105 protein-coding genes and 1 pseudogene (1 of these 106 only partly in view) are annotated in these 115,343 nt (G+C 65.0%); 58 read left to right on the top strand and 48 right to left on the bottom strand.

What is annotated here, in order from left to right; genetic code table 11:
- Together ACQP2U_RS07155 and ACQP2U_RS07150 are read left to right on the top strand one after the other, a co-directional pair.
- On the top strand, window positions 1–160 hold the 3' portion of the coding sequence (locus tag ACQP2U_RS07155; RefSeq protein WP_433713950.1) for an ABC transporter ATP-binding protein. It extends 590 nt beyond the left edge of the window; the window shows 160 of its 750 coding nt (coding positions 591–750); the start codon falls outside the window, past its left edge; it ends in the stop codon at window positions 158–160.
- A 6-nt stretch (window positions 161–166) separates the two neighbouring features.
- Window positions 167–2,491: an FtsX-like permease family protein gene (locus tag ACQP2U_RS07150; protein ID WP_433713949.1), complete on the top strand. Its 2,325-nt coding sequence runs from the start codon at window positions 167–169 to the stop codon at window positions 2,489–2,491.
- A gap of 159 nt (window positions 2,492–2,650) precedes the next feature.
- On the opposite strand, the gene ACQP2U_RS07145 is transcribed toward ACQP2U_RS07150, so the two are convergent.
- Window positions 2,651–5,092: a hypothetical protein gene (locus tag ACQP2U_RS07145; RefSeq protein WP_433713948.1), complete on the bottom strand. Its 2,442-nt coding sequence runs from the start codon at window positions 5,090–5,092 to the stop codon at window positions 2,651–2,653.
- 507 nt (window positions 5,093–5,599) lie between these two features.
- On the bottom strand, window positions 5,600–7,156 hold the full coding sequence (locus ACQP2U_RS07140) for an amino acid permease (RefSeq protein ID WP_433713947.1): 1,557 nt from the start codon (window positions 7,154–7,156) through the stop codon (window positions 5,600–5,602).
- Between the two features lie 235 nt (window positions 7,157–7,391).
- Between ACQP2U_RS07140 and ACQP2U_RS07135 the strand changes: the two are divergent.
- From ACQP2U_RS07135 to ACQP2U_RS07125, 3 genes and pseudogenes are all read left to right on the top strand, one after another.
- Window positions 7,392–8,171 (top strand): annotated as a pseudogene (locus ACQP2U_RS07135) (lipase family protein); the annotation flags it as partial.
- A 103-nt stretch (window positions 8,172–8,274) separates the two neighbouring features.
- Window positions 8,275–8,775 (top strand): lipase family protein, encoded by a 501-nt coding sequence (locus ACQP2U_RS07130; RefSeq protein ID WP_433713946.1) that lies wholly within the window; start codon window positions 8,275–8,277, stop codon window positions 8,773–8,775.
- A 405-nt stretch (window positions 8,776–9,180) separates the two neighbouring features.
- Entirely contained in the window at window positions 9,181–9,543 is a 363-nt protein-coding gene (locus ACQP2U_RS07125; protein WP_433713945.1) for a cupin domain-containing protein, read from the top strand.
- A gap of 4 nt (window positions 9,544–9,547) precedes the next feature.
- Here the strand turns inward: ACQP2U_RS07125 and ACQP2U_RS07120 are convergent, their stop codons facing one another.
- Both ACQP2U_RS07120 and ACQP2U_RS07115 read right to left on the bottom strand, forming a co-directional pair.
- Window positions 9,548–10,834: a hypothetical protein gene (locus ACQP2U_RS07120; RefSeq protein ID WP_433713944.1), complete on the bottom strand. Its 1,287-nt coding sequence runs from the start codon at window positions 10,832–10,834 to the stop codon at window positions 9,548–9,550.
- Window positions 10,834–11,055: a hypothetical protein gene (locus tag ACQP2U_RS07115; RefSeq protein ID WP_397035028.1), complete on the bottom strand. Its 222-nt coding sequence runs from the start codon at window positions 11,053–11,055 to the stop codon at window positions 10,834–10,836. Before ACQP2U_RS07115 ends, ACQP2U_RS07120 begins: the two co-directional genes overlap by 1 nt.
- Window positions 11,056–11,344: 289 nt before the next feature.
- Here ACQP2U_RS07115 and ACQP2U_RS07110 point away from each other — a divergent pair, with 289 nt between their 5' ends.
- From ACQP2U_RS07110 to ACQP2U_RS07095, 4 genes are read left to right on the top strand one after another with little or no spacing between them, the layout of a single operon-like run.
- Window positions 11,345–12,652, top strand: coding sequence for an ABC transporter substrate-binding protein (locus ACQP2U_RS07110; RefSeq protein WP_433713943.1), 1,308 nt, complete (start codon window positions 11,345–11,347; stop codon window positions 12,650–12,652).
- A 2-nt stretch (window positions 12,653–12,654) separates the two neighbouring features.
- A complete protein-coding gene (locus tag ACQP2U_RS07105) occupies window positions 12,655–13,500 on the top strand; it encodes a carbohydrate ABC transporter permease (RefSeq protein ID WP_433713942.1) in 846 nt (281 codons plus the stop codon).
- Window positions 13,497–14,351, top strand: a complete 855-nt coding sequence (locus ACQP2U_RS07100; protein WP_433713941.1) for a carbohydrate ABC transporter permease — start codon at window positions 13,497–13,499, stop codon at window positions 14,349–14,351. Before ACQP2U_RS07105 ends, ACQP2U_RS07100 begins: the two co-directional genes overlap by 4 nt.
- A 16-nt stretch (window positions 14,352–14,367) precedes the next feature.
- The gene (locus ACQP2U_RS07095) at window positions 14,368–15,459 is read left to right on the top strand and encodes an ABC transporter ATP-binding protein (protein WP_433713940.1); all 1,092 of its coding nucleotides are present in this window, start codon (window positions 14,368–14,370) and stop codon (window positions 15,457–15,459) included.
- On the opposite strand, the gene ACQP2U_RS07090 is transcribed toward ACQP2U_RS07095, so the two are convergent.
- Entirely contained in the window at window positions 15,451–15,687 is a 237-nt protein-coding gene (locus ACQP2U_RS07090) for a hypothetical protein (protein ID WP_433713939.1), read from the bottom strand. The two genes, ACQP2U_RS07095 and ACQP2U_RS07090, sit on opposite strands and share 9 nt — an antisense overlap.
- 5 nt (window positions 15,688–15,692) lie before the next feature.
- Window positions 15,693–16,322 (bottom strand): hypothetical protein, encoded by a 630-nt coding sequence (locus ACQP2U_RS07085; RefSeq protein WP_433713938.1) that lies wholly within the window; start codon window positions 16,320–16,322, stop codon window positions 15,693–15,695.
- Window positions 16,323–17,099: 777 nt separating this feature from the next.
- Here ACQP2U_RS07085 and ACQP2U_RS07080 point away from each other — a divergent pair.
- On the top strand, window positions 17,100–17,846 hold the full coding sequence (locus ACQP2U_RS07080; protein WP_433716387.1) for a DUF1460 domain-containing protein: 747 nt from the start codon (window positions 17,100–17,102) through the stop codon (window positions 17,844–17,846).
- Between the two features lie 306 nt (window positions 17,847–18,152).
- Here the strand turns inward: ACQP2U_RS07080 and ACQP2U_RS07075 are convergent, their stop codons facing one another.
- Entirely contained in the window at window positions 18,153–18,899 is a 747-nt protein-coding gene (locus ACQP2U_RS07075; protein WP_433713937.1) for a sigma 54 modulation/S30EA ribosomal C-terminal domain-containing protein, read from the bottom strand.
- Window positions 18,900–19,121: 222 nt separating this feature from the next.
- Between ACQP2U_RS07075 and ACQP2U_RS07070 the strand changes: the two genes are divergently transcribed.
- From ACQP2U_RS07070 to ACQP2U_RS07045, 6 genes are all read left to right on the top strand, one after another.
- On the top strand, window positions 19,122–20,123 hold the full coding sequence (locus ACQP2U_RS07070; RefSeq protein ID WP_433713936.1) for an Acg family FMN-binding oxidoreductase: 1,002 nt from the start codon (window positions 19,122–19,124) through the stop codon (window positions 20,121–20,123).
- Window positions 20,124–20,229: 106 nt separating this feature from the next.
- Window positions 20,230–20,880 carry a response regulator gene (locus tag ACQP2U_RS07065; protein ID WP_433713935.1) on the top strand — a complete coding sequence of 217 codons (651 nt, stop codon included), beginning with the start codon at window positions 20,230–20,232 and terminating at the stop codon, window positions 20,878–20,880.
- Between the two features lie 59 nt (window positions 20,881–20,939).
- The gene (locus tag ACQP2U_RS07060; RefSeq protein WP_433713934.1) at window positions 20,940–22,676 is read left to right on the top strand and encodes a GAF domain-containing protein; all 1,737 of its coding nucleotides are present in this window, start codon (window positions 20,940–20,942) and stop codon (window positions 22,674–22,676) included.
- A gap of 233 nt (window positions 22,677–22,909) precedes the next feature.
- Window positions 22,910–23,779 carry a universal stress protein gene (locus ACQP2U_RS07055; RefSeq protein ID WP_433713933.1) on the top strand — a complete coding sequence of 290 codons (870 nt, stop codon included), beginning with the start codon at window positions 22,910–22,912 and terminating at the stop codon, window positions 23,777–23,779.
- 99 nt (window positions 23,780–23,878) lie between these two features.
- Window positions 23,879–25,219: a DUF5933 domain-containing protein gene (locus ACQP2U_RS07050; protein ID WP_433713932.1), complete on the top strand. Its 1,341-nt coding sequence runs from the start codon at window positions 23,879–23,881 to the stop codon at window positions 25,217–25,219.
- A gap of 154 nt (window positions 25,220–25,373) precedes the next feature.
- Window positions 25,374–26,516, top strand: a complete 1,143-nt coding sequence (locus ACQP2U_RS07045) for an AI-2E family transporter (RefSeq protein ID WP_433713931.1) — start codon at window positions 25,374–25,376, stop codon at window positions 26,514–26,516.
- Between the two features lie 114 nt (window positions 26,517–26,630).
- On the opposite strand, the gene ACQP2U_RS07040 is transcribed toward ACQP2U_RS07045, so the two are convergent.
- From ACQP2U_RS07040 to ACQP2U_RS07030, 3 genes are all read right to left on the bottom strand, one after another.
- Window positions 26,631–26,843, bottom strand: coding sequence for a hypothetical protein (locus ACQP2U_RS07040; RefSeq protein WP_433713930.1), 213 nt, complete (start codon window positions 26,841–26,843; stop codon window positions 26,631–26,633).
- Between the two features lie 49 nt (window positions 26,844–26,892).
- Window positions 26,893–27,741, bottom strand: a complete 849-nt coding sequence (locus ACQP2U_RS07035; protein WP_433713929.1) for a 3-hydroxyacyl-CoA dehydrogenase — start codon at window positions 27,739–27,741, stop codon at window positions 26,893–26,895.
- A gap of 64 nt (window positions 27,742–27,805) precedes the next feature.
- Window positions 27,806–28,480, bottom strand: a complete 675-nt coding sequence (locus ACQP2U_RS07030; protein WP_433713928.1) for a helix-turn-helix domain-containing protein — start codon at window positions 28,478–28,480, stop codon at window positions 27,806–27,808.
- Between the two features lie 97 nt (window positions 28,481–28,577).
- Here ACQP2U_RS07030 and ACQP2U_RS07025 point away from each other — a divergent pair, with 97 nt between their 5' ends.
- From ACQP2U_RS07025 to ACQP2U_RS07015, 3 genes are all read left to right on the top strand, one after another.
- Window positions 28,578–29,573 carry an MBL fold metallo-hydrolase gene (locus ACQP2U_RS07025; protein ID WP_433713927.1) on the top strand — a complete coding sequence of 332 codons (996 nt, stop codon included), beginning with the start codon at window positions 28,578–28,580 and terminating at the stop codon, window positions 29,571–29,573.
- Window positions 29,574–29,706: 133 nt separating this feature from the next.
- Window positions 29,707–29,934 (top strand): hypothetical protein, encoded by a 228-nt coding sequence (locus ACQP2U_RS07020; protein ID WP_433713926.1) that lies wholly within the window; start codon window positions 29,707–29,709, stop codon window positions 29,932–29,934.
- A 113-nt stretch (window positions 29,935–30,047) separates the two neighbouring features.
- The gene (locus tag ACQP2U_RS07015) at window positions 30,048–30,410 is read left to right on the top strand and encodes a helix-turn-helix domain-containing protein (RefSeq protein WP_433713925.1); all 363 of its coding nucleotides are present in this window, start codon (window positions 30,048–30,050) and stop codon (window positions 30,408–30,410) included.
- Between the two features lie 382 nt (window positions 30,411–30,792).
- On the opposite strand, the gene ACQP2U_RS07010 is transcribed toward ACQP2U_RS07015, so the two are convergent.
- The 5 genes from ACQP2U_RS07010 to ACQP2U_RS06990 all read right to left on the bottom strand — a co-directional run bounded on the left by ACQP2U_RS07010 (window position 30,793) and on the right by ACQP2U_RS06990 (window position 34,857).
- Entirely contained in the window at window positions 30,793–31,386 is a 594-nt protein-coding gene (locus tag ACQP2U_RS07010; RefSeq protein WP_364350364.1) for a ClpP family protease, read from the bottom strand.
- The gene (locus ACQP2U_RS07005) at window positions 31,383–31,988 is read right to left on the bottom strand and encodes a ClpP family protease (RefSeq protein ID WP_433713924.1); all 606 of its coding nucleotides are present in this window, start codon (window positions 31,986–31,988) and stop codon (window positions 31,383–31,385) included. Before ACQP2U_RS07005 ends, ACQP2U_RS07010 begins: the two co-directional genes overlap by 4 nt.
- 72 nt (window positions 31,989–32,060) lie before the next feature.
- Window positions 32,061–32,336, bottom strand: coding sequence for a DUF2277 domain-containing protein (locus ACQP2U_RS07000; RefSeq protein ID WP_397035048.1), 276 nt, complete (start codon window positions 32,334–32,336; stop codon window positions 32,061–32,063).
- Between the two features lie 74 nt (window positions 32,337–32,410).
- The gene (locus tag ACQP2U_RS06995; RefSeq protein ID WP_433713923.1) at window positions 32,411–34,006 is read right to left on the bottom strand and encodes an SMP-30/gluconolactonase/LRE family protein; all 1,596 of its coding nucleotides are present in this window, start codon (window positions 34,004–34,006) and stop codon (window positions 32,411–32,413) included.
- A gap of 11 nt (window positions 34,007–34,017) precedes the next feature.
- Window positions 34,018–34,857: a mycofactocin-coupled SDR family oxidoreductase gene (locus ACQP2U_RS06990; RefSeq protein WP_433713922.1), complete on the bottom strand. Its 840-nt coding sequence runs from the start codon at window positions 34,855–34,857 to the stop codon at window positions 34,018–34,020.
- Between the two features lie 179 nt (window positions 34,858–35,036).
- On the opposite strand from ACQP2U_RS06990, the gene ACQP2U_RS06985 reads away from it, so the two are divergent.
- The 9 genes from ACQP2U_RS06985 (at window position 35,037) to ACQP2U_RS06945 (ending at window position 44,904) form a co-directional block, all read left to right on the top strand.
- Window positions 35,037–36,311: a cytochrome P450 gene (locus ACQP2U_RS06985; RefSeq protein WP_433713921.1), complete on the top strand. Its 1,275-nt coding sequence runs from the start codon at window positions 35,037–35,039 to the stop codon at window positions 36,309–36,311.
- A 100-nt stretch (window positions 36,312–36,411) separates the two neighbouring features.
- Window positions 36,412–37,623: a CaiB/BaiF CoA transferase family protein gene (locus tag ACQP2U_RS06980; RefSeq protein WP_433713920.1), complete on the top strand. Its 1,212-nt coding sequence runs from the start codon at window positions 36,412–36,414 to the stop codon at window positions 37,621–37,623.
- Complete coding sequence (locus ACQP2U_RS06975; protein WP_433713919.1) at window positions 37,620–38,066, top strand: Zn-ribbon domain-containing OB-fold protein; 447 nt, start codon at window positions 37,620–37,622, stop codon at window positions 38,064–38,066. The genes ACQP2U_RS06980 and ACQP2U_RS06975 overlap by 4 nt, the downstream gene beginning before the upstream one ends.
- Complete coding sequence (locus ACQP2U_RS06970) at window positions 38,063–39,262, top strand: thiolase family protein (protein WP_433713918.1); 1,200 nt, start codon at window positions 38,063–38,065, stop codon at window positions 39,260–39,262. The genes ACQP2U_RS06975 and ACQP2U_RS06970 overlap by 4 nt, the downstream gene beginning before the upstream one ends.
- 31 nt (window positions 39,263–39,293) lie before the next feature.
- On the top strand, window positions 39,294–40,763 hold the full coding sequence (locus ACQP2U_RS06965) for an aldehyde dehydrogenase family protein (RefSeq protein ID WP_433713917.1): 1,470 nt from the start codon (window positions 39,294–39,296) through the stop codon (window positions 40,761–40,763).
- Between the two features lie 26 nt (window positions 40,764–40,789).
- Window positions 40,790–41,998 (top strand): amidohydrolase family protein, encoded by a 1,209-nt coding sequence (locus tag ACQP2U_RS06960; protein WP_433713916.1) that lies wholly within the window; start codon window positions 40,790–40,792, stop codon window positions 41,996–41,998.
- 89 nt (window positions 41,999–42,087) lie between these two features.
- Entirely contained in the window at window positions 42,088–42,789 is a 702-nt protein-coding gene (locus ACQP2U_RS06955; protein ID WP_433713915.1) for a TetR/AcrR family transcriptional regulator, read from the top strand.
- Window positions 42,790–42,799: 10 nt separating this feature from the next.
- Entirely contained in the window at window positions 42,800–43,870 is a 1,071-nt protein-coding gene (locus tag ACQP2U_RS06950) for a phosphotransferase family protein (RefSeq protein WP_433713914.1), read from the top strand.
- Window positions 43,867–44,904 (top strand): phosphotransferase family protein, encoded by a 1,038-nt coding sequence (locus ACQP2U_RS06945; RefSeq protein ID WP_433713913.1) that lies wholly within the window; start codon window positions 43,867–43,869, stop codon window positions 44,902–44,904. Before ACQP2U_RS06950 ends, ACQP2U_RS06945 begins: the two co-directional genes overlap by 4 nt.
- Window positions 44,905–44,985: 81 nt before the next feature.
- Here ACQP2U_RS06945 and ACQP2U_RS06940 read toward each other — a convergent pair whose 3' ends face one another.
- The 3 genes from ACQP2U_RS06940 to ACQP2U_RS06930 all read right to left on the bottom strand — a co-directional run bounded on the left by ACQP2U_RS06940 (window position 44,986) and on the right by ACQP2U_RS06930 (window position 50,533).
- Window positions 44,986–46,602 (bottom strand): MFS transporter, encoded by a 1,617-nt coding sequence (locus tag ACQP2U_RS06940; RefSeq protein WP_433713912.1) that lies wholly within the window; start codon window positions 46,600–46,602, stop codon window positions 44,986–44,988.
- 49 nt (window positions 46,603–46,651) lie between these two features.
- A complete protein-coding gene (locus ACQP2U_RS06935; protein WP_433713911.1) occupies window positions 46,652–48,199 on the bottom strand; it encodes an AMP-binding protein in 1,548 nt (515 codons plus the stop codon).
- A gap of 486 nt (window positions 48,200–48,685) precedes the next feature.
- Window positions 48,686–50,533 (bottom strand): hypothetical protein, encoded by a 1,848-nt coding sequence (locus ACQP2U_RS06930; protein WP_433713910.1) that lies wholly within the window; start codon window positions 50,531–50,533, stop codon window positions 48,686–48,688.
- 269 nt (window positions 50,534–50,802) lie between these two features.
- On the opposite strand from ACQP2U_RS06930, the gene ACQP2U_RS06925 reads away from it, so the two are divergent.
- The gene (locus ACQP2U_RS06925) at window positions 50,803–55,371 is read left to right on the top strand and encodes an HAD-IC family P-type ATPase (RefSeq protein WP_433713909.1); all 4,569 of its coding nucleotides are present in this window, start codon (window positions 50,803–50,805) and stop codon (window positions 55,369–55,371) included.
- A 38-nt stretch (window positions 55,372–55,409) separates the two neighbouring features.
- Here the strand turns inward: ACQP2U_RS06925 and ACQP2U_RS06920 are convergent, their stop codons facing one another.
- The 9 genes from ACQP2U_RS06920 to ACQP2U_RS06880 are packed head-to-tail and all read right to left on the bottom strand — an operon-like array spanning window position 55,410 to window position 61,937.
- A complete protein-coding gene (locus ACQP2U_RS06920) occupies window positions 55,410–57,236 on the bottom strand; it encodes a complex I subunit 5 family protein (RefSeq protein WP_433716386.1) in 1,827 nt (608 codons plus the stop codon).
- Complete coding sequence (locus tag ACQP2U_RS06915) at window positions 57,236–57,583, bottom strand: sodium:proton antiporter (RefSeq protein WP_433713908.1); 348 nt, start codon at window positions 57,581–57,583, stop codon at window positions 57,236–57,238. The genes ACQP2U_RS06920 and ACQP2U_RS06915 overlap by 1 nt, the downstream gene beginning before the upstream one ends.
- Window positions 57,580–58,320 carry an MnhB domain-containing protein gene (locus ACQP2U_RS06910; protein ID WP_433713907.1) on the bottom strand — a complete coding sequence of 247 codons (741 nt, stop codon included), beginning with the start codon at window positions 58,318–58,320 and terminating at the stop codon, window positions 57,580–57,582. The genes ACQP2U_RS06915 and ACQP2U_RS06910 overlap by 4 nt, the downstream gene beginning before the upstream one ends.
- Window positions 58,317–58,559, bottom strand: coding sequence for a hydrogenase subunit MbhD domain-containing protein (locus ACQP2U_RS06905; protein ID WP_433713906.1), 243 nt, complete (start codon window positions 58,557–58,559; stop codon window positions 58,317–58,319). The genes ACQP2U_RS06910 and ACQP2U_RS06905 overlap by 4 nt, the downstream gene beginning before the upstream one ends.
- Window positions 58,556–58,852 (bottom strand): monovalent cation/H(+) antiporter subunit G, encoded by a 297-nt coding sequence (locus ACQP2U_RS06900; RefSeq protein ID WP_433713905.1) that lies wholly within the window; start codon window positions 58,850–58,852, stop codon window positions 58,556–58,558. The genes ACQP2U_RS06905 and ACQP2U_RS06900 overlap by 4 nt, the downstream gene beginning before the upstream one ends.
- Window positions 58,845–59,108, bottom strand: a complete 264-nt coding sequence (locus ACQP2U_RS06895; protein ID WP_433713904.1) for a monovalent cation/H+ antiporter complex subunit F — start codon at window positions 59,106–59,108, stop codon at window positions 58,845–58,847. The genes ACQP2U_RS06900 and ACQP2U_RS06895 overlap by 8 nt, the downstream gene beginning before the upstream one ends.
- A 5-nt stretch (window positions 59,109–59,113) precedes the next feature.
- Window positions 59,114–59,578 carry a Na+/H+ antiporter subunit E gene (locus ACQP2U_RS06890; RefSeq protein ID WP_433713903.1) on the bottom strand — a complete coding sequence of 155 codons (465 nt, stop codon included), beginning with the start codon at window positions 59,576–59,578 and terminating at the stop codon, window positions 59,114–59,116.
- Window positions 59,575–60,141: a hemerythrin domain-containing protein gene (locus tag ACQP2U_RS06885; RefSeq protein ID WP_433713902.1), complete on the bottom strand. Its 567-nt coding sequence runs from the start codon at window positions 60,139–60,141 to the stop codon at window positions 59,575–59,577. Before ACQP2U_RS06885 ends, ACQP2U_RS06890 begins: the two co-directional genes overlap by 4 nt.
- Window positions 60,138–61,937, bottom strand: coding sequence for a thiamine pyrophosphate-requiring protein (locus tag ACQP2U_RS06880; protein WP_433713901.1), 1,800 nt, complete (start codon window positions 61,935–61,937; stop codon window positions 60,138–60,140). The genes ACQP2U_RS06885 and ACQP2U_RS06880 overlap by 4 nt, the downstream gene beginning before the upstream one ends.
- A 126-nt stretch (window positions 61,938–62,063) precedes the next feature.
- Here ACQP2U_RS06880 and ACQP2U_RS06875 point away from each other — a divergent pair, with 126 nt between their 5' ends.
- Window positions 62,064–64,913: an FAD-binding and (Fe-S)-binding domain-containing protein gene (locus ACQP2U_RS06875; RefSeq protein WP_433713900.1), complete on the top strand. Its 2,850-nt coding sequence runs from the start codon at window positions 62,064–62,066 to the stop codon at window positions 64,911–64,913.
- A 1-nt stretch (window position 64,914) separates the two neighbouring features.
- Here ACQP2U_RS06875 and ACQP2U_RS06870 read toward each other — a convergent pair whose 3' ends face one another.
- Window positions 64,915–66,171: a serine hydrolase domain-containing protein gene (locus ACQP2U_RS06870; protein ID WP_433713899.1), complete on the bottom strand. Its 1,257-nt coding sequence runs from the start codon at window positions 66,169–66,171 to the stop codon at window positions 64,915–64,917.
- 101 nt (window positions 66,172–66,272) lie between these two features.
- On the opposite strand from ACQP2U_RS06870, the gene ACQP2U_RS06865 reads away from it, so the two are divergent.
- The 8 genes from ACQP2U_RS06865 (at window position 66,273) to ACQP2U_RS06830 (ending at window position 72,142) form a co-directional block, all read left to right on the top strand.
- Window positions 66,273–66,602: a plasmid stabilization protein gene (locus tag ACQP2U_RS06865; RefSeq protein WP_397035075.1), complete on the top strand. Its 330-nt coding sequence runs from the start codon at window positions 66,273–66,275 to the stop codon at window positions 66,600–66,602.
- Window positions 66,603–66,609: 7 nt separating this feature from the next.
- On the top strand, window positions 66,610–67,236 hold the full coding sequence (locus ACQP2U_RS06860; protein ID WP_433713898.1) for a UdgX family uracil-DNA binding protein: 627 nt from the start codon (window positions 66,610–66,612) through the stop codon (window positions 67,234–67,236).
- Window positions 67,233–68,993, top strand: a complete 1,761-nt coding sequence (locus ACQP2U_RS06855; RefSeq protein ID WP_433713897.1) for a glycoside hydrolase family 15 protein — start codon at window positions 67,233–67,235, stop codon at window positions 68,991–68,993. Before ACQP2U_RS06860 ends, ACQP2U_RS06855 begins: the two co-directional genes overlap by 4 nt.
- A gap of 9 nt (window positions 68,994–69,002) precedes the next feature.
- Window positions 69,003–69,974 (top strand): SDR family oxidoreductase, encoded by a 972-nt coding sequence (locus ACQP2U_RS06850; RefSeq protein WP_433713896.1) that lies wholly within the window; start codon window positions 69,003–69,005, stop codon window positions 69,972–69,974.
- 141 nt (window positions 69,975–70,115) lie between these two features.
- A complete protein-coding gene (locus tag ACQP2U_RS06845; RefSeq protein WP_433713895.1) occupies window positions 70,116–70,679 on the top strand; it encodes a nucleotidyltransferase family protein in 564 nt (187 codons plus the stop codon).
- The gene (locus tag ACQP2U_RS06840) at window positions 70,680–70,931 is read left to right on the top strand and encodes a BON domain-containing protein (protein ID WP_397035080.1); all 252 of its coding nucleotides are present in this window, start codon (window positions 70,680–70,682) and stop codon (window positions 70,929–70,931) included.
- A 20-nt stretch (window positions 70,932–70,951) separates the two neighbouring features.
- The gene (locus tag ACQP2U_RS06835) at window positions 70,952–71,674 is read left to right on the top strand and encodes a metallophosphoesterase family protein (protein WP_397035081.1); all 723 of its coding nucleotides are present in this window, start codon (window positions 70,952–70,954) and stop codon (window positions 71,672–71,674) included.
- A 12-nt stretch (window positions 71,675–71,686) separates the two neighbouring features.
- Window positions 71,687–72,142, top strand: a complete 456-nt coding sequence (locus tag ACQP2U_RS06830) for a hypothetical protein (protein WP_433713894.1) — start codon at window positions 71,687–71,689, stop codon at window positions 72,140–72,142.
- 4 nt (window positions 72,143–72,146) lie between these two features.
- On the opposite strand, the gene ACQP2U_RS06825 is transcribed toward ACQP2U_RS06830, so the two are convergent.
- Window positions 72,147–72,788 (bottom strand): TetR/AcrR family transcriptional regulator C-terminal domain-containing protein, encoded by a 642-nt coding sequence (locus ACQP2U_RS06825; RefSeq protein WP_433713893.1) that lies wholly within the window; start codon window positions 72,786–72,788, stop codon window positions 72,147–72,149.
- Window positions 72,789–72,880: 92 nt separating this feature from the next.
- Between ACQP2U_RS06825 and ACQP2U_RS06820 the strand changes: the two genes are divergently transcribed.
- The 7 genes from ACQP2U_RS06820 to ACQP2U_RS06790 all read left to right on the top strand — a co-directional run bounded on the left by ACQP2U_RS06820 (window position 72,881) and on the right by ACQP2U_RS06790 (window position 78,231).
- Complete coding sequence (locus ACQP2U_RS06820; protein WP_433713892.1) at window positions 72,881–74,383, top strand: FAD-dependent monooxygenase; 1,503 nt, start codon at window positions 72,881–72,883, stop codon at window positions 74,381–74,383.
- 432 nt (window positions 74,384–74,815) lie between these two features.
- On the top strand, window positions 74,816–75,220 hold the full coding sequence (locus ACQP2U_RS06815; protein ID WP_433713891.1) for a hypothetical protein: 405 nt from the start codon (window positions 74,816–74,818) through the stop codon (window positions 75,218–75,220).
- A 113-nt stretch (window positions 75,221–75,333) separates the two neighbouring features.
- Window positions 75,334–76,005: a F0F1 ATP synthase subunit A gene (gene atpB / locus ACQP2U_RS06810; RefSeq protein ID WP_433716385.1), complete on the top strand. Its 672-nt coding sequence runs from the start codon at window positions 75,334–75,336 to the stop codon at window positions 76,003–76,005.
- Window positions 76,006–76,088: 83 nt separating this feature from the next.
- Complete coding sequence (locus ACQP2U_RS06805) at window positions 76,089–76,346, top strand: F0F1 ATP synthase subunit C (protein WP_040687366.1); 258 nt, start codon at window positions 76,089–76,091, stop codon at window positions 76,344–76,346.
- A gap of 6 nt (window positions 76,347–76,352) precedes the next feature.
- Complete coding sequence (locus tag ACQP2U_RS06800; protein WP_433713890.1) at window positions 76,353–76,856, top strand: F0F1 ATP synthase subunit B; 504 nt, start codon at window positions 76,353–76,355, stop codon at window positions 76,854–76,856.
- A 3-nt stretch (window positions 76,857–76,859) separates the two neighbouring features.
- The gene (locus tag ACQP2U_RS06795) at window positions 76,860–77,468 is read left to right on the top strand and encodes a hypothetical protein (protein ID WP_433713889.1); all 609 of its coding nucleotides are present in this window, start codon (window positions 76,860–76,862) and stop codon (window positions 77,466–77,468) included.
- 43 nt (window positions 77,469–77,511) lie between these two features.
- Window positions 77,512–78,231 carry a Mut7-C RNAse domain-containing protein gene (locus ACQP2U_RS06790; RefSeq protein ID WP_397035088.1) on the top strand — a complete coding sequence of 240 codons (720 nt, stop codon included), beginning with the start codon at window positions 77,512–77,514 and terminating at the stop codon, window positions 78,229–78,231.
- Between the two features lie 340 nt (window positions 78,232–78,571).
- Here ACQP2U_RS06790 and hutC read toward each other — a convergent pair whose 3' ends face one another.
- Window positions 78,572–79,327: a histidine utilization repressor gene (gene hutC, locus ACQP2U_RS06785; RefSeq protein WP_433713888.1), complete on the bottom strand. Its 756-nt coding sequence runs from the start codon at window positions 79,325–79,327 to the stop codon at window positions 78,572–78,574.
- Window positions 79,328–79,760: 433 nt separating this feature from the next.
- Between hutC and ACQP2U_RS06780 the strand changes: the two genes are divergently transcribed.
- The gene (locus ACQP2U_RS06780; protein ID WP_433713887.1) at window positions 79,761–81,203 is read left to right on the top strand and encodes a purine-cytosine permease family protein; all 1,443 of its coding nucleotides are present in this window, start codon (window positions 79,761–79,763) and stop codon (window positions 81,201–81,203) included.
- 899 nt (window positions 81,204–82,102) lie between these two features.
- A complete protein-coding gene (locus ACQP2U_RS06775; RefSeq protein WP_433713886.1) occupies window positions 82,103–82,294 on the top strand; it encodes a hypothetical protein in 192 nt (63 codons plus the stop codon).
- Window positions 82,295–82,413: 119 nt separating this feature from the next.
- Here ACQP2U_RS06775 and ACQP2U_RS06770 read toward each other — a convergent pair whose 3' ends face one another.
- The 5 genes from ACQP2U_RS06770 to ACQP2U_RS06750 form a co-directional block, all read right to left on the bottom strand.
- Window positions 82,414–82,743 carry a hypothetical protein gene (locus tag ACQP2U_RS06770; RefSeq protein ID WP_397035091.1) on the bottom strand — a complete coding sequence of 110 codons (330 nt, stop codon included), beginning with the start codon at window positions 82,741–82,743 and terminating at the stop codon, window positions 82,414–82,416.
- 419 nt (window positions 82,744–83,162) lie between these two features.
- A complete protein-coding gene (locus tag ACQP2U_RS06765; RefSeq protein WP_433713885.1) occupies window positions 83,163–84,464 on the bottom strand; it encodes a glycosyltransferase 87 family protein in 1,302 nt (433 codons plus the stop codon).
- Window positions 84,465–84,661: 197 nt separating this feature from the next.
- Window positions 84,662–86,236 (bottom strand): hypothetical protein, encoded by a 1,575-nt coding sequence (locus ACQP2U_RS06760; RefSeq protein WP_433713884.1) that lies wholly within the window; start codon window positions 86,234–86,236, stop codon window positions 84,662–84,664.
- Window positions 86,237–86,570: 334 nt separating this feature from the next.
- Window positions 86,571–86,750 (bottom strand): hypothetical protein, encoded by a 180-nt coding sequence (locus ACQP2U_RS06755; RefSeq protein WP_433713883.1) that lies wholly within the window; start codon window positions 86,748–86,750, stop codon window positions 86,571–86,573.
- Between the two features lie 411 nt (window positions 86,751–87,161).
- Complete coding sequence (locus ACQP2U_RS06750) at window positions 87,162–88,460, bottom strand: MFS transporter (RefSeq protein ID WP_433713882.1); 1,299 nt, start codon at window positions 88,458–88,460, stop codon at window positions 87,162–87,164.
- Between the two features lie 320 nt (window positions 88,461–88,780).
- On the opposite strand from ACQP2U_RS06750, the gene ACQP2U_RS06745 reads away from it, so the two are divergent.
- From ACQP2U_RS06745 to ACQP2U_RS06735, 3 genes are all read left to right on the top strand, one after another.
- Entirely contained in the window at window positions 88,781–89,797 is a 1,017-nt protein-coding gene (locus ACQP2U_RS06745) for an alpha/beta hydrolase (RefSeq protein ID WP_433713881.1), read from the top strand.
- A 102-nt stretch (window positions 89,798–89,899) separates the two neighbouring features.
- A complete protein-coding gene (locus ACQP2U_RS06740) occupies window positions 89,900–90,985 on the top strand; it encodes an S-(hydroxymethyl)mycothiol dehydrogenase (RefSeq protein WP_433713880.1) in 1,086 nt (361 codons plus the stop codon).
- Window positions 90,982–91,608, top strand: a complete 627-nt coding sequence (locus ACQP2U_RS06735; protein ID WP_433713879.1) for an MBL fold metallo-hydrolase — start codon at window positions 90,982–90,984, stop codon at window positions 91,606–91,608. The genes ACQP2U_RS06740 and ACQP2U_RS06735 overlap by 4 nt, the downstream gene beginning before the upstream one ends.
- A gap of 65 nt (window positions 91,609–91,673) precedes the next feature.
- Here ACQP2U_RS06735 and ACQP2U_RS06730 read toward each other — a convergent pair whose 3' ends face one another.
- The 3 genes from ACQP2U_RS06730 to ACQP2U_RS06720 all read right to left on the bottom strand — a co-directional run bounded on the left by ACQP2U_RS06730 (window position 91,674) and on the right by ACQP2U_RS06720 (window position 93,940).
- Window positions 91,674–92,129: an SRPBCC family protein gene (locus ACQP2U_RS06730; RefSeq protein ID WP_433713878.1), complete on the bottom strand. Its 456-nt coding sequence runs from the start codon at window positions 92,127–92,129 to the stop codon at window positions 91,674–91,676.
- A 38-nt stretch (window positions 92,130–92,167) separates the two neighbouring features.
- Window positions 92,168–93,010 (bottom strand): alpha/beta fold hydrolase, encoded by an 843-nt coding sequence (locus tag ACQP2U_RS06725; protein WP_433713877.1) that lies wholly within the window; start codon window positions 93,008–93,010, stop codon window positions 92,168–92,170.
- A 90-nt stretch (window positions 93,011–93,100) separates the two neighbouring features.
- Window positions 93,101–93,940, bottom strand: a complete 840-nt coding sequence (locus ACQP2U_RS06720; protein WP_433713876.1) for a DUF72 domain-containing protein — start codon at window positions 93,938–93,940, stop codon at window positions 93,101–93,103.
- A 99-nt stretch (window positions 93,941–94,039) separates the two neighbouring features.
- Here ACQP2U_RS06720 and ACQP2U_RS06715 point away from each other — a divergent pair, with 99 nt between their 5' ends.
- Window positions 94,040–94,351, top strand: a complete 312-nt coding sequence (locus tag ACQP2U_RS06715) for a pyrimidine/purine nucleoside phosphorylase (protein ID WP_433713875.1) — start codon at window positions 94,040–94,042, stop codon at window positions 94,349–94,351.
- Between the two features lie 5 nt (window positions 94,352–94,356).
- Here ACQP2U_RS06715 and ACQP2U_RS06710 read toward each other — a convergent pair whose 3' ends face one another.
- The 4 genes from ACQP2U_RS06710 to ACQP2U_RS06695 form a co-directional block, all read right to left on the bottom strand.
- Complete coding sequence (locus ACQP2U_RS06710; protein ID WP_433713874.1) at window positions 94,357–95,202, bottom strand: NAD-dependent protein deacetylase; 846 nt, start codon at window positions 95,200–95,202, stop codon at window positions 94,357–94,359.
- 140 nt (window positions 95,203–95,342) lie between these two features.
- Window positions 95,343–95,891 carry a YceI family protein gene (locus tag ACQP2U_RS06705; RefSeq protein ID WP_433713873.1) on the bottom strand — a complete coding sequence of 183 codons (549 nt, stop codon included), beginning with the start codon at window positions 95,889–95,891 and terminating at the stop codon, window positions 95,343–95,345.
- Between the two features lie 97 nt (window positions 95,892–95,988).
- Window positions 95,989–97,083, bottom strand: coding sequence for an LLM class flavin-dependent oxidoreductase (locus ACQP2U_RS06700; protein ID WP_433713872.1), 1,095 nt, complete (start codon window positions 97,081–97,083; stop codon window positions 95,989–95,991).
- 81 nt (window positions 97,084–97,164) lie between these two features.
- The gene (locus tag ACQP2U_RS06695) at window positions 97,165–97,866 is read right to left on the bottom strand and encodes a TetR/AcrR family transcriptional regulator C-terminal domain-containing protein (protein ID WP_433713871.1); all 702 of its coding nucleotides are present in this window, start codon (window positions 97,864–97,866) and stop codon (window positions 97,165–97,167) included.
- A gap of 53 nt (window positions 97,867–97,919) precedes the next feature.
- Between ACQP2U_RS06695 and ACQP2U_RS06690 the strand changes: the two genes are divergently transcribed.
- The gene (locus ACQP2U_RS06690; protein WP_433713870.1) at window positions 97,920–99,377 is read left to right on the top strand and encodes an MFS transporter; all 1,458 of its coding nucleotides are present in this window, start codon (window positions 97,920–97,922) and stop codon (window positions 99,375–99,377) included.
- 178 nt (window positions 99,378–99,555) lie between these two features.
- Window positions 99,556–100,338: a hypothetical protein gene (locus ACQP2U_RS06685; RefSeq protein WP_433713869.1), complete on the top strand. Its 783-nt coding sequence runs from the start codon at window positions 99,556–99,558 to the stop codon at window positions 100,336–100,338.
- 118 nt (window positions 100,339–100,456) lie between these two features.
- Here the strand turns inward: ACQP2U_RS06685 and ACQP2U_RS06680 are convergent, their stop codons facing one another.
- Window positions 100,457–101,587, bottom strand: a complete 1,131-nt coding sequence (locus tag ACQP2U_RS06680) for a serine hydrolase domain-containing protein (protein WP_433713868.1) — start codon at window positions 101,585–101,587, stop codon at window positions 100,457–100,459.
- A 124-nt stretch (window positions 101,588–101,711) separates the two neighbouring features.
- Entirely contained in the window at window positions 101,712–102,365 is a 654-nt protein-coding gene (locus ACQP2U_RS06675; RefSeq protein WP_433713867.1) for an SDR family NAD(P)-dependent oxidoreductase, read from the bottom strand.
- A gap of 231 nt (window positions 102,366–102,596) precedes the next feature.
- Here ACQP2U_RS06675 and ACQP2U_RS06670 point away from each other — a divergent pair, with 231 nt between their 5' ends.
- From ACQP2U_RS06670 to ACQP2U_RS06660, 3 genes are all read left to right on the top strand, one after another.
- Entirely contained in the window at window positions 102,597–104,141 is a 1,545-nt protein-coding gene (locus ACQP2U_RS06670) for an LCP family protein (RefSeq protein ID WP_433713866.1), read from the top strand.
- Window positions 104,142–104,266: 125 nt separating this feature from the next.
- Window positions 104,267–105,481, top strand: a complete 1,215-nt coding sequence (locus ACQP2U_RS06665) for a L,D-transpeptidase (RefSeq protein WP_433713865.1) — start codon at window positions 104,267–104,269, stop codon at window positions 105,479–105,481.
- 138 nt (window positions 105,482–105,619) lie between these two features.
- Complete coding sequence (locus ACQP2U_RS06660) at window positions 105,620–106,255, top strand: TetR/AcrR family transcriptional regulator (protein ID WP_433713864.1); 636 nt, start codon at window positions 105,620–105,622, stop codon at window positions 106,253–106,255.
- 35 nt (window positions 106,256–106,290) lie between these two features.
- On the opposite strand, the gene ACQP2U_RS06655 is transcribed toward ACQP2U_RS06660, so the two are convergent.
- The 4 genes from ACQP2U_RS06655 to ACQP2U_RS06640 all read right to left on the bottom strand — a co-directional run bounded on the left by ACQP2U_RS06655 (window position 106,291) and on the right by ACQP2U_RS06640 (window position 113,007).
- Entirely contained in the window at window positions 106,291–108,321 is a 2,031-nt protein-coding gene (locus tag ACQP2U_RS06655; RefSeq protein ID WP_433713863.1) for a CocE/NonD family hydrolase, read from the bottom strand.
- Window positions 108,322–108,747: 426 nt separating this feature from the next.
- Window positions 108,748–110,193, bottom strand: a complete 1,446-nt coding sequence (locus ACQP2U_RS06650) for a flavin-containing monooxygenase (RefSeq protein WP_433713862.1) — start codon at window positions 110,191–110,193, stop codon at window positions 108,748–108,750.
- 14 nt (window positions 110,194–110,207) lie between these two features.
- Window positions 110,208–111,608 (bottom strand): wax ester/triacylglycerol synthase family O-acyltransferase, encoded by a 1,401-nt coding sequence (locus tag ACQP2U_RS06645; protein ID WP_433713861.1) that lies wholly within the window; start codon window positions 111,606–111,608, stop codon window positions 110,208–110,210.
- 58 nt (window positions 111,609–111,666) lie between these two features.
- Window positions 111,667–113,007 carry a cytochrome P450 gene (locus tag ACQP2U_RS06640; RefSeq protein WP_433713860.1) on the bottom strand — a complete coding sequence of 447 codons (1,341 nt, stop codon included), beginning with the start codon at window positions 113,005–113,007 and terminating at the stop codon, window positions 111,667–111,669.
- 620 nt (window positions 113,008–113,627) lie between these two features.
- On the opposite strand from ACQP2U_RS06640, the gene ACQP2U_RS06635 reads away from it, so the two are divergent.
- A complete protein-coding gene (locus ACQP2U_RS06635; protein ID WP_433713859.1) occupies window positions 113,628–114,530 on the top strand; it encodes an SGNH/GDSL hydrolase family protein in 903 nt (300 codons plus the stop codon).
- A 221-nt stretch (window positions 114,531–114,751) separates the two neighbouring features.
- Window positions 114,752–115,342: a TetR/AcrR family transcriptional regulator gene (locus ACQP2U_RS06630; protein WP_433713858.1), complete on the top strand. Its 591-nt coding sequence runs from the start codon at window positions 114,752–114,754 to the stop codon at window positions 115,340–115,342.
- Window position 115,343 lies beyond the last annotated feature (1 nt).

The raw sequence follows: 115,343 nt of genomic DNA, 5'->3' as shown, positions 1-115,343 counted from the left end.
GCTGCAACAGACCAGCCGGGCCGGGCGCGGCGTCGTCATGGTCACACACAACGAGGTGGCCGCCGCGATCGCCGACCGAGTCGTACGAATGCGCGACGGCCGGATCATCGCAAGCGAAATCAATGCCGAGCCCGCCGACGCGGCGACCATTCGGTGGTGAGGGCCGATGTCGAACCGGGTGCTCGTCCGCAAGATAGGACGCGACCTGCGGCGACGTGCGGCGCAGGTGGCCGCTATCGCCGTCACCGTATTACTCGGAGTATTGCTGTTCGTCGCGAGCTACGACTCGTTCCGCAATCTCGAAACCTCCTATAGGCAAACCTACGAGCGGTTGCATCTGGCCGACTTCACGGCCCGTGGTGGTGATCCGGCGGCGATTGCCGCCGCGGTCCGAGACGCCGATGGTGTGGCACGAATCGTGACGCGCACCCAGGCCGATGTGCCGATGTCGATCGGCGGGACCGAGCTGGTCGGCCGGATCACCGGCGACACCGCTGGTATCGACGAAATCGAGCTGACCGCAGGCAGTCTGCCCGATCCCGCGCACCCCGATCAGGTAGTCGTCGAACACCATGCCGCCCGGACCTTCGACCTGACCGTCGGCAGTCGACTGCGAATCTTCGACGGAACCGACTGGCGGCAGGTGAGCGTCAGCGGCGTGGCCCGATCCGCGGAATATCTCTGGCCCGCGCGCAGCCGCCAGGACATCATCGGTGATCCGCATGCGTTCGCGGTCGTCTTCGCACCGCAGGCGGCGGCGTTGCGGCTGTCCGGACAGCCCGGTCCGAATCAGACCCTGCTCGAAATGTCGCCCACCGCAACCCCATCGGAGCGCGATCGAATCATCGAGGTGCTGCGGTCGGCCGGTGCGGCCGCCGTCGAACCGCGGCGCGAGCAGCCGTCCAATGCCGCACTGCACCAAGACCTGAACGGATTCTCCGAAATCGCCATCGGCTTTCCGGCACTATTTCTCATAGCCGCTGCCATCGCGGAATATGTGCTGATCACCCGCCTGGTGCAAGCCGAGCGCCCGATCATCGGGACACTGCTGGCGATGGGTGCCCGCCGGCGAACGGTGGTCGGTCACTATGTCGGCTACGGTGTCGCCGTCACCGGAGTCGGCGCGCTGCTCGGCGTGCTCAGTGGATTCGTGGTCACCTCCGCGGTGACCGCGGCCTACACCCGGCAGATCGGCATCCCCGATACCGTTGTCGAACACCGGGTCGCCACGGCCGTCATCGGTTTCGCGCTCGGGCTACTCACCGGCGTCATCGCTGCCCTGGTCCCCGCGATCGCCGCGGCCCGCATCGCACCGGCAGCGGCGATGCGCGGTGATGGTGACGGTCCGGCACCGGCCCGATGGTTCGCACGTTGGGACCGGCTACCCGTCGTCGTGCGAATGGCGTTGCGTTCGTTGACCCGAGGCCGACGACGCACCTTCGCGACCATGACCGGAACCGTTCTCGCCCTGATACTGATCCTCGCCTCCGTCGGGATGCTCACCAGCATGCGTGCCATGCTGAAGGTCCAATTCGGGCAGGTCCAACAGGAAGACGCGACGGTGCTCGTCGCGCCGGGAACCGCGGATCTGCTGGCACGGCTGCGCGCGGTCTCTGGCGTGGCCGTGGTGGAGCCGGGCACGATGACACCCGTCACGGTCGCCGCGAACGGCAACTCGTACTCGACGAGGCTCACCGGCCTGCCCCCGAACACCACTATGCACGGGTTCCGCAATCCGGACGGCGGCAGCCAGCAGTTGCCCGAGGACGGTGTACTGGCGGGTGCACCGCTGGCCGAGAAGCTGGGCGTCCGTCTCGGCGATATCCTCACCGTGACAACGCCTTTCGGCACCGCACAACAGCAGCGCCTCGCCGGATTCGTCGACGAACCACTCGGCACATCCCTCTACGCGACCAACGCCACCGCCCACGCACTGGGCGGGCTCGGCACGACCGGATACCTGCTCCGGTTCGACCCGGGAGGCGATCGAAATGCCTTGCGCACCAACATAACCGATTTACCAGGCGTGATCGCCTATACCGACACCCACGCGCTGGAAAACCAGGTCGACAAGTTCCTCGGACTGCTCTGGATATTCATCGCCGTGATGCTCATCCTCGGCGCCACGCTCGCATTCACCGTGATCTACGTGACCATGACGGTAAACCTCGCCGAACGGATCACCGAACTGGCCACACTGCGCGCCGCAGGCGTCTCGGTGCGCCGACTCACCGCGGCGCTCGCTATCGAAAATCTCACCGCCACACTGCTCGCGGTGCCGCTCGGGCTGACGGCGGGCATCGCCACTGCCTGGGCGTTCCTGCGCTCGTTCACCAGCGATATGTTCGATATCGATCTCGTCATCGGCGCGCTGCCGCCCCTGCTGGCTGTCGCGGCGGTAGTCACCGCCGCGGCACTGTCGCAGCTGCCCGCGGGTCGGCTGATACAACGCATAGACGTCGCCCGCGTGGTCCGTGAGCGGGCACAGTAGCACTGTGGGCGAGCGAAGGACTACCGGCCGCCGAGCCAGCGACGACTCAGGATTCAGGATCCGACCAGGCATAACGCCGTGCCCGGCGCTTGCTTCAACAGGAAGCCAGCGAAGGTGCGTGCGAGCAGACGCGATCTCGGATACCAAGCGTCGGTGCTCTCAATTCAGCCGAGCGCCGACCCCGGCCATCGGCGGGGCCCAGCCGGGCCGCGGCGAATTGCCTTGCCTAGGCGGCGTCGGTGTGTTCGTCGCTGTTCGTTTGGCCCCGCTCAACGCCTGGTCGGTGAGAACCGTATCGGAGATGTGGCCGCGAGCCACGCGGAGCATCTGTTGATCCGCCGGATTACGCAATACGTCGTTGACGCTGGTCAAGACCAGCTCCGCCTGCCTGCTTCCGATCTCGCCCAACATCCGCCTTGCGGCGAGGGCGTCACTTGCGAATGGACCACCGGCCAATGGTCCCGACGTGGCGGTGCCGCCACCGGCGACTGTTTGCAGAGCCCGGGCCACATCCTCGGTGGGTGTGCCCAGGTATGCGTTGACGAATTGCTCCTCGTCCGTGGTGAGGGTGACGCCTGCGGGCGCCGAACGCCGATACCGGAATGCGGCGGCCTGCAAAGTGGCGAGATCCGCGGCGACTTCGCCGGGAGAACTGCCACCGTCGATGAGTCGAAGCGACGAGTCCTGGACACGTTGGACTGCCGCCACCACGCGCCCCAGATGGTTATTGCCGAGCGTCCAGCCCTTGGAGTTGTCATCGACGATCGACCACGAGCGAATGGCGTTGAACATGATGTCCTGGTCGGTGAATCCGGCGGCGAGCAAGGCCGCCGGTGCATCGGTGATCTTCCCGCCGATATCCACCAGCCCCTGCAACGCCGCGGCCGCACCGCGAACGGTATTGATGCCGCCATTAGGCGCGGCGAGCGCGGCCTCCCTGGCAGCCCGCGCGAATACGGGCCGGTGCACGTAGGCCTGGGCATAGGAGCCCTCGGGGCCACCCACGCCTGGTGCACCCCAGAATCCCCATTGGCCTATTTGCGCCTGACGCTCCATGCGGGAAAACGGCCGCAACGGTGAACGGGTGCGACCCCACAGCCATTCGGTCGCAGGCGAATTACTGACCGTACTGAAGGCGGCGAGCGCAGGCAGCATGCCCATACGCATGGAATGCGCCGCTCCGGCCGCTCCCATACCCAGTGCGGTCGCGCCGCCGCCCGAACCGCGTGCGCCGCCCCCGCTGCCCTGCACGGCCAGTGCGAACCGATTCGCGATCCATTCGTTGCCGTGGTCCAGACTCTTACTGAGGCGTTTGAGCTGAAGGATCGCCACGATTTCGAAGATCGCGCCGATGATGAACACCACCATGACCTGATCACCGGCGAGCTTGAACAGGTCCCCGAGGATCAGCACATAAATGCCGAGAAAGATGGTGTAGACGGTCATGCGCGCCGCGGCGACGAAGCTGTCGACGACATTGCGGATCAGGAACGTCTGGGTAGGTCCGTACACGAATCCACCTGCGGCGAAACCGAATATCGACATCAAGCCGTGGTAGATCGTGTCGAGCGCCGCGCGGATCACCTTGATCGCCAGCACAGCCCCGAAGGCGAGCAGGATCGCCCCGGCCAGCAGCAGCAATAGGCCGGTGCCGATCTGCTCGAAATTCGGGTTCTCCATCGATTCCTTCGCCGAGCTGTCCCCGCAGGCGCTGATCCCCGTTTTCACCCGTTCTTCGCTGCGCGCTGCGACACCTGCCGACCATGCGGCCCGGCACGAGGCCTGTTCGTCGACTACATGCCCGAAGTTCCAGACTTGCAGGGGACGACGGGCGAAGTTGTCGGTCAGCGTGCCCTGCATGGTCGCCACCATGTGGTGCGGATCGACATTGTTATCGCCGTTCAACCCGGCCGCGACCGAAATGCCGAGATCGCGGCCTTTCGCGAGCAATCCGTCCGACGACAGCACATCGGCCAACGGCTCGGCGAGGAATATCGGTCCCAGCAATCCGACCATGAGCATGGTCACCACTTGCAGGGTGGCTTTGGAGTAGAGGCCGCGCACGACGAACCACGCGACGAAGAATGCGCCGATCGTCGCGGCGGTCACCAGCATGATCGGCGTCGCGATCTGTCCGGTCAGGCTGTGCGCCACACCGAGCAGTGCTTTCGAGAAGAGGTTCAGCCACTCGAAACTCGAGGCGTAGCCGATCAGCCAGATCGCGGTGATCACAATGATTTTCCAGCCCGCGAACTCCAAGCCGATCACCAGGGATATAGCGGTATTTCCCGGACTCAGCACGCCGCCGTGGTCGGTGGCGAACACATAGCTGGCGGCCTCGACGCCCGAGGAATCCGCGACGTGAGTCCAGCCGAGCGCACTGCCCACCGACGACCCCGCGGTGCGGGTGCCGCTTTCGGCCGTTGCCGAGGCCGTGGCACCGAGCAGACCGGGGAAGACGACCAGAACGAAAACAGTGAGCAGGACACCGACCGTCCAGCGGCGCCGCCGCGTCGCACGGATCCACCTACGACACCGCAGCAGTACCGCGGGCAACCGCCATCGATCCGGATCCCAGTAGTCGGATCTCCAGTTGTTCACTACTACAACCTGATTCGTTTCCGCGCACCCGAATCGCAGGCACGGCATGGCCAGACGAGCATCGAAGCGGACAAACCCTCGGAGCTGCTCAACAGTCTCCGGAAACGACCACTCGACGCTAACTACGCACCGTGAACGACCCCCCTCGGATCAGTGAACAGCGCACAGCGAAACTGCGTGAGCCCGTTGGCTTTTCGTCTTCACCGCGACTGCGGCTGTTCACCGTTTGTTCGCCCCGCGCGGTCGCGGAAGATTCGCGCTGGCCGCTACCTCGTCATCGGCAGCTGCCGCGATAGGGGTGCCTATGGTCCTGCTCGATCGAGCACACCGACACCACGAAATAGGCTGTAGCCCAGCCATTTCCAGAAATGGCGACCAAATCTATCCGGTCTGTCACCGCACGGACCGGTGGCCGTATCGAGGAATCGCAGCGGTTGCCCACCCATCGCTGCGACCGCGAGTACGTATGGTCGCGAAAATCATCGGATCTCCCGATGTATACAGACCCTAGAGTGGATCCGGGTTGGCGAACCGGGACTTCGGGTCCTCGATGATCACTTCGGGTTCGGCGGACGGGCCGAGGGGCGGACGCTCGGCAACCACCGGAAATTGGCCGGTGTGGTGTTGGCGGATAAGGGCAATTCGCAATACTCTTCGGCGAGCCAGGAACCAGCCCCCGATCAGCGCCGGGGCCATGATCACGAGCATGGCGAGCACGGCGATGCGCTGGACGATATCGCCGCTGGAGATCATCAGGATTACGATGGTGGCCAGGAAAAACAGAGTCGCCACATCGGTGTAGGGCGCGCCGGGTAGGCGCGAGGCCGGACGCCAAGCCAAACCGCGCCGCCACTCGCGCCAGAGTCGCAGATGACAGAGCACGACCGCGGTCCACGACACAATGGTGCCGAGGGCCGATACGTTCAGCACGATCTCGAAGGCCTTGTCCGGCACCACCGCATCCAGTCCGACCCCGACCAGAGCGATCGCGCCGGTCGCGAGGATGCCGACGTAGGGTACGCCCGACTGCGACATGCGCGACGCTACACCGGGAGCGCTGCCGTTCATCGACATCGAACGCAGAATCCTGCCGGTCGAGTACAACCCCGCGTTGAGACTGGAGAAGGCAGCGGTGAGCACGATCAGATTCATGATCGAACCGGCCGCTGGCACGCCGATTTTCGCGAAGAATGTAACGAATGGACTTTCGCCGGCCCGAAAGACCATATAGGGCAAGAGCAATCCGAGAAGTATCAGTGAGCCGACGTAGAACAGTCCGATGCGGACGATGACCGAGTTGATCGACCGCGGCATGATCGTCTCCGGATGTTCCGCCTCACCGGCCGCGATGCCAACCAGTTCAACTGCGGCATAGGCGAATACGACACCGGTAGTGACCGTGACCAGTGGCAGCACACCGCTCGGGAACAAGCCACCGTGCTGGCTGATCACCTCGACACCGGTCTGTGCGCCCTGAATTGTGAAGCGGCCAGCCAGGAAAATAGTGCCGACGATCAGAAAGCCGACCAGGGCAACGACTTTGACCAGCGCGACCCAGAACTCCAGTTCACCGAACCAGCGCACCGAGATCAGATTGGTACTCACCACCGCGATCAGCGCGATGAGCGCGATCACCCACTGCGGGACGACCTCGAACGCGCCCCAATAGCGCACATAGGTGGCGATGGCGGTGATATCGACGATCCCGGTCATGCACCAGTGGAAGAAGTAGGTCCACCCGACCGCGAAAGCCAGCTTCTCGCCATAGAACTCGCGCGCATAGGAGACGAACGATCCGGCGGAGGGCCGATGCAGCACCAGTTCGCCGAGCGCGCGCAGGATGAAGAAGACGAATACCCCACATACGGCATATACCAGGAATAATCCCGGTCCGGCACTGGCGAGTCGCCCGCCGGCACCGAGAAATAGCCCGGTGCCGATCACCCCGCCGATCGCGATCATCTGCACTTGGCGCGCGCGAAGCGATCTGCGATAACCGACATCCTCGGCATGTAGCGCATCTGCGAGCGCCGATAACTCAACTGGTCCCCGAACTGCGATCACGACTCGGCCTTCCAGTGCGGGAAGTCATGTCGCGGAAGAATGTACCGTTATTTAGCGGCACATTCAATGCGTTTCATTTGAAGCTTCAACGGGTACCCTGGCGGCCCCGATCATCCCTGAGACTCCCGGCCGACCGGGTTCGTGCAGCTGCACAAAGACCGAGCTCGAGCCTCTGCATCATGCTAATAGCCCCGCGCCGCCAATTGCGGTGAGCTGATTCCAGCAAGCCGAACCCATGATCGGCTGGCGGATCAATGGAGATTCGGAGGATGTGGTGAAGCGATCTCGACGGCGGCTCGCGGTGCTCGCGGTAGCGGCGGGTCTGACGGTGGCGGCGGGCCTGGCGATGAGCGGTGTCGGGGTGGCGGCCGCCGAGCCGGCATTCCCGCCGAATTTCCCGCCGGAACAAAATCAGCTGCCGCAGTTGCCGACCGAGCCGCAGATCTATGATCTGTTGCCGATATCGTCGCCGGATCAGGACCCGTGGTACGACGATCCCGCGGATCTCGCGTCGTATCAGCCGGGCCAGATCGTGCGCAGCCGCGAAGTGCAGACGCGAGTGCTCGGCCTCCCCTTCCCGGTGTACACCGAGCAGTTGCTGTTCCGCTCGAACGATGCACACGACAATCCGATCGTCACCGCGACAACCGTTGTGGTACCAGGTATTCCGTGGCAGGGCAGCCCTCGGCCGGTGCTGTCCTTCCAGGAGGCGATCGACTCCACCGATTCCGCCTGCAATCCCTCACACACCATGCAGACCGGCACCATGAAGGAGTCGGCACTGGTGATCTATTGGCTGGCACAGGGTTTCGCGATCAACGTGCCGGACTTCGACGGAAAGTTCAATACCTTCAACACCTATGCCGAGGGCAAGATGGGCCTCGACAGCCTGCGTGCGCTGAAGAACGATCCAGCCCTCGGACTCACCGACTCCGGTATCGCGCTGTACGGATATTCCGGCGGCGGTTCGGGTTCCATTCGCGCGGCCGAGCTGCGGGCGAGCTACGCACCCGATGTGCGGCTGCTCGGCACCAGCATCGGCGGCACACCCGGCGACCTAGTGGCGCAGGCTCGGTACGCGACCCGAGCCCGGGCTCACCGGCACGAGTACCTTCACCATGTGGCTCGGCTTCGCCAGCCTGGCCCGGGAGTATCCGGACGTCTTCGACCCCGCCGATCTGCTGACCACCGAGGGACAGCAGATCATCAAGGATATCCAAAGTCGTTGCTACGCGACCATTGCGCTCACCGGTGTCTACCGACCCATCAGCGCCTACTACCAGCCCGGCAAGTCGCTGGAATCGTCCCTCGAGATCCTTCGGGTCCTGCAGGACAACAGCTTGGGCAAATACCTCCCGGATACACCGATCCTGTGGTGGCACGGCATGTGGGATGAACTGATTCCACCGTCGGTCGTGCTGCCGACCGTCCAAAGCTATTGGGAGCGTGGCGCGGATCTGCGCTTCTACACCGTTCCCGTCCCAGAGCACATCGTCAATGCCGTCACCGGCTGGCCGCCAGCAGCGGCGTGGACCAGCGCGGTGCTGCGCGGCCTGCCGCCGGGCCCGAAGCTCGAGGCGGATTACCAGCCGCTGCCACCCGGCTTTCCCGGAAGCTGAAACCGGCTGTGTCCGAACCGCTTGGTGAACGGGTTGATCTCGACGATGGCACTGACCAATTCGGGCGCCTCGGCCGCGGCAATGGTCGCCGCGCCACCGGACAGGGAGTGGCCGACGACATCGCAGCGATGCGGCCCTCCTCGAATGTCACGAACTCGGTCATTTTTCTTACCTTCCAGGCGTTTTCGAAAGGTCGCGTAAGGGGCGATGCGCTCGAATCGAACGCCGGAATACCCCCGACCGGATCGGTCGGATAGACAGCGGATTTCGTCGATCCCTGATCCGACCAGCCCCGACGGGCTGCCAGAGCGCCTCAGCGCGAGCTACCTCGCAGCTAGCGCGGCGGCTAAGATGTGATTGGCATCATATTTTTGGGTCGGGGCAACGATACCGAGGAGAACAATCATGTCCGGACTGGTGCAAAAGAGTTTCGACAAGCCCGAAGAGACCCGCTTGTTCGAGGATGGCAAGGGCAAACTCGACCTGGTCAATCTCGACGGCGGCCCGGTCGGTCGGGCGGTTTTCGAACCCGGTTGGCGGTGGTCGCAGCACGTCAAGCCGATCGCCCAGACCGACAGTTGCGAAGCGGCCCATATGGGCTACTGCCTCTCGGGGCGACTGATGGTCGCCATGAACGACGGCGAACAAATGGAATACGGCCCCGGCGACTTCATGATCGTCGCACCAGGACACGACGCCTGGGTCGTGGGCGATGAACCGTGCGTCATGCTCGACTGGCAGGGTGTCGCCGACTACGCCAAGCGGTGAGTGTTCAGTCCCAACTCGGCGCGGCGTCGTAGCGGCGGCGCATCTGGCGGCGGCGGTAGAACACCTCGTCCACCGAGAGCGTCGTGGTGGTCACCGGCGCCAGGCGGATGTTGAGGCCGAGTTCCCTGATGCGGTGCTCCAGATCGATGCGGCGCTCCGGCGGCAGGTTGGACCACATCGCTTCGAAGCGGCCCCGCACCGGCGGGTCGGCGGCGGCGATCAGGTCCAGCAGCAGCGGCCAGTCGTGCGCGTCGGTGGCGATACCGGGCAATGCCGACACCATCGCATCGTTCATCTGCGCGAGCAGCGCTATCATCCGGCGCTGGATCCCGGCGTCGGCGTATGCCATCAGGCTGAAGAGTCCGCGCCACAGGTCGGATTCGATGCGGCCCTCCAGGCTGCCGACGAGCCCGGCCAGCGCCGCGTCGTTCGCGATGATCGGATTCGCGGCCAGGGCGCCCATGGCCCACTTACTCAGCCGTCCGATGAAGGTCAACAGCTCCGGTGCCGCACCTGCCCGGAGATAGGTCGCGACCAGATTGCCGATCATTTCGGTGGACCCGACGCTGAGCAGAACATCACCAATCGACGCGGACAGATCGGCCTCACAGCGCGCGAACGTCGACAGCGCGGCCAACTGCAATCCCGTCGACCCGATGAGCACGGTGTGCACCATCCGCGGAATCCGCTGCCGCGGCCCAGCCAGCAGTTGACGAAAGATCGCGCTCACACCTGTGACGGAATAGGCATAAGCGGCGGAGAAGATCAGGCCCTCGTCATCGAGTACGCCCTGTTCGAAGGCCGCGCACAGGGTCGGTGTAGCGAAGGCGTCGAGGAACGGCCCTGCGGTGATGTAGTCCCTGCGGGCCAACATTTCGTTGAGAATCCGCACGATGGGTTCCGGTGGCGCGACCTCGGCGAGCTGCCCGACGGTGCGCGGATCCATATACGGGGCGCAGTCGGCCACATACGCGGGCGCGAGCATGGCAACCGTCTCGGCCGCCTTCTTCGGATGATCGACACCGACCGCGCCCGCCGCCCGACCCGTCATCATCGGCGGTACGAGGCGCTGCACCAGCGGCATCGAGATGCGCAGCGGAATGATCGGCACCAGTTTGCTGATCCGCTCGAACGTCTCGTTGTGCTGGTCGAAGATCAGGCCCGCCAGCCGTTCCTGGAGTTCATGCAGGTTCTCACTGCCCAACCGCTCCAGATGCGCGAGTCGCTCCACTGGCGCATGCAAAGTCCGTGACAGCAGGACGATCTGGGCCCCGGTTACCAGATCACTCATCAGCCGAGCCGGCTCCCGAACATGATCTTCTTCGTCACCGCCCGGAACGGCCGGGGCAGCGCGCCGACCATCTCGTCGACGGCCTCGATGAGCGCCGCCGTCTCGAGTTGCTTGGCCGCGCGGAACATCTCGAGCAGTTCGGCAGCCTCCTGTTCGGTGATCATGCCGGTTGCCGCCAGCGGCCCGCGTAGTTCGTGTTCTAGGTCGGTCCTGGCGGTCATAGGGCTACCCGTTTCTTCTTCTATCGCAATGTCGATCACTCGTGAAAGCCCCGAGCATAGGGGTCTCGGCGACCGGGCGGGGCAGTGCGTAAAGAATTCGTTATCCAAAGATCTTCATAACTTTTTTGAGAGGGATGGCTTCCTTTTTATTTGTGCCGCAAGACAACTCGGGTTTTGTTCTCAGTCACGGGAAGTTGCGCGTTCGGCTGTGTGCGCGCATCTGTTTGTATCTGGGCATGATGGATCGGTGTCGGCTCGCCAAGGTCCATTCCTGCCTCGAGAGCCACACATGCCCACGTCCGGCCTGACGCGCCGGTCGTTTCTCGGCGCGACGGGTATCGGCACCCTCGCGCTCACCGCCGCGTGTACTGGCTTCGCCACCACGGGAAGTGGCGGCATGCTCTTTCTCTCCACGCAATTCCGCCCAGCCGACGAGGCCGAGCGGTTCCGTAACCTGCTCGGCAAGACGGCGCCGGGCGTCAGCTATGTGACCATCGAGGAAAGTCCGTTCGCGAGTCAGGTGCGCAGCCAGGTCGGGGCGGGCTCGACGCAGGTCGGTCTGCTCGGCGGGTTGCACGGCGATATCGCGCCGCTTGCCGACGGCTACCTCGAGGATCTCACCGGTCTGCTCGTCGACCTCGGCAACCGCGGCTGGCCCGCCGCCTACCTACAGCTAGCACGGGCCAGTACCGACCGTACGTGGTATATCCCCTGGGCCACAGCCAGTTACGTCCTCGCCGCGCACGCCGACGCGCTACAACACCTGCCATCGGGCGCGAACGCCACGGCACTGACCTACGACCAGTTCCTCGACTGGGCGATCGCCGCACGCCGCGCCAATGGCAACCGACCGATGCTCGGCCTGCCCGCCGGGCCGAAAGGACTGTTGCATCGGTTCACCCAGGGGTATCTGCTGCCCTCGTTCACAGGCGGTCAGATCACCACCTTCCGCTCGGCCGAGGCCGTGACGGCCTGGCAATACTTCCGTGAACTGTGGGCCAACTGTGCACAGTCGAGTACGAATTACGACTTCATGCAGGAACCGCTGGCCAGCGGCGAAGTGCGCATGGCTTGGGATCATGTCGTGCGCCTGGTGCACGCGCCCGAGCATGACCCACAGCACTGGCGCATGCTGCCCGCACCGCGTGGCAAACACGGCCTTGGCTATATGGCCGTTGTCGCCGGGCTCGCGATTCCCAAGGGCAGCACCGATCCGGAACTCGCGCAGCGCACCATCAGCGCGCTGACCAAGCCGGAAACCCAGATCGAACTGCTGCGCTCCAATGGCTTTTTCCCTTCGGTCGACACCGCCATCCCGGACGATCTGCCCCCGGCGGTCGGGCTCGAGGCCGATGCCGTGCACCGGCAGCAGCAGGCACCGGGCGCGATCCTGTCGCTGCCGCCGGTCGGTCTCGGTCAGCGCGAGGGCGAAGTGAGCAAGGTGTTCAAGGACAGCTTCCGCTCGATTGTGTTGGACGGCGCCGATATTCGGTCCACCCTCGACCAGCAGGCCCGGGTGTTGCAGGGGATTCTCGACGAGCTGAAGGTGCCGTGCTGGGCACCCGATCCCGTCACCGACGTCTGCGGGGTGGGGTAGCTGTGCGTGCGCGTCTCGGTTCGCCATGGATTCTGCTGCTGCCCTCGATCGTGCTGCTGGCCGCGCTGTTCGGTTGGCCGCTGGTGCGAGCGGTCTTCGACGCGTTCAGCGACGATCACGGCTTCACGCTCGCGCACTGGCGGCGCTTGTTCGGTGACCCGTATTTCCTTACCTCGCTGCGCAATACGCTGTTGTTGATCGTGATCGTGGTGCCGATCCAGTTGGTGCTCGCGGTCGGTATGGCGCTGCTGATGCAGGCGCGGCCGCGGTTCGCGAGCGGTCACTTCTACCTGTGGTGCGTACCACTGGCGATCTCCGAACTGGCCGCCGGACTGGTGTGGTTGTCGATCTTCGGCAATCGCGGATACCTGAACTCACTGCTGGTCTGGCTCGGGCTGTCCGAGGACGGTGTGCCGTGGTTGAACTATCAGCACACCGGCACCATGCTGCTCGCGGTGGTGATCGCCGAGATCTGGCGGGCGACCTCGCTGGTGTTCGTCATCGTGGTGGCGGGCGTGCAGCTGATCCCACGCGATTACGACGAAGCGGCGCAGGTGTTCGGCGCGAACTTCTGGCAGCGGCTCCGACATGTGACGCTGCCGCAGCTCGGGCCGAGTCTGCAGGTCGCACTTATCCTGCGCACCATCCTCGCGCTGCAGGCCTTCGCCGTTGCACAGGCTCTCACCGGGCGCGACTTTCCGCTGCTGGTCGGCGAGACCTATGAGTGGTACTCGAATCTGCAGAATCCGGCGGTGGCGAGCGCGGTTTCGCTTGTCGTGATGGCCATCTCGCTCAGTACCGCCGTGTTCTATCTGCGCACGGTCAGGGCGCCGGAGGGGTCGCGATGAGCCAGGCCAGGGTGCTGCCGCCGATCGATCGCGCACCGCTGCGCCGACGCCGATGGCGGGCCATCGGAGTGCAGGTGGCGTGCATCGCGGTGACGCTGTTCATGGCGCTGCCGATCGTGCTGATCGGACTCGCCGCGGTGTCCTCGCGCGAGGCGCTGAACGAGTTCCCGAAACCATTGCTGCCAAGCGAATTCTCCACCGAGACGCTGCAGTCGTTCTTCCGTGCCACCGGAACCGTTCCGGCACTGGGCAACTCGGTACTCGTCGGGCTCTACACGGTGTTCTGGTCGCTGGTCATCGGAGCACCCGCCGGGTATGCGCTGGCCCGCAATGTCTTCCGGGGCAAGGACGCCTACCAGATATTCATTTTGTTCGTGCGGGCGCTGCCGATCGTGGTGCTCTCGGTGCCGCTGGCGACGATGTTCCTGCGGCTGGACGTGTACGACACCGTCTTCGCCGTGACACTTGTGCACACCACACTCGCGCTGCCGACCACCGTGCTCATTACGGCAAGTATTTTCGTCGCGGTACCGGCCGATCTCGAGGAGGCGGCGCGCGTCTTCGGCTGCACTCGCTGGCAGGCCGCGCGCAAAGTCGTCGTGCCGCTGGCACTTCCCGGGCTCGCGGCATCGTCGATCTTCACGTTCGTGCTGTCGTGGAACGAAATCCTCGGTGCGACCATCGTGACGCTCGGGCATCGCACGCTGCCCGCGCAGGTGCTCACCACACTCGGTGAGGCATCGACGCCGTACCGGTTCGCGGGCGGGTTCGCACTGATCATTCCGGCGCTGGTCTTCATCTTCGTGATGCGGCGCTATCTGGTGAATATGTGGGGGACGACGCTGAGATGACAGAGGTGCATGGCACATGGCCGAAGTGATTCTGCGGGATCTGGTGAAGACCTATCCCGGCGGCACGACGCGCGCCACCGACCAGGTCTCGCTGGAGGTGACCGACGGCGAATTCATGGTGCTGCTCGGGCCGTCCGGCTGCGGTAAGACGACATTGCTGCGCATGATCGCCGGGCTGGAACTGCCCGATTCGGGGCAGATCGTGATCGGCGACAAGGATGTCACCTATCTCGAACCACGGCGGCGCAATCTGTCGATGGTGTTCCAGTCCTATGCCGTCTTCCCCAATAAGAAGGTCGCCGACAATATCGGCTTCGGCCTGCGGGTGCACGGTGTGCCCACCGAGGAGATCCGACGCAAGGTCGCATGGGCCGCGGATCTGCTGCAGCTCACGCCGTACCTGGATCGGTATCCGGCGAAGTTGTCCGGCGGCCAACGCCAGCGCGTCGCGGTGGCGCGCGCGATCGTCATGGATGCCGATGTGCTGCTCATGGACGAGCCGCTGTCCAATCTCGATGCACTACTGCGACTTTCGTTTCGCGCCGAGCTGAAGAAATTGGTCGGCGAGCTCGGCACCACCACGATCTATGTCACCCACGACCAAGTCGAGGCGCTGTCCCTCGGCGATCGCGTCGCGGTGATGCGCGACGGAGTGATCGTCCAATGTGGTTCGCCGACAGCGGTTTACGACGGTCCAGCGACCGAATTCGTCGGCGGCTTCCTGGGCAGTCCGCCGATGAACTTCCTCACCGGGATCGTCGACATAGGCGAGGCCGGACCGCATATCGATCTCGGCGGGCAGGCGCTGCCGGTACCCGCCGAGCTCGCATCGTTCAACGGTAAGAAGCTCAACCTCGGCATCCGTCCCGAGGCCATCGTCCTCGGCGACGAAGCAGGCGCCGATTCGATACGTGCCGAACTCCAGGTGCTGGAACCGCTCGGCTCGTCCACCCTGTTGACCACCGATGTCAGCGGACAGACCGTCAAGATTCAGACGCGGCCCAGCTTCCGGGCCGACCAGGGCGATGCGCTGAACCTGCACCTGCCGGCGCGGGCATGCCGCTGGTACGACCCGGAAACCGGATTATTGCTGGAGGACTCAGTGTAGATATCCGGTGGACACTTCACCGTATCCGATCAACTCGACTGCCGAATATTGTGGAGCCAATTCCTCCGCGGTTACCAATGCGCCATAGATAGCCAGTTTGGCCTGCTGCAGGATGCGGCAACTCGGCGAACAAATATTATGGATGGCCATTGCACGCCGCGCCTGCCCCGGCGTCAACTCACCGGGATCACTGAAACAGTCACCGATATTGGAGATTATCGATCGCATCTCGGCTAACCCACTCTCACGGGCACGGCTGCTGCTTCGACGATTCGACCACGGCCGACAGTGAGCGACACCAGGGCAACATTGCCGAGCGTAGTAATGAGCGGACCCGCGACCGTGGCGAATTGATATCCGCTCGCCAGCAGCACTCCCAGCACGCCGAGCGCCCCAGCGAAGGCATTCGCGGCGAACATTTGCCAGGTCTCTTCCTGAGGCTTCGACCAGGCGTGCCGCAGCGTCGGAATGGTGGCTACCAGGTTGGCGCAGATGGCCACCGACGCGCCGAAGGTCTTCTCCGAAATTTCCACCGTGACCAGGACACATGCGATAGAAGAGAGCAAACACGCCCAATCTATATTGTCTCCGGGTCGCAGACTCACGCCACGGCGCAGACCGAGGGCGATAACCGCGGCATTCATACTTGCCGACGCCGCATTGATACCGGCGGCGAGGTATGCGCCCGCCAGATATGCGACCACCGCGAATACGGTATTGGCAGTGCACCACGCCACCCAGGATGCCATCCGCGGTCGCGTGCCGCCGTCCAGAATTCCGACCAGATATGCGATGACTCCATACAGTGAGATGCCGATGCTTACCAAAGCGACCGACGAACTCGGACTCCAGAACTCACTCACGTGCACCATTCCTCATTTTTTGCGCAGATATGCACAAGACAGCCACAACCGGCGATTCCACCCGCATGCGAACACACCGAAGGCGACATATCCGGTGCGACGATGGAGACCGTATCTGCCGTGCGTGAACACTTCGGGATGATTTGTTCGTTCGCGATTGAAAGAATCGTTACACGGAGGTTCCGTAGCGACAAATGCAGCAGGTCGGCCGTAACGAACTTTTACGTCGGTAACTGACGCTTAACAGAATATGGTTACTGAGCTCACATCGGTGCGGAATCGACATTAATGAGCGTCGTTTCGAGGCAGACATGCCATAGACACACGAAGACCCCAGCCATAGCTGGGGTCTCCCGTGGTAACGCCGACCGTTGTGCGAGTCGAAACCTCTGCACCCCGGCCTCGGTAGTGAGCCTGCCACACTTGCCGGGAATCGTCGCGCCGAGGGCGCCGCCTACGAGCCCTCGCAGCGCGCTTGCATCTGTAAGTCCGGTGGAATCACGCGCGACCAGGCGATATCCGTTGACAAAGACTTTGTTAAGGTAACGAAACAGCAACTTCGTGATCATCCCGTGTCCAAACTGTTCGACTCGGAAGCTAGGACTCATGACAGCGTCCCCACTGGATCATGCAGCAGCCCTGCCGTTTTCGAGTTCGGGAACCGAAGACCGCCGGGCTCGGACTACCGTGGCAGCAACGACCGCTCAGCCCGCTGGAGGCCTTGTGCGCAGCATCGCCCGCGTACTGCTCATCATCTCGGCGCTCGTCGGCATTGCGATGCCGACCGTGCCCGCCGCATTCGGCGCACCGGTCACCGATGACGCCACCGCCGCGAAGATCGACGAGTTGCTGGCAGTGCGGGCTGCCTCGGCGGGCGCGCGTAAGGGTGAGCTGATCGAACGGCTATCGGCTCGCCTGCTCGGGACGCCGTATGGCGCGGATATGCTCATCGGATCGGGCGACCAACCCGAACAGTTGGTCATCGATCTGCGGCGGGTGGATTGCTTCACCTATCTCGACTATGTCGAAGCCCTCAGCAGGTCCAACGACCGCGACCAGTTCGTGGCGAATCTGATCGCGACCCGCTACACCGACAGTCGCGTCGAGTTCCGGCAGCGCAAGCACTTCTTCAGCGATTGGTCGCATACCGCACGCATCGCGGCCACCGATATCACCGACACGCTGAGTCCGGCCGCGGTGACCGTCGCAAAACGTCTCAATGCGAAAGCCGATGGCGGAGTGTATCTTCCAGGCCTGCCGGTGGTCGATCGCGATATCGCCTACATACCCAGCGCTGCGGTAGACGAGGGTGTCATCGGTGGACTGCACACCGGTGACTACATCGGCGCGTACGCCGACCAGCCGGGACTCGATGTCACCCACGTCGGCATCTTCGTCATGACTCCGAGCGGCCCGGTCTTCCGCAACGCATCCTCACTCGCCGCCAACAACAAGGTGGTCGACTCACCCTTCGCCGAATACGTGCGCACGACTCCGGGCATCATGGTGCTCCGCGCGCAGTAGTCGCTAGTGGAACCGGCCAACGCGAGGAGTGGGCGAGCGGTGTTCGGCGGTGACGGCCGATTTCGTCGGTCGGATACGGCGTGGTCGCCGATCGCCACATCACGACTCTTCCGTTGCTGCACGACAACGGCGAGTCGAATCGCCACCCGTGATCCGCTCCCGCGGTTGACCGTAGTGCCGTCTCGCTTCTGCCCGACCGTCGGTGGCCGGTTCCATCTCCCACTGTGCCCAGGGTGGCACCGGAGTCGACAGTGCCGGGATGCCCTAGATCGGGGGACATTGGTCCTGCAGTCGGTTTGAACCGGATCAATCGCCGAAACCGGCAAGCCGCGCATCCGGCCGGGATGTGATCAGCCCGAGGTCGGCGTCGTAGCGGCGGTACAGCAGGTGCCCGCGGCGGGTGGCGGAATCGAGGAAGAACAGATATGGCAGGCCGATGCCGCACAGCCGGTCGACGGCCGCGGTCTCGGACAACTCCGGGATCGGCGGCGGTTCGGCGGGGTCGCAAGCCGAGCGGAGCAGCCCGACCCCCGCGGCATCGCCCCGGTAGACGATCGCATCGGCACCGGTGTCGGCATCGATGAACAGGTGCGCGTCGTAATCCATCGCATCCAGCACCGCGGCGGCCGCATCCGGTGGCGCGACCAGCAACGAGCAATTTTTGCGGCGGGTGATTGTGCCGTCTATGGATGCCTGGAGTAGTCCCCGCCGCATCGGCTCCCGCTCCGGCGCCTCCGGTTGCTTCGTCGCCAACCGCTGGATCAGCCGCTCCAGCCGCAGCACGACAGGCAGCACCATGCCCGGCCCCGGCGTAACCGTCTGCACACGCGCCGGAGTACCGCCGACGTGCAGATTCACTTGAACCAACTGCGGCCCACTCGAACAATTCGCGCCGACGACCCGTACCCGGGCACCACCGTCGACCCGATTCCGTTTGAGCAATCGCCCGACCGCCCCGGCCACACGTTCGAGTTCCAACTCCGCGATCGGTCCACGCGGAAATACGACGATGTCGGGGAAGGCCCGAGTGGACCACTTCCCTGACGCACTCATGGCGACCTCGCAATTCGATATTTTGTTGAGCTCCGACCCTGGAGACTCGATGGCAGCATCCGCGACGGCCAGTACGGGAGGGCCGAAAGTCACTGCTACATCCGACCTTCGGCACCGATCGACAACCCGCACAACGTCCCGAGTCGGCGGGTGACCATGGACCCTCGAGAACGGGCGCAAGGCCCATATCGAGCCGCTGCCCGCGCGACGACACTTCAAGATATGACCGATACCAGCGCTTCTCCCGTCCGTTCCGTGCCGGACCACCCGACGGTGCTGGCGGCCATGCAGTTGGCCGGCCGAGCACCGTCGTTGCACAACACCCAGCCGTGGCGGTGGGTGTTCGACGGGGTCCGGCTGCGGCTGTATCGCGACGACGACCGCCTGCTGACCTCGGCAGATCCACTCGGCAGGCAGTTGGTGATCAGCTGTGGCGCGATGCTGCATCACGTGCGCACCGTCTTTGCCGCCAAGGGGTGGCACACCGACACCACCCGGCTGCCCGATGCCAGACACCCGGACTACCTCGCGGTTATCGAGTTCCGACCGTGGCCCGAACCGCCGGACGGTGTGCGGGCGCGTGCCCGGGCCATTGATCGGCGACGTACCGACCGACTGCCGCTGCTCGCACCGACCGGCTTGTCAGAGCTCCTGCATATCGGACGAATGCTGGTGACACCGCACGACCTCGAACTCGATGTCCTGGACGACAGCGCCCGCGGGAAGCTGGCGGGAGCGTCCGAACACGCCACCGCGCTGCGCCGCTACGACATGGAGTACCAAACCGAATTGCATTGGTGGGCTGGACATTCCGGCGACTCCGAAGGCGTCCCGCGCGAGGCTCTAGTCTCCGATGCCGAGTTCGCCCGTGTCAGTGTGGGACGCGCCTTCCCGTCCGCGCCGCATTCGGCCCGCCGCGGGGACCTCGAGGACAATGCGCGACTGTTGGTGCTCAGCTCACCCCGCGAGTCGGTCATCACGTGGCTGCACACCGGCGAAGCACTTTCCGCACTGCTGCTGGAATGCACGACCGCCGGTCTGGCGAGTTGCCCGATGACCCATATCACCGAAATGCCCTCGGCCCGAAAGGTTATCGCGAGCATGATCGCCCACCCCGGCATCCCCCAGGTGGTGATCCGGGTCGGCACCGCACCCGAGGATGCACCCGAAACCGCACCTACACCGCGCCGCCCGCTCACCGACATCCTGACGATGCAGCCATGAGCACACCCGGGATCGTCGAAAGTCCTTCGGCGACGATGTCTGTCTCCGAAACGCCGTGCCCGATGGCTCAGTAGGGTGAAATATGAATCGAGGGAGGTACTTGGCGATGACCAGCGTGTTCTTGGTCGATGACCATCAGATCGTGCGTCGTGGGGTGCGGGATCTGGTCGAGTCCGAGTCCGATCTCGAGGTCATCGGCGAGGCGGGCACGGTGGCGCAGGCCTTGGCGCGCATACCCGCGCTGCGCCCGCAGGTCGTGGTCCTCGATGTGCGCCTGCCCGACGGCAATGGCATCGAACTGTGCCGCGAGCTGCTGGATCAGCATCCGGAGCTGCGGTGTCTGATACTCACCTCGTTCACCGACGAACAGGCCATGCTCGATGCCATCTTGGCCGGTGCCAGCGGATATGTGGTCAAGGACATCGACACCATCGAGCTGGTCGAGGCCATTCGCGAGGTCGGCGCGGGTAAGTCGCTGCTGGACAATCGCGCGGCCGCGGCGTTGATGGCGAAGCTGCGTGAGGAGGCCGAGGCCAAGACCGGGCCGCTGGCCGGTCTCACCGAACAGGAACGGACCCTGCTCGGTTTGCTCGGTGAGGGGCTGACGAATCGGCAGATCGCGGGTCGGATGTTTTTGGCGGAGAAGACCGTGAAGAACTATGTCTCGCGGCTGTTGACCAAACTCGGTGTCGAACGCCGCACCCAGGCCGCCGTGCTGGCCTCCGAGCTCAAAGCGCCGACGCCGAAAGAAAGGTGAGCGACCTGCGGTTTCGGCCGGTGTGACATGGACTACACCACCGGGGGAGAATACCCATTATGGATGAAGAGTCGACCGTGTCCGGCCAGCCGCCGGTGACGGAAACTTTGTCCCAGCTGCGGCTGCGTGAACTGCTCGGTGAGGTCCAAGATCGCATCGCGCAGATCGTCGGGGTCCGTGACCAGATGGATCGCCTGATCGAGGCGATGCTGGTGGTCACCGCCGGATTGGACCTGGACAACACGCTGCGCTCGATCGTGCACACCGCCATCGAGCTGGTCGACTCCGAGTACGGGGCCCTTGGCGTGCGCGAAACCGATCAGACCAGCAACGAGCTCTCCGAGTTCGTCTACGAGGGCATCGACGACCGCACCCGGGTCATGATCGGCGATCTGCCGCGCGGTCACGGTGTTCTGGGTCTGCTCTTCGAACAACCGAAGCCCATTCGGCTGAGCGATCTGTCCAAGCATTCGTCCTCGGTGGGTTTTCCGGCCCATCATCCGCCGATGCACTCTTTCCTCGGTGTGCCGGTGAAGGTGCGCGACGAGATCTTCGGCAACCTCTACCTGACCGAGAAGTCCGGTGGTCAGGAATTCACCGAGGACGACGAGGTCGTGGTGCAAGCGCTTGCCGCCGCGGCGGGTATCGCCATCGCCAACGCTCGCCTCTACGAGCAGTCCCGCATCCGCCAGCAATGGCTGGAAGCCAACCGCGATGTCGCCACCGAATTGCTCGCGGGTGGTGAGCCGAATGAGGTGCTGGAGCTGGTCGCCGACCGCGCGCTGCAGCTGACCCACTCGGCGTGCAGCTTCCTCGCACTGCCCGAAGATCCGGATATTCCGCCCGAAGAGGTGACCGACCTGGTCGTCGTCGCCGCGGCCGGTGTCGATGCGCACAAGCTGACCGGACAACGCATTCCGATAAGCGAATCGCATTCGGGCATCGCATTTCGGGAGAACCGGGTACTCGCGGTCGCTCGGCTGAAGTACAGCCTGCTGTTCGGCAAGCCGACCGAATTCGGACCGGCGCTGGTGCTGCCGCTGCGGGCCGAACAGACGGTCATCGGTGTGCTCACGATCCTGCGTCCACCGGAGTCCGGACCGCTCGATACCGCCGGACAGGCCATGATGGCGGCCTTCTCCGTCCAAGCCGCGTTGGCGCTGCAACTGGCCAGGAGCCAGCGCCGAAACCGCGAACTCGATGTGCTCTCCGACCGCGACCGGATCGCGCGCGATCTGCACGACCACGTGATCCAGCGCCTGTTCGCGGTCGGCCTATCACTGCAGAGCACTGCCCAGCGGGCCCGGGTACCCGAGGTCAAATCTCGGCTCACCGAGACCATTCAGGACATCCAGTCGATCGTGCAGGATATTCGGCATTCGATCTTCGACCTGCACGGCAGCTACACCGCCGATGCCCCGACGCTGCGCAAGCGGTTGCACGGCATCATCGCCGAAATGATCGGAGAAAGCGGGCTGCGCACCACGATTCGACTGGCCGGACCGGTCTCGGTGCTGGAGCCGCCACTGTCGGAGGATGTCGAGGCGGTGCTGCGCGAGGGTGTGAGCAATACGGTCCGGCACGCGTCGGCCACCACGGTATCGGTCCATCTGCGGGTGCGCGACGACGTCACCATCGAGATCATCGACGACGGTGTCGGCGTGCCCGGCGGGTTCGAGCACATGAGCGGATTGACGAATCTGGCGACCCGCGCCGAGCAGGCGGGCGGCAGCTTCAGCATTACCAACGGCGGGGACAACGGCACCGTGCTGCGCTGGTCCGCGCCGCTGCCCTGATCGGTTACGCCTGCGGACGCATCCTCTGGCGAGCGGTAGCTCGGACGTCAAAGGGCGAGCCCTGGCGCCTAGCCTGGTCGGCACTGTTGTCCTGCCCGGGCGCTGAGTGATCTCGGCATGAGCGGTCTTTGGGCCCTGTGGTTCGTGACCAACGCCAGGCGTGCGCGAGGGCCTCGGGTTCCTAACCTACGGGTAGCCGATCTATCGCAAACCCGAAGGGGCCGTGAAATCTCATGTCCACCACCATCAATCCCCCCGTACTCGTCGGCGTCGACGGCTCCGACGCCGCCACCGAGGCGCTGCGCTGGGCCGCGATCGACGCCGTGCGCCACCGCGCACCCCTGCACATCGTGTACGGCATCGGCGCGCCGATGGACTTCGGTCCCGGAATCGCCTTCGACCCCATCGATTACGACACCTATCGAGCCACCGGTGCCGCCGCCGTCAACGCCGCCCGCGACCACGCGACCGCGGCAGCCGCCCCCATCGGCGACCTCGATATCGCCACCTTTGTCATCGACGCACCACCGATCCCGGTCCTGCTCGACCGCTCCAAAGAAGCACGCATGCTCGTCGTCGGCACCCGCGGACTCGGCGCGTTCCGCCGTGGCCTGCTCGGCTCGGTCAGTACCGCCGTCGCACGCCACGCGCACTGCCCGGTCGCCGTGATCCCCGAACCCGAGAACGACAAAGCCGATCGACTGCTCGGACCGGTACTCCTCGGTGTCGACGGCTCCCCCAGCGCCACCCGCGCCATCGAGGTCGCCTACGACCAGGCCGCCCACCGCGAAGTCGCACTGCGCGCGGTGCTCACCTGGTCCGAATTCAACCGCTACACCGCCCGCGACGATATGCAGAAAGAAGCCGAGGAACTGCTCTCCGAGAGCCTGGCCGGCTACGCGGAAAACTATCCCGACCTCCAGGTCGAGCGCCTGGTCGTCGAGGATCGACCAGCCAGACGCCTACTCGCCGAGGCCGAATACGCGCAACTGATCGTCCTCGGCAGCCGCGGCCGCGGCGGCTTCGCGGGCATGACCCTCGGCTCGGTCAGCCAAGCCGTCCTACACGCCACCGACTGCCCCCTCATCATCGCCCGCCCCTGATATCCGCCCTGAGTCTCGGCACTGACCGCGCGCAGGGAGTTCCCCGGTTGCGTTAATCGTGGCGCACAGTGGTGTTCACATCCTGTTTACGATGTCGGGATGTTGATTGAGGACGCGCAGGAGAGATCGGTCGCCCCTGCTGGGGAAGTGGGGACTGCGCGTCCGTGGCGATCTCGGTTGATCTGGGGCAGTGTCGTCGGCGCGGTTGTGGTGCTGGTCGCGGGGCAGTTGATGGCGGTGCATATCAATGCGCTCGGGCCGCTGACCAGTCTTTCTTGGGACTACGTCGGGCGACCCAAGTCGGCGACAACGCCGTGGGCCGGATTTCTGTTGGCACTGATCGGCGTTCCCCGGGATGTGCGGGTGCGTGCGCTGGCGGCGGCGGTCGGCATCGATGTGATCTTCGTGATCATTCGGACGATCGAGGGGCGGTTGTTCACGGTCGGGAACGGTCCGACCATTGTGCTCACCGCGCTCGCGGTGATCGCCGCCGCGCGCTGGACCGGTGCGCGGCGCGAAACCGCGCTGCGCACAATCGCTCTCGGCGCACTGCTGATTCTTGCGACCAAAGTCGGCGAGATCTGGCTGGACATCACCGCATGGGCCTGCCCGACCGTGCTGGATCCGTACGCGGAACTGGCCGATCACGCGCTCGGCAATCCGTCGTGGCTGATCGGACAGGCGCTCGATGCGGCAGGACCGGTACCGCTGGGCGTGGTGCGATGGGTGTATTTCGAGCTGCCGGTCGCGGCCATCGTGGTCGCGGCGTGGCAGTTGCGCGGTGTGACGGCGGGCGCGTGGCCGCGTCACTATCTGGTGCGCACATTCCTGACCCTCGGCGTGGTCGGTCCACTGTTTTATGTGGTCTTCCCGGTGGTCGGGCCGGTGCTCGCATTCGGCCCGCAGGGGCAGGGTTTCCAGCTCGCCGATGTCTGGCCGAATGTCGTTGCGGCACTGCCGTCTTCGGTCGATTCGATGCCGTTCGACAGCATCACACCGCGTAATTGCATGCCGTCGCTGCATACGGCGTGGGCGCTGTCGCTGTTCATCCATTCTCGGCGTGGGCCGCTCTGGTTGCGCTGGGGCGGTGTGTTCTGGCTGGTCTGCACCCTCGTCGCGACGCTCGGCCTCGGGGCCCACTACGGGGTGGACCTGGTGGCGGGCGCGGCACTGTGCCTGACCGTCGAATCCGTCCTGCGCGATCCGGACCGGGGTTGGGATCGTGGCCGTGCGCAGGTGGTGACCTTCGGTATCGCGACCTTTGCAGGGGTGCTGGTTTGCGTGCGTTTCCTCGCGCTGCCGATGGCGAATTACCCGTTCCCGTTCGGTGTCGCGATCCTCGGCGTATTCGCCGCGCTGGCGTTCACCTTCTACCGGACCTGGTTCGCGGAGGAGGTTCCGGACGCCTCGGACAAGGCGGAAAAGGTACTGAATCGCTAACTCGTGCGCAGCGTACCGATCATGGCACTGTCCGGTAGACGACGGTGTCGCCGCCTGCCGCGGACAACCCGAAACCCATTGCGTGCCAGCACTGATGGAATCGCCTTTTCGCGCAATCCTCGCCGAGTGCCGTCTCCCGTGCCAGACTGGCGGCGTGAGTGAGCAGGACGGCACCGACAAGACCCGCCCACCGACCCGCGATCGCGGCGACGCGATCGGCGCCGGACTCATCTGGCTGGCGAAATGGTCGCTGTGCATTGTGGCGATCGCGGCGGGCGCTTGGGTGCTCGGCACCGTCGTCGCCGCCCTCTGGGTGGTATTGCTGCCACTCGTGCTGGCGCTGATCGTCGCGACGATACTGTGGCCGCCGACCCGCTGGCTCACCGCACACGGCTTTCGGCCGGGCGCGGCGGCCTCGGTCACCCTGCTCGGATTCATCGCGGTCCTCGCCGGTGTTATCGCACTGATCGTCCCGTCGGTCGTGGATCAAGCCCCGGAGTTGGCCGACAAATCCTCCGAGGGCGTCAACAAGGTGCGCGATTGGCTACACGGTCCGCCGCTACGCATCCGCGACGAGCAGTTGCAAGCCGCGGTGGAGGCGATCACGCAGCGGCTGAAGTCCAGTTCGGAACAGATCGCCTCCGGCGTCTTCACCGGCGTGACCACCGCGACCTCCACGCTGGTGACGCTGTTCCTGGTGCTGGTCCTCGCGTTCTTCTTCATCAAGGACGGTCCACGGCTGCTGCCGTGGCTGCACGCCGTACTCGGCAGCCGCGGCGGCAGGCACCTCGAGGAGGTGCTGAACCGGATCTGGTCCACCCTCGGCGGATTCATCCGCGTGCAGGCGCTGGTGAGTCTGATCGACGCGGTATTCATCGGCGCCGGACTGGTGATCTTGCATGTGCCATTGGCGTTCGTGCTCGCGGTGATCACCTTCATGGGCGGTTTCGTGCCGATGGTCGGCGCATTCGTCGCCGGGGCGCTGGCGGTGCTGGTGGCACTGGTCGGCAATGGTGTGACCACGGCGCTGATCGTGCTCGGCATCATCATCGCCGTCCAGCAATTGGAAGGCAATGTGCTGCAACCGGTTCTGCAGGGCCGCAGCATGAAATTGCATGCCGTGGTGGTGCTGGTCTCGATCACCGCGGGCGGCTCCCTCTATGGCATCGTCGGCGCCTTCCTCGCGGTACCGGTAGCGGCCGTCATCGCGGTGGTGGCCCGCTATCTCGGCGAACAGATCGACGTAGTCACCGCACCACCCGAGGAATCCGAAGAGGCCGAGCCCGCACCGGAGTAAGGGCTCGGTCAGGGCATCGCGGTATTTTCGCGCCGAATCGAAATCCCATCAAAGCAGTTTGCCCCCGCCATGCTCGCCGTCTCCGCGATCTGTATCGCGCTCGGACTGGCAGGCCTACTCCTCGACGCCCGCCTCGGCGTCGAAAAATCCGCGCCAGCATAGCCCTCGCAGAGCCCGGTGCCGATTTTCGGTCTGCGGCCGCCGGTTCGGGAGGCGCTCGCGGTTGCCGATGAAGTGGCCGTGCTCGCTGTGCGCTCCCTGGTGCAGAGTCCGCAGATGTGCGAATTCCTTGGTGCGCAAGCGGGTTCCGCCGTCGATCGAGTCCATGCGGTGAATGCCCCGCCGAGATGCATCCGGTCGTTGTGCCGTAAGCGAGCTATGCGGAGTACTTGTAGAAACCCTCTCCGGTGGCGATGCCGAGCTTGCCCTTATCGATGTAGTTGGTCTTGAGCCAGGCCGCGAGCTCCTGTCCGTCCTCGCTGTTGACCAGGATGTTGTAGGGGGTGGTCAGGCCGATGACGTCGAGCATCTGGAATGGCCCGGTCGGTGCCCCCGTACCGATCCGCCAGGTCTTGTCGACCGCCTCCGGTTCGGCGAATCCGCCCGCGCCAAGGGCCATGGCCGCATTGAGCAGCGGTACGAGCAGCGAATTGAGGACGTAGCCCGCCTTTTCCTTGTGCAGTTCGATCGGCTCCATGCCGATCGAGGTAGCGAACTCGACGACCGCCCGAAAGACCTGTGGATCGGTATCAGGTGTGCCCATTACCTCGGCGGTGTTGTACCGCCACACCAGATTCGCGAAGTGCAGCGCGAGGAATTTGTCGGGGCGGCCGGTGTAGTCCTTCATATCGCTGGGCAGCAGGGTCGACGAATTGGTGGCGAAGATGGTCTTCTCCGGCGCGAGTTCGCCCAGTTGCCGGTAGGTCTGCTCCTTGATGGTGAGCACCTCCGGCACCGCCTCGATCACGAGGTCGGCATCCTGTACGGCCGCGGCGAGGTCGGTGGTCAAGACGATGCCAGCTTCGGTCTTCTCGGCCTTGGTATCACCGCCGGGCACTTCGATGCGATAGGTCTGCGCGAGCTTGGCGAAACGGTCGCGCGCGCCGGCAATGGCCTCCTCGCTGATGTCGTAGGCGGTGACATCGAATCCGTGGAATGCGGACTGGAATGCGATCTGCGATCCCAGCACCCCGGTTCCGAGAACGGTCACCTTGCGAATGGTCATTGCTGTCTCCTTACCCCGCGGGGCGCAGTCCGCCCCGCGCTGTCGTCGGTGTCGTCGAGGGAGATCATCGTTGGTCGCGTACCACTGCGGCCAGGAAGAAGGTCAGGTGGTCGCGGGCGCGGCGGCGACCTTCGGTGCGGGCCGTGGCGGGGCCGTGCAGGTAGACCAACCGCGCGAAGCCCAGCGGCGCGAGCAGTTCCCACATCAGGGCTTCACCGCTCGACTCCCCCTTCCGTAGGCGCGCGGTTACCGCTTCGGTCAGCTGTCCACGCTGCGCCCAGATCGGAAAGTACGGCGCCAGCGCTGCCGCCCCTTTGCCGAGCATATCGGTGACCAGGCGCGGATCATTCGGAATCGCTTGGCGCAGCATGAGTTTGGTGAACTTGCGGGATTCTTCGGTATCGAAGAGATCGAGTATTCGGTCGACGGTTTCGGTCAGGAACCCACCCGGATCATCCGGCACTACATCGGGATCAGGGAGCAACTCGGCGATCACCGTGTCCACCGCGCCGACACCGGCTCGGGCGGTCAACTCCTGGTAGATCGCCTCTTTATTGGCGAAGTGAGCGTAGAGGCCACCATCGGAGAGCCCCGCGGCGCGCGCGATCATCCGCACCGAGGTCGCGGCGTAACCGTGCTCGACGAACAGATCCAGTGCGGCGGCGAGTAGCAGCGCACGGGTATCTCCCGCCTCGTCCTTGCGCGGGCGACCGACGCGCCGTGGCGGAGTCACGGTCATGGGCTCAGATTAGACGATCACTGGTTAATAATCGATCGATTGATTATTATCGAGCTGAGCGCTCAACCAGCAGTCACTCATCCAGAGGATCATGCTCATGTCGAAACATCTATTGTCCCAAGAGATTTCCGAACGCCCGGCGGGCTATGCCGGGCCGAATCTGAGCCCGACCGGCCTGCGGTTGATTCCCCACCCAATCGGCGAGGGTGTCGTCGCACTCATGGCCAATGTGCCACCGAAGGACAATAACGGCGTAATCTTCGGCGATCGGGCCGCACTGGTCATCGATGCGGGCATCACGCCGACCATTGGTGCCCAGATCCGAAGTCTGGCAACCGATCTCGCCGACACTCCGCTGCGCTACCTGGTCAACACCACATACCACGGCGATCACACATTCGGTAATACCGCCTTCGACGACCTCACCGTCATCACCTCGCGCGCCAACCGCGACAACATGCACGACCTCGGCTACGAGAAGGACATCCGCTCCCGCAATATGTACGGTGACGAGGAGTTGTTCGATGAGCTCACCCGCTGGCGGCTGCCGGATCTGACCTTCGAGGCGGCAATGGAGATCGATCTCGGCGGTCGCACCGTCGAATTGCACCATTTCGGTCCCGGCAACGGACCGGGCGACACCATTGTCTATGTGCCGTCACAGCGCACCGCCTGGACTGGAAACTTCCTGACCGGCGCGGGATCGGCACACATGCTGCTCCAGGGCGGGCCAGAGCCCTATATCGCCTCACTACGCGCCATGCAGGAAGCCCTGCCCGACCTCGAGACGATCGTCCCTGGTCACGGCCCGATGGGACGTGGTCAACGCGCGATCACCGTGCTCATCGACTATCTCGAACACCTACGGGACGAGGTGTCGGCCGCATTCGAAGCCGGCCACACCCTCGACGAAACCTACGGGCTGTGCACCGATCCGTGGGCCACCGACCTCGACCCCGAATTCGCCACCGCCCTCAGCGGATACGAGATTCCCTTCGATCTCGCCAAACAAGGCTTCCTCGAATTGTGCCGAAACCTGCACCGCCTCAACGTCATGACCACCTATCGGGTCTGCGAACAGCTCGCACGGTGAGGAGGATCGGTCCCAGCTAACTCACAGCCACGGGCTAGTGTGCGCAAATATTGCGATTCCAAGATTGTCTTGTCGGTCCGGATCGGACGGGTCGACGGTCTCGGACGGAGACCCGACAACAGGAGGAACGTGGATGAAGATCAAGTCGAAGCTGGCCAACGGTGCGATCGCGGGCGGTGTACTGGTCGGCCTGCTCGGCGTTGGTGCGGGCGTGGCGAGCGCCGATCCAGGACAGGATCAGCGTCCGGGAACCGAGCAGCAACAGCAGGGCCACGATCAGCGTCAGGATAAGCAGCGGCATGATCAGCAGCCCCAGGGCCACGGCTTCTGGTTCTTCGGCCAGTGGATTCCGCTGCCCTGATCTCGAGTCGATGCGAAAGGCCCTGTGTCCGTTGGACATGGGGCCTTCGTCGGTTTGTCCGCCCACAGCGTAACGCCCCGCCGCAATGGCGGCCGTGGTCTTACGCTCTTCCTATGACCGAGCTGCACTCGATCCAAGGTGGACGCGACGACCGACCTCGGCACACCGAGGAACCGCTGTGGCGCGAGGTACTCGGGGAACAGCTGCGCACATTGCGGCAGGAGCAACGCGAGACCCTCGTCGAGACCGCCGGTCGTGCGGGTATTTCGCCGCAGTACCTGTCCGAGGTGGAGCGCGGCCGCAAGGAACCATCGAGCGAGATGATCGCGGCGCTGGCCGGCGCGCTCGGCACCACCCTATTCGGCCTCACCGAGCAGGTGGCCGACGAATTGCGCGCTCGTCGTCGGCTCACCTTCGCCCACCAGTCGATGCCGCGCACCAAGGCCGGGCCCACGCTCATGGCACTCGCCGCCTGAGTCCGGGCTTCCCGTCTCCACACTCCGCCGCACCGGCCACTCGCCACGGGCCGTGGGCCGAACTCGCCGCCTCAACTCACGGCCACACGGCACTCGCCGCCCGAGGCATGGCCACACCACGCGACACTCGCCAACCAGCGCATGGCCGCATCACACGAGACTCGCCGCACCGGGCCACGATCACACATCGCGACACTCGGCGCGGCCACACCATGTAACACTCGCCACCGAGGGCCGCGGCCAGCTCTCCGGAGACTCGCCGCCCAGGCAACAGCCAACCGGACGCTGGACCCGCAGCCGCCGAGGTGAGTCGGATGGCGGCTCGAAGTCCAACCACCATTCGACCTGCGCGCGGCGCAAGCCCGCGCGCTGTAGGCGCTGATCAGATGGCGCGGGCACCCAGCACGTTGTCGACCAGGCCGTAGTCGACGGCCGCGTGTGCGGTGAAGACACGGTCGCGGTCGGTGTCGTGACGTAGCCGCTCGGCGGGTTGCCCGGTGTGCCGCGACAGGATCGACTCGATTTCGGCGCGCATCCGCACCAGTTCGTCGGCCTGCAGGATCAGATCGGGAATCGCGCCCTGACCGCGGGCGGCTGGCTGGTGCAGGACCACCCGGGCGTGCGGCAGCAGGGAGCGGCGACCGGGTTCGCCTCCGGCCAGCAGTACCGCGCCGACCGCGATGGCTTGGCCCACGCAGGTGGTCGCCACCGGAGCCTTGATGAATTGCATGGTGTCGTAGACCGCGAGCATTGCGGACAGATCGCCGCCCTCGCAATTGATGTACAGGCTGATCTCCTGCTCCGGACTCTCCGACTCCAGATGCAAGAGTTGCGCGATGAGTGCGTTCGCCACACCGGAATCGATCGGAGTGCCGAGGTAGACAATCCGCTCGGCGAGCAGGTGCGAGTAGATATCGGTGATCCGCTCGCCGCCGCGCGGATGCTGGGCGATCACATTGGGGATGGTGTAAGTCATGCCGAAATTCCGATCCGCTGGCGCTGCGGCACGATCTGCCCGAACGAGCCGACAATGTGGTCGATGAAGCCGTACTCCTTGGCCTGCACCGCGCTGAACCAGCGGTCGTGCAGTGAATCCTCATAAATTCGGTCGTACGGCTGGCCGGTGTCGCCCGCGATAATGCCGAGCACCGTCTCCACGGTGTAGCGCAGGTCATCGGCCTGCACCTCGACGTCGACCGCACTACCGCCGATTCCGGCCGAGCCCTGATGCATCAGCACCCTGGCGTGCGTAAGGGCGAACCGCCGCCCCGGTGTACCCGCGGACAACAGGAATTGCCCTGCACTGCAAGCCAATCCGAGCGCCAAGGTGGAGACTTCACACGGCACCAGCCGCATCACATCGCGAATGGCCAGCATTGCCGGAACCGAACCGCCCGGGGAGTGGATCCACAATGAGATCCCCGCATCGGCATCCTCGGCCGCCAACGTGAGCAGCTGCGTCATCAGCAGCGTCCCGTTATCGTCGTCGAGCGGACCGTCCAGCACCAGAATCCGCCTGCTGAGCAGCTGCTCCCTGGCGCGCCAACTGAACAACGGTGTCTTGTCATCGTGAGCCATGACTCCACCGTGCCGCGCGCCTACCGGAAAAAGCTCGCCACGCTGCCCTCAGCAGATCTGCTCAGAGCAGCGTCAATCGTGCGAATGCGCATGAATGCGCGCCTGCACCTCGGGCCGCCGCAGCGGCGGCACGGACTTCGGCGGCACCTTCCGCTCAGGCAATTGTTCGAGCAACCGCATGGTCGCGGCGGCGATCTCCTCGACTGCGGCGTCGACCGCGGGGCGCGTAGCCGCGGAGATGCTCGACAATCCGCCGACCTTACGGACGTACTGCAATGCGGCGGCATGCACTTCTTCCGGGGTGGCGGCGGGCTCGAGCCCCCGCAGGGCAGTGATATTTCGGCACATAGCCTGAGGCTAGCTCGGGTTGGTCTGGGATTTAAGGGGCCGACCGCCGATGAGTTCGGCGGTGAACGACGCCGCTACTGCACCTTTCTGATTGCCAGCACACTGCCCTCGGCGTCGGCGGACAGGTAGAGGGTGCCGTCCGGACCGGCCGCGATCCCGGCGAAGGGACCCTCCGGCCCGAAGAACGGCGGTATCCCTCGCAGTGGTTTCGGGGTGATACCGGGCGGGGACCCGACGGGCAGATCACGGGCTATGGTTTCCCGGGCGTTGCTGTCGAGATCGACGCTGAGCAGGGTCTTGGCCCCCGCATCGACGAGATAGAGCCGACCGCCGCGGACCAGGATTCCCTGTGGCTGGTTCAGATCGTCCACCACCGTGTCGACACCGGAGCCGGTGATCGAGACAATCCGTCCGGCACCCGATTCGGCGACGTAGCAGGTGCCGTCCGGACCGAACGCCACGCCGACCGGCTCCCGCAGGCCCGAGGCCAGCACCTCGACCTGGCCGGACCGGACCGAAAGCACTCTGCCCGTGCCGAACTCGGCGGTCGCGACCAGCCCGCCCGGTGCGACGGCCACGCCATAGAGTTGATCGAAGCCCTGCGCAAGGATTTCGCTGTCGCCACTCGCGGGGCGGTAACGGGCAACCGCGCCATTGGCGGTGGTGACGATGAATTCGCCGCCGCCGACGGCACTCACACCGCGCAGGTGTCCCGGAAAGCCTGGCAAAGAGAGCATCCCCCGTATTCGCGGCTCACCTCCCGGGCGCAGGACATAGAAATATGTCCAGTCGGCGATATAGAGGTTGCCGTCCTCATCGACGGTCAGATCCAGCGGCCAATTCAAACCGCCGGGCAATATCGCTCGAGTCCGACCACCGCCGAGGATCTCGGTGATCTCCCCGGTGAAACTCGAGACGAACAGCCGGTCGCCCACGAAAGTACAGTTGTCGAGACCGGGCGGAAGGGCGGCCAGGACACTGCGCGCACCGGTGCGGGGATCGATGCGCAATACCTCACCGGAGTACACCTGGGTGGACACGATGAAGCCCTCGGAATCGAACTTCACGGAATCGGGGACGCCGAGGTCACCCGCGACCCGCTCCGGCTCGCCGCCCTCGGGATCGATCCGCCAGATGTCGTTGCTTCCCATGACCGGGTAATACAGCAGGCCGTCGGGTCCGACCTCCATGGCATTGGGCATGGCGAGGTTGTCGAGCAGTACGCGCGGCGCGCCGCCGGACAGATCGAGCTCCATCAGGCGGCCGCCGACACGACACTCGTTCACGAACAGACGCCCCCGGTGCACGGTGATGCCGTTCGCGGCGGGCAGGTCGTCGCGCACTATCCGAGTGCGGCCGTCGGTGCCGCGCATGCTCACGCGGCCTTCCATGGGCTCGGTGGCGAAGAGGTCGCCCTGCGGGCCGAAGGCCACATCATCGGGACCGATGACATCGCCCCCCGTGGCGCTGATGGTCTCCAGTAGGCCGGTCTCGACATCGAGGGCGCTGATCTGACTGCCGGTGACCTGCGCCACATAGATGCGGCCGTCCGGACCGGTGCGCAGACCGTTCGCACCGAACAGTCGGCTCGGTGGAGTCAGCCGTTCCAGCCGCCAGCCGTCGGCCAGGCTCGGTGTAGCGGTGCCGGTGTAGCGCGTTTCGTGAAACACGATGGGCCCAACTACTTCAACATGCTCCCGGCATCGACTGTCATAGGTAGACCGGTCACATACCTGGCTTCGTCCGACGCCAGGAACAGCACCGCATTGCTGATATCCACCGGTTCGACCCAGCCCACCGGGAGCACGTGCATCTGCTGCGCGACCGCGGCGAGATCGTCGGGTCCAGGGTTCTCCAGATCCGGACGGAACAGCCGCAGTGTGCTGTCGTTCATGAACATCGGGGTGTTGACATTGGTCGGGTGCACGGTGTTGACCCGGATGCGGTGCCGTCCCAATTCGACGGCGAAGCTCCGCATCATGCCGACAACCCCATGTTTGGCGGAGACATAGTGACCGATGTTCTGGTGAGCCTTGAGTCCCGCCACCGAGCTGGTCAGGATGATCGACCCGCCGCGCCCGCCCGACAATAGGTGGGGCACACCGGCTTTCACCGTCTTCCAGACGCCGGACAGGTTGATGTCGATCACGGCGTCCCAGTCCTTCGCATCGGTCTGGTCCAGTGTCGCGCCACCGATGCCGATACCCGCATTGGCCACGATGATGTCCAGCCGGCCCAGCTGCTCCACACCACTGTCCACTACGGCCCGCAGCGAGTCGAAATCCCGGACATCGACCTCGGCCGTAATGATGCGGCGGCCAAGGCCCTTCACCAGATCCGCGGTCTCGGCGAGATCGTCCGGTGTGGACGCCGGAATGCCGCTGCTCCCACCGACCGGTTTGCACACGTCGATCGCAATGATGTCGGCACCCTCCTGCGCCAACCGCACCGCGTGACTACGGCCCTGACCGCGTGCCGCACCGGTGATGAAGGCGACCTTGCCGTCGACCCGCCCGCTCATGAATAACCTCATTCGTCGCAGATCGAGCACGTCGATGCTCGATACCCATCCGTCAGTCGTTCGCTGACCGATTCTCGAGAGTTTCACTCCCGAATGCGAGAGTATCATTCTACTCTAATCGAGAGTGGCATTCTCTAGTTTCGCCGCCGCCCTTCTTCGCCACGAAAGGCTGACAAAATATGACCGACCTGGCGTCCGTCGACTACTTCTCCGATCCGGCCATCGCCCAAGACCCGTACGAATACCTGGACTACCTACGCAGTCGGAACCCCGTATTCCGGGAGCCCCACCACGGGGTCGTGGTCGTCACCGGATACCGAGAGGCCATCGAGGTCTTCCGCAATTCGGATGACTTCTCGGCCTGCGTCTCGGTGAGCGGGCCGTTCCCGCCGCTGCCGTTCCAGCCGGAAGGCAAGGACATCAGCGCCCAGATCGAGGCACATCGGCCGCAGTTCCGGATCTCCGAGCACATGGTCACCATGGATCCCCCCGAGCACACGCGCACGCGTGCGCTGCTGGCCCGACTTCTGACGCCCAAGCGGCTGAAGGAGAACGAGGAGTTCATGTGGGATCAGGCCGATCGGCAGCTCGACGAGTTCCTCGCCAACGGTCGCTGCGAATTCCTCGGTCAGTACGCCAAACCGTTCGCCACGCTGGTCATTGCCGACCTCCTCGGCGTACCCGACGGGGACCGCGACGAGTTCCGAGCCAGGCTGGCCGGTCAAACGACTCCGGGCAGCATCGAAGGATCGATGTACCAGGACGCCCCCGGCACCAATCCGTTGGAGTGGTTGGACGACACCTTCAGCGCGTACATCAGCGATCGACGAAAGAAACCGCGCAACGACATTCTCGGCATCCTGGCGTCGACGCTGTATCCCGATGGGTCCGAACCATCGGTGATCGAACTCGTGCGACCGGCGACGTTCCTGTTCGCGGCCGGCCAGGAGACGGTGACCAAACTGCTCAGCGCAGCGGTGCGGGTCCTCGCTGAGCAGCCCGAGTACCAGCGGATACTGCGCGAGGACCGCAGCCTGATCGCCGGGTTCATGGAGGAATCACTGCGCATCGAGAGCCCGACCAAGGTCGACTTCCGGCTCGCCCGCACACACACCACCGTTGGCGGTGTGGACGTCCCCGCCGGGACGGTGGTGATGCTGTGCATCGGCGCGGCCAATCGCGATCCCCGCAAGTTCGAGGACCCCGACGACTTCCAGCTCTACCGCCGTAATGCCCGCGAGCACATCGCGTTCGGCCGCGGCATCCACACCTGCGCGGGCGCACCGCTGGCCCGAGTGGAAGGGCAGGTCACGTTGAACCGGCTACTCGATCGAGTCATCGACATCACCATCGATGAGACCTTCCATGGTCCTGCGGGCGACCGCAGCTATCAGTACGAGCCGACCTTCCTGCTACGCGGACTGCGGGAGCTCCACATCGCCTTCTCCGCGTGAATGCGGCCTTCCCAAAACGAGAGTCACGTTCTACTCTATTCGAGAGTCCCGATCTAATAATTGCGCTAGTCGCATTCTATACAATTCCGGGAGGTGAGCAGTGGACTCCGACGCGTTCAACGGCGTGCGGGTTGTCGAGCTGGCGCAGTGGGTGTTCGTGCCCGTGGCGGGTGCGCTGCTGGCCGACTGGGGCGCGGAGGTCATCCGGGTCGAACGTCCCGACGGCGATCCGTATCGCCAGTTGGCCACGCAGGGCATAGGCAGCGACAGCGCCGGGGTGAATCTCTCTGTGGCCCTGGCCAATCGGGGTAAGCGATCGATCTCCATCGACCTGCACTCCGAGCGCGGCCGCGAACTGCTCGACGAGATACTGGCCACGGCGGACGTCTTCCTCACCAACTTCCGGCCAGGTGCGCTGCGCCGGCTCGGACTGGACTCCGACAGGCTGACGCGGCGCCATCCCCGGCTCGTCTACGCCCGGGGCCACGGCTTCGGCAGCCGAGGCCCCGGCGCGGATAAGGCCGGCTACGACTCCTCGGCGTTCTGGGCGCACGGCGGCGTGGCCCACATGCTGACCCCACCGGAGCGGGACTACCCGATCAGTCAGCGCGGCGCGATGGGCGACCGAAACGGCGCGATGGCCTTGGCCTTCGGCGTCGCAGCGGCACTTTTGCGGCAGCAGCGCACCGGCTCGGGCACGGTCGTCGACGTCTCCTTGCTCGCTACTGCCATGTGGATGCTGTCCTCCGATGTGCTCTCCGCGCTGGCCGGAAACCCGCCGCAGCCGGTATCCGGCCGCGGCGGTTCGGTCAATCCGCTGGTCGGTGCCTACCGGACCAAGGACGGCCGGCACATTCAACTGGTCTTCCTGGAGTCGGACCGGTACTGGGCGGAATTCTGCCGCCTGATCGGGCGCGACGACCTCGTCGACGATCCCCGCTTCGTGGATCTGGCCGCCCGCGCCACGCACCGCGACGCCTGTGTGGCCGAACTCGAGACGGAATTCGCCCATCGCACCTTCGACGAATGGAAGCAACTGCTGTCGGGACTCGACGCGCCATGGGCGCCGGTGCAGGCGGTAGCGGAACTTCTCGATGACCCGCAGGTGCTGGCCAATGGATACCTCGGCGAGGTCGATATGGACAACGGACAGTCATACCCCCTGCCCACCGGACCGGTGCAGTTCGACGAACGGCCGCCCACCCTGCGGCGCGCACCCGAGCAGGGCGAGCACACCGAGCAGTTCCTACTCGAGTTGGGCTACTCGTGGGACGGGATCACCGGGCTCAAGGACGCGGGGGTGATCCCGTGAGGATCGCGCGCCCCTTACCGGTCCCCGACGCCCGCACCGCCGAATACTGGTCGGCAGCCGGGCGGCACATCCTCACGCTGGCTCGATGCGGCCGGTGTGACCGGTTCGCGCTGCCGCCCGGGGAAACCTGCCGTCGGTGCGGCACCTCCACACCCGACTTCCGGTACGAGCCGGTGAGCGGGCGCGGCACGGTGCGGTCGTGGACAGTGATCCGAAAAGCGTCGCTGCTCGGCTTCGCCGATCAGGTGCCGTACCTACTCGTCGATGTCGAACTCGTCGAGGCGTGCGGAATCCGCATGATCGGACGGCTGCTGAACGGTCCGGAAACCATTGTGCGCGTGGGCGATCCGGTACAGGTCACCTTCGAGGACCTCGCCGATGACCTCGCCGTTCCGGCCTTCGAGCTCGCGATGAACGCGGGCAGCGCAGCGGTGACCTCGTGACCAGGCGATTCCGCGCGGGCGGCCGGGTCGCCGTCGTCGGATTCGCACACAGCGCCGTGCGACGCCGATTCGATCGCCCACTCGGCGCGGTCGCCGTCGACGTCGCACGCACGGCGATCGCCGACGCCGGCCTCACACCCGAGGCAATCGACGGATTCGTAACCTCCGCCATGTTTCCGACCGCGGGCGCGCACGCCGTGAGTGACGGAACCAGCACCGTGACCGCCAACTGGCTGGCCGACCGGCTCGGCACCGGCCCGCGGTACGTGGCGAGCTTCCAGGGTGTCGGCCAGATACCGGGTTCGGTGGCGTTGGCGGTCAACGCCATTGCCGCCGGTGCCGCGGATTATGTTGTGCTGCATCGGGCTCTGCACAATCCGGCCGGTGGCTATCACGACAATCCGCTGACCGCCGTCGCCGGGCCACAGCAGTGGACCGTGCCGCAGGGCTATGGCGGCCCATTGCCGATGATCGCGTTGCCCTACAACGAGTACCTACAAAGGTACGGCGCCGATCCGGACGCGATGGCGGCCGTGGTGGTCGAGGCGCGCAAGAACGGGGCAACCATCCCGTGGTCGTACTGGCACGGGCGGCCGCTGAGCACCGACGACTATCTTGCGGCGCCCATGGTTAGCGATCCGGTGCGGCGCTTGGATTGCGATATTCCGGTCGACGGCGTGGCCGCCTTCGTGCTCACCTCCGCCGAGCGCGCCCGAGACCTACCGCACCGACCGGTCTACATCGCCGGATACGCGAGCAGCGGCCCAACACCACCGCGGTTGCCATCGCACTGGCCGCTCGACGACATCATGGCCGGTGGCGCTGATACCGCGCGGCGACTGTGGGCGGCCGCCGGGGTGGGCCCCGGCGAGGTGGACCTGCCGCAGCTGTACGACGGCTTCTCCCCCTTCGTCTACTTCTGGTTGGAGGCACTGGGCCTGTGTCCCGCCGGCGAGGCGCACCGCTTCGTCCGCGACGGCGGCATCGACAGCGACTCCCCTACCGGGCTTCCGATTCTCTCCGGCGGCGGCGCTCTGGGTAACGGCCGCATGCATGGCATTCCGCAGATGCTCGAGTGCTATCTGCAACTGGCCGGGCGCGCGGGCGCCCGGCAGCGCGCCGCCACGGTCGCCCTCGCCTGCCATTCCGCACCGCACTACGGCGGCGCCGTTGTCTACACCAGCGAGCCGTTATGACCTGCACAGCAAGGGAAATGGAGACCAGAACATGGCGATGATCCTCGCCGAACGGCGATCGTATGTCGCCGGCTCCTGGGTGACCGGTGATGACGTTGTCGCCGTGGAGAATCCCGCCGACGAATCACTCGTCACCGAACTCGCCGCCGCTCCGCTGAGCGAGATCGAACGCGCCATCACTCAGGGGCGTCGAAGTTTCGACAGCGGAGTCTGGGCCGATGCACCGGCGACCGAACGCGCCCGGAGGCTATATGCCTTTCTCGATCATGTCGAAAAGGCTCGAGAGCAGCTGGTGGCGACCATGGTTGCCGAGGCCGGCCAGCCGCTCGCGTTCGCGGAGCAGTCCCAGTTCCTTTCCGGAATGATGCTGGCCCGCAACACAATAGAGTTGTACCTCTCGATGCGGCACGAGCAGGCCGGCCAAGTCCCGGTCGACGAGCTCACGCGGGGCCGGGTGGCCTTGAGCGTCCGCCGCCACGAGCCGGTCGGCGTGGTCACCGTGATCACGCCCTACAACGCGGCGTTCGTCCTGGCGATGCAGAAGATCATGCCCGCCCTGATGGCCGGCAATTCGGTCATCCTGCGGCCGAGTCCACTGGCACCGATCTCCTCGCTCATCTTCGGCGCCGCGGCCGAGGCGGCGGGCCTGCCGCCCGGCGTCTTCAGTGTCGTGGTGGAGTCCGGATCGGCCGGTGCGCAGCTGTTGACCAGCCATCCGGCGGTAGACATGGTCTCGTTCACCGGGTCGACCGCTGTCGGGGCCCGAATCGGGGCACAGGCGGCACCGACCATCAAGCGGGTGGCGCTGGAGCTCGGCGGCAAATCGGCACAGATCTATCTCGCGGACGCGGTCACCAAGGCGGCTGCGGGCGCTACCGCGGTGGTCGCCCGGATGGCTGGCCAGGCTTGCGTCGCCGCCACCCGGATGTTGGTACCGCGGGAACACAAAGACCAGGTGCTCGAGGCCGTCTCGCGCGCGTACGCGAATCTGACGGTGGGCGCGCCGACCGACCCGGCCACCGCGATGGGCCCGCTCATCAGCGCCGCGCATCGGGAACGCTGTGAGCGGCTGATCGAACAGGCCGTCGGCGCGGGCGCCACCGTCGGGTACGGCGGCGGACGGCCCAACGGACTCGACCGCGGCTACTACATCGAACCGACCGTGCTCGATGTGCCGGACAACTCGAATCCCGCCGCGCGGGAAGAGATCTTCGGCCCGGTCCTGGCGGTGCTGGGATACCGCGATCTCGACCACGCCGTCGAAATCGCCAACGACAGCGACTACGGCCTGTCCGGACAGGTCTACAGCACCGATGCCGCCGCCGCGACCGCAATCGCCCGGCGACTGCGCACGGGAGCGGTGAACGTCAACACGGCACTGTTCAGCGCCTACGCACCCAGTGGCGGGTACAAGCACAGCGGCCTCGGCCGCGAACGCGGCCCGGACGGAATCCGGGCATTCCAGGAACTCAAACACCTTGTCATCGGAGAACTCCGATGACCCAAGCCCGACCCGAAGGAGTAATCGTGCCCTCCGACCTGAATCTCGATTGGTTGATCTCGGTCGACGACCACATTCTCGAACCCCCCAACCTGTGGCTGGACCGGGTGCCACGCGCGGATCGCGAGCGCGCACCCCATATCGAGGTCGACGCCGACGGTATGGACTGCTGGGTATACGACGGCAAACGCTTCCCCAGCTCCGGCCTGAGTGCCGTCGCCGGGAAGTCGAAAGAGGAGTTCAGCCCGAAGCCGTTGCCGTACAGCGAGATGCGACCCGGCTGCTACGACGCCAAGGCCCGCATCGAGGATATGGACCGGGCGGGGATCCTTGCCTCCCTGTGCTTTCCGACGGTGACCCGGTTCTGCGGCCAGCTCTTCTCCGAGGCCAGCGATCGCGAGTTCGGCTTCGTCTGCCTACAGGCGTACAACGACTGGATGATCGAGGACTGGTGCGCCGCCGCACCGGGCCGCTACATCCCGCTGGTGCTCATTCCGCTCTGGGATCCGAAACTGGCCGCCCGCGAACTGGAACGCTGCGCCGCTAAGGGTGCGACCACTTTCGCCTTCTCGGAAAACCCCGCGCCACTGGGCCTTCCGACGATCCACGACGCCGGCGGGTACTGGGATCCGGTGATGGCCGCGGCCAACGATTTGGAGATGGTGGTGTCGATGCATGTCGGATCGTCGTCGACCGTGCCCCAGATCGCCCCCGACGCACCGTTTCTCGCGAATCTCGCCTGGGGCGCGACCCGCACCTCGGGAGCCATGCTGTCCTGGCTGTTCAGCGGAATGTTCCAGCGTTACCCGAAACTCAAGATAGCGCTGTCGGAAGGTGAGATCGGCTGGATGCCGTATTTCCTGGAACGCGCCGAGCAGGTGCTCGACAAGCAACGTCATTGGGTAAAGAAGGGCGTGCGCTTCGGCGAGCACGCGGCGAGCGGCAACATCGATCTCGATACCCTCGATATCCGCGCCACCTTCCGCGACCACATATTCGGCTGCTTCATCGAGGACAGTCACGGCATCGCCAGTATCGACGTCCTCGGCGCGGACAACATCATGTGCGAAACCGATTACCCGCACTCCGATTCCACCTGGCCCAACTGCATCCAGAGCGTGAAGCACCTCATCGGCCACCTGCCACCGGAAACCCAGTACAAGATTCTGCGCGGCAATGCCGAACGGCTGTACCGCTTCACTCCGGCCGCACCACCGGTCCTGGCGGCAGTCTGATCAGCCTCAGGGCCTACCACGGATGTCGGGCAGGAACCAACCGCGGTTTACGGTCGTCGTATTCGCCCCGACGCGAGAGGACAACTGCTGTGCCTACACAGAAACCCCCTGCCCCCCATTCTCCCGACAGCCCGGAGGCGCCGCTCTGGGCCGACCGGGCGGCGGAACGCTCCCGCTCGGTGCAGCGGTCCAAAGCCCGCAGCCGGGAGCAGGCACAGTCGATCGTCGCGGCCGCACGCCGACTGTTGCAGACCGAGGGCGCCACGCTGACCACGCAGGAACTATCGAAGGAAGCCGGCATCGCCCTGCAGACCTTCTATCGGCACTTCGCCGGCAAGGATCAGCTGCTCCTTGCCGTGTTCGAGGACGTCGTCAGCGAGCGGGCCAGCGAGGTGGAGGCCGCCGCGCGCAAGCTGCCGGACCCCGTGGCACGTCTGCGCTTTTATCTCTTCGAGATACTGCGCTCGCTGCGCGGCGACGGCGGCGGCATCACCGGGGCGCGCTTCATCACCGCCGAGCATTGGCGGCTGTACCAGCTTTTCCCGGTGGAGATTGCCGAGGCCAACCGGCCCTTCGTCGATCTCGTGGAGCAGGAACTGCGAGCCGCCGCGGCCGCCGGTTTGCTCCGCCCCGCCGATCCAGCCACCGATGCCTGGCTGGCGCTGCAACTGGTCACGGCCGTCTTCCACCACTACGCGTTCGCACCCGCACCCACCAGCGTCGACGACGTAGCAGAACAAGTGTGGGCATTCTGCCTGGCCGCCTTCGGCGGTCCCCCCATCGAAAGGTAACCGGACCGCAATGGAGCATGGACCCCTGTTTTCCAAAGGCCGCGATCTCGACGCTACGGTCGCCGCTCTGCGGCCCTGGCTGGCCGATCGACTCGGCGTCGCCACGGTCGAGATCGATCGCCCCGATTACCCTCGCGGCGCGGGCTTTTCGAATGAGACCATCCTGGTCACGGCTCGCACCGGGCAGGGCGTCGAAGAACTTGTCGTGCGCATCGCACCGGCACCGGAACATCAGGTGTTCTTCGAACCGAAATTCCATATCCAGTACGACATACTCACGGCCCTGAACGGGCACCCCGAAGTGCGGCTGCCGCGGGCCCTGTGGTTCGAGGACGACCCCGCGATTCTCGGACGACCCTTCTATGTCATGCGGCGCATGCACGGGCGCGTGCCGGTCAGCATGCCGCCGTACAACTCGTCCGGCTGGCTCGCCGAGGCGACTCCTACGCAGCGAAGAACGTTGTGGGAGAACGCGATGCGCCAGCTGACCGCGATTCACCGGCTGCCCGTGACGACCGTATCGTTCTTCGACCGGCCCGAGCACGGCGCGGCCGGTGACGCACAGCACCTGTCGTATTGGCGCGGCTATGCGCGCTGGGCGTTCGGCGAGGACATTCCCGATGTCGTGCGGGCGCTGCTGGATTGGCTGGGCGAGCATCGGCCGCCGCTGGCCAGTCCCGGCGTGTCCTGGGGAGACGCGCGCATCGGGAATATGATGTTCGACAACGACTTCCAGGTCGTCGGGGTAATGGACTGGGAGCAGGCGTCGCTGGCCGGCCCAGTGGCCGACCTGGCCTGGTGGCTGCTGTTCGACGAGTCGCTGTCGGTCGGTCAGGGGGTACCGCGGCTCGACGGACTCGGCACCCGCGCGGAGACCATCGCGCTGTGGCAGGAGCAGACCGGCCATTCGATCGACCAGTTGCACTGGCACGAGGTATTCGCTCGGGTCAAGGCCGGACTGCTCAGCCTGCGCAGTCGGCGCACCATGCGACTGCCGACCGATTCGGGCGCCCGCCACTTCGGCTATCTGCACCAGGCGTGCGACCTCGCGGGAATCATTGTCGCGCAGGACGTTCGATGAGTACGACGAATAATCCGGCACCGGCCGACGAAGCGGTGGTGCTCTCGCCCGACTGGCTCACCCCGACGCTGAGCCGACGCTATCCCGATGCCGTCGCGACGCGCACCCATATCGTCGAACGACTCGAGACCGTCGCTACCAAACTGCGGTTCCGCGTCGACTACGCACAGCACACCGACGCTCCCGCCGCCTTGTGCGCCAAGGGCTATTTCAACCCGGCGCGCAGCCGTACGACTCGCGCCGAGGGCGATTTCTATCGCCTTGTCGCACAGGATCTTCCGGTTCGCACGCCGCAGTGCGTGCATGCCGCGGTCGACGACGACACCGGACATGCGCTGATTCTCATGCACGATCTGGTCGCCGCGGGGGCCCGGTTCCTCGATCCGACCACCACCTACAGCGCTGAGCGAGCCGCCGCGACACTCGATCAGCTCGCCGCACTGCACGCGGCCAGCTGGGACGGGAAACGCCATGAGCTGTCGGCGCTCTTTCCCCCTCGCCTCGTTCGATTGTCGGGGCATCTGAGCGCCGAGCAGCTCCAGGCACTGCTCGATGACGGCCGGGCGCAAGGGATTTCGCAGGGCGTCCGCCGCGCCGACCGCCTCATTGCGGCGATGGCGGCCATGGACCGGCTGCGCGTGGCGGAGCCGGTGTGTCTGGTGCACGGCGACCTGCATACCGGCAATATTTACGAGCTGCCCGACGGCCGACCGGGTCTCATCGACTGGCAGGTGGTCCAGCACGGGGTGTGGGCCCTCGACGTCGCCTACCATCTGGCGACGGTGCTGGACCCGGACGAGCTCGCCCGCCATGAGCGTGCGCTGCTCGACCATTATCTCGACCGGCTGGCCAACCGCGGCGTCACTCCGCCGGATCGGAACCGGGCCTGGTCGCTGTATCGGGCGTATCTGCCGTACGGGTTGTTCATGTGGGGGATCACCCGTGCGGTCGACCGGCCGGTTATCGAAGATCTCACCGGACGGCTGGGCCGGGCAGTCGAACGGCACCGCAGTCTCGATCTGCTCACGGTATGAACCCGTCGACACCCCGCAACATTTTCCGACCTCATTCTGGTGGGTGCCGCCGTCCGGCAGCACCCACCATTCGCATATCGACTACACCGTAGAGTCCGCGCCACCGGTCGCAGGCTTGCGGCCGTGCCGCATGAGTACCGCGATGACCAGGGCGATCACGGTGGTCACGAGGACAACCCAGAAGCTCTGGGTATAGCCGCTGTCGGCGAACACGTGTGGTATCGCCTGCGTCGACGACTCACCCGCGACATCGATATGCGCGACGACCGGACTGTTGTTCAGCAGCGCGGTGGCGATCGCCATGGCGATTCCGCTGCCCAGCGCCAAGGTGACGCCGAGCATGCCGGCGCTGATGCCCTGCTGCTCCGGTGGGACGGCCTCCACGATGAGATTGGGCAAGGCTGCCCAGAGAAACCCGAAGGCGACCCCCGCCACCGAATACAGCGCCAGGTAGGTCACCCAGTTGTACTCCACGACAACGAATCCCAGGCCGGACACGGCCAGCAGGCCCAGGGCGATGATCGCGGGGATACGGGCACCCACACGCCGGGTCAGCAACCCCGCGAACGGACCGACGACCATACCGATCAGACTGGCCCAGATGCCGATGTGCAGCGCGTACTCCAGCAGGCTGAAGCCGTTCCCGTACCTGTAGCCCGGATCGAAGGTGACCTCGACAGCCGCGGCGGGCAGATTCGCGCCCTTCGCCTGAGCCCGGTCGACTACACCGTCGATCACGTGCTGGCGCAGTCCATCCTGATTCGGGGATTGGGTCATGTACCCGAGGGCCATGGGTTGCACGGCGGTGATGCCGATGCTGAAGATCGCCACGAGCAATACGAGGCCGAGCTTCGGATCGAGAAGCAGCTTCATATCGATAATCGGCCGCCGGACGCGTGATTCGACAATGAAGAACAGCATCAGCAAAGCCAGACCGGCGATCAGCCAGGCCAGGCCGCTCGGCGTGCCCCAGCCCCAATCCTGGCCGTTGTCCAGGTAGAGCAGGGTGAGCACCGCGCCGCCGGACAACAGCACAACGCCGTAGGGGTCGACCCGGTTCGGCACTCGGACCGGGGATTCCGGAACCACGGTCAGCAGCAGCGGCGTCAGCACGAGAACGAACGCCGCCATGAACCAGAACAGTGCCCGCCAGCCAAAACTGTCGACGAGTACGCCGCCCACCAATGGCCCCACGACGCCGGTGAACCCGACGCCGGTGCCGATCAGGGCGAGACCGATCGGGACATACTTGCGCGGCAAGAGGTCTCGGACCAGCCCGAAGGCAATAACCTGCGTGGCAAGCGCGAACGCCGACAGACCCCGCCCGATCAGGAAGACGGTCCAGTTGCTGGTGAGCGCACAGATCACACTGCCGAGGAGGAATAGGGTTCCGCACAGCAGCATGATCTTCTTCTTGCCCCAGACATCACTGGCCTTGCCCAGCAACGGATTCGCGGCGACGCCGACCAACCCGAGGATAATGAGCGCCCAGGTGATGTTGCCGCCGACGGAGTCGAAGGTCGTGGTCATCGGCTGCAATGCCGCGACCACCATCGTGTACTGCAATGGACCGACCTCGGTGTACAGGACGACGACGGCTAGGACGACACCGATGCGCAGCCGGGACGCGCCGTCCATCCGGCCAGTTTTCGGTCTGCCGGTCTCGCCCGGCGTGGGAGTGGATTCGAGGGTGGACATGAGAACTCCAGGAGATGAGTGACTGTGGAAACGGGCTGAATCGGCGAATTCACAGCTCCCGCAAGCGCTCGCGAACGAGGTACTTGCGCACCTTGCCGCTGGCGGTGCGCGGAAAGTCGGCGACGATGAGGATCTGCTCCGGCCATTTCTGTTTGGCCAGTCCCGCCTCGGCGAAGTGAGCGCGCAGATCCTCGAGAGTCGGCGCGACCGTGCCGGAACGCAGTCGGAGCACGGCGGCGACATGTTCGCCAAGGCGATCGTCGGGGGCGGCCACGGCGACAGCCTCGGCGACGCCGGGCATCGTGATGAGGATGTCCTCGACCTCGAGGGCGCTGATGTTCTCGCCACCGCGAATGATCAGGTCGGTGGTGCGGTCGGTAATGGTGAGGTAGCCGTCGGCGTCGAGCGTGCCGACATCGCCGGTGTGGTACCAGCCGTCGGCGTCGAACTTCGCCGAAGTGAGTGCGTCGTCGGTGTAGCCCAGGCACAGATCCGGTCCGCGACTGAGGATTTCACCGTCGTCGGCGAGGCGTATCTCCACGCCTGGCTCAGGGTCGCCATCGGTGTACAGCCGCTTGCTCTCCGGGGCGAAGTACTCGGATGCGGTGATAGACGGGTGCTCGGTACTGCCGTAGGAGCGCGCGACCTTGATATCGAGCGCGCAGAGCCGCTCGGCGACGGCGGCCGGCACGGGCGCACCACCCAGGCCGGCGTACTTCAGCAGCCGCAGGTGCTCGGGGGTGAACTTCTCGTGGTCGAGCAGGCTGGTCAGGTAGTAGGGGACGCCGCCGGTGACGCTGATGCCACGAGTCGTCATCAGGTCGAGGATCAAATCGGGATTCCACACGTCGACAAGATCGACCGGCTTGCCGTCCAGAACCGGAACGAGAAACGCATTGAGCATGCCGATGAAGTGCCCGACCGGAGCGGCGGTCACCTGCGGGTAGAAGTCGTCCGGACGACGCGCTGCGAGCTGGCGTGCTTCGCAGCCGAGGGTGTGGTGGCTATGCACGACACCCTTGGGCGCGCTGGTGGTGCCGGAGGTGAACGCGATCAACGCCGGACCTGCCGGGTCCACCGCCGCGACCCCCACGAGCGGAGTGTCGGCGAGCAGAGTGCCGAAATCGGTGTCGGGATAATCTCCGTCCACCACGCCGACAATGGGTACGTCCGCGGCTACCGTGGGGTCGTAGTCGAGCTTGCCGAACCGCTGGGCGGTGATGAACACCCGCGGCCGCACCTGCTCGAGGATGTATCCGACCTCCTTGCGACCGTAGATGTGCACGATGGGAACCACCACCGCGCCGAGAAACTCCGCCGCCCAGAACGCGGCGGCCGCCTCCATCCAGTTGGGCAGCTGGAAAGCCACCACATCGCCGGGGCCGACCCCACGGGCGCGCAGCCCGGCCGCCAACCGCCGGGCGACCGATTCGACATCGCCGAAGGTTCCCGACCATGGCCGAATCTCCGAATACACCTCGAATCGGGTATCCGGTGCTGCGGTGAGTCCGCCGGCCAGTAGTTCCCCGATGCTATGGCGGGTCCACCACCCCCCACGTTCGTATCGTTCGACCAGATCGGGAGGGACTGTGCGCATAGTGAAGCTCCAATTGCCCATGACGTGGAACCGGCGGATTCGCTTTGCCGCACCGTCGGGAGGTGCGGGATCGTCAGGCCCTACGCCGGGCCCGACCCAACGGCGAGAGTCTGACTCTACTTCAGAGTAGAACGAGATTCTCGTTATTGAATGCTGAATGCGCAGATTGTCAGAGCCTCATTCGAAGTCATACGGATGTGGCATTCGGCCGTCGCGTCCGCGCGCGGCGACTCCGCCCGACCGACGCACGCCGGTCGATCCTGGTACCTCAGCACCGGAAATCCGACCGCTGCAGCCCAGAGGAGACAGCAGCCCTCGAGTCGCAGGGCTCGTTCGGATACGTTCAGCGGATGGTCACCGCCGTCCCGGCGCGACCGCGATAGCCCCCTCGGCACGCACCACGCACCACACGCCGATAGGTCACCGCCATCCCAGCGCGACCGCGATAGCCCCCTCGGCACGCACCACGCACCACACGCCGATAGGTCACCGCTGTACCGCCGCGACGGCGATAGCCGATTCCGCGCGCATGTCCCGTCGATAGGCGAGGTTGATCCGAGCAGCACCCCAGGACAGCGACCAGATGAGAATCAGCGAGCAGACGAGTACGACCAGCGATGCCGCATCGATCAGCCACGAGGGGCGATCGAATGAGCGTTCACGTTGGAGCACGGTGATTTCGGGGGCGAAGGGGCGCGTGAACTGGTCCAGTGCCGGAACTTCGGCGGCGTCTATGCCGGTGTCGTGTGGCATGTAGATCGGTAGTGCGGTCAGCATTCGGCCGTCGTGCACCCGCAGGATCGTCTTCCAATCGCCGTACGCCGGCACCGGTTTCGTGCTGAGATAGTGCCCCTCGCCGACCCGGCGCAACTGATCGATCACCAGTCCGCGACCAGGGCTCGAGGACCCGATACCACCCTGCCAGGCCAGAATCTGCACCCACTCGGGATCAGCACCCACCAAATCCTTCGGCGTCAGCGTGATATCAGCGTTGACCATCCGGCCGTCGTATGCCGCTGCCGCGTCACGCAATTGAACCGTCGCGGAAGCGTTTTCCGGAACGTCCACGCGCAGGCCATTCGCGGTGGCAGCCGCGGTGATCAGCACCGCGGCTATCACGATGCCACGGCGAATCGCGATACGCGGGAGCTCTTCGCCCCGCAGGACCATGCCGAGCAGCGCGCCGACCGCACCACCAGCGACACCCACCGGCACCGCCATCGCCGATAGCTCCGGCCACATTCCAGTCGGCCAGGAGTCAACGAACATCCCTGCCACCCAGAGCGATTCGAGCCAGAGCCCGAGGGTGGCCGCGACCAGTCCGGTCAGCGCTCCCCACCAGACGGGTCTGGTCATAGGCAGCAGCGCCATCAGTTCCACGATCAACGCGATACCGAGATACAGCGGAAATACGTTGTGCGGCGCAGCGAGCAGTGGACCGACCAAGACCGCCACAACGGTGCGGACACAGATCGCGAACACCACCGCCGCCAATGCACCGCCGCGGCCGAGCGTGTAGCGGGCCGAAATCAGCGCGATCGTACTCGCGGCCGCGATCAGCATCGGCTGGAAAACGAGACGGAATTGTTCGACGCCGAAATCGAATTCGACCTGATACACCGACAGGCCGATCAGCAGGCCGCCGAAGGCGAAGGTGCGGATCAGCCACAGCAGTGGTCCGTCGGTGCGCTCCTGATCGGGACGGTCCAAGCGGCCTTCGAATTCCAGCAGCAGCACGGCGACCAGTGACAAACCGGCGCCCCCGATCAACATCAGATGCGTGGGACCCCACAGGGTGACGTCCTGGCCGAATAGCCGGTGCCAGATGTCGTCCAGTGGGAAGCCGATGAGCGCATACAGTCCTGCGCCGGCCATCAGCACCCCGCCGACCGGGGCGTACCAGTTGCCGGTAATCCGAATCGCGGCCGGACCCGGTTTCTCGTCCAGCGGCAGGATCATGGCCAGCATTCCGGCCATGAATAGGAAGAACAGGCCGATCATGATGAAGTAGTGCGCCGGATTCGCCAGCGGACCCTCGTCGCGGCCCTTACCGATGTGCAGGCTCACATCCCAGATGAAGCCGAATAGCGCGGTGAGAATGGTGGCGATAAACAATGCGAGCGGTAGCGCTACCCAGCCCGGCCGGTTACTGAGCCGTCCGAGTCGATCGGCGGCGGTTCGCAGCCAGGTGATGCGACGGGTGCGGTGCAGATACCCGACCACGACCAGCACGCCCGCGATGGCGAGCGCCGTGCCGGTCAGCACGGCAACTTGGTCGAGTGCGGCTCCACCGCCCTCGGACCCGCGCGCAAATAACGCCGTTACCTGCCTCATCACCTGGCGCTTTCCGGTGTTCGCGATCTTCGCGCGGCTGGCCGTGCCCGGTCCACTCCGTTGTGGGCCTCGTCCTCGTTGACGGTGCTGGTCAGCCCCGCGTATCGTTTGGACCTTCGATTTGGCGAAGGTCGGCATGTATGTCGCATACCCGCTGACGAGCCGGCCAATCCGGTGCCGGCGAGCGCCCAGGCGCAGTGCCTAAACTCCCAGCCAACAAGCACTTTCGGTGCCCGTTTGCATCGGGTGATGCCGGGTAGTTGCCGAATATGGGTAGGCGTGATGGTTCGGCACCGTGGTGGATCGAGGCGCCGGCGGCGGCGATAACCGGTGCGGTGCGCACCGGGGTTTCGACCGCCGTCGGACTGGGCGTACACCTCGTCGAGGCACCCTTGCATGCGGCGCAGTCCGTGACGGATGCCGCGACATCGCTCATCGACACGACCACCGCCGGAGTCGACGAATTGGCTTCCACGCCGGAGAGCCCGCTAGGCGAGGATCTGCTGGATCTGGTCGATCCGCATGAGCGACGGGCGCACCGTCGGGTGGCCCTACACGATAACAAGGCGACGATCGAGGTGCGCGGCCTGAGCTCCGAGCGCGGCGCGGCCTTGGCGCGGACGCTGGACGAGCGGCTCGGCAAGTTGCGCGGTGTGCGGTGGTCGCAGGTCAATGCGGTGACCGGTCGGGTGGTCGCCACGCTGCGCGACGGCGCGACCGCACTACCGGAACTGCTCGAGGCCATCGAGGGAATCGAGGCCGACAACAATGTCGCCGAAGTGGACTGGAGTCGCAGCATCGAATATCCCGAGGATCGGGAACCCTTGCTGGCGGCGGGAATTCAGGTAGCAAGCGAGGTATTCGCCATTGCGGTGTCAACGGTCGGCGCGCGGCTACCCTTCGGTGGCCCGGCGCGCGTGGTCCGAGCGACGGCCACCTTCGTCGACACCCAACCGCGATTGCGCAGGGTACTGGAATCGCGGTTCGGGCGCTCCCGCGCCGATATGGCCCTCACCATCGTCACCGCCATCGGAACCGCATTCGGCGAGGACGCCGCCGATGGAGTTTCGAGTCTGCTGGCCGACACCGCCCAGCGCACCTTCCTACTCGGCGAGGCGATCGCCCAGCGTTTGGAGTGGCGCAACTGGGAGTCCGAAATGGTGGGCCGCGAAAACCCCGACGTAACCGAACCCCTACCGCCCTACACGCGCCCCACCGACCTGGCGGGCGGCCCGATCGAGCGCGTCGCCGACGAAACCGCAGCAGGCTCGCTCCTCGGCACCGCCGCCTTGGCCGGCCTCGGTCGCCTCGGCGATGCCGCCGACGTCCTCGGGCTCGGCGCACCGAAGGCGGCCCGAGCCTGCCGCGAGGCCTACGCCGCCAGCGTGAACATGGTCCTCGCGCGCCAGGGGGTACTGACATTGCACCGAGGTGCATGGCGACGTCTGGACCGACTCACCACGCTGGTGGTCGACGGCGAAGCGCTATTGACGTCACGTCGACTGGTACTCGATGTCGAGTCGACCGATGACGAGTGGTCGACGGGGAAGGTGTGGAGCGCGGCCCAGCGATTGCTGTGGTCCTCGGATTCCGATGAGGAGACCGCATCGGAGCATGCGGCGCTGCGACTGGTGCATCCGCAGAGCGGGGCTGGTGATCGCGGTGCCACCATTCGTCCGGTCTGGCGCGAATTGCGCGACGGTGATCGCACGCTGGGGCGGGTGCTGCTCGGACGGGAGCTCGAGCCGAGTGCGCACGATGTGTTGACCGCGGCGCGGCGGGCCGGGTTGCGGGTGGTGCTCGTCGCGCATGAGGATGCGAACGAATTGCGGTCGCTCGCCGATGAATTCGTTTCCGCGGCGACGTCGATGAGCAAGCTGGTCGAGCGGCTGCATCAGGACGGGCAGGTGGTGGCGGTGGTGAGCACCTGCGCCCATAAAGCGTTGGCCCGAGCCGATGTGGCGCTCGGATTGTTCAGGGCCGATCGCTGCGAACCACCGTGGGCCGCCGATGCCATCTGCCGGGATCTCGACCAGGTACAGCGCGTACTGGCGACGGTCGCGCCCGCGCGGCAGGTCAGCGAGCGCGGGCGTACCCTGGCGCTGTCGGCGTGCGCGCTCGGCGGCCTGCTGCTCGCCGTCACCCCCACCCGGAGGGCTCGGACAACACCGATGGTCGCCGCCCAGCTGACTGCGCTGATGTCCGGTGCGCGCAACGGCATTCGAGCTGCCACCTCCGCACCGCCCACCACCATCGCACCCCTATTGCCTTGGCACGCACTGGAACCCAGTGAAGTGCTAGCACGCCTACCGCAACCTCCGGCACTCGACGAACGCTCGATCCCGGCCCGAGCCGAACAGGGCTTGATCACGAAAACCTTCGCACCGCTGACATCCTTCGGCCGCCACCTGCGCCATGAGCTGGATGATCCGCTTACACCGATCCTCAGCGTCGGCGCCGTCGCCACCGCCATACTCGGCGCGCCGTCCGATGCCATCCTTCTCGCCTCGGTGCTCACGGTGAATGCGGTGATATCGGCCGCCCAGCGGCAGCGCGCCGAGAGCGAATTGCAAGACCTGCTCGAAGGCGAACAACTCACCGGCCGGCTGATCGACCGCGCGGCGATCGAAGAGTCCGATCAGGCCGAAGAATCCGTGCCGGCAGACGCTCTCGCCATCGGCGACATCTTGGCCGTCCGCGCGGGCGATGTCGTGCCCGCGGATGCGCGACTGCTGCGCGTGGACGAACTGGAAATGGACGAATCCGGTCTGACCGGTGAATCGGTGACGGTCACTAAGGATCTCGCCGCCACACCCAGCGCGGATCTCGGCGAACGCGCCTGCATGATCTTCGCGGGAAGCACCGTCGTGAACGGACGGGGACTGGCCGTCGTAGTTGCCGTGGGCTCCGACACTCAGGCCGGACGCGCGACCGCGGGTGCGGTGCCGCCGGATAAGGGCGGCGTGCAGGCCCAGCTGCGCCAGCTCACTAATCGCGCGTTGCCACTGACCCTTTCGGGTGGGGCGCTGGTCACCGCGCTGGGTGGACTGCGCGGGCAAATGCTGCGCAATGCGATCGCCGACGGCGTAGCGGTCGCGGTGGCCGCGGTGCCGGAAGGATTGCCCCTGGTCGCCACCGTGGCGCAGTTGGCGGCCGCGCGTCGACTGTCGCGCTACGGCGTGCTGGTCCGCGCCAGCCGAACGGTCGAGGCGCTCGGTCGCGTCGACACCCTGTGCTTCGACAAAACCGGCACCCTGACCGAAGGACGGCTGCGGCTCACAATGCTGGCCGACTTGGACAACCAGTGGTCACCCGATGAAGACTCCGACGATGCGCGCCGACTGCTGCGCGCCGCCGCCCGCGCCTGCCCGGATCCCGACGATGGACCGGTGCTGCACGCCACCGACCGCGCGGTCCTGGATGCCGCCGAAAGCCTCGGCGGCGATGCGCACGGGTGGGATCCGATCGAGGAGATCCCGTTCGAATCCAATCGCGGCTATGCCGCGGTGCTCGGCCAGACGACGCGCCGGCTGCACCTGATCGTCAAGGGCGCACCGGAGGTGGTACTTCCCCGCTGCACCAAAGCTCCTACCGCGGAACCATTCTCGGACGACGTGCGCAAGCAGGCGCGGGAAGTCATCGACGACCTCGCCGAACAAGGTCTGCGCGTGCTCGTCGTCGCCCGCCGCGACCTGTCCGACGAGCCAGAAGATGTCGAAGGTGCCGTCGAGAAACTAACGCTGCTCGGCTTCCTCGGCATCGCCGACACCCCGCGCCCACAGACGCTGCCGCTGGTCACCGCCTTGCAGGACAACGGAATCAGCGTGCGCATGATCACCGGCGACCATCCGGTCACGGCGGCGGCGGTGGCCGACCAACTCGGCATTGCCGTGGATACCGTCACCACCGGTGCCGATCTGGATCGGCTCGACGATACCGAGCAGGCCGAACTCATCGAACGCAGCACCGTCTTCGCCAGGGTCGGTCCGGAGCAGAAGGTGCGCATCGTGGCCGCGCTGCGCCGCAATGGACATGTGGTCGGCATGACCGGCGACGGCAGCAATGACGCCGCGGCCATTCGCAGCGCCGACATCGGAATCGGTTTGGCCGCACGAGGCTCCGCGGCCGCCCGCAATGCCGCGGATCTGGTGCTCACCGATCCGAATCCGCTCGCACTTCTGCACGCGGTGGTGGAGGGACGCGGTATGTGGCAGCGCATTACCGACGCGGTGGGCGTGCTGGTCGGCGGCAATGCCGGGGAGATCGCGTTCACCATCTACGGCACGGTGGTCGGTGGGCGGGCACCGCTGGGCACCAGGCAATTCCTGCTGGTGAACATGCTCACCGATATGTTTCCCGCACTGGCCCTTGCCCTTTCACGCGATCGCGACAGTCCCGATCCGCGCGATGCGGAGCACGGTGCCGAGCAGCGGGCGCGGCAATTGGCCGAAATCCCGCCTGCTAGTTTGGGTCCTGATCTCGCCCGCACGATCGCGGTGCGCGGCATAGCCACCGCGGCGGGCGCCTGCACCGCGTGGACGGTCGGCCGGTACACCGGAACCGAGCGCCGCGCGGCCACCATCGGACTAGTGGCGCTAATCGGTACCCAGCTCGGCCAGACACTCCTCTCCGGCGGCCGCAGTCCCCTGGTCTGGGTCACGACCGCCGCCAGTGGGTTGGTTCTCGGCGCGGTGGTCATGGTGCCAGGGCTGTCTGCCTATTTCGGTTGCACGCCACTAGGTCCCGTCGGCTGGACCATCGCCACAACCTCCGCGGCCGCAGCAACTGCGGGCTCAACGGTTCTTCCGCGTCTACTGCCCGGCGATCGAGAAGGGTGACCACCCGTTATCTTTCACGCCAGAGCCACTGGCGACCACTACACCCATCCGGTGGCAACCAGTCCGGCGACCACTGCCGCACCGAAGACCAGCCAGGCGGCATAATCACCTACATGCCCGCTGTGCAGCCGATGTAATGCGGTCACGGTCACGATAACCGGGCGTAGCGGCGGCTTTCCGCGAGCACGCAACGTGCCGAGGTGTAGTGCGGCAAGTGCCGTGAGCACCGCCAAGACGGTGGACAACAGACTCAGCGCCAAGCCTGCTCCGGTCCATTCGATATGGGGAGCTGCACCGGAGTGGCCGGTCGTATTGCCGAGCAGCGCCGCCGCCCGGTAAGCCTCGGGATCGACGAAAGTCGCGGCCGCGGGCCCGATGGCTCTGGTGAAATCGGTGGGCAGACCGAGTAACAGCGCGACGAGCAACAAGGCCAACACCGCACCCGTCATCGTGATCGGCGTCCTGTCGCGCGGCGCCGCGACATCGGGCACCTCGTATTCCCCGGTCGTCTCCTCGGGATCCAACTTGTGCTCGGGCACCTCGCCCACACCGAAACACACCCGTAGCCCCGCACGCAACGCCGCCCCTCCGGTCAAGGCCGACACAAGGATTACCAGCGCGACCAGGAAAATCGACGCACCGGATTCCTCGAGTAACGCCTTACCGAGCCCCGAACCGAATGGCGGCAGCCCGGCCAACACCAACGCCGAAAGCACAAACAGCACACCGATAGTTCGCTGACCTCGCGCCCGCCCGTGCAAACTGAACTCGTCCACACTGCGATACCGCGACAGCAACACGCCGGTCAGCAGGAACAACGCACCCTTGACCGCAGCGTGCCCCGCGAGATACAGCGCCGATGCCGCAACACCGAGCGGTGACAGCGCGGCTAGACCGAGAATGAACAATCCGATATGCGCGATCGTCGAGTACGCGAGCAGCCGTTTGATATGCCGTTGCAGCACACACATCACCGCACCGAGCACAGCGGTAAAAACGCCGAGCACCAACAGCATTCGACGCACCCCTGGAGCGGGAAGCACAGTATCGAACACCGTCCAATACACCCGTGCCAGCCCATAAACACCCAACGGTGCCATCACACCCGAGAACAGCACACAGACCGGCGACGGTGCGACAGCATGCGCATCCGCCAACCAGAAATGGAACGGCACCGCCGCCGCCTTGACCAGCCATCCGGTGGTGATCAGCACGAATGCCGCCAAAACAAGAGCGTCACCTGTGCGCCCTTCGACCGCAATTCCCAACTGTGCCAGTCCCAGCTGCCCGGTCCGCGCATACAGTAGGCCGATTCCGAACAGGCAGAGATACGCGCCGAGTGAATTGACCACCCCGAAGTTCAATCCGGCCTGGACGGATTCGGGTTCCTCGATCTTGAGTCCGGTCAACGCATAGGCCGCCACACCCATCAGTTCGAAGAAGACGAACATGTCGAAAAGATCACCGGTCAGCGCGAATCCGGTCATCCCGGTGGCAAAGAGCAGCACCAGCGCCGGATAGTGCGCATGCAGATTGTCGAAGTACCGCCAGCCGAACAGCAACGCGGTCGCGGTGAGCAATGCGATCAGCAAAGCCATCGCGGCACCGAGCCGATCGGCGACCAACACGATACCGACGGTCAGTCCCGGTCGCGGCTCCCAACCACCGGACCAGGACACCACCGTGCCCGCACCGGTCTCATAGAGCAGCAATCCGGCCAGGACCGTCTCGGCGAGCGCGGTCCCGGTGCCGATCACATCGATCAGCAACCTCGGCAAGATGCGCCCGAGAGCGAGCAGTACACACGAACCGGCAACCGGCAGCGCGATCAGGAGTGCCGGCAGTGCCTGATCGAGGGGCACCATCACCCACGCAGCGCGTGCAGTTCGTCGGGTTCGACGGTGCCGTGGCGCTTCGCGATCTGCACGACCAGCGCCAGCAGCAATGCGGTCACCGTCGCGGAGACGACGATGTCGGTCAGCGCCATCGCCTGCACCACCGGGTCGACCACCGCGGCACCCGGTGGATTCACGGACCCGAAAATCGGTGCGGATGCGCCCTTTTGGTAGCCGATGGCCAATAGCAGGACATAGGTTCCCGATTGTCCGATGGATACGCACACCACGGTGTGCACCAGATGTCTGCTGCGTACCACGCCGTAGCTGCCGATCAGCAAGAGCCAACCGGCGATTACGTAGGGAAATACGGTCATCGCGACGCCCGCCTCTCCGTAGTCAGATACTCGTCGAGGAACTGCGCGAGCAGTACGACGACACCACTGCCGACCGCGAGTCCGACCGCCATGCTGAACAGCGGCAGCGTACCGGCCGACAGCAGGCGGCCGAATTGCCCGAGCGGCAGAATATTCGCCAGATACCCAGCGCCACTGAGAATTCCGGCCAGACCGAGGGCGACCACCGTGCCCATGCCCACCGCCTCGCCGAACTCGTACCAGACCAGCGGACGCACCCGCCGCAACGCGCGATAATCGCCAGCCACGTACAGCAGGTGCAGGCCGGTGGCCAACACCACGCCGCCTTGGAAGCCACCGCCCGGCGTGAGGTGTCCGTGCACAACCACATCCGCACCGATCATCAGCGTCACCGGCAGCAAGGCATAGCCCAGGAATCGTGTCGCCTGCATAATGCGACCGACATCGTCGGACTTTCGTTGCGGCCGCCGCCCTGCCGGACGCAAGAGAGTCGCGGCCCCGAGCACCGCGGCCACCAGAATGGCCTCCTCGCCGAAGGTATCCAGGCCACGCTGATCGAAATTGACCGAGGAAACCGCATTCGGACTGTGCTGCTCCAGCGACGCTCGGACCGCGGCGTCCCGGTACGGATGGTCGGTACCGCCGAACCCGGGCATCCGCAAAAGCGCGAGTCCGAGCAATACGACAAGCCCGCCTGCGCCGACGAGGAAGATCACCAGTCGCGCACCGTACTTCACGACCGTCGCCTCCGCTCCACGGCACGCACAGCGAGCAACACCATCAGCGGCACCACCGCCGTACCCACCGCAACCTGCGACAACGCCACATCCGGCGCGCCGAGCACGAGAAATGCCGGTGTCAACAGCGCACCGAATACCGCCAGCGATACCGCCTGCCGCTGCGGCTGGTCGGTGAATACGACCACCGTGCCCGCCACCGCGACCAGTCCGAGCGTGATCACAATCAGGGCGCTCATTGTGGTGCCTCGATCCTGCCGTCGGTGCGGGCATTGAGCCTGCCGATGGCGGCACCGAGTACAGGTGCGGTGAGTGCCAGCAGTAGCAGGGTGACCACGACGATCGCCGTGGTCAGCCCGGGCCCCTCCGCGATCAGCACCGCGAGCGCGATGAAGGGTCCGGCGACCGAGCTGATAATCGATGAATAGTGCAGTCGCGCATAGACCGAACGCGGTCGGAGTGCCGCCACCGAGGCGGCCACCGCGACCAGCGTGCCGATCGCCAGCAGTGCGTCGAGGAAGAACCTAGTCATCGCGCACTCCCAACAGGCGCGTGAAAACGAGTATGCCCGCGAAGGACAGCAGGACCGCCACCAACGGCACGATCAGATAGTCCGGTCTGCCGAGTCCCAGACTCAGCGATATCAAGACGAAAATCAACAGCGAGCTGACCAATTGCAGCCCCACGAGCCGATGCGCCGCCGTGCCCCGACTGGACAGCAGCAGCGCAGGCCCGATCCCACCGACCAGCAGCACGCCCGATGCGACCAGCCAGGGCACGGTGGACATGTCGATCAGCCCCCGAACATCCGCCGCAGTCGGATCGCTGGTGTCGCGAATACATGCAGCAGCAGCTCATCGTCGACATCGATGACCACCGAGCCCGGCGTCGCCGAGAGCACACCGGTGATCAATGCCGCCCGCCCCGCCCGCCGCCGCGCATCGGTCTCCGCGTCCAGTACGTCCTGCTCGAACCGCCCGACCGGCCTACCACGCGCGGCTATCGACAGGGCGGCCCAGCTATCGCGCACGATCGCGCCGGGCAGCGTGGCCAACGACTGCGCGACCTTGTCGGGCATCCGCCAATTACCCCGCACCGCAATACGTCCCACACGTCCCGCCCAGGCAGCAGGTAATGCGAGCACGGCCGCCGCGAGCAGCTCTTGAAGACTGAACGTGGTCAGCGTCGCCAACCACAGCGACACCAGCACCGCCCACCAGCCGAGAACTTCCGCCACCGCTGCGATGCGCCCGCTCATGTGTCGTCTTCTCGACGCCAGTCCCGCACCGCGTCACGCATCCGGTCGAATATCGCCAGTGGCGGACCGGCCAGCAGATTCGCCAGCGGGGATTCTCCGGTCTTCGGATGCGGGCGCGTCGGCGCGACCGCTTCGGCGGCCCGCACCGAACCCGCCATCCGCTCCAACTGATGCACCGAAAATTGCTGGCGCAAAAGGGCGAATTCCTCGTTCTCTTCGCGGCTGGCATGGTCGATCACCGCGTCGGCGAATGCGGCCAGCTCGGCATCGAAATCCGGATGGTCGACACCGAGGTCGTACAGATTGGCCAGCGCGCACTTGGCGTGGTTCTCCTCATCTCGGCGCTGCCCGACCATCTGGTCTGCCCCGAAACGGGCACGTGCGGCGACGGGATGCACAGCCTCTTCTTCGGCGCTCTCGTGCACCGCGAGCAACCGGACCAGTTCTTTGAACAGCTCCGACTTATCGCCCTGTCCGGACTTCAATTGCGCGAGCAGGCCTTCGATCTGCCGATGCTGTGCCATCAGCAGATCGACGACATCCTCGGTCGCTGGCAGAGTCATGATGACGAACTCCGACGCGGCACGAATTCCTGCAACTTGGCCTTGGCGCCCTGCCACATCAGATGCCAGCCATCCGGATCGCCGCGCATCACCGCCTCGGCGGTGTCCTTCATCTGCTCATAGGTCGCATGCGGTGGGATCGGTGGTACTTCAGGATCGCAGCGTACATCGAGCAGCACCGGCCGATCCGCGCTCAGCGCCTGCCGCCACGCGTCGGCGAGGTTGTCCGGATCGTCGATCGCGATCGACGGCAGACCCATGCAGCGCGCCAGATCCGCGTAGGAGGTTTCCGGAAGTATCTGCGACTCTTCGAATTTCGGAGCGCCGCCCATGGCGCGCAGCTCCCAGGTGACCTGGTTCAGATCGTTATTGTGGAAGACACAGATGACCAGCCGGGGGTCACTCCACTGCCGGTAATAGCGTGCGATGGTGAGCAGTTCGGCCATTCCGTTCATCTGCATGGCGCCGTCACCGACCAATGCGATGGCCGGGCGATCCGGATGCGCGAATTTGGCGCCGATGGCATAGGGCACGCCGGGTCCCATGGTCGCCAGGGTGCCCGACAGCGAGCCGCGCGTACCGATACCGAAGCGCAGGCAGCGGGCGTACCAGTTGGTGGACGAGCCGGAGTCCGCGGTGACGATCGCATTATCCGGAAGCTGTTGTGACAGTTCCCAAACCACGCGCATCGGGTTGACCGGCTTGGCCTGCAGCATCGCCTGCCGCTCGACCGTCTCCCACCAGCGCGCCACATCCCGCTCGATCTTCTCCCGCCAGGAACGGTCCTCCTTGCGGCGCAGCAGCGGAATGAGTTCGGCCAGTGTGGCTTTCGCATCACCGACCAGATTCACCTCGGTCGGATAGCGCATGCCGATCATGGTGCCGTCGATATCGATCTGCACGGCGCGCGCCTGACCGAACTCCGGCATGAACTGGGTGTAGGGGAAATTCGACCCAACGGTGATCAGTGTGTCGCAGTCGCGCATCATTTCATAGCTCGGCCTGGTACCGAGCAACCCGATCGACCCGGTGACGAAGGGCAGATCGTCGGGCAGCACATCCTTGCCGAGCAATGCCTTCGCCACACCCGCACCGGTGAGTTCGGCGAGTTCGACCACCTCGCGCGCGGCCGAGCGCGCGCCCTGACCGACGAGCACCGCGACCTTCGATCCGGCGTCGATGATCTCGGCCGCGCGTTCGATCTCGGGGTACGGTGCGACCACCGTCGCGGTCAACGTATGCGGTGGGCTGGAGGGCACCTGCTTGAACTCGTGTTCGGGCGGTTCGTAGGGTTCTTCCTGTAGATCGGCGGGAATGATCACGGCGGTGGGCGAATGCCGGGTCATCGCCGTGCGAAACGCCCGGTCCAGCGCGTTGGGCAACTGGCTCGAGACATTGACCTCGACCAGATAATCACTGGCGACATCCTTGAACAGGCTCTGCAGGTCGACTTCCTGCTGATAGCTGCCGCCCATGGCGCTGCGCGCGGTCTGACCGACGATCGCGACGACCGGGACATGGTCGAGTTTGGCGTCGTAGAGGCCATTGAGCAGATGGATCGCGCCGGGTCCCGAGGTGGCCGTGCAGACGCCGACCTTCCCACTGAACTTGGCGTAGCCGGTGGCTTGGAACGCCGCCATTTCCTCGTGTCTGGCCTGCACGAATTGCGGCTTGTTATCCGCGCGACCGAAAGCGGCGACCAGACCGTTGATGCCGTCGCCGGGGTATCCGAAGACTTGGTTAACGCCCCACTCCCGTAGTCGTTGCAGGACGTAGTCACCAACCTGCTGCTTCATGAGGATCTCCTGTTGGTGTCCGGGTTGGTCAGACCGGTGATACCCAGCGAATAGGCAGGCAATCAGGGGTGTGCCGCGCACCGAAGTGGGTAGCCGCACTGTGCCGAGATAGGAGGGATGGGGCAAATGACTGATCTCCCGCTGACGCGACTCGCGGCCGAACTCACCGAGCAGGTCTCCGGGGAAGTACGTTTCGATCCCGGATCGAGAGCCACGTACTCCACCGATGCCTCGAACTATCGCGCGGTACCGCTCGGCGTGGTGCTACCGCACACACCCGACGATGCGGCCGCGGCGATCGCGGTGTGCCGCGAGCACGATATGCCCGTGCTCTCGCGCGGCGGCGGCACCAGCCTGGCCGGTCAATGCTGCAATGCGGCGGTCGTGCTGGATTGGAGCAAGTACTGCGATCGGCTGATCTCGGTCGACACGGCGGCCCGCACCGCGATAGTGGAACCCGGCATCGCACTGGACCCGCTGAATGCGCAGTTGGCGCGGTATGACCTGATGGTCGGCCCGAAACCCGCGACGCACGTCAGCTGCACGATCGGCGGCATGATCGGCAACAACTCCTGCGGCTCTACGGCGCAGGCGTACGGGAAGATGGTCGATTCGGTGCGGCGGCTGGAAATCCTGACCTACGACGGGTTACGGGGTTGGGTCGGCGCGGATTCCCAGGATGAGTTTCCCGAACTGCTGGACGGCCTGCGGCGGATCCGCGACGAATACGCGGCGGATATCCGCGCGCACTATCCCGATATTCCGCGCCGCGTGTCGGGCTACAACCTCGATTCCCTACTCCCGGAGCACAGCTTCGATCTCGCGAAACTTCTCGTCGGCAGCGAATCCACGCTGGTGACGGTGCTGCGTGCCGAAATCCAACTCGTGCAACGACCGAAAGCGGTGGCACTGACCGTGCTGGGTTACCCCGATATCTACGATGCCGCCGATGCGGTGCCGATCGTCTTGCAGCACGAGCCCATAGCGCTGGAAGGCGTGGACCACCGGCTGGTCCAACTCGAGCACATCGAACATATGGCCGCCGGCGCCATCGCCCAGCTGCCGGACGGAAAGGGTTGGCTGATGGCGCAATTCGAGGGGGCCGACCAGGACGAAGCCGACCGGCGCGCGCAGGCGATGGTCGAGGAATTGACCGTGAAAACCGGTGCGACCTCGACGATGATCGATGACCCCGCGCGCGAGGCCGAGATCTGGATGGCCAGGGAAGCGGGCCTGGGCGCCACCGCCTATCCGCCCGACAGTCCGGAAACCCATGAGGGTTGGGAGGACGCCGCGGTCCCGCCCGACCGGCTCGGCGAATATCTGCGCGACTTCGAAAGTCTGCTCGCCGATTTCGATTACCAGTCGTCCTCGCTGTACGGCCACTTCGGCCACGGCTGCGTGCACACCCGCATACCGTTCGATCTCCGTAGCGCGGACGGCATTTCGAAGTACCGCAGCTTCGCCGAGCAGAGCGCCCGATTGGTGACGCGGTATGGCGGATCGCTGTCCGGTGAACACGGCGACGGGCAGTCGCGCGGCGAACTGTTGCCGATCATGTTCGGCGATCGGGTCGTCGAGGCGTTCGGCGCGGTCAAACATCTCTTCGATCCGCGCAACCGGATGAATCCCGGCAAGGTCGTACACCCGCGACCACTGGATCAGGACCTACGCCAAGGCGCCGACTATCGGCCGTGGAATCCGGTGACCCACTTCACCTTCCCGGAGGATGACCATCGCTTCAGCCTTGCCGCCGCGCGCTGTGTCGGCGTCGGCAAGTGCCGCGGTCACGAGGGCGGCGTAATGTGCCCGAGCTACCGGGCGACCAGGGAGGAGGAGCACTCCACCCGTGGCCGCGCGCGACTGCTGTTCGAAATGCTGCAGGGCGAGGTCATCACCGATGGCTGGCGCTCGACCGAGGTCCGCGATGCCCTCGATCTGTGCCTGGCCTGCAAAGGCTGTCGCAGCGACTGTCCGGTCGATGTCGATATGGCCACCTACAAGGCCGAATTCCTCTCCCACCACTACGAACACCGCGTCCGGCCGATGGCGCACTACTCGATGGGCTGGATCCCGCTGTGGGCCCGCATCGCCACGGCCGTGTCCGCACCGGCCAATGCGCTGGCGCAGAGCCGCGGGCCGGGTGGACTACTCAAGCGCCTCGGCGGCGTCGACCCGCGCCGGGAACTACCGCGCTTCGCGCGCGAGCGCTTCACCGAGAAGTTCGCCCGCCGCGCACCCGACGAGCGCGGCCACCGTGGCCGAGTGCTGCTGTGGCCCGATACCTTCACCAACAACTTCGCTCCCGAAATAGCCGAAGCCGCGGTGACCGTGCTGGAGGCCGCCGGATTCGAGATCGAAATACCAAGGCGCACAGTGTGTTGCGGGCTGACTTGGATTTCCACCGGCCAACTCCCCACCGCGAAACGCGTACTGCGCCGGACCCTGCGTCAGCTCGAACCCCAATTGCGCTCGAGCACCCCTATCGTCGTACTCGAACCCAGCTGCGCCGCCGTCTTCCGCTCCGATCTCACCGAACTACTCCCCGGTGACGAAGACGCCCACCGCCTAGCGAATCAGGTCCGCACCCTCGGCGAAATCCTCACCGAACAGGCCGACGATTGGGAACCTCCGCGCATCGACGCCCACGCCATGGTCCAACCTCACTGCCACCAGCACGCGATCCTGCACTATGACGCCGACCAAAGGCTTTTGACCGCAACCGGACTCGACGTCGAGGTACTCGATGCCGGATGCTGCGGCCTGGCCGGCAACTTCGGCTTCGAACGCGGCCACTACGACGTCTCGGTAGCCTGCGCGGAAGACAAACTGATGCCGACCATCCGCAACCGCGGCCCCGAAACCCTTGTCCTGGCAGACGGTTTCAGCTGCCGCACCCAAATCGAACACCTGCAACCGCAAGCCCGACCGCAGCACGCGGCACAAGTGCTCGCCGCGGCGCTGCGCAGCGAGTGACTCAGTCGGTGTCGAACAGCCGATCGGCGCGCGGGAGCTGGCCGATGGTGTTGGAGATCTGGGCGACCAGGGCCCAAGGGCGCTGGGTGTCGGTGGTGGCCTTGCCGCTGGTCAGGATCGCACCGGCGAGTCCGCGGGTGGGGTCGGCCCAGCCGTATTGGGTAGTCAGGCCACTGCGGCCGAAGTGCGACTGGGTATTTCTCCCGAACTTCGAGCGACGAGCGCCCAGTTCGAAACCAGCGCGGCTTACGCGTCCGGCCAGGCCAGGTATGCGGGGCGCGGGGCGGATGGCATCGCGAAGGGTTTCGGGCTCGATGATCCGCACACCGTCGAGTTCCCCACCGCGGGCGAGGATTTCGTAGAAGCGGGACAGCTCGTAGGCTGTGGTGACGATATTGCCCGACGGCAGTTCGGCGGTCAGGAAATCCCGATTCGCGGACTTGGCGGTCGCACCGTCCATCCTGCCGCCCAGTGCCTTGCGCGCCAGAAGTATCGACATTCGTGACGGCGGCGGGCCGGTCTTCACGCTGGGCACGACCTTGTCGACATCCTCTGGACGGACCCCGAAGTTGTTCCAGCGGAAGCCCAATGGTTCGAGTATCTGTTCGGCGAGATGTTCGCGCATCGGCTTGCCGGTGGCCCGCCGCACCAGCAGCCGTTGGATCAAACCACCGGTCAATGCGTGATAGACCCGGAACCGACCCGGCCGCCAACTCGGCACCAGATCGGCCAAACCTTGCACGGCCAGCTCCTCGTCGAGCACCAGCTCGACGCCCTTGTACGGCGGCGTAATAAACGGCACACCCGCCGAATGCGACAGCACATCGCCAATGGTGATCGCGTCCTTGCCGTGCGCGGCGAACTCCGGAATGTATTTGCACACTGGATCATTCAGTGCGAACACACCCTGTTCGATCAGCATGAACATCAACGTCGCCGATACACCCTTGGCCGTGGAGAACCCGCAGAACAGCGTCTCCGGCGTCGCGAGCACCCGCTCCGCATCCGGACCGTCTTTCGGCGCATTCCCCCAGCCGTGTCCGATCGCCCGGTTCAGCACAATCTTCCCATTGCGCCGCAGACAGGTCTGAATAGCGGGCGTTGTCCCCAGCCGGTACCACGCCTGGACCGACGCCCACAGTGCCGCGACGTCCGCGTTCGTCAATCCGGCATCGGCCGGATCGTCCTCGTGCCCGACCGTCGTCACCGCGTCCAGATCATCGGCGACGGTCACCAACGCGCCAGGAACCACCTTCATTCGGCCAGCATATCGACGCTGGTCTCGCCCGCGATCGAGCCCACGCTGCGAACCTGGTTTCGCGCGGTGAACCGGGGTACTCGGCGGGCAGGAGGTGTGACATGCCAAAGGAATGGAGCAATAAACAGGAACGGCAGTACGAGCACATCAAGGACTCGGCGGAAGACCGCGGCGAGAGCGAGAAGCGGGCGAAGGAGATCGCCGCGCGGACGGTCAACAAAAACCGCGCCCAATCCGGGCAGTCGAAGACCGCAAGCCGTTCCTCGGTGAAGGACAAGTCGCCACAGCAACGCGGTGGGCAGCGCTCGGGGCGCAGTGGTCCCAAGGGCCCGACCCGCGATCAGCTGTACAACGAAGCCAAAAACCGCAATATCGAGGGCCGCTCGAAGATGAACAAGGGTCAACTCGCGCGGGCCTTGGGCAAGGACTGAGGCGGATATGGCCGTGCCGGGCGCCGCGGAGTTCGTGCCGCCGCACGCGAGCCTAGCCGAGTTGCGGCAGGCCTCGTGCGGCTGCCACGGCTGCGATCTCTACCGGCACGCCACCCAGACGGTTTTCGGCGAAGGCCCGGAAAACGCCGACGTGGTCATGATCGGTGAACAGCCCGGCGACCAGGAGGACGTGCGAGGTCACCCGTTCGTCGGCCCCGCTGGGCGGCTGCTCGACCGGGCGATCGCCGAGGTCGGGATCGACCGCGACCGCATCTACGTGACCAACGCGGTGAAGCACTTCAAATTCGAGGAGCGCGGTAAGCGCCGCATCCACAAACAACCCGGACGCACCGAAATCGTCGCCTGCTCGGCCTGGCTCGAGGCCGAATTGCGGGTCATCGAGCCACAACTGGTGGTCTGTCTCGGCGCGATTGCCGCTAAGGCCGTGCTCGGTCCCTCGTTCAAGGTTTCCGAGCGACGCGGGGAGCTCATATCGATGCCGGATTACGCGGTGTTGGCGACTGTGCATCCGTCGGCGGTGCTGCGGGCACCCGATCGCGAGGAGGCCTATGCCGGATTCCTCGCAGACTTGAAAAGATTGCGAACGGTCTGCGGTGGTATACGACCGATGTGACGGCCGAAAATATCACCCGGCCGCATGTACTGCGCGAATACGCATTCCTCGCGGACGGCGAGCGCGGTGTGCTGGTCGGTCCACACGGAGACTTCGCATGGATGTGTGCCCCGCGCTGGCACAGCGACGCGGTCTTCGCCGCGCTGGTCGGCGGGGACAGCGCGTATTCGGTGACACCGTCCGGGCGGTACGTGTGGGGCGGGTATTACCAGACGGGCACGCTGATCTGGAATTCGCACTGGCTGGTCGGCTCCTCGGTGATCGAATGCCAGGAGGCGCTGGCCTTTCCCGGTGATCCGCATCGGGTGGTTGTGCTGCGCCGGATCGTTGCGGTGCACGGCGATGCCGAGGTCGATGTGGTGCTGCGGCCCGCCGGGCGGTTCGGCAAGGCGAAGGCACATGACCTGCGCCGCACCGACGACGGGGTGTGGCTCGCGCGCGTCGGTGACCTGGCATTGCGTTGGACCGGTGGGGCGTCGGCGTCGGTCCGCGATGACCGGGGCTTGGCCGATCGGATAACACTGCGACAAGGCGAGATTCATGATCTCGTCCTCGAATTGTCCGATATCGCACTGCCCGACAAGCCGCCGGATCCGCACACCGCATGGGCACAGACCGAATCCGCTTGGCAGCGCGAGGTGCCGAAGCTCGGCCCGTGCGCCGCGTCCCGCGATACCGCACAGGCCTATGCGGTCATGCGCGGTATGACCAGTTCCACCAATGGCATGGTCGCCGCGGCCACCACCGGCCTGCCCGAACGCGCGGACCTCGGCGAGAACTACGACTACCGCTATGTGTGGATCCGCGACCAATGCTTCGCCGGTCAGTCGGTGGCGACCGACGGCCCACATCCGTTGTTGGACAATGCCTTACAGTTCGTCGGAGGACGATTACTCGCCGATGGGCCCGCGATACTGCCCGCGTGCACGGTGACCGGCCAACCGATTCCGGAGCCGAGCGAGCTGGACCTACCCGGGTATCCGGGCGGTCGTGCCGTGCTCGGCAACCGGGTGCGTGACCAATCCCAACTCGATGTATTCGGCGAGGCATTACTGTTGTTCGCCGCGGGCGCACGGCACGACCGGCTCACCGAGGACAACCGCAAGGCGATTTCGGTGGCGGTCGCCGCGATTGCCGAACTCTGGCGTCGACCCGATGCGGGTATCTGGGAGATCGAGGACCGGCACTGGACGCATTCCCGGCTGACCTGCGTCAGCGGTCTGCGCGCGGTCGCCGCCACTGCCGAGACCGGTGCCGACCCGGTGTTCTGTACGGCGCTGGCCGATACAATCATGGCCGAAACCGCCCGCACCAGTGTGCATCCCAGCGGCGCCTGGCAGCAGGCCCCGGATGCGGCGGGTGTCGACGCGGCCCTGCTATTGCCTGCCATCCGTGGCGGCGTACCTCTGGACGATCCGCGCAGCCTCACCACCTATCGCACCGTAGAGCGCGAATTGTGCACGGATTACTACGTATATCGCTATCGCCACGACGAGCAGCCGCTGGAGACGAACGAAGGCGCCTTCCTGTTCTGCGGATTCGTCATGGCGATCGCGGCCGCCCAACTGGGACATCATGTTTCGGCGGCACGCTACTTCGAACGCAATCGCGCGGCGTGCGGTACGCCCGGATTGTTCGCCGAGGAATTCGATGTCCGACAGCGTCAGCTGCGCGGCAATATGCCGCAGGCCTTCGTGCACGCGATGCTTTTCGAATCCTCGGTTCAGCTCACCCGATTCGGCGACGACCATGAGTAAGGAGTTGTGATGAGTTTCGAACCCCGCGTAGTGGTGATCACCGGGGCGAGTGCGGGCATCGGTCGCGCGGCCGCACGCGAATTCGCTTCGAGCGGTTGTAAAGTCGCGCTGCTCGCCCGCGGCGATGCCGGACTCGCCGCCGCGGCCGATGATGTGCGCGCCGCGGGTGGTGAGCCGCTGACGATCGCGCTCGATGTCGCGGATTACGCGGCGGTCGAGGCCGCGGCGACGCAAACCGAGGAGGTGCTCGGGCCCATCGATGTCTGGGTGAATTCGGCTTTTACCTCGGTATTCGCCCCCTTCGAGCAGATTGCGGCCGCGGAGTTCCGGCGAGTCACGGAGGTCACCTATCTCGGCACCGTGCACGGCACCATGGCCGCCATATCCCGGATGCGGGCACGTGATCGCGGCGCTGTCGTACAGGTCGGCTCGGCGCTCGGCGCCCGCTCGATTCCACTGCAGTCGGCGTATTGCGCCGCCAAGCACGCGATCAACGGGTTCACCGAATCGGTGCGGGTCGAGCTGATGCACGAGGGCAGCAATGTGCACATCACGCTGGTGCAGGCGCCCGCGGTGAATACGCCCCAATTCTCCTGGGTGCTGTCGCGCTTGCCGAAGCGGCCACAGCCGGTGCCGCCGATCTACCAACCCGAGATCATTGCGCGCTCGATCGCCTTTGCCGCGAAACACCCTGAGCGCAAGGAGTATTGGGTCGGCGCGAGCACGACGGGAACGCTGCTCGCACAGCGGCTCGCACCCAGCCTGCTCGACCGCTATCTCGCCCGCACCGGCTACGAGTCACAACAGACCGATACCGACGCCGACACACGCCCCGCCAACCTCTGGGAACCGGTCGACCGGTCCGGCGGACACGACTTCGGTGCGCATGGCGAATTCGATAATCGTGCGCATCGGCGCAGTACCCAGGCCTGGTTGAGCCGGGGACTCGAGTCATTGGCCAGCGGGTTACGTAGGCATTAGGCGCTCCAGGACGATATTCCGGGTGATTCGGCGCACCGGCGCGCGATATCGAACTCCTGATGATCGGCGGTATAGCCCACAAACCCTGACGGCCTCGCCGCGGCGGCGATTAGCCGGCCGAAGCGCGGGTATGGCGCACATATGGTCCCGACGATCGACCAACTGCTCCACGCACTCACCCGCGCGGTCAACCAGCTGATGGATGCCGATATCCGCTTCGCGATCGCGGGTGGTTGCGCGGTCTACGCGCGCGGCGGGCCCGCCTCCGAGCACGATGTCGACATCTTCATCAAACCCGCCGACCTGGCAGAGGCCCGCAGCGCGCTGGCTCGTGGCGGTTTGCGAATCGCCGATCCGCCGGAGGACTGGCTGACGAAGGTCTATGACGGCGGCGTCCTCATCGACCTGATCTACCGGCCGAACAATCGCCCCGTCACCGACGAATTGCTCGATCGCGCCGATGTGATGCGCATCGGCCCGACGATGGCGCCGGTGATCAGCGCGAGCGACCTGATGATCGACAAATTATTGGTCTTCGACGCGCACCGGCTGGACCTGAGCCCGCTGCTGACGATCGCGCGCGATCTACGCGAACAGGTGGACTGGGATCGGGTGCGCAAGGAAACCGATATTTCGCCGTATGCCCGGGCCTTCCTCGGACTGCTGGACGATCTCGGAATAATCGAGCCGAAGCGGGTGGTGTGAATGGAACGACCGCAATATCTGGTCGCGCATCTGCGCCGAGCGCTGGCCGAGGATCCGCGCACCGCCGAACTCGGTGTGCAGGTGACGATCCGCGGCGACGTCGTCGTACTCGGCGGCGAGGTGAGCAGTATCGAACGCAAGATGCAGATGGAAAACGTGGTGCGCGAACAGCTTCCGCGCGCCCGCATCCACAACGACGTGCACGTCACGCCGCCATGCGCGCCGGGAGCCGCCGAGGCCCTGGCGGACTGAGACCGAAAGGAGGGCGGCACATGCGGATCGCGGCAATCGGTGACGTCCATCTCGGCGCCGAGTCGGGCGGCGAACTGCGCCCGGCACTCGCGGAACTGCCCGACCGTGCCGATGTGCTGCTGTTGGCCGGTGATCTCACCCGCCACGGCACCGTCGAGGAAGGCCGTGTCGTGGCCGCGGAATTCGCCGATCTCGGTGTCCCGGTCGTCGCGGTACTCGGCAATCACGACCATCACAGCGACGCACAGCACGAGATCACGGCCGAGCTCACCGATCACGGCATCACCGTATTGGAGGGCACCGCGACGAAATTCGCCGTGGACGGCCACACCCTCGGCATCGCGGGCACGAAGGGCTTCGGCGGTGGCTTCGCGGGTAAATGCGCGAGCGTCTTCGGCGAACGCGTGATGCGTGAATTCGCCGCGCACTCCGTCGACCTCGCGGAGATGTTGCGCGACGCGCTCGCGGGCCTGCACACCGATATCACCATCGCGCTGACGCACTACTCCCCCATCAGCGACACTCTGCACGGCGAACCGCGTGAGATCTACCCATTCCTCGGTTCTTATCTACTCGGCGAAACCATCGATGACCAGCAGGTCGACCTCGCGATCCACGGGCATGCGCATGCGGGTATCGAACGCGGCACCACACCGGGCGGCATCCGGGTACGCAATGTGGCCTTACCGGTAGTGCGCACCGCCTACGTCGTCTACGAGCTGAAGCCGGAAACAAAAGAATAATAAGGAGTACCGATGCGCTCGATCGGATCCCTCGCCACGCTGGCCGCGGCGACCGTGGCGGTTGCCCTGCTCGCCGGCTGCGGCGGTAATGGCCCCCTCGACCCGGCGGTGCCCGCCACCCCGACCTCCCACCCCGATATCACCATCACCTTCTCGTCCCCTGGCAGTTCCGCCCAGGTGCCCAATCCGGACGAGATCACCCCGGCGGCGGCAGCACAGCTGTGCGACATGCTGAAACCGGAGGTGGGCCGTTGGCGCTCCGAGGGCGCGCAACTCGGCAAACTCGGCTTCAACGGCACGGTGCACGATTGGGCGGCCCGCAACGGGGGCCTCAACGACACCGTCGTGACGGACCGCGCCATCGTCGATCGCATCACGACCACCCAATGCCCGGACGTCCGGCAACAGGTGCTCGACGCACTGAGTATCAGCACCCTCGCCGACGGGCTGGCGGGCTTCGGCCGCTGACCGGTTATGTCGATAGAGTGGCGCGGATTCCGGCCAGGATGACCCGCAGCCCACGCTCGTATTCCACATCGGTATCGGCGTCGAACAGCTCGCCCACCATCCGGGCGGTCCGCGGATAACGCTCGGCATCGACGGTCTGCGCGATCCGCGCGGAATCGTAGGGATTGCCATCGGCGTACTCCGCACCGGCTTGCGCCTGTTCCTCTATGACGAACCCGATCGTGTAGTGCAGCAGGATCGGGAACACCCGCTCGGCGTCGACCAGCGCGAAACCCGCGTCCTCTAGCGTGCGCAAGGTCAGTTCCACCGTGCGCCACATGGCTTCCTCGTTGACATAGGTTCCGGCGAGTACCTTCGCCCCGTCTCGATAGCGCAGCATCGATCGGCGCAACCGCCCAGCCACCGCCACCACCCAGTCCTGCCAGTCCTCGCCCTGCCGCGGCGCCTCGATCCCATCGACAGCGGAGACGAATACCCGCCGCGCCATCGCATCGAGCAGTTCGCGCTTGTTCTTGACGTGCCAATACAGCGCGGGCGCCTGCACATCCAGGGCCGCGGCCACCTTCCGCATGGTCAGTCCGTCGAGACCGACCTCGTCGAGCAAACCCAACGCCGCCTCGGCGATCACTGTCGCATCGATCTTCACTGTCACCTCCTGCTGTCCGATGGTTGACAGCTTAACAATGTTCTGGTCTCCTTAACAACGTTAAATCGCTTAACAACGTTAAGGAGACCGACATGGACACGACCGATGTGGTGATCGCCGGCGCCGGACCGACCGGGCTGATGCTGGCCTACGAATTGCGGCTGGCCGGTGTGGATGTCGCGCTCGTCGATGGACTCGCGGCGCGCACCGGCGAATCGCGGGCGGGTGGCATCCACGCCCGCACCATGGAAGTCCTCGATCAGCGCGGCCTACTCGACGAACTGCTCCCGCTCGGCCGTGTCATGCAGGCCGGGCACTTCAGCGGCCTGCCCCTGGACTTCAGCGACTTCGATACCCGCTACCCGTTCACCCTCGCCGTGCTGCAATCGGTGATCGAACGCGAACTCGACCGGCAAGCAACCGAACTCGGCGCGGTCGTGCAGTGGGGTTCGCCCGTTATCGGCTTCCAGCAGGACGCGTCGGGTGTCGAGGTGGAGATAGGCGGACCGAATCCCCGCCGGATTCGCGCGGCGTACCTGGTCGGCTGCGACGGTGGCCGCAGTGCGGTACGCAAGCTGGCGGGCATCGACTACGTCGGCACCGACGCGACCGTGACGGGCATGCTCGCCGACGTCGAACTGGCCGATCCGCCCGCACAGCCCTTCTTCGGGCACCGCGCCGGTGCGGGCGACTTCTCCGCGGTCCAATTCGAGCCCGGCTGGTACCGACTCGTCGTACAGCGCCACGACCTCGTCCTCGAGCGCGGCACCGAACTGAGCTTCGAGGATTTCCGCGCCAACTTCGCCGAGATCGCGGGTACCGACTTCGGTATGCACAGCCCGCGCTGGATCTCGCACTACGGCGATGCCGCCCGCCAGGCCGACCGCTACCGCGTCGGTCGGGTCTTCCTGGCCGGGGACGCGGCGCACATCCACTACCCCGCGGGCGGTCAGGGCCAGAATCTGGGATTGCAGGATGCGATGAATCTCGGCTGGAAGCTCGCCGCCGCCCTGCGCGGCACCGCATCCGACGAACTTCTCGACACCTACGAATCCGAGCGCCACCCCATCGCCGCCCGCGTCCTGCACAACACCCGCGCCCAGACCGCCCTCGGACGACCCGGCCCGCACACCGACGCACTGCGCGACATCATGAGCGATCTGATCGATATGGACCAGGTACGCCACCGCCTCGGCCTGATGATCACCGCACTCGATATCCGCTACGACATCAAGGGCGAGCATCCGCTCATCGGCCGCCGCGTCCCGGATGCCGACCTCACCACCGCGGATGGCGACACTCGGGTCCACGAGCTGCTGCGCGGGGGCCGCCCGGTCCTGTTGGTGCTCAATGGAAACGACGTTCCGGCGGTCCCGGAATGGCACGACCGAGTCGAGATCATCAGCGCCGTCGGCCGCGACGAGCATTGGCCAATCCCCGGTTTCGGAACGATCCAAGCCCCCGCCGCCGTCCTGCTGCGCCCCGACGGCTACGTCGCATGGGCTACGGGCGAATCAACCTCCGCGGGTTTGACCGATGCACTCAGCACCTGGGTTGGCGGCACCGAATCCACACGCGGCTCGACTGGTCGATGACCCTGCCCACCATGCCGCACCGGCCGCGACAGCACCCGAGCCACCGCCACGAGCGGCAGCGCGCCAGCTATCCATAGCTGCCGCTCGGACGCGGTATCGCGATATCGCGGCGAACGCGCGATTCGATGCCGCGCGCCGACTCCAGCTCGGGATATCGCGCGCCTCTTTGTAATTCCTTTACAAAGACATGACCTAAATTAGGCATACCGATCGAATAAACCGGACAATAGCGGAAAGTTGGACGGTGACTGATTTGTCCGATTCAACGCGGCGCGCACGAGAGCACCGATTGATCTTGCGGTCCCCCGTGTGACACTGTCGCCCAATGGACATCGTCCGGAATCTCGCCCGAGAAAGATCAAAAACGTTGCCTTCCAAAAGGGTTGTTAATGTGTATGCTATCGATCAATTAAGACCCCACTACGAGGTGGGATGACCGGCGAAGGCGGTGTCGCAGTGGATGTCAACGCACTCCGAATGCGCCGTGCGACTGTCTTTGCCATCGGCGTCGGCGTGCTCACCCTGGCAGCTACCGGTCCGCTCGACCGGCTGCTGCTCGGTCTGTTCATCTGCATCGGACTCGGACTCGGTTGGGTGAATGCCCAACTCACCCGATTGACGGTCAACCGCGTCGCCGATGCCGAGAAACCGAGGAAACAGGGCCTCTACCTCTCCTCGGCGACTCGACTGATCGCAATAACCGGCGGTTCGCTCGCAGTGGGTTTCCTGGCAAGGCCGCACGGCATCGGAATCTTCTTCGGCATGGCCGCCTTTCAAGTGATTCTGGTGTTGGTCACCGTCTTGCCTGAAGTGAAGGAGCTTCGCCAGCAATCATGACGAATCAAATCGCCTTCATCGCCAAGTCGGCGCTGCCGGTCCTCGCGGAGGAAGCGCCCGCAGAAGAGCCGAAAATCAAGGTCGGCGAACACGCGGTCGCGCATCTGTGGGGTATGGACTTCAATGTCGACACGATCATCTCGACCGCCATCGCGGCGGCGATCGTGCTCGGTCTGGCGTTCTACCTGCGGGCGAAGCTGACATCGGGCGTACCCAACGGCGTGCAGTTGTTCTTCGAGACCGTCACGGTCCAGATGCGCAACCAGGTGGAAAGCGCCATCGGCATGAAGGTCGCGCCGTTCGCGCTGCCATTGGCAGTCACGCTGTTCATCTACATCCTGTTGTCGAACTGGTTGTCCGTGCTGCCGGTGCAGTACGGACACGGTGAATTGATCGCACCGCCCGCCTCGGACGTCAATTTCGTCTACGCGCTGGCCCTGTTCGTTTTCTTGATGTACCAGGGTGCGGGTGTGTATCGGCGTGGCCCCGGCGGGCACGCCAAGCAGTTGCTGAAGGGCCACACCGGATGGGGCCCGATGGTCTTCATCAATGTCATCGAGGAAGTCGCCAAACCGCTCTCACTGTCGCTGCGATTGTTCGGCAACATGTTCGCGGGTGGCGTTATGGTCTCGGTGATCGCACTGTTCCCGTTCTGGATCAGCTGGGGGCCGAATGCTATCTGGAAACTCTTCGATCTGTTCGTCGGAGCCATCCAGGCATTCATCTTCTCGCTGTTGACCGTCCTCTACTTCAGTCAGTCGATGTCGCTGGAGGACGAACACTAGCCCCAGCGACTACTTTCGGGTCGCTCTAAACAACGACAGATCGGCGCCGCCGATCGAGCACAGTAAAGAACAGGAAGTGAAAAATGGCAGACGCAACCACGGCAGCCATCGTCCAGGGCGCGCTCATCGGCGGCGGCATCATTATGGGCGGTGGCGCCATCGGCGCGGGAATCGGTGACGGACTCGCCGGCGCCGCGTTGATCAACGGCGTTGCCCGTCAGCCGGAAGCCGAAGGTCGCCTCCGCGGTAACTTCTTCCTGACCGTCGGTCTGGTCGAGGCGGCGTACTTCATCAATCTAGCGTTCATGGCGCTTTTCGTATTCGCTACTCCAGGTAAGTAATTAAGTATGACTCCGCGAACGGATGTTGTTGCCGAGGGAAACTTCCTGATTCCCAACGGCACATTCTTCGCCGAGCTGTTGATCTTCCTGATCGTGCTCGGGGTCATGTGGCTGTTCGTCGTTCCGCCGATACGCAAGGTATTGGCGGAACGTGAGGCGAGAGTCGCGGAGACCGCGGTCGACAATAAGGAAGCCAAAGCCTTGTTCGCCGACGCCGAAGCGAAGTATCAGGCGGCCGTCGCGCAGGCGCGCAGTGAGGCGGTCGAGATCAGGAACCAGGCAAGGGCCGAGGGCCGAGTTATCCTCGAGCAGTTGCGAAGTGAGGCGCAGGACGAGGCCGACAGGATCGTCGCGGAATCCGCGACGGAACTGCGGGCCCAGGCGGACCAGGTGGCCGCGGAGCTGCGTGATGCTGTCGAACCGCTCGCCGAGACATTGGCCGATCGAGTGCTCGGCATCAAGGATCGGCACGCCGGCTCCAGTGCCGGCCATCAGTCAGAGCGAGCGTAGCCAATGAACCTCAATAGCGGCATCCTTGCCGAAGGGGCCATCCACGCAGCCGGGTCCGAGGACTCGGGTATCTTTCACATCACCTTCGACTGGCCGATCTTCTTCAGCCAGCTCTTCGGCTTCGCGGTCATCATCTTCGTCATCGTCAAATGGGTGGCGCCACCGGTGAAACGGCTGATGGCCAAGGCGCAGAACAATATTCAGAAACAGCTCGAGGAGAACCAGCAGGCGGCCGACCGCCTCGTCGAGGCCAAACGCGCCTACGAGAATGCGGTCACCGACGCCCAGGCCGAACTCGAGCACATCCGTGAGGATGCGCGTGCCGACGCCGAACGCATCATCGCCAAGATGCGCGAATTCGCCGACGCCGAGGTCGCCCGGGTCCGCAGCCAGGGCCGCGATCAGATCGCCCAAATGCGCACCCAGCTCATCCGCGATCTCAAGGAAGAGCTGATCACCACGGTCATGGACAGCACCGAGGAAAAGGTGCGCTACGAAATCGGCAGCACCCACGTGGCCGCCGACAGCATCGACAAATTCCTCGAGGATCTCGAGGCCATGGCGAACGCGGAACCGCCGGTCCGACGCCGCGCCCAACCCTGGTCGTTGTAAGACCGGGTGGTCCACCGGCCGCATGTCCTGGCATGCTGGCCGCGTGAGCACCGCGCAGATCACCATCGATTTCGCGCCCGAATTGCGGCTGTTCGTCGCGGCCGCACAGCGGGACGGTCGCTCGGCCGTGCGGATCGACGGTGTGTCGACGCTCGGGCATATCGTGGAAGCGCTCGGCGTGCCGCTCACCGAGGTGGGCGAACTGCTGGTCGACGGTCGGTCGATGCGCCCGGCGCATATGCCCGCTGACGGCGAGGCGGTGTCGGTGCGCGCCGTGGTGCGTCCGCAGCGATTCGACGAACCGTTGCGGTTCCTGCTGGATATCCACCTCGGCACCCTGGCGCGGCGACTGCGGCTGCTCGGCGTCGACACTGCCTACGAAAATCCGGATATCGGGGATGCCGCACTCGCCACGCGCTCGGCAGCCGAACATCGCATCCTGCTCTCCCGCGATCGCGGACTGCTGCGTCGACGCGAAATCTTCGCTGGCGCATACATATACAGCCACCGCCCCGTCGAACAACTCGACGACGTGCTATCGCGCTTCGCACCGCCCCTCGCACCATGGACCCGCTGCACCGCCTGCAACGGCCCCCTGCGCGTGACCGATAAGCACACCCTGCGGGGGCAACTCCCGAACGAGACCGAACGCACTTACGACGCGTTCGCCCAGTGCCTCGACTGCGGCCGAACCTATTGGAAGGGTGCCCATCACGCGCGTCTCGACGCGATCGTCACCCACGCCCTCCGCTTCGGCACCTGAAGCATCGCCAAGCACCTTCGCGCGCCACCAACCCTCGCGCGCCAGACACCTTCCCCACGCCGCGCACCACTCTTCACGCCACGCACGGAATCGTGGGCAAAAGCGTACGCGGCGCGCCAATCAATGCGCGGGACCCGTTCTCGCTCAGCCAGATCACGCTCCGAATGCACCTTCGAGGCGGCCTGGGGAGCCGGGCCGAAGCGCCCCACGCCACGCACCTTCTGCCCGCCGCGCCCCTTCCGTACGCCGCGCACCTCTCCTCACGCCGCGCACGGAATCGTGAACGAAAACGTGCGTGGCGCGCCGATCAATGCGCGGGAGCCGTTCTTGCCCAGCTGGATCAGGCTCCGAATGCGCCTTCGAGGCGGCTGCGGGAGCCGGGATGGACGAGGCGGGCCACGCTTACCAAGGCGCTGGTGGACCAGGTGCGGCGGCGGATCTGGAGGCAGGGTTCGGTGCGGCGGATGCGCAGTAGTCGGCAGTCCTCCTGGCTGCCCTGTACCGCCTCGACGACGTGTTCGCCGCGTACCAGCGGGGCTACCTCGCTGAGGTAGCGGTTCGGAGTGGTCTCGGCGAAATTCTGGTCGAGGTAGCCGGGTGCGGCGGCGGGGTTGACGTAGCGGTCCTCCACCTGGATCGGCACCTCGTCGTCGAAATGCACCAGCAGCGAATGGAATACCGAATCGGTCGGCCAATCATCGAGCAGTGGGTTGGCGGTGTCGAGGGGTTCGCTGCGCAGGAAGATGACCTCGGTGCGGTGCCGGTGGCCGCGCTGCTGGATCTCATCGGCGATATTGCGCACCTCGAACAGCGGCGAGGCCACCTTCGCGGGCGCGACGAAGGTGCCGACCCCCATCATCCGAACGACTACCCCGGCCGCGGCCAACTCGCGCAGCGCTCGGTTGACCGTCATGCGTGAGATCCCGAGTGCGTCGACCAGCTGATGCTCCGACGGGAGCTGATCCCCCGCGACCCAACGTCCGGCGCCGATCTGCGTGCGGATCAGGGTCTTGATCCGCTCGTACGCCGGTGCGGAATCGGGTCCGGACGCCGCGAATAACACCGCCAGGTCTGCATCACCCACCGGGCGGGTCATCGGCCACCACCTCTCATGTCTGGCGGCAACCTTACAGCCTGCCTGGGAAACCCCTTTTCGGCGTTTTCCAGACACCATCCTTCTCGGATGTCCTCCGTGCGCACCATGAGACCGCGCACCTCGGTTTCCGCTTAATCCGGGCTGGTTTCACCGGCACCAGCGTGCGGACCACGCGCTCACGTCCACGGATGTTGGTCACCGGGCTCCGGGCTCCGGGCTCCGGGCTCCGGGCTCCGGGCTCCGGGCTCCGGGCTCCGGGCTCCGGGCTCCGGGCAGTGATCGTATGTTCCGGAGAGGGCAGTCCGGCCCAGAACACCGACAGAGTTGTCACACGCGATCTCAGCCGTTCCGGTTGACAGTCACTTGTATATACAGGACTATGCATCTGGGCAGGCTGTCCCAGCTGCTGCTTCTCCTGATGGAAGGCGGATCCATGCCGCACAACGACGAATTCGACGCCGGACTGCAGATCGAGCGCCGCACCATCGAAGTAATTCCGGATGCCGAACGCCACGGCACCGCGCGCAATCAATTCACCCTGTGGTTCGGGGCGAATATGCAGATCACCGCCATCGTCGACGGTGCGCTCGCGGTGGTATTCGGCGCCGACGCGCTGTGGGCGATCCTCGGATTGCTGCTCGGCAATATTCTCGGCGGCATTGTCATGGCGCTGCATTCGGCGCAGGGTCCCCGGCTCGGATTGCCGCAAATGATTTCCAGCCGAGCGCAGTTCGGCGTCCTCGGCGCGGTAATGCCGCTGTTGCTCGTGATCGTGATGTATCTCGGTTTCGCCGCGACCGGTACGGTATTGGCCGGGCAGGCGGTGAACAAGATTCTGCATGTGGACAATTCGACCGTCGGCATACTCGTCTTCGGTGCGCTAACGGCAGTGGTCGCGGTGACCGGCTATCGGCTGATCCACGTCATCGGACGGATCGCCACCGTGGTCGGCCTTGTCGGCTTCACCTACCTGACGATCCGTCTGTTCGCCGAATACGACGTCAGCGCCTACGTCGGCAGCAAATCCTTCGACATCGTCACCTTCGTCCTCGCGGTCTCCCTCGGTGCCGGATGGCAGCTGACCTTCGGACCGTACGTCGCGGACTATTCGCGCTATCTGCTCCGCTCGACCAGTGCGCGGACCACCTTCTGGTCCACCTTCGCGGGCAGCGTGCTCGGGTCGCAGTGGGCGATGACGCTCGGTGCGCTGGTGGCCGCCGTCGCCGGAAAAGCGTTCCTGGGCAACCAAGTCGGCTTCATCGGCGATCTCGCGGGCCCGTCCGCCATCGCGCTGCTGATCTACCTGGTGATCGTGGTCGGCAAGCTGACGGTGAACTGTCTCAATGCCTACGGCGGGTTCATGTCCATCCTGACCTCGGTGACAGCATTCAACGGCCACTCGCGCACCACCCAGGCCACCAGGGCGGCCTATATCGTCGGCTTCACCGTGGTATCCATGCTGATCGCCATCGGCGCCAGCGCCGACTTCCTCAATAACTTCAAGAACTTCGTGCTCGTCCTGCTCATGGTGTTCACGCCATGGAGCGCGATCAACCTGATCGACTACTACCTGATCTCGCGCGAGCGCATCGACATCCCGGCGCTATACGATCCGACCGGCCGCTACGGACGGTGGAACGTCACCGCCCTGGCCTGCTACACCCTCGGCATCGTGGCTCAGATCCCGTTTCTCGCGCAGAAGCTCTACACCGGCCCGATCACCGATATGCTCGGCGGAGCGGATATCTCCTGGATCGTGGGCATCGTCTTCACGGCGGCCATCTACTACCCGCTCGCACGTCGCACGAGTAACCCGCCCGATCGGATGATCTACCCCGCGGACACCGTTGCGGCGACCCGGGTTCCAGCCGAGTAGTGCGTGCGGCTCTGCGCGAAGCCCCTGATGTGCGAGCCCATTTGGGTGCTCGCGAATGCTCGATCATTGCGTCCATCACGAGATCCTGCCCACCGATCGCCGCTATGTCCCGGGCACGATGGTCATGGAGACGAGTCGGCGCAGCGGCGAAGGGTGGGCGACCGTGCGCGATGTGCTGTTGGTCGGGTCCTGGCGACACCAGACGCCGGGCCGTAGCGCCCATTATCGAACCGCCTCGCCCTCAGCATTATTCGCGATTGTCGAAGAGGTGCGGCGGATCCGCCGCTGCCTCCACAACCGTCGCAGTGCGAGGTCGTGTCCGATAATGCCGTTCGGTGAATAGCGGCCATGGACGCACTAGGCCCGCCGATCACAACGGGCAGACGTGGGCGCTGATCTGAACGGCGCGATACGGCCGTACTGAAGTGCCGTCACGACGGTGACATAGATGCAATCTACGGTAAACGGAGCTGTGGACGGCTGGATAGCTTCGAGTTTCACAGGAATCGGCCGGAGCAGCTCGCCAGTGACGCATTGAAGAACGCGAATCTGCGACGCCTACGAGATGCGATTTGCCCAGCCTCGAATTCGCGCATGGCGCAACATGGGTCGCTTTCGGTCGGTGGACACCCGAGTGGGTGCGAGCCGAACCTCATGAGCTAGACGCCGCCGAACTCACCGCGGCCGAACGTGCCGCGCTGCGCCTGCGCGGTCAGTAGCGGATCGCGGAATGGCTGGCCGAGATCGACGGCGGCCGGTGCGCTGGAAGACCTTTCACGGCACCGGTGGCCGGCGCGCCGCGGTCGATGCCGGACGTATAACGCGAAGCTATCTTCGCGGGCCGCACCATCCAGCGAATGTGGCACACCACTACCGCGAAAGGCATTGCACTGCAACCGATGACCACACAGGTTCACCTCTTCGCCCGCCTGGAACGCGGCGGCAAGTGCGCACAAGCCGAACTCGTGGAGCCGCGCGCACGCTTTCAGCGGGTATTCGAGACCAGCGTCGGTTCTGTATGCCTCGGCAAGCAATTCCGTTTCCAACTCGCCTACGATCTCGACGAATTGAGCCACAGATATCGGCGATGATTCCGCGAGGTGCTGGGCAAATCAGATTCCCCGCTGCATGCCGACCATGCCGAAGTGCTGCGTTCGGTCCCGCGCACGCGGGACTGCCAAAGGCGCGATCGCAGTACCGGCCCGTTGGTTCAGGTCCTTGAATTCGCCTGAGCCGCCGGATATGCGGCGTGATGCGTCGGATGGTAGTGCTCCCAGGCGTCGGCCAGCGCCTTGCGTATATCCGCGGGCAGGTAATCTCGGATTTCCGCGCACAGATGGACGCTGTTGCCGCAGTCGTCGCACCAGATCCGGACCGTACGCGCGTCCTTGGCAACGGCTTCGGCGATCCAGTCGGCGCGCATATTCCCGTGGTCGACGGTGGCTACCCATCTGTCCCCGTAACCATCGGCATCCTGATGGATGGCATTGACCATGGTCACCGCGAACATCGGGTTGGGCTGAGCCTTCTTCTTCGTCATAGCGGGAACCCTCCAGCCCTAGAGCGAATGTTCGTGCGACTTCAGCAACCGGTTGGTGACCGCTTACTTCGCGACGCAAGAAGCAACCGTAACTCCGGCCGCCCCGCCCGGCAAGAGTCCGCTTTCGGGTGGAAACTGAAGGGAATCCGCAGGTAAAGAGATCGCAAAGGCATCGGGCTCGGTTCCGCTGTGGCACCGCGGTTGCCCGCCCCGTCCCACCGAACGCCACCGATCCGCGGCCCCAGCAACCGACGATCACACGAGTATTCCGGAAGGATCCGGCGCTCTCCGCGGCCACCATCACCAGAGCCGCCACACCCAGCACACACCATGAGCCTGAGTCATTCCGGGTGCCAGCGGGACGGCCGACGGTGTCCTTTACCCGGGAACCCGCCTGCGCTAATGGATTCCGGAGTTGGTCAGGGGGAAGGGGTTGGGCACGAAGGGGAGTCCGGGTTGCGACGCCGCGGGAGCGGGAACCGGATCGAGCGCTCGGCCGAGCGCTCGCTGAGCGCCGACCAGCCGTCCCTGCGCAGGTGTATCCACGCCGCGATCAGAACGATGAGGAATTCGATGACGTAGCCGTTGATCAAGACCTTGGTGATCGGCCACCACGGCGGCAGCAGGAAAACTCCGATCGACACCCAGGTCTTGCTCCAGTGATAGGTCCACGAGGCGGTCACGGTGAACAGCACCGCCGCGACCACCCACCAGCGCCAGTTGTCCAGCCCCTTGTGCACGAGGAAGACGAACAGCGGCACGAACCACACCCAGTGGTGCCCCCAGGAGAACGGCGACACCGCACACGCGGTGAGACCGGCCAGGGTGATCGACAGCAGCCGCTCACCACGTTGATACAGCGCCGTCGTGACGGTCAGGCTCGCGCTGGCGACCGAGATCGCGACCAGCAGCCACAACCACACCGGCGCGGGACCACCGAGCAGATGCGCGATGACGCCGCGGATGGACTGGTTGGACGGGTGGTTGTCCGCCGCGATCCGGTTGGACTGGAAGAACGTCGAGGTCCAGTACTGCCGGGAATCGGTGGGCAGGATGACCCAGGCGAAGGCGATCGAGGCGAGGAAGGTGACGAATGCGGTAATCGCCGAGCGCCACTGCCGCAGGACCGCGAAATAGGCGATGAAGTAGATCGGGGTGAGCTTGATACCCGCCGCGAGTCCGACGCCGATGCCACGCAGTTTGCTTCGGTCCTCGCGCAGCGCGTCCAACAGCACCAGCAGCATCAGCACCAGGTTGATCTGCCCGAAGTAGAGCGTCTGGCGGACGGGCTCGATGAATACGCAGGTCGCCGCGATCAGCACGCTGACCACCACCAGCCGAGTCGTGATCCGATACCCCAGCAGCCGCCAGCTGAGCAGCACACAGGCGATGAGTACGCAGAGGTTGACCCCGAGCCAGGTGTTCGTGACGTACCCCCACGGCACCATGTAGATCGGCACGAACGCGATGGTGGAGAACGGCGTGTAGGTGTACAGCAGGTCGCGCATGGTCGCCTCGGTGTACAGCGGAATATCGTGCACGATGCGGTACGCGCCGTCGCGATAAATGTGCACGTCCAAGCCGCCGACCAGGAACCCACCCTTGTCCAGGAAGGGATCGATGGTGGTGAAGAGCAGAATCACCGACAGCAGGGCGCTCCCGGCGAGCAGGTATATCGCTGGTCCCGTACGCGGAAACTCCAGCTTCCGGGTGTCTCGCACCGATCCGCTACGACCGAGGCAGCGCCGTCGCAGGCTTCGAGGTACAGGATCCTGTTGGGTGATAAGACCTCATCACGACGACCGATCCATCCCTTCGTCCCGCACTTGCTGCACTACGGCGATAGCCAGTTTTTACCGTACCTAATGACCCGCGCCTGCATCATGCCCCGAAGTGCCGGGGCAAGCAAGCTGCGCGATCATCGTTGCCGACTGGCCCTGGCCCGCCTACGCTCCGCCTGTAGTTCGGCAAGTTCTTGTTCGAGCATCTCGGCGATGCGGAACTGCCCGGTGTCGTGGATATCGGGCGTGCGAACCACCTGCAGGTGCGAATCCGGCTCGGACGATGTGTTGGTCTTGGCGCGCGCGTTCGCGTTCTCGGTCGACCTGCTGTCCTTGCGGCCCTCCAGCGAACTGGGCTTGCGTGCCGTCGCCGCAGCCGAACCATTGCCCCGGCGCAGTGCCGACACGACCGACGGCTTGCTCTCCGCTGCGGGCTTCTCCTGGCTCACCGGGGCAGCCTTGCGCGCTGGCGCCTTGGCCGGGGGCGCCGCGCTGTCGACCTTCGCGACGGGCGTGGTCTCGCCGATCGGCTCCGGCTCGGGCGGTGCGAAGGGGTTGTTCTTCGCGACCACCGGCTTCGCGACCACCGGCGCGGCCGGCTCCTTGACGACAGCGGGGCGGTTCTCGGTCTTCGGAGCGGGCCGGTGCTGCGGCTCCGCACTGTCGGGCGTATATCCGTTGGTCGGTTCGCGACGCTTCGCTGGCGACTCCGAGCCCTCTTGCGCGGCAGGGCTTTCCCTGTCGCTCGACTCCTCGACCTCGACCGCTTCGGCCTCTACGATCTCCTCGGCTCGCAGCTCGGCATCCTGTTCGGCGCCTTCGACGGCCCTTGCCTCGTGTTCCGCGATTTCTTTCTCCGCCCCCGGCGCCACCAGGGCAGCCTGGGTGTTCGCGCGATAGGACGCGATCGACGGCATCGTCTGCTTGAGTTGTTCGGCCGGATCGGGCAGCTCGCGCACCTGCTCGGTGGCCCGATAGATGGCCAGGCCGTAGCGTGCGCTGGCCGCGTCGTGGATGAGCAGGGCGACACCGATCATGACCGGCGCGACCGCGTGCACACCGGTCTCGTACCATTCCCCGTCGCGCAGGTACGGGTAGGTGTTCAGGGTGACAGTCAGAGACAGCAGGGCGATTTCGGCCGCGGCGACCTGTCGGCGGTTGTCGATCACGCCCCATTCGGCGACCTTATTGGTACCGACCATGATGATGATCAAGCAGACGCTGATCATCGCCTCGATGAGGTAGCTGAACCAGTACAGCGGATCGCCCGGCCCGCCCGGCGCGATGTTGTGCTGCACATTGACCGCGGACCACAGCATGCCCGCCGCCACCACGCCCGCCAGCGCGCGCAGTGACCATCCCCGGTGCCGGTACAGCGATGCCAATTTGGCATGCGGGCTGGACTCTCGCCGCTGTGCCGCAATTGCCTTGCGGGCTACCAATAGATCTCTGATGTCGGCCTTCTCGATCGCTTCTGTGGTCTGCCTGGCACGGTCGGCCGCGGAGGCCGCAGCCTGCACCTGTTTCCATCGCTGTGCACGATCCTCACCGCGAATCTTCTCCGCGAGCTCACGCTCGGCGACCAGTTCGTCCTCGGACAGCGCCTCGGTCAGCGCGGGATCGAACTGGTAGGCCAGTCGCCCCCGGGCCCGCTCGACCCTTCGCGCGAGCTGTCCGACCTCGTCCTCGACGGGATGATGCTCGATGGTCAATTCGACTCCCCGCGGGAGAGATTCGACGGCAGACAAGTGATCACGCGTGGGAACGACACCAGACATTCATAGTCGATCCACCGTTGCCAGCGAAACTGTCAATTTGCCGCCAGTGGGTTGTCTTGCGGCGTGCCGCGCGCGACACACGCATGCGACGTCTCGATTTAACGACGATTCGGCACTCGCGAACGCCGTCGACGGCGCAATGAACGTACGAGTCACCGGCCAGGATTCGCGCCGATGCTACTGCTTGCCGTCAGCAAACAGCCAACCAGTCGGTTCATTCAAGGGGTGTCGACACATTCGGGCGTGTCGCCGCCAACGTGGCGACGGATCAGGCGATTTCGGATCCGATCGGCCGATACGCCGCGACGTAGTCATCGATTTCGCGCAGGAACCGTCCAGGGGTCCCGGAGCCAGCCACCAGGCGCGGAACGAGTTCTCGGCGAGTTCGACGATGATGCAATTGCGCCTCGGGCAGGCCGCGAACGAATGCGGCGAGATCCGTTGACATGCAGCCATCTCCCTGGACGGCCGCGGTCGGGTGCGTTCAGGCCGCGTCCGACAGCGCCTCGTGCCAGTGCCAGGTGTCGGTGTATTGGTGCAGTGCGAACAGCTTTTCGTCGGCGATATGCCAGATGTGGGCGAATTCTGCGGCCACATGCTTGCCGGTGGCGCGCGCGGTGCCGCGGTAGTGGCCGGTGACGATGACGGTGTCCGGATAGGCGTCGAACCATTCCTCGGCGAAGGGAGCGAATGGGTTGCTTTATAGAACTTTTCGACTACGTCTCGGTTGCTCATATCCTCATACTAGAGGGATCGTTCCATATCGACCAATGGCAGCAGCCGGTGTTCCGCGACACAACCGACCCGTCGCAAGGTCTGGTGGCTACGCTCCCTTCGGCCGAGCGAGCAGGCTGTCGCGTCAGTTGGTGCGAATCCGGGACCGCAGTGCGAGAACGCCTGCGGCCGAGCCGACCATGGCGAGCCCGACGACCCACAGTCCGGCTCGCTGGGTGCCGGTGAGGTCCTTGAGCGCGCCCGTGACATAGGGGGCGACGAATCCGCTGACATTGCCGATGGAGTTGATCAAGGCGATACCACCCGCCGCGGCCGCACCGGAGAGGAAGGTGCTCGGCAGCGCCCAGAAGGTGGGCAGTGCGGCGAGCACTCCGACGGCGCAGACGGTGACCGCGATCATGGCGGCGAACGGATTGCCCAGGTAAAGCGCCACCGGGATGGCGAGCCCACCGACCAGTGCGGGCAGTGCGACATGCCAGGCCCGCTCACCGGTTCGGTCGCCGTGCCTGCTCCACAGCACCATCACGACGGCGCCGATCACATAGGGCACCGCATTGATGAGTCCGCGCTGCACCACCGAGTAGTGGGTGCCGTACTGCTGTTGGAAGCCGTTGATGATGGTGGGCAGGAAGAATCCGAGCGCGTACAGGCCGTAGACAATGCCGCCGTAGATGAAGGCGAGGCCGAGTACGCGGGGATGGGTGAGCGCTTTGCGCACCGTCCAGTGTTCGACGCGCGCCGCCTGCTCTTTATCGAGTTCGGAGGCGAGCCAATCTCTTTCGGTATCGGTCAGCCACTTGGCCTGTGTGGGACGGTCGGTGAGGAAGAACCAGGTGACCACCGCCAGAACGATCGCGGGCACGCCCTCGACCAAGAACATGAATCGCCAACCGCTGAGGCCGAAGACGCCGTCGCCGTACTGGATGACCAGGCTCGATACCGTCGAACCCAAGGCGGTCGAAATCGGCACCGCCGTCATGAACAATGCGACGATCTTCGCGCGCTGGGTCTGCGGAAACCAGTAGGTGAGATACAGCAGGATGCCGGGAAAGAATCCGGCCTCGACCACGCCGAGGGTGAATCGCAGGATATAGAGCCAGGTTTCGTTGGGCACGAATGCCATGGCGGTGGCGACCAGACCCCAACTCACCATGATTCTGGCGATCCAGCGGCGTGCGCCGAATCGGTGCAGCGCAAGATTGCTCGGCACCTCGAGTACGAGATAGCCGATGAAGAAGATGCCGGAAGCGAAACCGAAGGCTGTCTCGGTCAGTCCGAGATCGGACTTCATTCCGCTGGGTCCGGCGAATCCGATATTGACCCGGTCCAGGTAGTTGATGAAATACAGCAGCCCGAGATAGGGCACCAGTCGTATCGTGACCTTGCGCAACGTCGCGCGGGACACCTCGGGCGTTCCGTTCATCCGCGAACTCTCGACCCGGTTCTACCCTGGAGTCAAATTCCCAGACCCGGCGATACGAACGTTCGACACCGGGTCGTGTGCGGCCACCCGAGCGTCAACCGGCGACCGTACCGTTCGAGGCAGCGGCGAACGCAGACCCCATGCAGCGGTGAGCGACCCGTCGTTCTCGATCGCACGAATGCCGCCGCTCCGGCTTCCGCACGGCGCTACGGATTGCCGAGCGCGAACTCACCGGCTGACGCGTCACTCGACCTACCGGCCACCGGCTACTGTCGCACACTGGCGGGAGAATTCGGCCGGGCCGGGAGAGGTGGTAGCTGATGGGTATCGGTGGCCTTCGAGTGGCCTCGGTTGTCGCCGCCGTTGTGCTCGGATCCGTTGTGGCCGGATCTCATTCGTATGCGGCACCGGGATCGCCGGTGACCGGCGACGGGTCGAGGATTACCAACGTCCAGGTTCGGGATGATCGGCACCTCATGCTGACGGTGTATTCAGCGGCGATGGGGCGGGACATTTCGGTGGAGGTGCAGCGGCCCGCCGATACCGGGGTTCCACGGCCGACGTTGTACCTGTTGGCGGGGGTCGATGGTGGGGTCGATGGAGCGACATGGGATACGAAGACCGATGTCATGGGGTTTTTCGGGGATAAGAACGTCAATGTGGTGCAGCCGCTCGGTGGGGCCTTCAGCTATTACGCCGACTGGCGGGCACCGGACCCGGCGTTGGGGATCAACAAGTGGCAGACGTATCTGACTCGGGAATTGGTTCCATTGATCGACAGCGCGTTGGGCACCAATGGGCGCAATGCCATTGCGGGGATATCCACATCCGGTACATCCGTACTTTCCCTGGCGATTTCGAATCCAGGTTTGTACCGATCCGTCGGCGCATTCAGCGGATGTGCGCAGATCAGTGATCCGGTCGGGCAGGCGTTCGTCGCACTTTCGGTGCGCAAGGGCGGCGGCGATCCGGTGAATATGTATGGCCAGCCGCAGGATCCGATGTGGGCAGCCAACGATCCGTATGTCCATGCCGAAGCCCTGCGCGGGCTCAATCTGTACCTGTCGGCTGGGAGTGGATTGCCCGGACCATATGACAATCCCACCGATCCGCATACGCAGAGCTGGGCAGAGGGTGGGCTGCCCCTACAGGTGACGATGGGCGGTGCGATCGAAGGGTCGACCGCCTGGTGCACCCGCAACATGCAGACCCGACTGAATCAACTCGGCATTCCCGCCACCTACGACCTCGAACCCACTGGCACTCACTCCTGGGGTTACTGGGAACGCGCGCTCGAGGATTCCTGGCCGGTTCTCGCCAACGGACTCGGCGCCTGATCTGCCCCTCGGCCGATTTGGAGAAGCAGAGCGGGTCCGCGCGGTTCAATTGTCCGATGGCACCGGACCTATCCGAGCACCATCCAACACTTAGGAGGATTCGTGTCCGAAACCGTGCGTGGCGTGGTTGCCCGTAGTAAGGGCGCACCGGTCGAACTCGTCGATATCGTGATCCCGGATCCCGGGCCGCACGATGTGGTGGTGCGCATTCAGTCCTGCGGGGTGTGCCATACCGATCTGCACTATCGCGAGGGCGGTATCAACGACGAGTTCCCGTTCCTGCTCGGGCATGAGGCGGCGGGCATCGTGGAGACGGTCGGGGAGGCGGTAACCCATGTTGTCGCGGGTGATTTCGTCATTCTGAACTGGCGCGCGGTGTGCGGTGAATGTCGGGCGTGTAAGCGCGGCCGCCCGTGGTACTGCTTCGCCAGCCACAATGCCAGCAAGAAGATGACGCTCGCCGACGGCACCGAACTCAGCCCCGCCCTCGGCATCGGCGCATTCGCGGATAAGACCCTGGTGCACGAGGGTCAGTGCACCAAGGTCGACTCGGCTGCCGATCCGGCCGTCGCCGGACTGCTCGGCTGCGGCGTCATGGCGGGTCTCGGCGCGGCAATGAACACCGGCAATGTGTCGCGCGGCGATACGGTCGCGGTCATCGGCTGCGGCGGTGTCGGCGATGCCGCCATCGCGGGTGCTCGACTGGCCGGTGCGCGAACCATTATCGCGATCGATCGCGATCCCCAGAAGCTCAGCTGGGCAAAGGAATTCGGTGCCACTCACATCATCGATGCGACCGAAGCCGATGTCGTCGAGCAGATCCAGGAATACACCGACGGCTTCGGTGCGGATGTGGTCATCGACGCGGTCGGCCGCCCGGAAACCTGGAAACAGGCTTTCTATGGTCGTGACCTGGCAGGCACCGTCGTGCTGGTCGGCGTCCCGACCCCGGATATGACCATCGAGATGCCGCTGATCGACCTGTTCTCCCATGGCGGCGCGCTGAAATCTTCCTGGTACGGCGACAGCCTGCCCGAACGCGATTTCCCGATGCTGGTCGATCTGTACCTGCAGGGCCGACTTCCCTTGGAGCGCTTCGTCACCGAGCGCATCGCCCTGGACCAAGTCGAAAAGGCCTTCTCCGCAATGCATGCCGGTGAGGTGCTGCGTTCGGTGGTGGTCTGGTGAGCCTGCGCATCGATCGCGTCGTCACCTCCGGCACCTTCTCGCTCGACGGCGGCACCTGGGACGTCGATAATAATGTGTGGCTGATCGGCGACGATATCGAAGTGGTCATCGTCGACGCGGCCCATAATGCCGACGCGATCATCGCTGCCGTCGGCAACCGCGAGGTCCGCGCGGTCGTCTGCACCCACGGTCACAATGACCACGTCACCGTCGCACCGGAACTCGCGAAACGTCTCGACGCCCCGATCCTGCTCCATCCCGGCGACGATCCCCTCTGGCGCATGACCCACCCCGACGTCGATTACCGATCACTGGCCGACACGCAGCGAATCGCCGTGGCGGGCACCGATATCGAGGTCCTGCACACCCCGGGCCACTCCCCCGGCTCGGTCTCGCTCTACCTACCCGAGGCCGCCGCCCTCTTCACGGGCGACACCTTGTTCAACGGCGGCCCGGGCGCCACCGGCCGCTCATTCTCCGACTTCGACACCATCATCGACTCCATCCGAGATCGCCTCCTGACCCTCCCGGAAGAAACCACCGTCCACACCGGCCACGGCGACACCACCACCATCGGCACCGAAAAACCCGCACTCGCCAACTGGATCGCCCGGGGCCACTGAGCCGGAATCAAGATCAGGTGGAGTCGGCGTCGACCGATGCCGCCATGGATTCCATCTGATCTTGATTACTCGACGTGGGCCTTGATGCGTTCGAGGGTTTGGCGCATGCCGTTGCGGTTGGTTTCGGCGCGGGCGCGGCCCGCTAGGAGCCAGTAGAAGCGGAGCGGGAGGCTGTTTTCGTTCAGTTGGAAGGATTCGGTCACGTCGGTGCCGCCATCGACGGGCTCGAAACGGTAGCGCCAGGTGTTGACCGCCATTCCGCGTGGTCCGAGCACGGTGAAGGCGAACTCACGTCCGGGATCGCATGCGACGATCCGGCAGACCGTCCAATACTTCAGCCCCCAGCCATTGCGGTTGACGTGCCCGCGGAACTTGACGCCGACGGCGGGAGCCGTTGCCCCGCCGAGCCATTCGGTGTCGAAGGTCTCCGGCGAGAACTTCCCGGTATTCGTGATATCGCTGACCAACCCCCAGATCTTGTCCGCGGGTGCCGCCATTCGAATCGTCACGCTATCGTGCATGCCTGCACGCTAGCAGGCACCTTCTCAGACAGAGCCGCTCAGTGCGGATCGATGCCGGTCCAGAAGTCGACCAGGTCGGCGCAGACGTGGGCCGGGCGCTGTTCGTTCGGCACGTGGCCGACGCCGTCGTAAACCGCGGTACGCGCGCCCAATTCCTCGGCATAGCGTTCGTGCACGCTCGGCGGCCAGAGATCACCGGAGTTGCCGTAGGCGATGAGAATCGGAAGGCCGCAGGCGCGCAGGGCGGCGGTAGCGTCGGTCGAACCCTCCATGACGCGCATGATGCCGACCAAATTCGCCTTCTTGGTCGTGAAGATGCGGTTGCGCAGGAATTCGAGCTTCGCAGGCGGAACCAGCGCCGCCATAGCCCGACTCATCTGCTCCCACAGCGCTTGCTGGCCACCGCTTTCGATGAGCTGGACGACCAATTGCGGTGGCGCGAAGGTGATATCGCAGGTCGAGGACAGACCGGATGCGAGCAGGGTGAGACTGCGGAAGCGGTCCGGATGCGCGGCAAGGGCGGCGCGGGCGACATAGCCGCCGAACGAGTGGCCGACCAGGTGAATCGGTGTGTCGTTCGAGATCTGGTCGGCGACGACGATCAGATCGTCGGCGAAATCGGCCATGGTGTATCCGGAAACGTCATCGGGACCGTCGGACTGCCACTGCCCGCGTTGATCGTAAGCGACACAACGGAATCCAGCTGCGGACAGAATCGGCAGCATGGCCTCGAAGTCCTCTTTGGAGCCGGTGAAGCCGGGGACCAAGAGGACCGTGCCGCGCATCTCGATATCGTGCGGCGGCACGGATTCCCAGGCGGCCAGCGTGCCCGCCCCGCCGTGCAGGGTGAAGGATGCGGACTGCGCGGTGGCGTGGCTCATCGGTATCCTCCATCGTGCTCGGCACTAGTGCGGCAACACCGTCCATTCTAACCGAGCGCACATTCGGGATTGTTATTTATTCGAGATATTTCAGAATAAGGTCATCGGCTCGGTCGGAATGGGTTCGGGCAGCGGCTCGAGTTCGGGCAGGCGGGCGCGCACCTCGTCGTGGAAGCGGCGGGCGAGGTGCAGGGCGGAGGCGTTGTCCGGCGTGTGGATGAAAACCGTCGGTGAGCGGCCCTCGCGCAGCCATGCGGTGACGATGTCGAGCCAGGGTTGCCAGCCAGCAATCGTGCGCTCGGCCGAATCGCGGCCGTGATAACGGACGATCGGGAATTCGGTGAGCGCTCGCGTGCGGCGCGGCACCCGCGGTTTCTTCGCCCGCGCCTCGGCCTCCGCTTCACTCTCGGCGGGCCCTTCGAAAAGCATAGTGGTGTCGAAGGGCACCCATTCGGCACCTACGCGCGCGAGCACCTGCTCCAATTGCCGTGCGGCGCCGTCATTTTCGAAGAACGCCGGATGACGGACCTCGACGGCGGACCGGTACGAGTCGGGCAGCGTGCGCAGGAAACCTGCCAGCGTCCCCAGATCGGTCGGACCGAATGACCCCGGCAACTGCACCCACAGCGCATGGATGCGCGGACCGAGCGGCTGCATCGCATCCAGGAAGGTGCGCAGTTCGACCTCCGCACCGTGCAGCCTGCGCTCATGCGTAATCGGCTTGGGCAGTTTGATGACGAAACGGAAGTCCGGATCGGTCTGCTTCGCCCACGACTGCACCGTGTTGCGGGTCGGCGTCGCGTAGAACGTGGTATTGCCTTCCACCGCAGTGCACCACGAGGCGTAATGCCGCAACCGCTCGGCCGGAATCGGTTGATATTCCTGCCATGCCGCGTGCGTCCACATCGCACATCCCACGTGAAGCCGCATGGCAGCGACGCTAACGCACCCACCGGCCACCCGTCCGGGCGGTGGAGGCGGGTTCACGTACGCTGACGGCTGCACCTCCAGCACCTCGGGAAAGAGATCATGACGCGGTTCGAGAACGTCAGTGTGGCCAAGAAGGCCAATGTGTACTTCGACGGCAAATGCGTCAGCCACAGCATCGAGCTGGCCGATGGCACCGCGAAGTCGGTCGGCGTCATCCTGCCGTCCACCCTGACGTTCAATACGGTCGAGCCGGAGATCATGGAGCTGATCCAGGGCGAATGCAAGGTCACCCTGGCTGGCGAAACCGAAGCCGCGACCTACCGAGGCGGCGAATCGTTCGAGGTACCGGGCAATAGCTCATTCGAGATCGAGGCGCTTTCGACGCTGCACTACGTCTGCCACTTCGGCTGAGCCGGTCAGACCGGCACTGCACCCAGGGAATCTGCCAGCGCGGTCAACACATCCGCGCACCCGGCACCGACGGTGAGCGCGGCGAGTTCATCTCCTCGGGTGCGGCCGCGGTTCACGATGGCGACCGGCCTGCCCTGTTTCGCCGCATATCGTACGAACCGCAGCCCGGACATGACCGTCAACGACGAACCCGCCACCAATAGCGCGTCGGCCGCCTCGACCATGTCGAATGCCGCGGCGACGCGCTCTTTGGGGACGTTCTCCCCGAAGTACACGATGTCCGGTTTGAGCATGCCGCCGCAGCGCGCGCAGTCCACCATCCGAAAACTCGCGGTATCGGCGACTACCGCATCCGCATCCGGCGCGACTTCCACCCCGGTCGCCGTCGCCGATGCCGCGAAACCGGGATTGGCGGCCTCCAAACGCTCGGCCAGGGTCATCCGCGAAATCAACGCCTCGCAGCCGAGGCACCGCACGCGCGCATAGGTCCCGTGCAGGTCGATGACCCGGCGGTGCCCAGCCTTCGTATGCAGCAGATCGACATTCTGCGTGATCACCCCGGTGACGACGCCAGCCCGCTCCAACCGCGCCAACGCTCGATGGGCCGCATTCGGCCGTGACCCGTCCATGGCCCGCCAACCGATGTGATTGCGCGCCCAGTACCGGTGTCGAAATGCCGCATCCCCCACGAACTGCTGATACGTCATCGGTGTCCGCACCGGAGAGCCGGGCCCCCGATAATCCGGAATTCCACTGTCTGTCGACACCCCGGCCCCCGTCAGCACCGCCACCCGCCGCCCCGTCAGGAGCCCGGACAACCGCTCGACAGCGGAATCGAAATCAGCGGACATGGGATTCAGAGTAAGCACGGGGGACGGCAGTCGGCGAAGCCGACGGGGTGGGTAGGCACGGGGGACGGCAGTCGGCGAAGCCGACGGGGTGGGTAGGCACAGCCGCCCGGTCGATAACCCCGGGCGGCGGCGCGAGCCGATCAGGACTGGAGACCGACTTCGATCTCCAGGGTGAGGGTGATCTTGTCGCCGATCACCGCGCCACCGTCGGGCAGCGGCATATCAATCGTGATGCCGAAGTCGCGACGGTTGATGACGGTCTTCGCCTCGAAACCGGCGACCGGGCCTTGGCCCATACCCGGGTTGACGCCGAGGAATTCGACATCGAGGGAGACCGGACGGGTGGTGCCGCGGATGGTGAATTCACCGTCGACGACGAAATCCTCGCCGTTGACGCGGAATCCGGTCGACTTGAAGGTGGCCACCGGGAAATCGGCGGCGTGGAAGAAGTCGGCGGTGCGCAGGTGCGCGTCACGCTGCTCGTTATCAGTGGTCACCGACTCGACCTGGATCTCGGCCTCGGCCGAGGCGGTGCCGTCCTCATTGATGACCAGCTTGCCGGAGAAGTCGGCGAACCGACCGCGGACCTTGCTGACCATCAGGTGACGTACGGTGAATCCGAGGGCGGAGTGGGTGGGATCGATGACCCAGGTGCCTGCGGTCAGGGCCTTTGCGGTGGTAGTCGACATTGTCGGTCTCCTCGTGTAGTTGAGATTTCAATTACTTGGATACAGCTATTCAGTTCTGGTATTACCGGACCGGCGCGCCGTTGCGCCGGTGATCAGATCAGCGCGCGACCGCCACGGCCTCGTCCCGGGCCGCGACCAATGACGCATGAGTCGGTGCATCCGGGACATGGGCAGGGCGCAGTGCGTCGAACTCCTTGCGCAGCACCGGAACCACTTCCGCACCGAGCAGATCGAGTTGCTCCAGCACCGTTTTCAACGGTAGACCCGCGTGGTCCATCAGGAACAGCTGTCGCTGATAGTCGCCGAAGCTTTCGCGGAACGTCATGGTCTTTTCGATGACCTGCTGCGGACTGCCGACGGTCAGCGGTGTCTGCTCGGTGAAGTCCTCGAGCGACGGGCCGTGGCCATAGACCGGCGCGTTATCGAAGTAGGGCCGGAATTCGCGCACCGCGTCCTGAGAGTTCTTACGCATGAACGCCTGTCCGCCCAGGCCGACAATGGCTTGGTCGGCGGAGCCGTGGCCATAATGCTCGTAGCGTCGCCGATACAGCTCGATCAGGCGCTGGAAGTGCTCCTTCGGCCAGAAAATATTGTTCGCGAAAAAGCCGTCGCCGTAATAGGCGGCCTGCTCGGCGATTTCCGGACTGCGAATCGACCCGTGCCAGACGAACGGCGCCACGCCGTCCAGCGGTCGCGGCGTTGCGGTGAACGACTGCAATGGAGTGCGGAATCGGCCCTCCCAGTCGACCACATCCTCGCGCCACAGCCGGTGCAGCAGCTGATAGTTCTCGATGGCCAGCGGGATGCCTTCGCGAATGTCCTTGCCGAACCACGGGTAGACCGGGCCGGTGTTACCGCGGCCGAGCATCAGATCCACACGTCCGTCGGCCAGATGCTGCAGCATGGCGAAGTCCTCGGCGATCTTCACCGGATCGTTGGTGGTGATGAGGGTCGTCGCGGTGGACAGCTGCAACCGCTCGGTCTGCGCGGCTATATAGGCGAGCATGGTGGTCGGCGACGACGGCACGAACGGCGGGTTGTGGTGCTCGCCGGTGGCGAATACGTCCAGGCCGACTTCTTCGGCCTTGCGTGCGATCGCGACCATCGCCTTGATGCGCTCGTGCTCGGTCGGGGCCCGACCTGTCGTCGGGTCGACCGTCACATCGCCCACGGTGAAAATTCCGAACTGCACGTCGCCTCCTCTCGGAAAGTCTGACACCTATTTGGTGGATATGGCAACCAACAGGGCGGTGTCGTCATCTATTCCCGAGGATCACTTGCGCAACCGCGACTCCAGGCCGTCCATCACACAGAGCAGACCGAAATCGAAGGCCATCGCGCGGGCGGTCTGATAATCGGCGGGTTGCATCTTCCGGTAGTCGTCGAGCATCTCTGGATAGTCGGAGGCGAGCTCATCAATGACATCGAGCACCATCTCCTTGTCGAAACCCTTGTCGCCGAATGCCTTCGCCGCGGTGATCTCCGGAATGACCTGCCCGAGGACATAGCTCGTCACGGTGCCACTCGCGAGGTAGATATCGACGCCGGTGAATCCGGCATCGATGAAGGTGCGACGCAGCCGATCACTGAGTTCGAAGGCCTTCGGGCCCACGCTCGGCAGGGAGCCGATCAAGGTGGTCACCCAGGTGTGGTCGAGCATCGTGAGCCGGAAGTTGTAGGCGTAGGTCGTGACGACCTCACGCCAGGAAGCCTGGTCCGGATCCGGAATGTGCACCAGACCCCAGATCTCGTCGAGGACGAGTTCGAGCAGTTCATCCTTATTCGCGACATGCCAGTAGAGGCTCGTCGCACCCGCATCGAGCTTCGCGCCGAGTTTTCGCATGCTCAGCGCGCCGAGCCCGTCGGCGTCCAATACCTCGATTGCGGCGGCGACGATCTGGTCGCGGCGCAGTCCAGCCGCCTTCGGCTGGCGCGGCTCACGGGTCCACACCGAGGAGAACTGCTGCTTTGTCACATGATCAGCATAATTCTCTCGCACATTGTGCGATTCTATCGTACGGTGTTCGAGTGGAATCGAACGTTGTACGAGTCCCTCGCCGCTGGTGGATTCTGGGGGTCCTCTGTCTGTCGCTGCTGGTGCTGATGATCGACGGCACCGTGCTCAATATCGCTATTCCGTCCCTGATCCGGGAGCTCGACGCGACGCCGTCGGATGTCCAGTGGATCCTCGACGCCTACGTCCTCGTCTTCGCTGGACTGTTGCTCACCGCGGGCAGCCTGTCCGACCGGTTCGGGCGGCGGCGCATGCTGGTGCTCGGCCTGGCACTATTCGGCGCGGCATCCCTTGCCGCCGTCATGGCCACCGAGCCGTGGGAGGTGGTCGGCGCCCGCGCGCTCATGGGCGTCGGCGGTTCACTGCTGATGCCATCGACCCTGTCCATTCTGATGACCACCTTCGCCGAAGACGAGCGGCGCAAAGCGATGGCCGCCTGGTCCACCGTCTCCATGGTCGGCATCGTCCTCGGGCCGACGCTGGGCGGCTTTCTGCTGCAGCACTATTGGTGGGGTTCGGTGTTCCTGCTCAATATCCCGGTAGCGGTGCTCGCGATTGTCGCCGCGCTGGTCCTGATGCCGGAATCCACCGGTGAGCAGCGGCCGGTCGACCTGATCGGCGTGCTGCTTTCCATCGTCGCGCTCACCTCGACGGTCTACGTGATCATCGAGCGCGAGTGGAATATTCCGATGATCGGCCTCGCCGTGATCACGGGGCTGGCCTTCGTGGTCTGGGAGAGCCGGTCGGCACATCCGATGCTGCCGCTGGCGGTATTCCGCAATCGCGATTTCACCGGCACCTGCTGCACACTGCTGCTGATGGTGTTCGGTATGGGCGCGATCATGCTGATGCTCACCCAGTATCTGCAGTTCGTACTCGGCTACGGACCGATGAAGGCGGGACTTGCCCTGCTGCCGTATGCGGTGGCCGCGGCGGTGTGCAACGGCCTCGGCGCGACGCTGGGCAAGAAGTTGACCAATAAGACGCTCATCGTCGCCGGTCTCCTGGTCATGGGCGGGGCGTTCGCGATCCTGGCCGTCGGTTCCGGATATTTCGCGGTACTGGCCAGCATGCTGGTCATGGGGATCGGCGGCGGTCTGGCGGGTCCGGCCGCGTATGCCGCGATCATGAGCGCGATTCCGCTGGAACATGCCGGCGTCGGCTCGGCCATGAACGACACATTGCAGCAGGTCGGCATGGCCATCAGCATCGCAGTCCTCGGCAGCGTACTGGCCGGTGTGTTCACCTCGCACATGCCCGACGACGCACCCGTCGCCGCACGTGAATCCATCGGCGCCGCATTCCAACTCGGCTACGCCGAACCGGCCAAGGACGCGTTCACCGATGCGATGTCGACCGGCGCCTGGATCAGTGCGGGCTTCAGCATCGCCGCCGCCCTACTCGGACTGGCGCTGCTGCGGAGACGCCCCGCGCCGCAGATCGACATACCGGAGGAAGTAACCGTGTCATAGCTGACATCGATTTTTCGTTCCGAATCAGCCCGTCTCGCACCGCAGGCTCGGCTAGGCTCCCCTCGACCTCCTTGCCGCACATATGAGTACATTTGCGCGGGGAGCATCTCGAGCAGGAGAGTCGAGCCTGCACGGTCGGTAGGAAAAGCGAATGATCTGATGACTGAACGGAATCCGAATGAAGCTTTGCGATAGCACTGCGGCGGCGATCCTTGTCATCGGTGCCGTGACCTTGGGCGCCGGAGTCTCGCATGCCGAGCCGGTCGCCGCGCCCGCGCGGCAGGACATCACTTACTCGGTCAAACTAGTCGACAAGACCGTGGTGGCCAGCGTGCGTAATGGCACCTTCACTCTCTCCAAGGCGGCGGAAAGCGAGCTCGCGGCCGGGGGCGACGGGCGGCTGGTCGACAAGGACGGCACGCTGGTCGATAAAGACGGCAAGGCCGCCGAGATCGCCGATGTGGTCGATGTCGTCGATCTAGCCGATACCGACGGGCACGTCGTCCTCACGCTGCCGCTGCGGTTCCGGGCCGGCGAGATCGATATCCCGGTCAAGCCGGCGCTCGAGAAGGACGGCACGGTGCTGGAACTGGCGCCGCAGAAGCCAGACGGACTCGACATCTCGCAGCCACTGGCCGTCAAGCCGGTCGCATCAATGAACGAAAACAACCGCGCCCGTGACGAATTCGCCACGCAGTTCGGCCTGGCCACGGCGATCGGCGGCTTCGTCGGCACCGCAATCGGCGCGGTCGTCGGATGTATCGCCACCATTGCCGCCGGCTGCATCCTCGGCTTGACCACCGGTGCGGCCCTCGGCGGGATCATCGGCACGGTCGTCGTGGGTGGACCGGTCCTGATCGCCTCCGGCGTGGATTACGTCAACACGATGATGTCTCCGGACGGCACCAGCCGGTTCGCGGATAAGACGACGACTCAACCAATTCCAGCCGCACCGAAATAGGCCATCGGCTATACGCGGTCGCTGGCCGAGCGAAAGGCCAGCGACCGCGCTGCCGCGCGCAACGATTCGGTGGACTGCAGGGTGCGGCTCAGAATGCGCGGGTTCGCTATCGGCCATCTCACCCGCAGAAGGCGGCGTCTACCAGGCCGTCCAAGGCGGGCTTGTAGCCGAGGCCGAACAGCGGTGGGACTTGGTTGAGGCTGACGGTTACCGAGCGGCCGGGGGTGTAGCCACCGAAGACGAAGAACCCGTCCATGGCGCCACCGTGACTCCAGATATCGACGCCGCAACCATTGGTGCGATGGAAAATGCCGAGACCGACATCGTCGGGCAGGGCTGGGTCGCCGCCGTGGATGGTGTGCTGCATTTGGGCGAGTTCGGTTGGACGAAGCAGGTTTCCGGTAAGTAGGGCGGTGAAGAATCGGTTCAGGTCGGCATCGGTGGAGACCAGCGCGCCATCGGCCAAGCCCCAGCCCGGGTCGATATCGGTGATGTCGACCTGGACGCCGTTGAAGATCTGATACGCGCGCGGATGTGGACCGCGAATCACATTCTCGTGCGGGAATGCGGGCCAATAGGTAGCGCGCAGTTGCAGCGGCTCGAGGATCCGGGAGGTCACCTCGGCGCCTACCGGACGTCCCGTGACCTGCTCGATCAGTTTTCCGGCCAGCAGGTAATTGGTATTGGAGTAGCTGAAAGCCGAACCTGGCGGGAACAGCGCGGGCATATCCACACCGAGTCGGATCAGCTGATCCGCGCTTTGGTACCGCTGCAATGCCTCGACCGAGCCCCAGTCCAATCGAACGAGATAGTCCGGAATACCGCTGGTGTGCTGTAACAGATTTCGGACAGTGATCAGATTCCCGTCGCCGCCGGGGCCGCGCACCACACCGGGTAGATAATGCTCGATCGGTGCGTCGAGCTGGATTCGCCCCTCCCCCACCAACTGCAGCACCACGGTTGCCACAAATGTCTTGGTATTGCTGGCGATCCGGACCTGTGCGTCATCGGGAAATGCCGCGCGCGTCGCGAGATCGCCGACACCGCTATTGAACTGGGTCGCGTCGCTGTCGGCGGTGACGACCAGCTGTGCACCCGGAACGAAAGTCGAACGGACAAGGCCATCCAGCCCGGCTTGCAGCACGTTGAGGCGCACCGGTGCCGGTTGGGCCGAGGACGCCGCCAGATGCGGCAGCACCGAGATCATCAGTGCGGTGACCAGAGCCGTCGTTACCTTGAACCGCCGCATTCATCCTCCCCTCGCCAAGGCCCGCGGCCGTTCCTTCGGTGTGGATGGTGATACCGGCGCGGATCCCATCCGGTTCGAAGAAAAATCCGGCGCTGGCGCGTCGTTGGTTGAACATCCGGTCGGATCAGCCGCTGTAGGACACATGCGGCGTCCAGTCGTCGAGGGAACGGACGGCGGCGGCGTGCAACGCCGCGGCAACCCGCTCCCGAGTAAACGCTCCCGCACCGAGCACACCGTTGATCTGCACGGCAACGGCACGGAAACCGTCGGGGGCCATGGTGGTGTCCAGACTGGTGACGAGATTGCGTACCGCCGCCTTCTGCACGCCGAGGGAAGCGGCTTCATTCCACGGCTTATCCGCCGCCGCGCTGCCCGTGACCAGCACGCGCGCACCATTGGCAAAGAACGGCCGCGCGGCCTGCACCGCGGGCAGCAGCGCCGCGGCGCCGATCGTGAAGTCCTCGATCAGTTCCGCGACGGTCAATCGCAGCGGATCCGCCTGCCGGAAGATGCTCGGGTTGAAGTGCAGCACGTCGATCCGCCCGTGCCGCTGGCCCACCTCGGTCACAGTACGAGTGACATCATCGGGATCGGCCAGATCGACACCAACACCTTCGGCATCGAAACCCTCGTCCAGCAGTTCCTTCGCCAGCGGCTCGGCCTCCGCGACGGTCCGACAGGCCAGCACCACCACATATCCGTCGCGCGCGAAAAGCCGGCCGACGGTCAATCCGAGGCCGGGACCGGCACCGAGGATGAGCAACACTGGAGCAGCCATGTATACGAGACTAGATCGTGAAACCGTGCAGATCACACTGTCGGATTGTTGCCCGCCCCGATCGGCGTCGGTAAGACTGGAAAGGTTGAACTGACTCTTTCCAGTGACCTGCAACCAGTCACTAGCGAGGGCAACTAGTCGGTAGCGGGTATTCCCCGGCTGTGCGCTGTGCCGAATAACCCGAAACGAAAGCTGAGGCGGCGAGAATGATCCGGGACCCAGGTCGCCGCCATGGATGACGACACCGTCGAGATTCCCAAAATCACCGAATCTCCTCGCCCCAGACACCGTCGGGGCGAACCGAAACCCCACCGCGGCCGCAAAGCGGCCAAGATCGGGATGCGCGTCCTGACATCGATCGCCGCGCTCGCCGTGCTGTCCGGCACCGGATTCGCGTGGTCGGCCAAGACCGAATTCGATAACGGCTTCACCCACACCGATGCGATCGGCAAGGATGCGCCGCGCTCACTCGGCGGCGATCTGAATATCCTGCTGATCGGCTTGGATACCCGCAAGGACCTCGACGGCAACGACTTGCCGAAGGCGATCCTGGATCAGTTACACGCCGGCGACGGCGACAATGGCGGCTACAACGCGAATTCGCTTATCCTGCTGCACATTCCCGCGGATATGCACAAAATCGTCGCCTTCTCCATTCCGCGCGACGACTATGTCGCGGTTTCCGGCATTCCGGGCTACGACCACGCCAAAATCAAGGAGGCCTACGGGCTGAAGAAGGCCGCCACCGAGACCAAACTGGAAAACGCGGGCATGAAGGACAAGGTGGCCCTGGAACGCGCGGGCCGCGAGGCGGGGCGGGCATCCATCGTGCAAACGGTGCGCAATCTGGTCGGTGTCCCGATCGACCGGTTCGCCGAAATCTCGCTGGTCGGCTTCTACGACCTGGCCGATAAGCTCGGCGGCGTCGATGTCTGCCTCAATCACGCGGTCGACGACAGCTACTACTCCGGCGCCGTTTTCCCAGCGGGCCCGCAGCACCTCGACGCCGCTAATGCGCTGTCCTTCGTGCGCCAACGCCACGGGTTGGAGAACGGCGACCTCGACCGCACCCACCGCCAGCAGGCTTTCCTGACCTCGGTCGCCACATCGCTGAAGGACACCGGCACGCTGACCAACTTCAGTAAGCTCTCCGGCCTGATGGATGTGGCGCACCGCGATATCGTGCTCTCCGACGGCTGGAACCTGCTCGACTTCGCCCGCGATCTCGGCTCGGCGGGCTCGATCTCGGTCGAATTCCGGACATTGCCGGTGCTGCGCTACGACAATATCGACGGCCAGGACGTCAATATCGTCGATCCGGCGGCCATCAAGAAGGAAGTGCGCGCCGCCTTCGGCATCGAAACCACGCCGACCACGTCGACACGTACCCCGACCAGCATCGTCGATGCCCACAATGCGAGCGGATACCCCGGCCGGGCCGCCCAACTGTCCACCGCACTCACCAAGCGCGGCTATCCGGCGGGCACCGTGGCCAACGGCACCCGCGCGGACGGCACGATATCCACCATCACCTACGGCACCGGCGCCGAGACCGATGCCGCGCAACTGGGCGACCTCCTCGGGCTCACCCCCACCGCATCGCCGAATGTCGAACCCGGCCACATCACCGTGGTCGTCGGCACCGATTTCACCATGCCCGCCGAACTCGTGCCGACCACCAGCGCGACCCCGACCACCACCTCCGCCGCGCCCACACCCGATGCGGGCAAGCCGGTCGCGACGACGATCGGCAGCGGTGTGCCGTGCGTTAACTGACGCCGAAGTCCGCGCAGGTCACACCCGCGGCGGCGAAAAGCGCCCGAAATGGCCGGTAAACTACGGCACGGGCCAGTATGTCGTAGATGCGCCGCAGGGAACGCACGGCGAAACACAGGAGAGTCATGTCGAGTCGCCGCTTCCGGTGGAGAGTAGCTGCGGGTTTTGCGTTGGTGATGACGATGCTCGTCGCTGGATGTTCGTCGAAATCGGAAACGCCGACCACCCAGGCCGGACCACCGCCGCCGCCGATCGTCATCACTCCGGGCGGTGGCACCAATGTCGATCCGCTCGCGCCGGTCGTGGTCACCGCGAACGACGGCATGCTGACGTCGGTGAAGCTGACCAATGAGGCGGGCCGTTCGATCGATGGCATCTACACGCCGGACAAGACCGCGTGGAAGCCCGTCGATCCGCTGGGTTACGGGCATACCTACACGATCAGCGCCGAAAGCCTCACCATCACCGGCCGTATCGGGCCGACCATCTCGACCTTCAGCACGCTGGCGCCGAACAACCAGACCAAGGTGTACATGACCACCACCGGCGGTACACCGCTGACCGATGGCGGCACCTTCGGTGTCGGCACCGTCGTGGTCGCGCATTTCGATGAGGATGTCCCGGATAAGGCCGTAGCGGAGAAGCGGCTCTCGGTGACGACCAACCCGCCGGTCGAGGGCTCCTGGTACTGGCTCGACAAGCGCAACGCGCATTGGCGCCCGCAGCAGTACTTCGCACCGGGCACCAAGGTGACCGCCACGGCCAACATCTACGGCGCGGACCTCGGCGGCGGTCTCTACGGCCAGGAGGACACCAAGACCACCTTCACCATCGGCCCGTCGCATGTGTCGATTGCCGATGACAACACCAAGCAAGTGCAGGTTTTCGAGAACGGCAATCTGATCCGCACCATGCCCACCTCGATGGGAAGGGGCGGCAGCGAAGTCATCGGGGGTAAGACGCTGACCTTCTGGACCCAGCCGGGCATCTACACCGTGATGGACAAGGGCAATCCGGTGATCATGGACTCCTCCACCTATGGCCTGCCGGTCAATTCCCGGCTCGGCTACAAGGAGGCCATCGGCTGGGCCACCCGGATCAGCACCGACGGCATCTATCTGCACCAGCTCGATTCCACAGTCTGGGCGCAGGGCAGCCAGAACCTCTCGCACGGCTGTCTGAACCTGAGCGCCGCGAACGCCCAGTGGTTCTACAATTTTTCGATTCCGGGCGATGTGGTCGAGGTCCGCAATACCGGCGGCGCACCGCTCGAAGTCTGGCAGAACGGCGACTGGGGCATGCCGTGGGACGAGTGGCTCCAGGGCAGCGCTCTGCACTGACCTCTTGTGCGGGCGGCACCAGAATTTCCGGACGAAAGTATCCGGTGTGGCAGAATCGTCGGCATTATGACCGTCTTGACCAGCGCTTCTCCGGACCGATTACCCCGAGGGCCGCATCGCTTGACCCGGGACGAAGTCGTGACGTCACAGCGCGAGCGGCTATATCTCGCCGCTTTGGAGGCGGTCGCCGAACTCGGCTACGGCCCGACCACGATCACCGATATCGTCGGTCGGGCCCGGGTGGCCCGTCGGACGTTCTACGGGCTGTTCGAGAGCAAAGAGGAATGCTTCACCGCCGCTTTCGATTTCGCGGTCGATACGATCACCCACGAGCTCGACCGGGTGGTCACCGAATCCGGCGCCGCTACCTTCGATGAGTTGGTGCGCACCACGCTCGAGACCTACCTGGAGTTCCTCGCGGCCGAGCCCGCCGCCGCGCGGGCGCTGCATATCGAAACCCTCGCCGCCGGACCGGGACTCATCGCCCGCCGGGCTCGCACGCATCGGATGTTCGGCTACCGAATGATCGCGGCGGCTCGAATCGGCGTGCGCGCAGGCGAGCTTCGCGCCGAACCCGATCCAGGACTGCTCGACGTCCTGCTCGGAGGTATCGACGATCGCGTCCGCGCCACGCTCATCGAATCCGGCCCGCAGGATCTACCGGCGTTGGCTCCCACCCTCACCCGCGCCGCCCTCCTCCTACTCGGTTCCGGCCCCAGCCCGACCACCGCCTCGCCGAAGGTAGGCGAAAGGCGGCCCGCGCCCGCCCCGTGACCGACCATTCGACTACGGTCGACACCGTCGCCGGGCTACCAGCCGGGGTCGCCGTCGACCGGAATGTTCACCCAGCTGGGCTGGTTCGGGTCGAGTTCAATGTGCTGGGGGCGCAACCCGCTCTCATTCAGCAAGGGGCGCAAGGGAAGACTGCTCGGGAAGTTTCCGGCGTAGATGTCGACGCGCAACCGGTGTCCCGGTTGTAGCACACCGTCGGTGGCGAACATGCCGATATCGATGACCGTCGGCTGACCGGGCACGATCGGTTCGCGGGTGTCCAAGGTCAGATAGGGGTAGGGGTCGGTGTAGTCGCCGTTGGCCGAGCGGGTCGCCCTGCTCTCGTCGACTGCGCGCAGGGAGGCGGTGCGCTGGCCGTGTGTCCATTGGGTCGAACGTCCGTCCGGCGCAACGTCATTCAGGGTAACGGTCCAGTAGCCGTCGGTGGCGTCCAGGACGGTATCGAGGTGGATCGCGATCGGGCCGGAGATCTGCGTCGGCACGGCGACCGGCGCGCTGGTGAAACTCGAACCATTGGTCTCGGCGATCCGCGAATCCTTTGTGCAGATATCCGGAAGCGGCAGGATGCCCGCCGTGCCCTGGGCACCGTCACGGGAGCACAGCGTGGTAAGGCCGGGCGCGATCGTCACCCGGGCGGGCCCGCCCGGCTCCGCGGTGAGGCTGCCGTCGTAGGCGCTGCCCGGCGCGGTGCCCGAGGCGGCCGCGTTCAAATACATACGGCGGTAATCCATATCGGGCCGCGGGAAGGCCGAGGTGTGGGTCCAGCCGCCGCCCTGCTGCCACAGGGTGACCGGGTCGTAGTCATCGATGCCGTTATCGATGCCCTTGAGCCACTTGTCGAACCACGCGCGCTGCAATACGTCCAGCGCCGCCGGTCCGTCGGCGTCACCCATGCCCGAACCGGTGGTGACGTGATAGTTGTTATCCATCACCAGCTTCTTCTGGCTGGGGGGCACATTGATCGCGTTGTAGACCCGCGGCGAGGAGTAGGCGAAGATGTCCTGCCAGCCGCCGTAGACGAAGGTCGGCACATCGATGCGATCGGGATGTCCGATCCAGGCCGTGCGCAGTGGACTTTGCTCATCGAGTACCGAATGCATTTCGGGCGGAATCTGATCCATGCTCTGGGTGCCCAGCGCCATGATGATCATATTGAAGAAGGTGAACGGGTCACGGACGCGGTCCGCCAGCCAGGTCCAGTCGAACTTGCCCGCGAGCATGGACACCACATCGGGAATCAGCTTCGTGCCGTCGACGGCGAGCAGCCACTCCGGAATGAACCCGATGCCGAGTGCGCCACCGGGTGCGGCCACGTCGCGGATCAGATCGCTGCCCGGCACGATCGGGAAGATCGCCTGCAGCGCAGCGGGTCTGCGTTCGGCGGTCTGCAGCTGGTTGATCGCCGAGTAGGAGATTCCGCTCATGCCGATCTTGCCATTGGACCAGGGCTGCGCCGCTGCCCAGTCGACCACTTCGACGCCGTCCTGCTGCTCACGGTCGCCGAATACCTGCCAGATGCCCTCGGAGAAGCCGGTGCCGCGCACGTCGACGACGACCTGGGTATAGCCGCTCTGTACCAGTTTGCGATCCACGGCGAAGGTGCGCGCGGTACCGCCCGCCAATGCCTGTGCCAAATCGCTGATTCCGCTCAGTCCGTAAGCCGAGAGATCGACACTGTGCAATGCCTGCATCAGCGGTTCCGCCAGACCGGGGATGGCCAGTACGGAGTCGGCGATATTCGCCATCAGCTTGGTGTATGGCGTGAGGTTCACGATGGTCGGCGTCGGCTCGACGATCGGGCGGCCGGAGGCATCGGCCGGGTGATAGACATTCGCCTTCAGCACCGTGCCGTCACTCATGGTGATCGGGACGTCCCAGTCGATGTAGACGTTCGGATACTGTTGCGGCCCTTCGTGAGTCGCGGTGAATTGCGCATCGAGGCCCAGGGTGGCCTGGGTCGGCGCGGCCGCGACAACGGCTCCGGCAAACACGGTGAAGGTGGCTATCGCAGCAGCCACTGCCTTAATCGGACGTCGACGTCGGATCATGCTTGCCAAACCCTCCCGGCAATGAGGAACTACCCCGTTCCCATCATCGAGTGGGTACAGTAACGTGCATCACCGTTGGTACGCAACCATGGCTCGTTACAGCGCTCTGTACAGCACACCTTGTACCGTGGACCGCAGTTAAGTTGCCAGGCATTCTCCCTGATCCGATTGCGCGGCAAGCGGACCGGAGCGCCGCTGCCCAGCTCCTTGGTCAGGGGTTCTTCGTTTCAGTGCCACTCCCCTCGGTGCCGACTCTCCGCTCGGCCACTCGTTCGTGTTCCCGCGCTGATTCGCGGTGGCGGTGGTTGTCGTGTTCCGGCCCACCGTTGCGGATGCGGTCGCCGATCTGAGAGCTCTGGTCGGTGCGCCGAGACCGACGGCGACATTGCGGCTGTGCTGCAACCGTCGGGGTCGCGAGGTGTTGTGTCAGGGCTGTCCGGTATCCCAGTCCTGTGGACGGATGCGACGGCGGTCGAGTCGGACGCTGAAGGTTCCGCCCGGCCAGGTCAGGGTGTTGGTGCCGTCCTCATCGATGAAGTAACTGGTGCATCCGCCGGTCGACCACACCCGGGTGCCGAGTAATTTCCTTGCGCGCGTGACCCATTCGCGCTCGGCCCGCTGGGACGGGCTGTAGCGGCGAATTCCCCTGGCCCGCATATGCTCGATAGTCCTGGCGACCAGCTTCGTCGTGGGTTCGATCGCGAGGAACTGCGAGGTATGCGGCAGCGCCGTATTCGGCCCGGTGACCGCGAACAGATTCGGCAGCCCCGCGAATGCGATGCCCCGGTAGGCGCGGAAACCGTCGCGCTGGAACTTCTTTCGCGTCGAGGTCGTCGAGATGCGGAATTCCGGGAAGTGCGCGATGGAATCCTGGACGTGGAATCCGGTGGCCCAGACGATCGCATCGACCTCGTGCAACCGACCGTCGGCGGTCCGGATGCCGGTCGCGGTGATCTCAGTGATCTTCTCGGTGCTCAGTCGCACATTCGGGCGGGTGAACGAACGGTAGTACTCGTCGGAGACCATCGGTCGCTTGCAGCCGAACGCGTAGTCGGGCGTCAGTTTGCGCCGCAACTCGGGATCAGGAACCTGCTTGGCCAGCACCTTGCGGACGACCCACTCGTAGACCGATACCAGCCGTGGATGGAATTCGGCGAGGTGCATGAGCTCCAGGAACAGGAAGACGAATCCACGTGCCGCCAGCCGAATCGGTGGCACGGTGCGCAGTATCTTGCGCACCGTGGGCGGAATCGGGCGGTCCAGGCGCGGAATCACCCAGGCCGGAGTGCGCTGGAACGAGATGAGTTCATCCGCCGACTTCGCCAGCGCGGGCACGATCTGCACCGCGCTCGCCCCGGCCCCGACCACCGCGATCCGCTTGCCCGCCGGTTCGAATGACGGGTCCCATCTGCTCGAATGCATCTGCGGCCCAGAGAAATCGGTGCGACCGGGAACATCCGGAATCGCCTCGGCGTGCAGCGAGAAATAGCCCATGACGACAGCGCGGGCCCGGACCAGCCTGCCGTCACTCAGCCGCAGCACCCACTGTTCGGTCTCGTCATCGAAATCCGCCTCGGCCACCTCACTGTTCAGCTGCACATGCCGCCGCAGGTCAAAGGTGTCGACTACCTGCTCGGTGTAGGCGCGTAATTCCGGCTGAGTCGCGTACACGCGTGTCCAATCGGCGTTCGGCGCAAAGGAATACGAGTACAGCACCGAGGGCACATCGACCGCGCAGCCGGGATAGACATTATCGCGCCAGGTGCCGCCGATGGCGTCGGCACGTTCCAGGATGACGAAGTTGTCGTTGCCGAGGCGACGCAGATTCACCGCGACACCGAGCCCACTGAAGCCCGAGCCGATAATCGCCACATCGAAATTCGACATCATCCGGCGGCTAGCTGTGTACGGTCCGGCAGGAGCAGTTCGGCGAGCTCATCGAGCGCGGCATCCATGGCCGCGGTGAGGTACGACATCGGCGGCAGCTTGTCCTGCACACCGAGGACGCCGAAATGCAGACCACCCGAGTAGCCGATGCAGGTGAAGTTCAGCGAATTGCCGTGCATGAGCAGCGAGACCGGATAGATCGTTTCGAGCCGAGCGCCGTTCCAGTACAGCGGGTTTCGCGGCCCTGGCACATTGGAGATGCCCATGGGGTGGGAGGATGCGGTGTTGGTGAAGCCGAAGCTGAGCCCGAGGATCCAGGGGAGGGTCACCGCGAGTCCGTAGCCGATGACCTCGTTCGGAGCCATCTCGCCCATATGCTGCTTCGCGGCGCGGATGTAGTACTTGACCGCGGACAACCGGTCACGCGGATCGGATATGTCGGTGGCGAGCGAGGTGAACATCATGCCCGCGCGGGTGCCGGCGCGGCCGTCGTCCTCCTCGCGCAGATCGGTTGGTACGCCCGCGGTCAACGCCCCCGCGGGCAACGTGGCATATTTCGTCAGGTAGTCGCGCAGCGCAGTGCTCACCAGGTACAGCACGATGTCGTTGATCGTGCAGTCGCCCGCCTTCGCCAATCGCTTGAACAGCGCGAGATCGTAGCGACGCCTGGACAGATCGCGCGCGCCGGTGATGGTGCCGTTGAGAATGGTTTCCGGCTGCTGATATGCCTTCTGCGCCATCGTCTTATCGCCGCGTGCCCGTCGGAAGGCATCGCGCGCGGCGGATCCGACACCGCGCAACAGGGCCAGCACACCCGTCAATGCGGTCAGCAGGGCGCGGAAGGGGTTCGCCTGATCGGGTTCCGCCGATTCGGCCGCCGGGCGCACCGTGAACAGGTCCGGCACATCGCGGGCGGCGGCATCTTCGGTGAACGTATCGGTGAACAACCGCATGGCCGATGCGCCGTCGAGCAGGCTGTGGTGCACCTTGAGCAGGAGTGCGAAACGGTCCGGCCCCAGCCCCTCGATCACGTGCAATTCCCATGGCGGACGGCTCATATCGAGCTGCTTCTGATGAATCGATGACACGAGTTCGGTCAACTGATCCTGGCTACCCGGCTCCGGCAGCGTCCACTCCCGGATGTGTTCGCTCAGGTCGATATCGTCGACCTCACGCACCAGCGCCGCGACACCCGGCGGCGGGAATTTCAGCGGGCGGAAGTTCCACGGTTGCGGCAAGCTCGCCGGTGCGTCCAACCCGGCCCGCCACTGCCGCAGGAACTGGGCCGCGCCGCCCTCGGGCGCGGTGAATTCCAGCAGGAAGGCGATATGCATCGGCATATCGGGTGATTCGAGCGACAGCCAGACACCGTCGGTCGCGGTCAGTCGATGCAATGACATCTACATCCTTACCCTCGGGCGGTCGAGCGACCCGAGTGTGCTCGGCGAATGGGGGTCGTCAGGACGCGGCGGTGGGCCGTCGGATCAGATCGAGATCGAGATCGATCGGGATGACGGCGAAGTGGAAGCGATCCTTCGGCGCCTGCGCACCGGCGGGCAGACGCACCTCGAAGTTGCGGCAGACCATGCCGGTCACATTCTTGATCTCCAACATCGCCAACCCGCGGCCCGGACAGAACCGCGGACCGGCCCCGAACGGCGTGGAGACCTCGGGCCGATGGGTACCGTGTGCGCTGCGCAGCCAGCGATCCGGGTCGAAGCGCAGCGCGTCCTCGAAGTTCTTCTCCTGCAGGCTCGCATGCTGCACATTGACGATCACCCAGGTGCCTGCCGGAATGTGCACACCATCGATCGTGGTGTCGACGGCGGCCTCGAGTCCGACGATCGGCGTCGTCGGCCGCAGCCGCATCGATTCGGCGACAACGGCTTCCAGATACGGCTGTCGGTCCAGTGCCGAGGGGATCTCGGCGACCTCCTCGCGAATCCGTTCCTGCACAGCCGGATGGCTCGCGAGGTGGTAGAGCAGCCAGGCCATGGCATTGCTGGTGGTGTCTTGACCGGCGATGAGAATGGTGAGCGCCTCGGCGAACAGTTGGTCATCGGTGAAGGAGGTGCTCCCGTCCTGCGCCAACAGGAAGGCCTCGATGAAATTGGTCGGCACCACCGGCAGATTCGCGCGGGCACGGCCGATGACGCCATTGAGGTCGGATCGCAGTGCGGCCAGCGCGCGCTCCAGCGCCCGGTCGTCCGGAAGTTTGAGGTAGCGCCAGTACGGGAGTGGACTATTGATCCGCCGGTTGATGAGCGGGAAGATCAGCTCCAGGTGCCGCTGGATGATGTCGCCGGACTGCTCGATGGTGTTGATGTCGTAGTCGAAGGTCAGTTTGGCGGTGACATCCACGGTGTAGCGGGTGAGGTCGGCGCGAATATCCGTGGGCGACTGCCGTTCCCAGCGCCTTTGCAGCCGTCCGGTGATCGTCTCCAGGGCGGGATGGAAGCTGCGCAGGTGCGAGGCGTTGAAGGCGGGCATGGCCAGCTTGCGACGCAGCCGCCATGCCTCACCCTCCAGGGAGAACAGTCCGTTGGAACCCATCTCGTCCATGACCGACTCGATCGCCGACTGTCGCCGGAACCCGCCGGGCCGGTCCCGGAAGATCTCGCGGTTCAGGTCGGGATCGCTCACGACGACGATGTGGCGCCCCGGCATCTTCAACTGGTAGAGCGGGCCGTACTCATCGCACCACTGGTCGAACTGACGGTGCAGCAACGAAGGGCGCATCTGCGGGAGATTCCCCAGTAACGGCCACCGGCTCGGACCCGGGAGATCATCCACGGTCATGCCGGCTGAGATCGAGACGGACACAACTGGCGCCTAACGTCGAAAGGAACTGGTGGAGTCGTGGCGGTCGAGAAAAAGGCGCGAGAATCTTGTCTCGGAGCACAAAGAAAGGTCCGCCGAGTTTCTTTGTGAAGGTGACCGGAGTCGAAGAATAACGACAGCCTCCCCGCAGTCGAAACATTTGGCCAGACCACACGGACAGGCTGCTGCCAAGAATGCCGAGGCGGGCGATGACTCAGCGCGAACAATGGCGACCGTAGCCAGCGCGAGCTGGCGATGTCAACCCTGACGATGTGTCGCCGCCTCCTTTTCGCAGGTAGAGGCAGAATAGTGAGGAACGCAACAGTACCCTACCCGAAGACATGAATCTGAAACAATTCTTAGTCGCTGATGGTGCGGCGAAATGCCCTATCCCCCAACGCCGCCGAGGTCCCGATATGCGAACCAGGCCGCGCGAGCAGAAAAAGTCAACCGGAAAACCGAAAGTTATTCGGGATCGAGGGAATGCGACTAGACTCAGCCCGGATCGGTCTAATGTCCGGGTTCAACCCCGCCCGCGCGAGTTACTCCTGGGAGTTCAGATCAGAATTCGTCCGGTCATGGGTTCGCGAGGAGACACAATGCGAGTTTTCGGCACCTTGAACCACCTGTTCGCAAAGGTCAGACCCGCGGTGGCCACAGTCGCGATGACCGTCGCGGCGAGCGCCGCTATTACCGGGCAAGCCAGCGCTGAACCGACCGAGGGCACCCATTATGTGGCTCTCGGCGATTCCTTCGCGGCGGGCGCGGGCATATTTCCGCAAGCCGAGCTCGCCACATGTTCACGGTCCGCGGTCAACTACCCCGCGCTGGTCGCGAAGGAACTCGGCGTCGCATCCTTCACGGACGTCACCTGCGGCGGAGCCACATTGGACGACCTCACGAGTCCGCAGCGCGGCATCGTCGCCGGAACCGCCGCGCCGCAGTTCGATGCGCTGACACCGGACACGACCTTGGTGACAATGACCATGGGCGGCAACGATATCGGCCTGGCGAAGCAGGCTCTGCTGTGCGGCAATGTCCTGCCCGAGCCCTACGGCACGTCATGCGCGGACACCTTCACAGCGAACGGTGTCGACACTTTCGCGGAACGAATCAGGGAGTTGGCACCCGACTACGGGAATGCGATCGATGAAATCCACTCGCGCGCACCCGTAGCCACGGTCGTGATCGTCGGCTACCCGACCGCGTCGCGGCCAGGCGCCTGTCCGGCACAACAGCCCGCATGGCCGCGCGACGCCGACTACCTGCGGGGTGTGCTGGTCGACCTCAATACGCTGTTGCGCGATGTCTCCGCCGCACATGGCGCGACTTTCGTCGACACCGCCGCCTCCAGCATCGGACACGATATGTGCGCCGGGCCCGACCAGCAGTGGATCAATGGACTGATCCCGTCGCTGTCGACGCCGTCCTTCGCTCCGCTGCACCCCAACACCTCTGGTGAGCAGAACATCGCACGGCAGGTTGTCGCCGCGCTGCGGTGAGATCGCGGCGGCTGGACGCGGTACAGTTCCGCGCTCAGCGGGGGGCTGCATGCCCAGTGTCAATCCGCATCCCGGCGGCCCATCACTGTGGGGGTGTCGAAATCGGCTGACGATCGAGCCGATCGGTCAGCCGAGCAGGCCCGACGCCCAGTTCCTCCCAGACCACACCCGCGGGGATTCGCTAGTCTGCGAACAATGGACGCAGCAGAAGAGTGCACCGCATGAGACGGGCCCAGGGCGGGGCCGGTCACCAGGATCGTCGTCGAGCGATCCTGGAGGCGGCCCTCGAGGTTTTCGCGGAGCGCGGCTACCAGGGCGCGACCATTGCGATTGTCGCGGAACGGGTCGGGCTCAGCCAGCAGGGCGTGCTGCACTACTTCCCGAATAAGCAGACGCTGCTGGCGAATGTGCTCGCACTGCGCGATCAGAACGATCTCGATGTCCTGCTCGCCACCGCACAGGGCCGGGCGACCACCCTGGACCTTCTCGTGGAGCTTGTGGAACGCAATGCCGAGCGGCCCGGAATCGTGCAGTCGTTCACGGTACTCGCGGCCGAGAGCGTCACCCAGGATCATCCAGCGCGCGACTACTTCGTCGATCGATACGCGCAACTTCGAGAGATGCTGACCGCCTTCTTGGCACGCGACTTGGGCGGCGATCCACCGCGTGGCGTCTCACATAGAGATGCCGCGGTGTTGCTGATCGCGGTGCTGGACGGGTTGCAGCAGCAATGGTTGCTGTCGCCGGATGATGTCGATATGCCCGCACTGCTGCGCGAGTTCCTCCAACTGATCCGTCCCGATCCGCAATGAT

It is taken from the genome of Nocardia sp. CA-084685, assembly GCF_050955785.1.
In the GTDB taxonomy this organism is placed as follows: domain Bacteria; phylum Actinomycetota; class Actinomycetes; order Mycobacteriales; family Mycobacteriaceae; genus Nocardia.
Note: the sequence above shows the minus strand (reverse complement) of the source record. Positions and strands in the feature narration are given on the sequence as shown.

Bases quoted from the DNA above. Each gene is read 5' to 3' on its own strand.
- ACQP2U_RS07150 (WP_433713949.1), top strand. From the start codon at position 167: ATGTCGAACCGGGTGCTCGTCCGCAAGATAGGACGCGACCTGCGGCGA.
- ACQP2U_RS07130 (WP_433713946.1), top strand. From the start codon at position 8,275: ATGTGGCTCGGCTTCGCCAGCCTGGCCCGGGAGTATCCGGACGTCTTC.
- ACQP2U_RS07125 (WP_433713945.1), top strand. From the start codon at position 9,181: ATGTCCGGACTGGTGCAAAAGAGTTTCGACAAGCCCGAAGAGACCCGC.
- ACQP2U_RS07120 (WP_433713944.1), bottom strand. From the start codon at position 10,834: ATGAGTGATCTGGTAACCGGGGCCCAGATCGTCCTGCTGTCACGGACT.
- ACQP2U_RS07115 (WP_397035028.1), bottom strand. From the start codon at position 11,055: ATGACCGCCAGGACCGACCTAGAACACGAACTACGCGGGCCGCTGGCG.
- ACQP2U_RS07110 (WP_433713943.1), top strand. From the start codon at position 11,345: ATGCCCACGTCCGGCCTGACGCGCCGGTCGTTTCTCGGCGCGACGGGT.
- ACQP2U_RS07100 (WP_433713941.1), top strand. From the start codon at position 13,497: ATGAGCCAGGCCAGGGTGCTGCCGCCGATCGATCGCGCACCGCTGCGC.
- ACQP2U_RS07095 (WP_433713940.1), top strand. From the start codon at position 14,368: ATGGCCGAAGTGATTCTGCGGGATCTGGTGAAGACCTATCCCGGCGGC.
- ACQP2U_RS07090 (WP_433713939.1), bottom strand. From the start codon at position 15,687: ATGCGATCGATAATCTCCAATATCGGTGACTGTTTCAGTGATCCCGGT.
- ACQP2U_RS07080 (WP_433716387.1), top strand. From the start codon at position 17,100: ATGCCGACCGTGCCCGCCGCATTCGGCGCACCGGTCACCGATGACGCC.
- ACQP2U_RS07075 (WP_433713937.1), bottom strand. From the start codon at position 18,899: ATGAGTGCGTCAGGGAAGTGGTCCACTCGGGCCTTCCCCGACATCGTC.
- ACQP2U_RS07070 (WP_433713936.1), top strand. From the start codon at position 19,122: ATGACCGATACCAGCGCTTCTCCCGTCCGTTCCGTGCCGGACCACCCG.
- ACQP2U_RS07065 (WP_433713935.1), top strand. From the start codon at position 20,230: ATGACCAGCGTGTTCTTGGTCGATGACCATCAGATCGTGCGTCGTGGG.
- ACQP2U_RS07060 (WP_433713934.1), top strand. From the start codon at position 20,940: ATGGATGAAGAGTCGACCGTGTCCGGCCAGCCGCCGGTGACGGAAACT.
- ACQP2U_RS07055 (WP_433713933.1), top strand. From the start codon at position 22,910: ATGTCCACCACCATCAATCCCCCCGTACTCGTCGGCGTCGACGGCTCC.
- ACQP2U_RS07050 (WP_433713932.1), top strand. From the start codon at position 23,879: ATGTTGATTGAGGACGCGCAGGAGAGATCGGTCGCCCCTGCTGGGGAA.
- ACQP2U_RS07040 (WP_433713930.1), bottom strand. From the start codon at position 26,843: ATGGACTCGATCGACGGCGGAACCCGCTTGCGCACCAAGGAATTCGCA.
- ACQP2U_RS07035 (WP_433713929.1), bottom strand. From the start codon at position 27,741: ATGACCATTCGCAAGGTGACCGTTCTCGGAACCGGGGTGCTGGGATCG.
- ACQP2U_RS07030 (WP_433713928.1), bottom strand. From the start codon at position 28,480: ATGACCGTGACTCCGCCACGGCGCGTCGGTCGCCCGCGCAAGGACGAG.
- ACQP2U_RS07025 (WP_433713927.1), top strand. From the start codon at position 28,578: ATGTCGAAACATCTATTGTCCCAAGAGATTTCCGAACGCCCGGCGGGC.
- ACQP2U_RS07020 (WP_433713926.1), top strand. From the start codon at position 29,707: ATGAAGATCAAGTCGAAGCTGGCCAACGGTGCGATCGCGGGCGGTGTA.
- ACQP2U_RS07015 (WP_433713925.1), top strand. From the start codon at position 30,048: ATGACCGAGCTGCACTCGATCCAAGGTGGACGCGACGACCGACCTCGG.
- ACQP2U_RS07010 (WP_364350364.1), bottom strand. From the start codon at position 31,386: ATGACTTACACCATCCCCAATGTGATCGCCCAGCATCCGCGCGGCGGC.
- ACQP2U_RS07005 (WP_433713924.1), bottom strand. From the start codon at position 31,988: ATGGCTCACGATGACAAGACACCGTTGTTCAGTTGGCGCGCCAGGGAG.
- ACQP2U_RS07000 (WP_397035048.1), bottom strand. From the start codon at position 32,336: ATGTGCCGAAATATCACTGCCCTGCGGGGGCTCGAGCCCGCCGCCACC.
- ACQP2U_RS06990 (WP_433713922.1), bottom strand. From the start codon at position 34,857: ATGAGCGGGCGGGTCGACGGCAAGGTCGCCTTCATCACCGGTGCGGCA.
- ACQP2U_RS06985 (WP_433713921.1), top strand. From the start codon at position 35,037: ATGACCGACCTGGCGTCCGTCGACTACTTCTCCGATCCGGCCATCGCC.
- ACQP2U_RS06965 (WP_433713917.1), top strand. From the start codon at position 39,294: ATGGCGATGATCCTCGCCGAACGGCGATCGTATGTCGCCGGCTCCTGG.
- ACQP2U_RS06950 (WP_433713914.1), top strand. From the start codon at position 42,800: ATGGAGCATGGACCCCTGTTTTCCAAAGGCCGCGATCTCGACGCTACG.
- ACQP2U_RS06945 (WP_433713913.1), top strand. From the start codon at position 43,867: ATGAGTACGACGAATAATCCGGCACCGGCCGACGAAGCGGTGGTGCTC.
- ACQP2U_RS06940 (WP_433713912.1), bottom strand. From the start codon at position 46,602: ATGTCCACCCTCGAATCCACTCCCACGCCGGGCGAGACCGGCAGACCG.
- ACQP2U_RS06935 (WP_433713911.1), bottom strand. From the start codon at position 48,199: ATGCGCACAGTCCCTCCCGATCTGGTCGAACGATACGAACGTGGGGGG.
- ACQP2U_RS06930 (WP_433713910.1), bottom strand. From the start codon at position 50,533: ATGAGGCAGGTAACGGCGTTATTTGCGCGCGGGTCCGAGGGCGGTGGA.
- ACQP2U_RS06925 (WP_433713909.1), top strand. From the start codon at position 50,803: ATGGGTAGGCGTGATGGTTCGGCACCGTGGTGGATCGAGGCGCCGGCG.
- ACQP2U_RS06920 (WP_433716386.1), bottom strand. From the start codon at position 57,236: ATGGTGCCCCTCGATCAGGCACTGCCGGCACTCCTGATCGCGCTGCCG.
- ACQP2U_RS06915 (WP_433713908.1), bottom strand. From the start codon at position 57,583: ATGACCGTATTTCCCTACGTAATCGCCGGTTGGCTCTTGCTGATCGGC.
- ACQP2U_RS06905 (WP_433713906.1), bottom strand. From the start codon at position 58,559: ATGAGCGCCCTGATTGTGATCACGCTCGGACTGGTCGCGGTGGCGGGC.
- ACQP2U_RS06900 (WP_433713905.1), bottom strand. From the start codon at position 58,852: ATGACTAGGTTCTTCCTCGACGCACTGCTGGCGATCGGCACGCTGGTC.
- ACQP2U_RS06895 (WP_433713904.1), bottom strand. From the start codon at position 59,108: ATGTCCACCGTGCCCTGGCTGGTCGCATCGGGCGTGCTGCTGGTCGGT.
- ACQP2U_RS06890 (WP_433713903.1), bottom strand. From the start codon at position 59,578: ATGAGCGGGCGCATCGCAGCGGTGGCGGAAGTTCTCGGCTGGTGGGCG.
- ACQP2U_RS06885 (WP_433713902.1), bottom strand. From the start codon at position 60,141: ATGACTCTGCCAGCGACCGAGGATGTCGTCGATCTGCTGATGGCACAG.
- ACQP2U_RS06880 (WP_433713901.1), bottom strand. From the start codon at position 61,937: ATGAAGCAGCAGGTTGGTGACTACGTCCTGCAACGACTACGGGAGTGG.
- ACQP2U_RS06875 (WP_433713900.1), top strand. From the start codon at position 62,064: ATGACTGATCTCCCGCTGACGCGACTCGCGGCCGAACTCACCGAGCAG.
- ACQP2U_RS06870 (WP_433713899.1), bottom strand. From the start codon at position 66,171: ATGAAGGTGGTTCCTGGCGCGTTGGTGACCGTCGCCGATGATCTGGAC.
- ACQP2U_RS06865 (WP_397035075.1), top strand. From the start codon at position 66,273: ATGCCAAAGGAATGGAGCAATAAACAGGAACGGCAGTACGAGCACATC.
- ACQP2U_RS06860 (WP_433713898.1), top strand. From the start codon at position 66,610: ATGGCCGTGCCGGGCGCCGCGGAGTTCGTGCCGCCGCACGCGAGCCTA.
- ACQP2U_RS06850 (WP_433713896.1), top strand. From the start codon at position 69,003: ATGAGTTTCGAACCCCGCGTAGTGGTGATCACCGGGGCGAGTGCGGGC.
- ACQP2U_RS06845 (WP_433713895.1), top strand. From the start codon at position 70,116: ATGGTCCCGACGATCGACCAACTGCTCCACGCACTCACCCGCGCGGTC.
- ACQP2U_RS06840 (WP_397035080.1), top strand. From the start codon at position 70,680: ATGGAACGACCGCAATATCTGGTCGCGCATCTGCGCCGAGCGCTGGCC.
- ACQP2U_RS06835 (WP_397035081.1), top strand. From the start codon at position 70,952: ATGCGGATCGCGGCAATCGGTGACGTCCATCTCGGCGCCGAGTCGGGC.
- ACQP2U_RS06830 (WP_433713894.1), top strand. From the start codon at position 71,687: ATGCGCTCGATCGGATCCCTCGCCACGCTGGCCGCGGCGACCGTGGCG.
- ACQP2U_RS06820 (WP_433713892.1), top strand. From the start codon at position 72,881: ATGGACACGACCGATGTGGTGATCGCCGGCGCCGGACCGACCGGGCTG.
- ACQP2U_RS06815 (WP_433713891.1), top strand. From the start codon at position 74,816: ATGACCGGCGAAGGCGGTGTCGCAGTGGATGTCAACGCACTCCGAATG.
- atpB (WP_433716385.1), top strand. From the start codon at position 75,334: ATGGACTTCAATGTCGACACGATCATCTCGACCGCCATCGCGGCGGCG.
- ACQP2U_RS06805 (WP_040687366.1), top strand. From the start codon at position 76,089: ATGGCAGACGCAACCACGGCAGCCATCGTCCAGGGCGCGCTCATCGGC.
- ACQP2U_RS06800 (WP_433713890.1), top strand. From the start codon at position 76,353: ATGACTCCGCGAACGGATGTTGTTGCCGAGGGAAACTTCCTGATTCCC.
- ACQP2U_RS06795 (WP_433713889.1), top strand. From the start codon at position 76,860: ATGAACCTCAATAGCGGCATCCTTGCCGAAGGGGCCATCCACGCAGCC.
- hutC (WP_433713888.1), bottom strand. From the start codon at position 79,327: ATGACCCGCCCGGTGGGTGATGCAGACCTGGCGGTGTTATTCGCGGCG.
- ACQP2U_RS06780 (WP_433713887.1), top strand. From the start codon at position 79,761: ATGCCGCACAACGACGAATTCGACGCCGGACTGCAGATCGAGCGCCGC.
- ACQP2U_RS06775 (WP_433713886.1), top strand. From the start codon at position 82,103: ATGACCACACAGGTTCACCTCTTCGCCCGCCTGGAACGCGGCGGCAAG.
- ACQP2U_RS06770 (WP_397035091.1), bottom strand. From the start codon at position 82,743: ATGACGAAGAAGAAGGCTCAGCCCAACCCGATGTTCGCGGTGACCATG.
- ACQP2U_RS06755 (WP_433713883.1), bottom strand. From the start codon at position 86,750: ATGTCAACGGATCTCGCCGCATTCGTTCGCGGCCTGCCCGAGGCGCAA.
- ACQP2U_RS06750 (WP_433713882.1), bottom strand. From the start codon at position 88,460: ATGAACGGAACGCCCGAGGTGTCCCGCGCGACGTTGCGCAAGGTCACG.
- ACQP2U_RS06745 (WP_433713881.1), top strand. From the start codon at position 88,781: ATGGGTATCGGTGGCCTTCGAGTGGCCTCGGTTGTCGCCGCCGTTGTG.
- ACQP2U_RS06730 (WP_433713878.1), bottom strand. From the start codon at position 92,129: ATGCACGATAGCGTGACGATTCGAATGGCGGCACCCGCGGACAAGATC.
- ACQP2U_RS06725 (WP_433713877.1), bottom strand. From the start codon at position 93,010: ATGAGCCACGCCACCGCGCAGTCCGCATCCTTCACCCTGCACGGCGGG.
- ACQP2U_RS06720 (WP_433713876.1), bottom strand. From the start codon at position 93,940: ATGCGGCTTCACGTGGGATGTGCGATGTGGACGCACGCGGCATGGCAG.
- ACQP2U_RS06715 (WP_433713875.1), top strand. From the start codon at position 94,040: ATGACGCGGTTCGAGAACGTCAGTGTGGCCAAGAAGGCCAATGTGTAC.
- ACQP2U_RS06710 (WP_433713874.1), bottom strand. From the start codon at position 95,202: ATGTCCGCTGATTTCGATTCCGCTGTCGAGCGGTTGTCCGGGCTCCTG.
- ACQP2U_RS06705 (WP_433713873.1), bottom strand. From the start codon at position 95,891: ATGTCGACTACCACCGCAAAGGCCCTGACCGCAGGCACCTGGGTCATC.
- ACQP2U_RS06685 (WP_433713869.1), top strand. From the start codon at position 99,556: ATGAAGCTTTGCGATAGCACTGCGGCGGCGATCCTTGTCATCGGTGCC.
- ACQP2U_RS06680 (WP_433713868.1), bottom strand. From the start codon at position 101,587: ATGCGGCGGTTCAAGGTAACGACGGCTCTGGTCACCGCACTGATGATC.
- ACQP2U_RS06675 (WP_433713867.1), bottom strand. From the start codon at position 102,365: ATGGCTGCTCCAGTGTTGCTCATCCTCGGTGCCGGTCCCGGCCTCGGA.
- ACQP2U_RS06670 (WP_433713866.1), top strand. From the start codon at position 102,597: ATGGATGACGACACCGTCGAGATTCCCAAAATCACCGAATCTCCTCGC.
- ACQP2U_RS06665 (WP_433713865.1), top strand. From the start codon at position 104,267: ATGTCGAGTCGCCGCTTCCGGTGGAGAGTAGCTGCGGGTTTTGCGTTG.
- ACQP2U_RS06655 (WP_433713863.1), bottom strand. From the start codon at position 108,321: ATGATCCGACGTCGACGTCCGATTAAGGCAGTGGCTGCTGCGATAGCC.
- ACQP2U_RS06645 (WP_433713861.1), bottom strand. From the start codon at position 111,608: ATGTCATTGCATCGACTGACCGCGACCGACGGTGTCTGGCTGTCGCTC.
- ACQP2U_RS06640 (WP_433713860.1), bottom strand. From the start codon at position 113,007: ATGACCGTGGATGATCTCCCGGGTCCGAGCCGGTGGCCGTTACTGGGG.
- ACQP2U_RS06635 (WP_433713859.1), top strand. From the start codon at position 113,628: ATGCGAGTTTTCGGCACCTTGAACCACCTGTTCGCAAAGGTCAGACCC.
- ACQP2U_RS06630 (WP_433713858.1), top strand. From the start codon at position 114,752: ATGAGACGGGCCCAGGGCGGGGCCGGTCACCAGGATCGTCGTCGAGCG.